Source organism: Cryptosporangium sp. NPDC048952 (assembly GCF_043197895.1).
Taxonomy (GTDB): Bacteria; Actinomycetota; Actinomycetes; order Mycobacteriales; family Cryptosporangiaceae; genus Cryptosporangium.
Genome location: NZ_JBICTY010000001.1, coordinates 973,143 through 1,085,730 on the forward strand (window position 1 = coordinate 973,143; position 112,588 = coordinate 1,085,730).

Genomic DNA, 112,588 nt, shown 5'->3' on the forward strand with positions numbered 1-112,588 from the left:
CCCGCGCGCCCCGCATGCGCTGCGCCGCGCCCCGCGCGCATGCGCTGCGCCCCGCGCCCGCGTTGCGCCCCGCGCACGGGCGTTGCGCCCCGCGCGCACGGGCGTTGGGCGTCCGCGAAGATGGTGGGGTGGGACGACCTGCGTACCTGAACGTTGACGCGCCGGCTGCCGCGAATGCGGCGCAAGTGCGAAGGCTGGCTGCGCAGAGCGCGGGCATGGACGAGCTGGACGCAGGTGTGGCGCACTGTCGCGCGTGCGAGCGGCTGGTGGCGTGGCGGGAGCAGGTCGCCGCGGAGAAGCGGGCCGCCTTCGCCGACCAGACGTACTGGGGACGCCCGGCCCCGGGCTTCGGCCCGGCCGACGCCCGGATCCTCGTACTCGGCCTGGCCCCCGCCGCCCACGGCGCCAACCGCACCGGCCGCGTGTTCACCGGCGACCGCTCCGGCGATTGGCTCTACGCCGCGCTGCACCGCGCGGGCCTGGCCAACCAACCGACGAGCGTCTCGGCCGACGACGGCCTCGAACTGACCGACGTCAGAATCGCCGCCGCGGTGCGCTGCGCCCCACCCGCGAACAAGCCGACCCCGGAAGAACGGGACACCTGCGCACCCTGGCTCGTGCGCGAACTCGAACTCCTGGCCCCCACCCTCAAGGTGATCATCGCCCTCGGCGCCTTCGCCTGGACCTCCTTCTGGCCCGTAGCCGGAGCCCTGGGCGGCACACCCCCACGTCCCCGCCCGAAATTCGGCCACGGCGCCGTGGCCGCCATCCCCGGAACCGATGTCACGATGCTCGGCTGCTACCACGTCAGCCAGCAGAACACCTTCACGGGCGTCCTCACCGAACCTATGCTCGATGGAATATTCGCCCAGGCCATAGCCTTGTCATAGGTGTGAGAAGCCTAGCCGGTTTGGACGGGTGACTACCGGTCAAAACTGTGAACGGGGGCATCGCTCGGGGCCGACGAGGTGTCGGGCATTCCGTCACGGGTAGCCGGGTAAGTGTGTCGGCGGTCGCATCACGCCACCGCGCAACGAATCGTTCAAGAGCCCCTGGTTACGCTTTTTACGAGTCGGGACCAACGCTGGTCCGGAGCAAGCCGGACGGCGCCAGACTGGGCGCCGCCGCAAGCCTGGAAGGTAGAGAGGCATGAGCGCGGATCGACCGCACATCCTCGTCGTCGGTGGTGGGTACGTCGGTATGTACACGGCGTTGGAGCTGCAGAAGAAGGCGAAGAAGGCGCGGATCACCGTTGTCGATCCACAGCCTCACATGACCTATCAGCCGTTCCTCCCCGAGGCCGCCGCCGGCAACCTGGAGCCCCGCCACGTAGTGGCGCCGCTCCGGAAGACCCTGCGGCACGCCCACATCATCACCGGTTACGTCGAGAGCGTGGAGCACGCTCGCAAGACGGCGCACATCGTCCCGGTGATGGGAAACCCGTACGAGCTGACGTACGACCACATCATTGTCGCGCCGGGATCGGTTTCCCGGACGCTGCCCATCCCGGGCCTGAAGGAACACGCGGTCGGCTTCAAGACCATCGGTGAAGCCATCTACCTGCGTAACCAGGTGCTCGGTGAGCTCGACGCCGCCGACAGCACCGACGACCCGGAACTGCGCAAGGCCGCCACCACGTTCACGTTCGTCGGCGGTGGCTACGCCGGTATCGAGGCGCTGGCCGAGCTCGAGGACATGGTTCGCGACGCAGTCAAGTACTACGAGACGCTCAACCAGTCCGACATCCGGTTCGTGCTCGTCGAGGCGAGCCAGCGGATCCTGCCCGAGGTCGGCCCCGAGATGGGTGCCTACACCGTGCAGCGGCTGCTCGACCGCGGCATCGACATCCGGCTGAACACGTTCCTGCAGTCGTGCGAGGACGGGATCGTCAAGCTGTCCGACGGTGACGAGTTCGCCTCGCGGACTGTTGTCTGGACCGCCGGCGTCAAGGCCCACCCGATGCTGGCCAACACCGACCTGCCGCTGGACGAGCGCGGCCGGGTCACCTGCCTGCCGACGCTGCAGGTCGTCGACCCCGAAGGCAACGTGCTCGACGGCGCGTGGAGTGCCGGTGACTGCGCCGCGGTACCCGACCTGAGCTCCGAGACCCCGGGTGCGACCTGCTCGCCGAGTGCGCAGCACGCGGTCCGTCAGGCCAAGCGGCTCGGTGCCAACATCGGCATCCTGCTCAACGGCGGGCAGCCGGAGGACTACCGGCACAAGCACGTCGGCTCGGTGGCGAGTCTCGGCCTGTACAAGGGTGTCGCGCAGGTCTACGGCATCAAGACCAAGGGCTTTGCGGCCTGGTTCATGCACCGGTCGTACCACCTGAGCCGCGTTCCCACCTTCAACCGCAAGGTGCGGGTGCTCGCCGACTGGACGCTCGCGCTGTTCCTGCGCCGCGAGGTCGTCGCGCTCGGCCAGCTGCACGACCCGCGAGCCAGCTTCGAGCTGTTCGCGACGCCGACTCCGGCGGCCAAGCCGACCGCCACCCCGGCCCCGCCGGCCGGTGGCAAGGCCGGCGACGCCGAACCGGCAAAGCCCGAGCCCGCCAAGGCCGAGCCCGCCGAGGCCGAAATGAGCGCCGCAAAAGCTCCGGTCGCTCGCTAGTAAACACCGGTAGATACGCGATGGTTGCAGAACGTCGCCCGGCAGGTTGCCGGGCGACGTTACCTGTTCACTCGAGGCCTGGCTGACCGATCCCACTTCTGGCAAAGCCGGTACACCAGCGGGGTTCGCCCCCGTACGGTGATTGCCGAGTCCGGATGGTGGAATGGCAGACACGGCCGTCTTAAAAACGGCTGCCCGAAAGGGCGTGCGGGTTCGAGTCCCGCTCCGGGCACTGAAGTAACGCGGTCGGCCGGCCAAGCGGCTCTTACGGCCGGACCAGGCCCGCCTGGTAGGCGATCACCACCAACTGCGCGCGGTCCCGCGCGTTCAGCTTGGTCATAGCGCGGCTGATGTGGGTCTTCGTGGTGAGTGGAGAAACGAACAGGCGCTCGGCGATCTCGTCGTTCGAGAGGCCGGTCGCGACGAGCGCGACCGTCTCCCGCTCCCGCGCGGTCAGCGATCCCAGCGACGGTGAGGCCGCCGGAAGTTCCGGCTGATCCAGGAACTGCGTGATGAGACTCCGGGTGGCCCCGGACGACAGCAGCGCCTCCCCGCGGGCAACGGTGCGGATCCCGTCGAGCAGGTCCGCGGGTTCCACCCCTTTGCCGAGGAACCCGCTCGCCCCCGCGCGCAGGGCACGCAGCACGTTCTCGTCGATCTCGAACGTCGTCAGGATCAGTACTTTCACGTCCACGAGATCCGATGTGATCTGCCGGGTCGCCTCGATCCCGTCCAGGTCGGGCATGGTGATGTCCATCAATACGACATCGGCGCGCAGTTCCCGGGCGAGCCGGACCGCGTCGACACCCGTCCGGGCCTCGCCGATCACCTCGAGATCGTCGGCGGAGCCGAGCAGGACGCGGAACCCGGCCAGGATCAGACTTTGGTCGTCGGCCAGCAGCACCCGGATCGTCATCGAACTCCCGCCGGTAAGAAGGCCCGGACGGCGAACGTGCCGTGCGGGGTGCGGTCGGCGCTCAGTGTGCCGCCGACGGCGATCGCCCGCTCCCGCATGCCGATCAGCCCGTAGCCATCGGTGGTCGTCCCCGCGCCCGCCGAGTTCTCGATCGTCAGCGTGACCCCGCGGTCGTCGAACGAGACGGAGAGCCGCACCGGCTGCCCGTCGCCGTGCTTTTGTGCATTGGTGAGGGACTCCTGGACGATCCGGTAGGCCGCGAGGTCGACGGCGACGGGGAGCTCGCGGGCCTCTCCCGCTTGCCGGTGCTCGACGCGCAGACCACTGTTCGTCAGCTGGTCGAGCAGCCTGGGAAGGCGGTCGAGCCCGGGCGTCGGTCCCACCCAGAGATCGTCGTTGGCTCGCAGCACTCCCAAGACCGTGGAGAGCTCCTCCAGCACCGTGCGTCCGGCCTGACGGATGTGCGCCAGCGATTCCTTGGCCTGGTCCGGTGACCGGTCCAGCACGTGCGCGGCCACGCCGGCCTGGACGTTGATCATCGCGATGTTGTGCGCCACCACGTCGTGCAGTTCCCGAGCGATGCGGACACGCTCTTCGACGACCCGACGCCGAGCCTCACGATCCAGCAGCGCGGCCTGATAGGCGCGGCGGGTGCGCATGACGTCGCCCAGTGCGATCGCCAGGCCGCTCCAGGCGAACGTGCTGATCGCCTCCGGTTGCCGCCACAGCTCGCCGCCGGCGAGCACGACACCCAGGTAGACGCCGATCGCACCGCCGGCGCCGACGAACCACGCCGCGGTGCGGTCGGTTCGCGTCGCCATCGTGTAGCCGCAGATCAGGCTCGCCGCCGCCAGCGGTGGCAGACCGGTGTCACTGGCGGCCGCGGCCGCGGTGGCCGCTGCGGAAGCCAGGAACACGTAGAGGGGCCAGCGACGGCGCAGCGCGATGAACACGAGCGCGACGAGCGCGGCGACCAGATCGTCGCGGCCGAGCGCACGACCCGCATGGTCCGGGTCGTCGGTGGCCGCGGCCACCAGCATCAGCCCGAGGAGCGCGACGCCGAGCGCGGCGTCGATGAGCGTCGACCGGCGGGACATGGAGTGACTCTAGGTCGGCACCGGTCCGGAGCGCGTCGTACCGGCGCGGTAGTCCGGATACTCAACGTGGAGTACGTCGAGTGCCTGTCCGGGGACGATGTGGACTACCGATCGCCCCGGCCATCGTCGTCGCCATGATCGAAGCGAAGAACCTGACCAAGCGCTACGGCGCCAAGACCGCGGTGGACGACCTGTCGTTCAGCGTCAAACCCGGCGTCGTCACCGGCTTCCTGGGGCCGAACGGCGCCGGGAAGTCCACCACGATGCGGCTGATCCTGGGCCTGGACCGGCCCACCGCCGGAAGCGTCACCGTCAACGGACGCGCCTACGCCGACCTCGAAGCGCCGCTGCACGAGATCGGCGCCCTGCTCGAGGCCCGCGCCATCCACGGCGGACGCTCGGCCTACCACCACCTGCTGGCGATGGCCGCCACGACGGGCGTGCCGCGCTCCCGGGTGGACGAGGTCGTCGATCTGGTGGGGCTGCACGAGGTCGCGCGCAAACGTGCCGGGGCGTTCTCGCTGGGGATGGGCCAGCGGCTCGGCATCGCGTCGGCGCTGCTGGCCGACCCGGCCGTGCTCATCCTGGACGAGCCGGTGAACGGGCTCGACCCGGAGGGCATCCTCTGGATCCGGCGCCTGATGCAGAGCCTGGCTGCCGACGGTCGCACGATCTTCGTGTCGTCGCACCTGATGAGCGAGATGGCGCTCACCGCCGAGCACCTCGTCGTGGTGGGCAAGGGCAAGCTCATCGCGGACATGCCGGTCGCGGACTTCATCGAGGAGGCCGCGCTCAGCACCGTGCGGGTGCGCTCACCCCAGCTGACCGAGCTGCACGAACTGCTCGTGGGGCCCGGCATGACGGTCACGAGCGTCGAGCCGGGAGCGGTGGAGATCGCCGGGCGGTCCGCCCGCCAGATCGGCGACGCCGCGGCGGCCGCCGGGATCACGCTGCACGAGTTGTCACCGCAGCAGCCCTCACTCGAGGAAGCGTTCATGCACCTGACCCGCGATGCCGCCGAGTTCCAGGGAGCCGACCGATGAGAGTCACCTTCGCCCGCGTCACCCGCTCCGAGTGGATCAAGTTCTGGTCGTTGCGCTCGACGGTCGTCACTCTCGGGCTCGCCGTGGTCGCGTTCGTCGGCATCGGTCTGATCGCCTCCGTCGCCGTGGACCTCTCCAGCGCGGGCGACGGCCCGGCGAGCCCCACCGACATCAGTCTCTCGGGCAGCATCCTGGTTCAGCTCGTCCTCGGCACGCTCGGTGTGCTGTTCATGGCGGGCGAGTACAGCACCGGCATGATCCGGTCGACGCTCACCGCTGTGCCCCGGCGCCTACCCGTGCTGTGGGCCAAGATCGGCGTCTTCGTCGCGGTGTCGTTCGTCGCGCTTCTGGCCTCGGCGTTCGTCACGTTCCTGATCGGTCAGGCGCTCATCGGCGCCAACGGCGCGTCGCTGTCCGACCCCGGTGTCGTCCGGGCGCTGTTCGGCACGACCGGCTACCTGGTCGGGGCCGGGGTCATGGGGCTTGCCCTCGGCGCACTGCTGCGTTCGACGCCCGGCGCGATCACGACGTTCTTCGGCATCACGTTCCTGCTCTTCACCGTGGTGGAGCTGGCGTTGCCGGAGAGCTGGCGCGACGACGTCGGCCGGTACATCCCGTCCTCGGCGGGGTCGGCCATGGGCGCCGTCGTCCAAGCCCCGGATACTCTCTCCCCGGTCGCCGGCGCCGGCGTCTTCCTCGCTTATCTGGTGGCCCTGGTCGGCGCGGGAGCCTGGCGGCTCAAGCACCACGACGCCTGAGCCCTCCCACACGCTAAGTAGTGGGTCCGCGCAACCATTCGGTGGTCGTAACGGGCTATCGCCTTTGATTCAGATGAGAAAGCTGGCAAGCAGCTGAGAAGAGGGGTTGCAGACACTAAGGTCCCGTGTTCCACCACGCTACGATTGAGGTCCCCGACCAGCGAGGTCGGCCTTTGACGTTGGCCGTCCAGGCCGAGGAGGCGTCGTGAAGAGCAGCAACCCCGTGCTGAGCAGGCTGGCTGACCGGTCAGCCCAGCACGCGACCTTCCACCGGGCACCGGCGCAGCAGCCCTACGGCGGCTACGGCGCCCCGGCTGGTTACCCACAGTCACCGGATTACGCACAGCAGTATGCCCCGCCGGTTGCCGGACGGATGACCGTCGACGACGTCGTCGTCCGCACCGTGGCGATGCTGGCCGTGGTCGGCGTCTTCGGCGCCATCGGCTGGTTCGTCCTGCCGGACAACATCTCGACCGGCGTCGCGATCGCCGCGGCGATGGTCGGGCTCGTGCTGGGCCTGGTCATCTCGTTCATGGGTCTCACCAACCCGGCCCTGATCCTCACCTACGCGGCCGCCGAGGGCCTGTTCCTCGGTGTGATCAGCCAGTCGTTCGAATCGCTGTACCCCGGCATCGTCATCCAGGCGGTCATCGGCACGTTCGGCGTCTTCTTCACGATGGCCGCGCTCTACAAGTTCAAGGTCATCCGCGTCACCCCGTTCTTCGCCAAGATGGTCATCGGCGCGCTGATCGGCGTCGTCGTGCTCATGCTGGCGAACTTCGTCGCGAGTCTGTTCATCGACGGTGGCTTCGGTCTCCGTGACGGCGGCGGCATCGCGATCATCTTCAGCCTGGTCTGCATCTGCATCGCCGCGCTGACGTTCGCCCTGGACTTCAAGCAGATCGAAGACCTGGCGGCCGCCGGTGCCGACAAGAAGTACGCCTGGCTGTCGGCCTTCGGCATCGTCGTCGGTCTGATCTGGCTGTACCTGGAGATCCTCCGACTGCTCTCGTACTTCCGGGACTGATGCCGGCCCCGGAAGACCGGTTCCGTCGATCGGTTGATCGGCTGACCACCCTGCTGTCGTACTGGACGCCGCCGCGGTTCTCCGCGGCGGCGTCGCCGTCGTTGGCCGACGCCGCGTCTGCGGTGAGCCCGGCCGCGATGACCCCGTCCCCGGTGGAGGGCGGCGCGACGGTCGCTGGGTGTCTCCACCTGGTGGTGCAGGCGCTGGCGGATCTCGGTGCCGACGCCGAGGGGCAGCCACGCCGGGCGGTGCCGCGGATGGCCGAGCCCGGCACCCTCGTCGATCAGCTCACGGTGCTCGGCAACGACCTCGTCGCCGCTGGTGCCGACGCGAGTGAGCTGGATCGCCTGACCGATCGCCTCGACGCTCTCCGGTCGGCTTTGTGAACCGGACCGCTCTGTACAGTGTCGTCGGCGTTCGATCCTGGGAGACGGCATGCGGATAGTGGTCACCGGTGGCGCCGGCTTTCTCGGCTCGCACCTCACGGCGACGCTCCTCGCACGCGGTGACCAGGTGATCTGCCTCGACAATTTCTCGACCGGCCGCGCGGAGAACATCGAGCCGTTCCTCGCCGATCCGGCGTTCTCGCTGATCGAGACCGACGTCAGCGAAGGCATCGACGTGCCGGGCCCCCTCGACGCGGTCGCGCACCTGGCCAGCCCGGCGTCACCGCCCGACTACCACCGGCTGCCGCTGGAGACGCTCGCGGTGGGCAGCCGGGGCACCGAGCACGCGCTGCGGCTCGCCGCGCGTGACGGCGCCCGGTTCGTGCTCGCGTCGACCAGCGAGGTGTACGGCGATCCGGTCGTGCACCCGCAACGCGAGGAGTACTGGGGGAACGTCAACCCGGTCGGTCCGCGCAGCGTCTACGACGAAGCCAAGCGGTTCGCCGAGGCCGTCTCGATGGCCTACCGGCGCAGCTTCGACCTGAACGTCGGCATCGTGCGGATCTTCAACACGTACGGACCGCGGATGCGGCCGCAGGACGGCCGCGTGGTCACGAGCTTCATCACGCAGGCGCTGGTGGGGGCCCCGCTGACGATCTACGGCGACGGGGAGCAGACCCGCAGCTTCTGCTACGTCGACGACCTGATCGCCGGGCTCGTCGCGATGATCGACAGCTCGGTCGGTGGGCCGGTGAACATCGGCAACCCGGTGGAGTGGACGGTGGCGCGGCTCGCGTCGGAGGTCCTGCGGCTCACCGGCTCGTCGTCGGAGATCGAGTACCACCCGCTCCCCACCGACGACCCGACCCGGCGCCGGCCCGACATCACGCTGGCCCGGGAGTTGCTCGGCTGGGAACCGAGAGTTCCGGCCGAGGAGGGTCTGCGCCGCACGATCGAGTGGTTCCGCTCGCGCCCCGAAGAACTCTTAGCCGCGGCCCCGGCCCTCACCGGCGCCCAGCCCGGCGGTATCTACGCCGTCGCGGAGCAGGGCTAGAACTCGGCGGGCCTGGTCCGGATCGGCGCTGCTCAGAGCTGCGCCGCTGGCCGCCGCCATCAGGTCGGCGAGGCTGACGTCGGCCCGGACCTCGCCGACATCCTGGGCGCGCGTCAGCAGTCGGGCGCCGGTCGCGCGCAGGCGCGCGTGCCACCCGTCGAACAACTCGGTCCGGCGCTCGGCCGGTGCCGCTTCCGCGAGTGCACGTTTGGACGCCACGTGCCCCACGTAGGCGTCGAGCCATTCGAACAGCGCGTCACCCGGTGACTCGGACTCGAGGTCGGCGGCGTCGCACAGCGCGGTGAGCTCGTCGGCGTACACCGCCACCAGTAGATCGCCGCGCGTCGGGAAGTGGCGGTACAGCGTCGCATTGCCCACGCCGGCCCGGCGCGCGACCTCGTCCAACGCCACGTCCGGCCCGGACTCGTCGATCAGCGCCCGCGCAGCGGCCACCAGCAGACCCGCGTTCCGCGCCGCATCGGCACGCATCTGTCTCCTTGTGATCCGGGGAGTTCCCCGTTTACCGTACAGGAGACAGAAACGGGGAGTTCCCCACTTGGAGGGGTCATGGCTCTTCACCGAGGACGTCGTCTACGACGTCTCCGACCTGGGGTTCGGCACGCTCCAGGGGCTAGCGGCCACCCGCGAGGCGGGCCTCGCGCTGGGAGACAGGAACCCGCTGGCGCACCACGTCACCAACGTCGTGGTGACGGAAACCGCGGACGGCGCGCGGGCCCTCTCGAAGGGCATCAGCATCATGGTCGGCGGGGCGACGGGCACCGTCACCTACGACGACGTCGTCGTGCGCACTGACGACGGCTGGCGGATCTCCCGCCGGACCATCAAGGCCCGACGGGAGCCGCTGAAGGCCTAGCTCAGGCGCTCGAGCACCAGGGCCATGCCCTGGCCGCCGCCGACGCACATCGTCTCCAGGCCGAACTGCTTGTCGTGGGCCTGCAGGTTGTTCAGCAGCGTGGTGGTGATCCGGGCGCCGGTCATGCCGAACGGGTGCCCCAGCGCGATCGCGCCGCCGCTGACGTTCAACTTGTCCAGGTCGATGCCCAGGTCCTGGTACGAGGGAATCACCTGCGCGGCGAACGCCTCGTTGATCTCGACCAGGTCGATGTCGGAGATCGCGAGCCCGGCCCGGGAGAGGGCCTGCTTCGACGCCTCGACCGGCCCGTACCCCATGATCTCCGGCGAAAGGCCGGTGACACCGGTCGACACGATCCGGGCGAGCGGGGTGAGCCCCAGTTCGCGCGCACGGGCGCCGGACACGATGATCACCGCTGCCGCGCCGTCGTTCAACGGGCACGCGTTCCCCGCGGTCACCGTTCCGTCGGGCCGGAACACCGGCTTGAGCCCGGCCACCTTCTCGTAGGTGGTGCCGGCCCGCGGGCCGTCGTCGGTGCTCACGACCGTCCCGTCCGGCAGCGTGACCGGCGTGATCTCCCGCGCGAAGTGCCCGTTCGCGATCGACTTCTCGGCCAGGTTCTGCGACCGCACCGCGAACTCGTCCTGCTCCTGCCGGGAGACGCCCTTCAACTGCGCAAGGTTCTCCGCGGTCTGGCCCATCGCGATGTAGACGTCCGGCAGCGTGGCGTCCGTGCGAGGGTCGTGCCAGGTGACGCCGCCGGCAGCCGAGTCGTCGGTGCGCTTCTGGGCGTCGATGAAGAGCGGATTGGTGGTGCCGGGCAGACCGTCCGAGCTGCCCTTCACGAACCGGGACACGGTCTCGACACCGGCCGAGATGAACGCGTCACCCTCGCCGGCCTTGATGGCGTGGAACGCCATCCGCGTGCTCTGCACGGACGAGGAGCAGTACCGCGTGACGGTGGTGCCCGGCAGCGTGTCGTAGCCGAGCAGGATCGAGACGACGCGGGCCATGTTGTAGCCCTGCTCCCCGCCGGGCAGACCGCACCCGAGGATCAGGTCGTCGATCGTCGTGGGGTCGAGCGACGGCACCTTGTCGAGCGCGGCGCGGACGATCGTCGCCGCGAGGTCGTCCGGGCGGACGTCCTTCAGCGATCCCTTCATCGCGCGTCCGATCGGTGACCGCGCAGTGGCGACGATGACGGCGTCGCGGTCGGCAAACTCAGGCACGGTGCCCTCCCAGGCCTCGATGACTGTGGCTACGCGCCACGTTACCGCCGGGTAGGACTTAAATCAGTGCTGTCCGGACGTTGTGCGCGACGCCTCATAAACCAACGGATAGAGCGCCAGGGCCCAGAGCTGGTACCCGTCGGACGACGGGTGGTAGCCATCGGCCGAGAGCGTGCCGCCGTCGGCGCGGAACACGCCGCCGGTACGGCCGGCCAGGTCGACGACGCCGGCCTCCGCTTCCGCCGCGGCCCGCGCGGACGCCGTGGCCACCCGCCGTCCCGACCAGGCCATGATCTCGCGCAGCGGCTGGCCGAAGTTGCGCGCCGCGCCGAGGTCGGGACACGTGCCGACGACCACCGCGGACCCCGCGTTCACGAGCCGCCGCACAGTTGCGGTCAGCTCCGCCTCGACGACGTCCAGGGGTGTGAACGCGATCGCGTCCTCACCGCCGACCAGGATCACCGCCACGTCCGGGACGCCGTGTACCAGCACCCGCGCGACCTGGGCGTCCAGATCGACGGTGCGGGAGCCGGCGACCGCGGCCGACGACAGGTGCACCCGGCGCCCGGTGGACGCGAGCAGCTCGGCCAGACGCCCGCCGACCGTCTCGCCGGTCACCAGGACGCCGAGCCCGGCGGCCGTGGAGTCGCCGAGCAGAGCCAGGCGGAGCGGCCGGCCGGTGCCGAAGACGCCGGATCCGGGAGGGGCCAGGTCGGCCGACAGGTACCGCCGCCGCCGTGCCAGCAGCCCCTCGATGGCCAGTACGGAGACGGCCGCACCTGCGGCGGTCGCGGCCGCTGTCGCGGCGCCGGCCGCAACTGTGCTCAGCTTCACTGTCGCCTCCTCCGGAAATCTCCCCTGCCCGCATTCTCCCCCGGAATCCCGGGTGCCCGCGTGGATTGTCGCCCAACCGGACTCAAGCAGGAGCAGCTTCCGGTTCCTGACCGACCGTCGGGGCACCACCGAACAGGCGGATGCGGTGCCGCAGCTCGACCCACCGTCCCCACGGGCCCCGTTCGCGTCCTGCGACCTCGGCGGGTGCCACCTCGGTGCCGGCCGCCTCGGCGGCCGCGACCGCGGCGTCGACCAGCGATCGGACGCCTTCGCCGCGCTCCGGCCGCGGTTCGTCGGTGGCCGCCGGGCCGATGCCCAGCGCCGCCGCCGCGGACGGCAGCATCGCGTCGACCGCCCGGCCGTAGCCGGCCGCCGACGGGTGGAACCGGTCGGGCGAGAACATCTCGACCGGGTGGGCCGCGAATTCGGCGCCGAGCAGGTCACCGAGAGACACCGTGCGGCCGCCGGCTTCGACGGTGGCCACGGTCTGCGCCGCGGCCAGGTCCCGGCTCCACCGCCGGACGATGTAACGCAGGGGCTGCGGGATGGGCCGGATCGTCCCCAGGTCGGGACAGGTACCGACGACGACCTCGGTACCGGCGTCCACCAGCCGGCGCACCGCGCGCTTCAGCTGGGTGACGGCGACCGACGGCCGCGTCTTGTGCGTGACGTCGTTGCCGCCGATGAAGATCAGCGCCAGCGCGGGCCGCTGGGGCTGCGCGAGAACAAAATCCACCTGCGCCGCCAGATCGACGCTACGAGCGCCGATCTCGGCCGCTGACACGACGTCCACCGGCCGGTCGGCGAGCCGGGCCAGAGCGGTGCCGAACAACGCGCCGGGCGTCTGGGCGACGGTCTCGACGCCGTAGCCGACCATGCTGGAGTCGCCGAGCAGCGCCAACCGCATCGGGGAGTCGAGAGCGACCCCCGAGGGAGGCAGGTAGCGGCCGTCCGCGGGCGGAGGCCCGATCTCCAACGGCCGGATCGCACGACGGGCTAGGTTCGCCTGGCCGAGCAGTAGGCCGTAGAAGGCAGCGCTGAGTAGCCCGAGGCCACCCCCACCGAAGGCCGCGCCGATCGCGACCTGCTTCGCGTGAAGAACTCGACCGTCCACGTGTCACCTCCTGCTCACGCCGTGTAACCGACGCCACTGCTGGCTCGCGCCGCGATGCCTGGGCATCCGCGGCGCTGATTCAAAGTTAGCTCGGCGTCGCTTATGTCTGCTCCGTCAGTCGGTGACCCGTCATTAGCCGAACGTTTGCGTGCTCCTCGACCGCACCCGGATACTGCGTGCGTGCGCCGAGCGTTCGTACTGGTTGCCCTGACGCTCGCGTCGGCGGTGACCTCGGTGCTGCTGGCCGTCGCGGTCAATGTGGCCACCGGCGGTGAGCTGCCGGGCAGGCTCGCTCCGCTCGAGCCGCTGGCCTGGCCCGCGGTGGTGGTCGCCGGGCTCGTCACCGCTGTGCTCGCGCTCTGGCAGCAGCGTCCGCAACCCGGTCCCGCGCCGGAGCCGGTGGCGGCCGTGGAGCCCGTCCGGCCAGGTCCGCCCGCCGAGCTGCCCGCGTTACCGGCCCTGTTCACCGGCCGGGACACCGAGGTCGACGACATTCTCGCGGCGGTCGGAAGCGGCGCGCCGGTGATCGCGGTGTCCGGCCCGGGTGGCGTCGGCAAATCGGCGCTGATCCTGCACGTGGCGCACCGGATCCGCGACGCCTACCCGGACGGGACGCTGTTCGTCCGTCTCCGCGGCGCGAGCGCGGAGCCGGCCGATCCGGCGGACGTGCTGCCCCGGTTGCTCCGCAGCGTCCGTCCCGACAGCCCCGACGACGGGGAACTGCGCGGCGACGCCGAGACGCTGGCGGCGAGGTTCCGCACCCGGATCGCCGGTCGTCGGTTCCTCCTGGTGCTCGACGACGCCGGCAGCGCCGACCAGGTGCGGCCGCTGCTTCCCGGGACGTCGGGCTCGCTGGTGCTGGTGACCAGCCGCCCGGTGCTGGCCGAACTCGCCGCCGCGACGCTCGTCCGGCTCGAGGTGTTCTCGGACGACGAGGCACGCGAGCTGCTGACGCGGCTGGCCGGCGACCGGCGGGTGACCGACGACCCGGCCGCCACCGACGCCGTCGTCCGCGCGTGCGGCAGCTTGCCACTGGCGGTCGCGATCGCCGGGAGCCGGCTGCGTGCCCGGCCGTCCTGGTCGATGGCCACGCTCGCCGAGCGCCTGGCCGACGAGGAGCGTCGGCTGGACGAGCTGAGCTCCGGGCGCGACGCGGTCCGGGCCAGCGTCGCCGCGACGTACACCGAGCTCGACGCGTACCACCAGCGGGTCTTCCGTCGGCTCGGCGCACATCCCGGCACCGACTTCGACGCCGGGGCCGCCGCCGCGCTGGCCGACCTGGTCGCGCCCGGCGCGGTCCCCGCGCTCGACCTGCTGGTGGAGCGGCAGCTGGTCCAGGTCGTGACGTCGGACCGGTACCGGCTGCACGACCTGCTGCGGCTCTACGCCCTCGAGCAGCTCGACGACACCGAGCGCGTCGACGCAGTGGCGCGGCTGGCCGTCCACTACGCCACCCGGGCCCGGGAGTGGATCAACTGGGATCCGTGGACGGCCGCGTTCGAGCCCGGCTACGCGGGGGAGAACGTCGAACGCCGTGCCTACGTGGACGCCGAGCGCGAGAACATCATCGCGACGGTGACCGCCGCGGCGCAGCAGCCCGAGTTGCTGGACGCCGCCTGGGAGCTCGCGGCGGCGGCGGAGCCGGCGTTCACGCGGTACCCGTACCACTCCGACGGGCGGCGCCTCTGGGAAGCGGGGCTGCGGATCGCGCACGCGACCGGTGTGCCGGTGCGGATCGCCCGCGCGGAGTACGCGGCGGCCCGGGCGGCCCAGTACAGCGGGGACAGCCGCGGCGGCCTCGAACACGCGCGTACGTCACTGAACTGGTGGGAGCGCACCGACGACCGCGTGAACACCGCCGCCGCGCACCGCCGCCTGGCCAGTGCCCTGCACAGCGTCGGGCTGCTCGGCGAAGCTCGGGAGCACTACGGCGAGACGCTGCGGCTCTGCGCCGAGATGCCGCCCGAGGAGGGCGTATCGCTGCGGGCGAGCGCGTTGCGCGGCCTCGGGTCGCTGCAACTCGCGCTCGGCCGGGTGGACGACGCGGTCCGGACCCTGCAGCAGGCGGTCGACGTGCGCCGGGAAGCCGGTGACGACGCCGGGCTGGCCCGCGCCCGCACCTCGCTCGCGCGGGCGCACCGCAAGGCCGGCCGGACCGAGGTGGCCCGGGAGCTGGTGACCCCGCAGCTGGCCGTGTTCCGGCGCCTCGGCGATGCGATGTGGGAGGTCACCGCACTGCGCGAGCTGGGCAGGCTGGAGCTGTCCGAGGGGCGGCTGGCCATGGCCACCGACCATCTGGAGGCGGCCCGGGACCTCGCGATGCGCAGCCACAACCAGAACGGGGCCGTCATCACGCTGGTGGCGCTGGCCGAGGTCGACGTCGCTGCCGGCCGCTCGGACGCCGCAGCGGCCCGGTTCCGCCAGGCGGTCGAGGCGTTCCACACGGCCGGTGACCGCGTCCGTGAGGGCACCACGCTCCTCCGGTTGGCCCTCCTCCTGAGCCGCGCCGGTTCCGAGCAGGCCGACGGGGTCGTTCGGCAGGCGCGTGCCGTGCTGGACGGGCTCGACGCCCCCGAGGCCGACGAGCTCCTGCAGCGGCTCGACGAGATCCGCGGCGCGGCCGGTGCGACCCCCTCCGACCTCGGTGGTTAGTCTCGAAAGCGAGAATCGCCTGCAGAGAGAGCTGACACCGTGCGGTACTTCGAGTCTGTGGTCGACCTGATCGGTAACACGCCACTGGTGAAACTGCGGTCCGTCGCCGACGGGGTGCCGGGCACCGTGCTCGCCAAGGTCGAGTACCTCAACCCCGGTGGTTCGGTGAAGGACCGGATCGCCGTCAAGATGGTCGAGGCGGCCGAGAAGTCGGGTGCGCTGAAGCCCGGCGGCACGATCGTGGAGCCCACCAGCGGAAACACCGGCGTCGGCCTGGCCATCGTCGCGCAGACCAAGGGCTACAAGTGCGTCTTCGTCTGCCCCGACAAGGTCAGCGAGGACAAGCGGGACGTGCTCCGCGCGTACGGCGCCGAGGTCGTGGTGTGCCCGACCGCGGTGGCCCCGGAGCACCCCGACTCGTACTACAACGTCTCCGACCGGCTGGTCCGTGAGATCGACGGCGCCTGGAAGCCCGACCAGTACTCCAACCCCGAAGGCCCGGCCAGCCACTACGCCACCACCGGCCCGGAGATCTGGAACGACACCGACGGCAAGATCACGCACTTCGTCACCGGTATCGGCACCGGCGGCACGATCACCGGCACCGGCCGGTACCTCAAGGAGAAGGCCGCCGAGGCCGGCCGCGAGATCACGATCGTCGGCGTCGACCCGGAGGGGTCGGTCTACTCCGGCGGCACCGGGCGTCCGTACCTGGTCGAGGGGGTCGGCGAGGACTTCTGGCCGTCCGCGTACGACCCGACGGTCACCGACCAGGTCGTCCCCGTCTCCGACGCCGAGTCGTTCCTGCTGACTCGGCGCCTGGCCCGGGAAGAGGGGCTGCTGGTCGGCGGCTCATGCGGCATGGCGGTCGCCGGTGCGCTGAAGGTCGCGCGCGAGGCCGGTCCCGATGCGGTGGTGGTCGTGCTGCTGCCCGACGGTGGTCGCGGCTACCTGTCGAAGATCTTCAACGACGAGTGGATGGCCGGGTACGGCTTCCTCAACCTCGCCGACCGGACGCCCGGCGGCATCACGGTCGGGGAGGTGCTGCGGGCCAAGAGCGAGGGTCTGCCGCAGCTCGTCCACACCCATCCGAACGAGACCGTCAAGACCGCGATCGACATCATGCGCGAGTACCACGTCTCGCAGATGCCGGTCGTCCGCGCCGAACCGCCGGTGATGGCGGCCGAGATCGCGGGATCGGTCAGCGAGGCCGCGCTGCTCGATGCGCTGTTCGACGGTCGTGGCGCACTGAGCGACGCGGTCGAGAAGCACATGGGTCAGCCGCTTCCCGCTGTCGGGTCCGGTGAGTCGGTGGATGCTGCGATGAAGGCCGTGGAGGAATCCGACGCCGCTGTCGTGCTCGAGGACGGCAAGCCGATCGGGATCCTCACCCGGCAGGATCTCCTCTTTTACCTAGCTCGGTAACAATTTCCTCAATATATCTTGCTAAATCGGTGCAAATTGGTGCGCCGATTTAGCGAGGTTGTCTACACAGGACAAGCGTTGTCCCGAGGCACTGTGGCCTCGGCGCCCCTTCCACGTAGGGAGCACGCAATGTCCGTCAAACGGCTCGCCGCCGTCGGTTCGTTGATCGCGGCCGGCGCAGCGCTCGTCCTGGTTCCCACGCCCGCCTATGCCGACACCGTCACCGTCAACTACTCGTGCGAGATCCCGCTCACGGGTACGCAGACCGGCGACGTCGACGTCACGATCACCGCGCCGGCCACCGCGGCGGTCGGGGAGACCGTGGACATCACGGTCACGACCGGTCCGATCCCGATCCTTCCGCCGATCGACCTCGACGCGGGCAGCGTCACGCCCAGCGGGGAGGTGACGGTGTCCGGTGCGCAGACCGGTGCGGTGACCGTCACCGGGACTGCCAACGCGGAGCCGTACCCGGCGAACCAGCCGGTGCAGCTCACCGCGCTCACCGGACAGCTCACGCTCACCGCTGCCGGTGAGGTGCAGCTCAGCCCGGGTGCGGTCAACGCGACCGCGGTGACGGTGTTCGGCACGTTCACGATCCCGTGCGTGCCCACCACACCCCCGACCCCCGTCTCCGCAGTGATCACGGTCACCTAGCCCGCTCGCGGCGCCCGGCGTGCGAGCCACGCCGGGCGCGGCCGCGCCGCCGCGGGTCGGCGCGCTCAGAAGTCGAGGGCCCTCGCGCGGAGGGCGGCCAGATCGTGGATCACTACGGTGAGGCGGCTGGTGCGGATGGTGCCGTCCGCGCGAAGCGACTGCAGTGCCTTGCTCACGGCCTCCCGGGACGCGCCGATCCAGCCGGCGAGTTCGTCCTGCGACAGGGGGAGCGCGATCTTCACGCCCTCCTCGGTCGGCTGACCGAACCGGTCCGCCAGTTCGACGAGCCGGGCGGCAACCCTGCCGAGCGTGTCGTGCGCGCCGAACTCGATCCGTTTGCGGTCGGCGTCCCGAAGACGGTCGGCCAGGGTGCGGGCTAACAGCAGCGCGATCCGGCCGTGGGCGCGGAGGTACTCCTCGAACGCGCCGAGCGGCAGCATCAACGCGGTCACCGGCTCCAACGCTTCCACGGTGGCCGATCGCGGCCCCTGGTCGATCGCGGCGAGCTCGCCGACCAGGGCGCCGGGGCCGCGCACGGCCAGCAGCACCTCGGTGCCCCCACCGGTGCTCGAGTACGCCTTCACCCGGCCGCTCACCAGCACGAGCACCGAGTCCGACTCGTCGGCCTCCCGGAAGATCACCGCTCCCCGGGGCCACGACCGCGGCCGCGCGAGCGCCAGGAAGTCGGCCGCCTCTTCAGGCTTCAACGAACCCCAGAACTCCGCGCTCGGCGGCTGGACCGGACTCACACTTCCCCCTTGGCGAGGGGCGTATCGGAGGCGGACGACACCACATAGGCGCGCACCGGTTGGAGGCGGCCCTTTACGGTGAGCTCCCCGAGGGAGTACGCCGTCACGTCGGGGCCGAGTTGCTTCATCGTCGCGTCGCCGATCACGACCTGGCCGGGCTGCGCCAGCGTCTGCAACCGAGCGGCGACGTTCACGGCGTCACCCATCGCGTTGAACCCCCGAAGTGCCTCGCTGCCGATGTTCCCGACCAGCGCCGACCCGGTGTTGACACCGACCCGGAACCGCGGCCAACCCGGCCGCCCCTCCGCGATCGCGTCCACCGCCGTCTGCAGACCCAGCCCGGCGCGCACCGCCCGGGCCGCGTGATCGGGCTGCCGGGCGGGTGCGTTGAACAGAGCCAGCAGCGCGTCCCCCACGAACTGCACCACGGTGCCGCCGTTGTCGAGGATGCACGGCACCGCAACCCCGTGATAGCGGTTGAGCATCGTCACGATCTCGGCCGGATCGGCCTGCTCGGAGAACGTCGTGAATCCGCGCAGGTCGGCGAAGAGCGCCGTGACCTCGACGATTGACCCGCCCAGCGCCGCCTGTGCGGGATCGGCGAGCAGCGCCGCCGCGACGTCCGGCGACAGGTACTGCCGGAACAGCGTGCCGAGCTCCGCGTAGAGCCGCGCGTTCTCCACGACGATCGACAGCTGATTGGCCAGCAGGGCGGCCCAGGTCTCGCCGCTACGGGCGGGAACCTCGATGACACCCGCCACCCGGCCCTTGACGGTCAGCGGATGGATCAGCCGCTCGTCGTCCCGGTACGGAGCGGTAAGGGTGGCCGGGTCGTACGCGCGACCCTCCACGGCCAGCACCCCGTTGTCGACGAGGCCGACGCGGACCTCCCCGTAGGCCGGACGTACCCGGGTGAGCACCTCGTCGAGAAGTTCGCGTTCGCCGAGCCCCACGCGGGCCCGCTCGCCGACGGTCACCAGCGCACCGAGCAACGCGGAGATTTCGCGTTCGGCGGCTAGCGCGGTGCCGGCCCGATCCAGGACCACGGCTTGCCGCTCGGTGAGCCCGAACCGCTGCGCCAACTGCTGGGCCAGCGGTTCCGCAGTGGTGCGCCCACTGCGTTCCCGCTCCCGCAGCACGGTGACGAGTTCCTCCAGGGCGGCCTCGTACTGCGCGCGGACCGCCCGCACGGTCGGCGCGAGCATCACCGCGTCGAAGAGGCCGGCGCTCGACCCCTCGTTCCGGTACTGCACGTACGCGCTGTAGGCGACGAACCCGAACGCGAACACGAGCAGGACGTGCCACTCCCACCAGGACAGGTGCCACTTGTCGGCGAGCGTCACCGCGACCATCGCCTCGGCGAGCAGCACGAACGCGGTGAGGATGCTGACCAGGACCGCGGCCGGCGCGCGGCGGTGCAGGTAGTAGTAGCGGGCGGCCGCGCCCAGGTAGAGAGCGACGGCCAGCACCGCCACGATCACCTGTGGACCCTCGACGTCACGCACCTGCGGAGCCGCGTTCAACGGCGGCAGGTCGAGGAGCGTCACCACGCCCCAGGCCACCATCACCGCGGTCAGGCCGCCCCAGAGCGGGACCCGCAGCGCCAGCACCCGATCGGAGTTCAGCGGTAGTGCGGACAAGGCTGCGAACACCGCGGAGATCGCGAGCCCGGTCGGCTGGGACAGGTCAAAGCCGATGTTCGCGTGATCGACGAGCACGAGTGGCGTCGACAACGCATGTAAGAGCAGGAAGCCGGCAGACGAGAGGAAGCAGAGCGACACCAGGAACAGCCGGGCATCACGCCGATTCAGGGCGGCAGCGGTCATCGCGACGCCCGGCAGCAGGCTGATCGCGGCGACGTTGAGCACGAGCCAGAAGTGGCTCGGCGGATGGTGCCAGAGCACGTCCGCGGAGGGCACCGACAGCAGGAGCCACAGACCCGCGATCGGCACGAGCAGGTGCAGGGCCCAGACGACCGCCCGGACGGGTTGCACGGTCGGGGGCAGGCGGGACACCGTTGTCAGCAAGGCGACACCTGCCCTGGGCTGCTGTGCGTACTTCTGCACGGACGGGGGCTGGGCCGTCGTTGCACAGTGGAGGTGACCCGCCCGATGCGGCCCGACCTGGAGACGTCATGAGCCACAGAGGACCACTCCTCACCCTTCTGTCCGGTGCGGCGGTCGCCGGTGTCCTCTTGGCCTTGAGCACTCAGGCCAATACCGAGAGCACACAGCCGACTGCTGCCCGGGCTCCATCCCAGTCCAGTGCTCCCGCGAGCGCTAGTCCCAGTAGTACAGCCCCACCGCCGATCGCATCATCGAGTAAACCTCCGACAGAAAACCGCAAGGCGGTCTTCGCCGGTCGGGTGGTCGGTGGCAAGGCGACGGTCGCGATTTCGGTCAAGGACGGCCAGGCGGTCGCGTACTACTGCGACGGCGACCGCACCGAGGCCTGGATGCGCGGTCCGGCCAGCGGGGGAGACCTCGATCTCAAGGGCGCCCCCGGCGGGACGCTCAAGGGCACGTTCAGCCGTACCAGGGCTGCCGGCACCGTCACGGCCGGTGGGCAGGAGTTGACGTTCGAGGCGCCGCTGGTGAAGTCCCCGGCCGGGGTTTACCGGGGCACGGTGACGATCCAGGGTGCCCGGTTGGTCGCCGGGTGGATCGTGCTGCCGGACGGCACGCAGGTGGGCGTCTTCACCACTGACGAAGGCGACCCGCGACCGGCGCCGAAGATCGACCTGGGTTCGAAGACCGCAGCCGTCGACGGCGGAACCATGACCGTCACCGAAGCCGAGCCGAAGGCCTGAGGGGGCGTGCCATGACCTGGAACCCGGAACCCGACGAGTCACCCACGCGTGCGTTCCACGGAGTTCCGTCGCCGTCGCCGGGCTATCCGCCGCAACCTGAGCCGACCGTGCTGCGGACGCCGGCCGGCCCGCCGCCGGAACCTGCGTCGGCCAGAACCGTCACCACGTTGATCCTGCCGCTCGCGATCGGTGCCGGTGTCGCCGTCGTGCTCGGCGTCTACGGCAAGGTGCACACACCCACCGGCATCGCGGTGAGCGTCGCCGGCTTCTCCGGGCCGCTCACCGTCAAGGTGTGGCTCGCCACCGTGGCGATCGTGTTCGCGGTCGTCCAGCTCGTCACCGCGCTCGCCATGTGGGGGAAGCTGCCGCTGCGCGGTTCCTGGGTGAGCCCGGTGCACCGGTGGTCCGGCCGGATCGCGTTCGTGCTCACGATCCCGGTCGTCGTGCACTGCCTGTACGCGCTCGGCTTCGCCACGTACGACGTGCGGACGCTGGCGCACTCGCTGCTCGGCTGTGTGTTCTTCGGTGTCTTCACGACGAAGATGCTCGTGCTGACCAAACACGGGCTGGCCGGATGGGTGCTGCCGCTGTTCGGCGGAGCGGTGTTCGCCGCACTGGTCGGAGTGTGGGCGACGTCCGCGCTGTGGTTCTTCACCACGACCGGGCTGCAGTTCTGAACCTTCTTCGAACGGCTCCCGTGCATCACCTGTGAAGTTGAGTTGCGGCTGGCCGAGCGGTAGCGGTCTGTGTTACTGATTGAGCACTCAACTACTACACGAACTACTACACGGCTCGAATCTACCGCCCGGAGGAAACGCATGGATACGACCCGATACACGCGCGGGCTGCTCAACCGGCGGACCGTTCTGGCCGGTGCCGGCGCGGTGGGCGTGACCCTCGTCGCCAGCGCCTGCTCCACCTACGGTGACAGCGCGAGCAGCGGCGACGCCGCTCCGGCCTCGAGCGCTCCGGCTGCGGCCCCGACCACCGGCGCCGCCAGCGCCGAGGCGCCTGCCGTCGACGCGCTCGCCAAGGTCGCCGACATCCCGGTCGGCGGCGGCAAGATCTTCGACGCCGAGGGCATCGTCGTCACCCAGCCCGAGGCCGGCACGATCAAGGCGTTCTCGAACGTCTGCACCCACCAGGGCTGCAAGGTGAACAAGGTCGCGACCACGATCGACTGTCCCTGCCACGCCAGCAAGTTCTCGATCACCGACGGTTCGCCGACGGCGGGCCCGGCGAAGAAGCCGCTCGAGGAGAAGCAGGTCACCGTGAACGGTGACTCGATCACCCTGGCGTAGCGTTCGCGGCGCTCGCACGGGCTGAGTGTTAGCGCCGGACCGCTAGGTTCATACCGTGGACCTGGACGCCTACGTGGCCGAACACGCGGCGGAGTGGCGCCGGCTCGAGGAGTTGCTCGGCCGGCGTCGTCTCACCGGTAGTGAGAGCGACGAGTTGATCGCTCTCTACCAGCGTGCGGCCACCCACCTTTCCGCAGTGCAGAGCCGGGCGCCTGATCCCGCGCTCGTGGGGCGGCTCTCGCGTCTGGTCGCGCGGGCGCGTTCCGCTGTCACCGGGAGCAGCGCGCCGTCCTGGTTGACGTTCGCCCGGTTCTTCACCGTCGGGTTCCCGGTGGCCGTGTACCGGGCCTGGCCGTGGTGGTGCGGGGTCGCCACCGCGTTCTCTGCGGTGTCGTTCGGCCTCATCGCGTGGTTCGGCACGCATCCCGAACTGGCGGCGCAGCTCGCGCCGGAGTCGGCGCTCAAGCAGTTGGTGGAGCACGACTTCGCGGATTACTACTCGGAGAATCCGGCGCAGGACTTCGCCGCCCAGGTCTGGACCAACAACGCGTTGATCGCTGCGTTGTGCGTGTTCGCGGGTGTGTTGATCGTGCCGGTGGTCATCGTGCTGATCAACAACGCGGTGGGGGTCGGTGAGGTCGGGGGTGTGATGGTCGCCTACGGCAAAGCCGACGTGTTCTTCGGGTTGATCACCCCGCACGGGCTGTTGGAGCTCACCGCGGTGTTCGTCGCCGCCGGGGCGGGGCTGCGGATCGGCTGGTCCTGGATCGCGCCCGGCCGCGGGCGCACGCGTGCGCAGGCGCTCGCGGAGACCTCGCGCGCCGCCGTGCTCATCGCACTCGGCCTCGTCGTCGTGCTGGCGATCTCCGGCGTGATCGAAGCCTTCGTCACCCCCTCCGGCCTCCCCACCTGGGCACGCATCAGCATCGGCGCCGTAGCGTTCGGCGGCTTTCTCGCTTACGTGATCGTGCTGGGCCGCCGCGCCGCGCTAGCCGGCGAGACCGGCGACCTGGCCCTGGGCGAACGCGAAGACCTCGCGCCAGCGGTCTGATTCGTCTGGTCTCCCAGCCCGGGAAGCGGTCTGCCCGGAACGTTGACAGAGGCGTGGTAACGTCCGGTCATGGTGAACCTGGAAGCGTTCGTTGCCGGCCTGCCGAAGGTCGAGCTGCACGTCCACCACGTAGGGTCGGCCTCACCGCAGGCCGTGGCCGAACTGGCCGCGCGTCACGTCGGCAGCACCAACGTGCCGGCCGACCTCGACGCGCTGGAGAAGTTCTTCGAGTTCCGCGACTTCGCGCACTTCATCGAGGTCTACATCGCGGTCGCCGACCTCGTCCGCGACCCCGAGGACGTTCGTATCCTCACGTACGAGGTCGCCCGTGAGCTGTCCCGGCAGCAGGTGCGGTACGCCGAGCTGACCGCGACGCCGTACTCGCACACCGCCCGCGGCATGGCCCCGGAGGCCTACTGCGAGGCCCTGGAGGACGCCCGTGCCGCCGCGCGCCGCGACCTGGGCATCGAACTGGTCTGGTGCTTCGACATCCCCGGAGAGGCCGGCCTGCCCGCCGCCGAGGACACGCTGAAGATCTCGCTCGACCAGCGCCCCGACGGCCTGATCGCCTTCGGGCTCGGCGGCCCGGAGATCGGCGTCCCCCGCCCGCAGTTCAAGCCCTACTTCGACGCCGCCCGCGCGGCCGGTCTGCACTCGATGCCGCACGCCGGCGAAACCACGGGCCCGGAGACGATCTGGGACGCGATCCGCGTGCTCGGTGCCGAGCGCATCGGCCACGGCACCAGCGCGCTCGGTGACCCGGCGCTGGTCGAGTACCTGGTCGAGCACCAGCTCCCGCTCGAGGTCTGCCCCACGTCGAACCTGCGTACCCGCGCGGTGCCGAGTCTGGACGAGCACCCGCTCGCGGGGATGGTCGAGGCGGGCATCTTCGTCACGATCAACTCCGACGACCCGCCGATGTTCGGCACGACGCTGGAGAAGGAGTACCTGGTCGCCGCCGAGCTCCTCAAGCTCGACGCCGCAGGCGTGGCCGACCTCGCCAAGGCAGGCGTCCGCGCCTCGTTCGCGAGCGACGCCCGCAAGACAGAGCTCACCGCCGAAATCGACGCCTACACCGCAGCCAACGCCTGAGCCGCGCCTCGCCTCAGAGGCGGCCGGCGGCCTTCATGGCCAGGTAGGTGTCGGTCACCGTCGACGCGAAGATGTCGGCCGGGGCGTCGACCACCTCGACGCCCCGGTTACGCATCGCGCCGACGATCCGGCGCCGCTCGGCGTCCCCGCGCGCCGCGGCCGCCGCCTCGTAGACCGCCTCGGTGCTGCCACGCCGAGCGGCCATCGCGGCGGCGGCCGGGTCGCCGACCGATGCCAGCACCACCGTGTGCCGATCGGTCAACTGGCTCAGCACCGGCAGCAGCCCTTCGGCCAGTGGCGCCGGCTCGATCGCTGTGAACAGCACCACCAGGCAGCGCTTTCGTGCCCGCACGAGCACCTCGGACACGACCAGGTCGAAGTCCGACTCGACGAGCTTCGGCTCCACCGGCGCCAACGCCTCACCGATCGACGCGACGACACTCCCGTGCCCCTTGCCACGCACGGACGTCCGTACCGACACGTCGGCCGCGAACAACTCGACCCGGTCACCGGCTTTCGCGGCCACCGCGGCCAGCAGCAGGCACGCGTCCATCGCCGCGTCGAGCCGGGGGATGTCACCCACCCGGGCCGCCGACGTCCGACCCGTGTCGACGACCAGCACCAGGCGCCGGTCCCGCTCCGGACGCCACGTACGGACGACCACCTCGCTGCGCCGGGCAGTGGCCCGCCAGTCGATCGAGCGGACGTCGTCCCCGGGCACGTACTCGCGCAGAGCGTCGAATTCGGTGCCTTGACCGCGGGCACGAACCGCGAGGGAACCGTCGAGCCGGCGCAGCCGGGACAGCTTTTCCGGCAGGAATCGCCGGGACGCGAACGGCGGCAGCGTCCGGACGGTCCACTCCGGGGTGAGCCGGCGGATCGCCCGCCGGCGGGTCTGCCGGTACATCAGGCCGAGTGGGCCGGTGGAGCGCACGGTGACCGCGACCGCGGGGCGGTCTCCCCGTCGCGTCGGGACGAGCGTCGTGTCGAGGCGCTCGGTGGCGCCGGGCTTCAGAACCACGTCGTGGACGTACGGCGAAGCACCGGCGGAGGGCACCCACGCGTCCCGGATGCGAGCGCGTACGGTGCGCCGGCCGGTGTTCGTGGCCACCAGCGTGACCACTGCCGACTCGCCCAGTCGGGTGGTGGTCGCACCGCGCCGCTTGAACGTCACCTTGCCCGCGGCCCCGGCGAGGAACCAGTCCACGACGCAGACCAGCGCGAGCACGAGGAGCCAGATCTGCGCGGTCCTGGCGTGCCACGGCGACACCGCGCTCACGACTGCCCCGGCGACGCAGAGCAGGACGACCCGGCCCGTGATCACCGCGGGGTCGGCACGGTGGCCAGCACGGAGTCGAGGATGCCGTCCGGCGTCGCGCCGTCCAGCTCGGCCTCCGGGCGCAGCACGATGCGGTGCCGCAGCGTCGGACGGGCCAGCGCCTTCACGTCGTCCGGCGTCACGTAGTCACGGCCCGACAGCCACGCCCACGCCTTCGCGGTCGCCAGCAGCGCCGTCGAACCACGCGGGGACGCCCCGGCGGCGAGCGACGGCGACGTGCGGGTGGCCCGGCACACGTCGACGACGTAACCCATCACCTGGTCGGCGACCTGGACGGTGCGTGCCGCCTGCCGCGCAGTGGCCAGGTCGGCAGCGGTGGCCACGGCCTCGACCCGCGAGAGGTCACGGGGATCGAAGCCGTGGTGGTGGGCCGCGAGCACCTTCAGTTCGGCGTCGCGGGAGGGCAGCGGGACGTCGACCTTGAGCAGGAACCGGTCGAGCTGGGCTTCGGGCAGCGGATACGTGCCCTCGAACTCCAGCGGGTTCTGGGTGGCTGCCACCACGAACGGGTCGGGTAGCTTGCGCGGCACACCGTCGACGGTGACCTGCCGCTCCTCCATCGACTCCAGGAGCGACGCCTGCGTCTTCGGCGGCGTGCGGTTGATCTCGTCGGCCAGCAACAGGTTCGTGAACACCGGGCCCTCGCGGAACTCGAACTCTGCGCTGCGGGCGTCGTAGACCAGCGAGCCGGTGACGTCACCGGGCATCAGGTCGGGCGTGAACTGCACGCGCTTGGAGTCCAGCGACAGCGCCGCGGCGAGCGTGCGGATGAGCAGCGTCTTGGCGGTACCGGGCACACCTTCGAGCAGCACGTGGCCCTGGCAGAGCAGTGCGATGACCATGCTGGTGAGCACCGCGTCCTGTCCGATGACGACCTTGCCGACCTCGGTGCGCAGGCGACCGAGAGCGGCGCGGGCCACCTCGGCCTCCGAAGCTGTGGTCTGCGGCAACTGCACTGACGCATCGGTCACGACGGTTTTCCTTCGTCGGAAACGGGTGGAGGTTTGAGAACGGCCGCCGTGAGCGCGTCCAGCGCGTCGGCGAGCACGACGAGGCCCTGGTCGTCGGTGGGCGGCGGACCGTAGAGGTGCTGCCCGACCGCCGCGGCCGGCCACCCGGACCGCTCGGCGATCGCTTCGCAGACCTCGCGGGGATCGGACTGGGCGCTGAGACCCAGCACCGGCCTCAGGCGGGCCAGCGCGGCACCCCGGAGCGCTTCCGCGGCCTCCGGACGTGCCTTGGCGCGCCGGTAGAGGCGGGCGCGGCCCTCGACGGTCTCGGTGGAGCGGACGATGACCGGCAGCGGCTCGGCGACCGGGGCGCTCAACCGACGCCCCTGCCAGAACGCGGCCAGCAGCCCGGCGGCGGCCAGCATCCAGAGCGTCGTCGGGATCCAGCGGGGAAGCAGGTCCGACAGCGACCGCGCTTCGCCCTCCGCGATCGGCTCCGGAGCGTTGCGCTGCAGCCAGATGACGTCGCGGTGCGCGCTGAGCAGGCCCAGGGAGAGCGCCGCGTTGCCGTTCTCGGCCAGCACCTCGTTGGTGAGCGGGTCGGGGCTGCCGAGGAACACCAGCTCGGCTGTGGACGGCCGGTCGAGCACGATCAGGTGGCCGTCGTAGCAGCTGGTGACGCCGTCGCCGGTGTAGGCGTAGCCACCGAGCTGCGCGTTGCCGGCGGAGGCCGCCTCCGGCAGCGAGCAGCCGGGGTCGACGGTGTCCACGATGCCCGCGGTGTCGATCTGGACGTCGACCTTCAGGTCGTCCAGCGTGAACGCGTCCGGCTGGACGAACACCACGCGGACGGTGGCGGGCAGGTCGGCCAGCCGCCGGAGGCTCTCCCCGCCGAGGTTGTACGGGAACGGCACGACGACAGTGACGTCGCCGGCGGCGGCGCGGCGCACCGCGTCGTCGGTGGTGGTGACCTTGGCGACGGGGTGGTCGTGGTTGCCGAGCAGCACGGCCAGCGCACGGCTGCCGCCCGGGTGAGCGGCGTCCGGGTCGAGCGCGGCGCGCTGGCCCGTCGACTGGGTGCTCGCCAGCAACCAGGTCGCGATCGCGACGAGCACGAGCAGAAAGACGCCGAAGCCGGTGCGGAAGCGCCACGGCGACCGGGTGCTGGTGACCGGAGTGGCAGTGGGGATCACTGGCGCTCCTGCGTGCCCGGGGCCACCCAGGTGTCCCCGCCGACCAGCGCGCCCTCGCTCGGGCGCGCGGCGCCGATCCGGGCCGCGATCTCGCGCATCCGCTGGTCGTGCTCGGCGGTGGCGGCGCGCTCGCCGTACCAGATCTCCGCGAACAGCTCGGCGGCCGCGGTCAGGTCGGCGGCGGCGGCCGGCAGCACCTGCCCGGCCTCGGCCGCGACCTCGCGCGCGGTACGCCCCGGACGGTTGTCGACCAGGTCACGGGCGACGAGATCGGCCACCACACCGCGCAGACGCTCCCGGACGGCCTCGGCGAAGCGCCCCTCGGCCGCGTACGCGTCGGCGCGGCTCGCGTGCTCGGCCGCGCTGCGGGTGGGCGTCACCGGATCGGTCGTGCGCCGCACCGACGCCGAGCGGCCGGGCAGGCCGAACCGCCAGATCAACAGCCCCACGACGACGGCGACGAGCAGCACGAAGATCAGCAGCCCGAGGTTGCTGCCCGGACCGTGGCCCGAGGCGCGGCTCAACAGATCGTCGATCGTGTCGATGATCCAGTCGATCATCCGCTGCAGCAGCGACGGCTTCTCGTCCTGGTAGATCTGCTTGGACAGTTCCCGCGCGGCCTCGTCTGCCGCGGGCTGCCGGGGGAACGGCTCGAGCGGCGTCATCGGACGAGCCCCTTGCGCGAGCGCCGACCGGCCAGGCCCCACTCGACGTCCAGCGCCTCGGAGCGCATCCGCCCGTCGAGGTAGAGCAGCGTGTCGATGCCCGAGCGGAACGCCCAGACGACGATCAGCGGCAGGTAGTACGCGAACGCCACCGCGACCGTGAGCAGCAACAGCGCCCCGTGGTCGCCGTTCACCAGCGGATCACCGCCGACGACGAACTGCACCAGCACGGTGGCGACGATCGTGAGCGGGAGCATCATCATGAACCAGATGAAGCCGCCGACCGCTCCGGCGAGCAGCCGGATGCCGAGCTGGCGGAACAGACCGGCCGCGGTGCCGCTGCCGATCTGCATGCTGCGCTTGAGTGCATGTGCGATCGTGCCGCCCTCGAAAACCAGCGCGAGTACGGACAGCCGCATCAGCCCGCCGAAGAGCGGAACGAAGTAGCCGACGATCGGGATCGCCGCGATCACCATGTTCAGCCCGGTCAGCGTCAGGCCGAGCAGGAGCAGTTTGCCGAAGAGCGGCCGCAGCCGCGCCCAGCAGACCGGCAGTGACGTCGGGGCGCCCGCGGCCTCCTGGATGACCGCGACGGCGGACGACGCGCTGGTGATCACCGCCGCCACCGTCGAACCGAGCGACGCGATCACCGACGCGGCCGTGAGCGTGAGCAGGAACAGCAGGAGGTCACTGTCGAGCGACGACGACTCGCGGCTGAGCAGCCCGGTGATGGCCCACCACAGCGGAACGGTGATCAGCAGCTGGACGACGACGGTGGTGCCGGAGACGCCGAGCGTCGGCCCGGGGTGGCGGCGCAGCAGATCCATGCCGCCGTCGAGAATTTCACCGACCGCGAGCGGGCGGAGCGGAACCGGCCCGGAGCCCGGCCCGGCCGACAGGGAGGGCAGCCCGACCGGTGGAGCCGGTGCGGTCACCGTGCTCACCTGGGAATCGCCCCCTCTCACAGACGGTCCGCGACATCGTGTCATGCCGGTGCGACAGCCCGATTCGGCGCGTCCGTATGGCGGCTCAGCGGCAACTCGTCGCCGAGAGTGCCACGATGTGGGGCATGAGAGCGCGTGTGCTGGTGGTCGACGACGATCCTGCCCTGGCCGAGATGCTCGGAATTGTGCTGCGTGGTGAGGGTTTCGCCCCCTCGTTCGTTGCGGACGGTGAGGCTGCCCTCACGGTGTTCCGGGAAACCCGCCCCGATCTCGTCCTGCTCGACCTCATGCTCCCCGGCATGAGCGGGCTCGACGTGTGCCGGGCGGTTCGTGCGGAGTCGGGTGTGCCGATCGTGATGCTGACGGCCAAGAGCGACACCGTCGACGTGGTGCTGGGGCTGGAGTCCGGTGCGGACGACTACGTCGTCAAGCCGTTCAAGCCCAAGGAGTTGGTGGCCCGTGTCCGGGCCCGGTTGCGGCGGGGGGAGGAGGCGCCCCCCGAGACGCTGACGATCGGCCCGCCGCAGGCGCAGGTGCAGATCGACGTCCCCGGCCACTCGGTCACCCGGGACGGCGCTCCGATCGCGCTGACGCCGCTGGAGTTCGACCTGCTGGTCGCCCTGGCCCGCAAGCCGCGTCAGGTGTTCACCCGTGAGGTCCTGCTCGAGCAGGTCTGGGGTTACCGGCACGCAGCCGACACCCGGCTGGTGAACGTCCACGTCCAGCGGTTGCGGGCGAAGGTCGAGCGGGATCCGGAGCACCCCGAGGTGGTGCTCACCGTGCGCGGAGTCGGCTACAAAGCGGGCACCGGGTGAGGCGAAGGGCTCGCCCGGACGCGTCCGACGGGCGCGTCCGCCGCCGTCACCGATGGATCCAGTTTTACCAGCGATTCCGACGCGTCGCGGGCTGGCTGTCCGCGCGCGTGCTCGCCCGCTGGCGCAGGTCCCTCCAGCTCCGGGTGGTCACCAGCACGCTGCTCGCGTCGAGCGTCATGACTGTGGCTCTGGGGCTTTTCGTCGTTCACCGGGTCACCGACGGGCTCGTCGTCGCCGAGAAGGAGCAGGCGCTCGAGCAGTTGGCCAGTGGCGTGAACTACCTCGGCGACGAGCTGTCCGAGATCAAGGGCCAGGACGACCCGGAGCTGGACGCGGCGCTGCGGCAGGCCGCGGAGAACCTCTCCGAGCGCGGTTCGCGCAGCGCGGACTTCGCGGTGGCGGTGCAGCAGAGCGACAACACCCGGCTGCCGCGCAAGTACGTGAACCGCTACGCGCTCGACGACGTCCGGCCGCCGGCCGAGTTGACCGAGCTGATCGCGTCCGGGAAGCAGCGCGGGTACCAGTTCACCGAGACCTCGCTCGACGACCAGCCCGCGCGTCCGTTTCTGGTGGTCGGAGCGCCGGTCGACACCCAGGCCGGCCGATTCGACCTCTACTACTTCGTGCCGCTCGACGATCAGGTGGCGGCCGTCAGCCTCGTGCAGAACTCGCTGACCGCCATCGGCGCGCTGCTGTTGCTGCTGCTCGCGGCCATCGCGGGCATCGTCGCCCGGCAGGTCGTCACGCCGGTGCGGGTGGCCGCGCGCACCGCCGAACGGCTCTCCGCCGGGCTGCTCGAGGAACGGATGGTCGTGCGCGGCGAGGACGAGTTGGCGCGTCTCGCGCACTCGTTCAACCAGATGGCGGCCAATCTGCAGCGGCAGATCGTCCAGCTGGAGAACTTGTCACGGCTGCAACAGCGCTTCACGTCCGACGTCTCGCACGAGCTGCGGACGCCGCTCACCACGGTCCGGATGGCCGCCGACGTCATCCACGCGGCCGCCGACACGTTCCCGCCGGCGCTGGCGCGCTCGACCGAGCTGCTCTCCAACGAGGTCGACCGGTTCGAGTCGCTCCTCAACGACCTGCTCGAGATCAGCCGGTACGACGCCGGCGTCGCGGTGCTCGAACCGGAGGACACCGACGTCCGCACCATCGTGACCAGAACCGTCGACGGCCTGACCCAGCTGGCCGACCGCACCGGCTCGGAGCTGAAGGTCGCCATGCCGGACGAGCCGGTGGTCGCCGAGGTCGACCCGCGCCGCGTCGAACGCATCTTGCGCAACCTCGTCGGCAACGCGATCGAGCACGGCGAGGGCCGGCCGGTCCGGATCACGCTGGCCAGCGACGCGGACGCGCTCGCGATCACGGTGCGCGACTACGGCGTCGGGTTGCGGCCCGGGGAGGCGCAGGCGGTCTTCGACCGCTTCTGGCGGGCCGACCCGTCGCGCGCCCGGCAGACCGGCGGTACCGGGCTGGGGCTCTCGATCAGCCGTGAGGACGCCCGGCTGCACGACGGTTGGCTGCAGGTGTGGGGCTGGCCGGGGCTCGGCGCGCAGTTCCGCCTCGCGCTGCCGTTGCGGCGGGGCGACCGGCTCACCGCGGCCCCGCTGCCGCTGGCGCCGGCCGACGCCGGGTCCCGTTACCCGCGCGCGATCGAGGGACCTCGCCAGGCGCTGCCGGCGGCGCCGGTGCATCCGGCGCTCACGTCGGCGGAGGCTACCGACGAGACCGACACGGAGGTGGGGCGTCGTGGGTAGGGCAGCAGGGCTGGCTCCGCTGTTGGCCGCCGCGCTGGTCGCGAGCGCGCTGAGCGGGTGCGCACGCGTCCCCGACAGCGGGCCGGCGGTACCGGTGGCGATCCCGGAGGCGTCCCAGAGCACCGACCCGACGATCGGCAGCGTGAACGCCCAGCTGCCGGAGCCCAGCTCGGACCTCGACTCGTCGGTCGGCGGCTACGTCAACGCGCTGAACATCACCCGTAACCCGGGCCCGCTCGGCGAGCGCTACCTCGCTACCCAGGCGCTGCGGAACACGTTCAACCAGAACACGTCGATGGCCGTCGTGCGCAACCGGTCGATCGAGTACTCGGTCGCCGCCGACTCCGCCGGCACCACCGCGACGGCCACGTTCAATGCGGAGCTGGTGGGCACCGTCGACAGCGACGGGGTGTTCACGCGGGCGGACAACTCGGCCTGGCAGGCGCAGGTGCGGATGGCGCAGGTGCGGGGCTTCTGGCTGTTTTCCGAGCCGCCGCCGCTGATCGTGCAGGAAAACCAGTTTTCCGACTCGTTCACGGCGCGGACGGTGTACTTCGCCGCGCACGCGACCGCAGTCACCGGCCCGAACCCGCGCCTGGTCATTCCGGAGCAGCGGTACGTGAACGTGGACATCGGTGGTCTCGCGACCCAGGTCGTCGACTTCGTGCTCGCCGGGCCGTCCGACGCGATGAACCGGGTCGCCGCGAACCCGCTGCAGGGCATCAAGCGCACCAGTCGCGTCGCGGTGGAGAACAACGACCTGGTCATCGAGCTCGAACCACAGGCGGAAGCGCTCAACAAGGACGTGCTCAACGGGTTCGTCGCCGCGGTCGGCTGGTCGCTGAGCGGGGTGTTCTACGGCGAGGTCCGGCTGCTCGTCGGCGGTCGCGCGCTGGACGTGGAGGGGTTCGACCCGGCCCAGGACGAGCGCGCGTGGCGGCGGTACAACCCGGCCGTCGTCCAGACCACGCGCCCGGCGTTCCAGCTGCAGAACGGCGGCGTCAAGGTGCTCAGCGACCCCGACGTCATCCCGCGTCCGGAGCGGCTGGCCACTCCGATGTTGACGAAGGGTGTGAGGTCGGCGGCGGTCTCGGTGGACCTGCGCAGGTTCGCCATCGTGCGTGACGACCCCGCGGGCGGCCAGCGGCTGTGGGTCGCGGACGCGTCCGGGTGGCTGCAACCGACGCTCCGCGCACCGCAGATCGGTCGGCCGTCGTGGGGTGGCCATCGCGCCACGGTGGTCGTGCCGATCGGCGGCCGGGTGTTCGAGGTCGGTGTCGGCAACGCCGGAACGCCGTCGGAGATCCAGGTCGTCGGGCCCGGTGGACGTCCGCTGCGGGACGTCACCTCGGTGCGCCTCTCGCTCGACGGGGTCCGTGCCCTGATCGTCGCCGGTACCGGCAGCGCCGCGCGGGCGTACGTCGGAACGCTGACCGGCTCGAGCGGAGGCGCGCTCGTGCTCGGTGTCCGTCCGCTGGTGGTCAACGGCACGCCGGTGGACGTCTCCTGGTGGGGGCCGGTGACGGCGGTCGTCGCCGTGGCCGTGCAGGAGCAGGGCAACCGGGTCGCGCTGGTGTTCGCGCCGGTGGACGGGTCGTTCACCGTCCAGACCCGGGCGCTGCCGAACCCCGGTGGGCCGGTGCGGGTGAGCGGTGATCCAGCGGAGGCGCCGGATCCGGCGGTGCTGCTGGAGGTCGGGGGGAAGCGGCACGTGCAGCGGCAGGACGAGGAGCCGAGTGGAGTGGCGGTGGCGGCGGCCACTGCGCCGTTCTATCCGGGGTAGAGGTTGTCCACAGCTTCTCCGGTGGGATGTGGTTCGACCTGCTCCGGGCGGCACTGTGGGGGCCATGCTGAGGATGTTGGCCGACCTGGTGCTGCCCGTGCCGTGCGCTGCGTGCGGAGGCGTGGACGGGCCGCTCTGCCCCGTGTGTGCACGGCACGCACTGCACACCGAGCCGATGTTCGTTCCGGCCGAGGTGCGGCCGGGTGGTGACGCCCCGGCGGTCTGCGTGGCCGCCGGGCCGTATCGCGGGGCGCTGCGGTCCGCGCTGATCGCGTACAAGGAACGCGGCCGTCGCACGCTCGCCCGCCCGCTCGGTGGCCGGCTCGCCGCGGCCGTCGAAGTCGCGGCGGTACGTGGCGCTCGGTTACTCCTCGTGCCGGTCCCGTCGTCCGCGGCTGCGATCCGGGAGCGCGGGGGTGACCACGTCGTCCGGTTGGCCCGGTTCGCGGCCGCCACGCTGCGTCAGCGCGGCTTGAGGGCCGACACTGCGACGTTGCTTACGATGTGTCGCGTCCCGTCCGACTCGGTGGGGCTCGGCGCCGCGGCCCGCCGGGCGAACATATCGGGAGCTTTCGCCCCCGCTTCGCACGCTGGTCGGAGGATGCGCGGGCCGCACGGTTCGCTCCGCGGCCGTACCACGATCGTGCTGGTCGACGACATCGTGACGACCGGGGCGACGCTCGCCGAAAGCTACCGGGCAGTAGCCGACATCGGCCTTCCGGTCGCGGGTGCGGCCGTTGTGGCCGCGACTCCGCCGCGGAGCGCTACCGTGTACGCAGTTCGTGACGTGAAGTAGCGAACGAGTTGCGGTGTGGGTGCAGTGCGCACGAACAGCGTGTCGCCACGCGCGGTGTCTGTTTCCATTCTGAGGACGCCGGAAAAGCCAGTCACCAGGCACGACAAGCGTCCGCTTCACACAAAACGGATGTTTTGCTCGGAGTGGAGGGGTGACTACTCCTACTCCGAGGAGTTAGTTTCAGGTTCCACAGCAGTTCTCGCCCTGAACAGATGGATGACATCGAGGGGAGGTTGCCGCTTACCGGTCCCTCCCGCCCTGTGCGAAGCGCCAGGAGCACATCAGGGAACCGGTACCTCGCAAAGAAACCAGCCGCCCACCGTCGGGCAGGCTGACCAGTTCGCGAAAGCGTGGAGGTACGTGTGGACATCGTCGTCAAGGGTCGTAACGTCGAGGTGCCCGACCACTACCGGCAGCACGTCAGCGAGAAAATCTCTCGCGTTGAGCGTTACGACCAGAAGCTCATTCGAATCGACGTCGAACTGTTCCACGAACCGAACCGTCGGCAGGCGCAGACCTGCCAGCGGGTCGAGATCACGGTCAAGACGCGGGGCCCGGTAATTCGCAGCGAAGCCTGTGCGGCGGACTTCTACTCCGCATTGGACCTCGCGATGACGAAGCTGGAGAACCGCCTCCGACGCGCGGCTGACCGCCGTCGCGTCCACCACGGTCGTCGCACTCCCGTCTCGGTCGCCACGGCGATGGCGGATGCGACCTCGGAGATCCCGGCGCCGATGTGGGCGCCCCAGGACGGCGCGGAGCCCCACGAGGAGCACGGGTCGGTCGCTGTGCTCGAGGAGTTCGAGGACGGGCCGTTCCGGATCGTTCGCACCAAGGAGCACCCGAACGAGCCGATGACCGTGGACGACGCCCTGTTCGAGATGGAACTCGTCGGGCACGACTTCTACCTCTTCAACGACAAGGACACCGGCCGCCCGAGCGTCGTCTACCGCCGAAAAGGCTACGACTACGGCGTCATGTGCCTAGGCATTTAAGCCCAGCGCGGTACCTGCGGACGCCCGGCGACCTGCCGGGCGTCCGCTCAGTTTTTGAGGTCCGTGGGGAGCAGGGAGCCGATCCAGGCGTCGGCTCTCGAGCCGTCGCGGCGGCGGACGCGGTCGCGGAGGGTTCCCTCGACGGTGAAGCCGGCACGCTCGGCGACCGCGCGGGAACCGTGGTTGCCGACCTCGGCCATCCAGGCCAGCCGCGCGACGCCGAGCGTGCCGAACGCCCACCGCGCCACCGCGAGCGTCCCGGCGGTGGCCACGCCACGCCCACGCGCCCACGGCGCGACCCAGTACCCGATCTCGGCGAGACCGTCCGCGAGGTCCATCGACACCAGGCCGACGGTGCCCAGCCCCTCCCCGCTGACCGCGTCGAACACGCCGAACGGCGCGGCGCGCCCGGACTCCCACGACCTCGGCACGAAATCGGTCACGTAGGCGAACGCGTCGTTCGACCGGTACGGGCTCGGCACCCGGGTCCAGCGCTGGATCCCGGGGTCCTGGCAGGCGCGGCACACCCACTCGGTGTCGACCGTCTGGCATGGCCGTAGCTGGAAGCTTCCGGCGACGATCTCCACGATGTCCACCTGGACATCCTCGCCGGTCGGAGCCCCGAGACACCGACGGGCCTGCCGCAAACGGGGAAATCTTCGGCAAACTGCTCGGTCGGGACTATTGTTCGGTGTTCTGCGCGCCGGGCGATCGCCTAGGTTGTGGCTCCCGGGAACCGATTGCTGTCGGCTGCGGTTTACTGGATGGAGAGCCGCGCCCCGACCGGTGGACGGCTGGCCGCGTAGCGCGGGAGGCCCGCCGCCGCCCCCCGCGCCTACGATGGCGGTAGGACATCTGAGGGAGCTGACCGAACCCGTGATCTTCGAGAAGATCCTCCGCGCCGGCGAGGGGCGGATCATTCGCCGTCTCAAGGCGATAGCTGACACCGTGAACTCGATCGAGGACGAGTACACGGATCTGACGGACGCGGAGTTGCGCGAGCAGACCGACCAGTTCAAGGAGAGGTACGCGGACGGCCAATCGCTCGACGATCTCCTCCCCGAAGCGTTCGCCGTCGCCCGGGAGGGCGCGCGGCGCGTCCTGGGCCAGCGTCACTACGACGTTCAGCTCATGGGCGGCGCGGCGCTGCACCTGGGCAACATCGCCGAGATGAAGACCGGTGAGGGCAAGACCCTCACCTGCGTGCTCCCGGCGTACCTGAACGCGCTCGCCGGCAAGGGCGTGCACGTCGTGACCGTCAACGACTACCTGGCGCAACGTGACGCCGAGTGGATGGGGCGCGTCCACCGCTTCCTGGGCCTGGAGGTCGGCACGATCCTGCCGAACGCGATGCCCGGCGCGCACAAGGCCGCGTACGAGTGCGACATCACGTACGGCACGAACAACGAGTTCGGCTTCGACTACCTGCGCGACAACATGGCGGGCTCCCACGCGGAGCTGGTCCAGCGCGGGCACTTCTTCGCCGTCGTCGACGAGGTCGACTCGATCCTGATCGACGAGGCCCGGACGCCGCTGATCATCTCCGGCCCGGCCGAGCAGTCGGCGCGCTGGTACACGGAGTTCGCGCGGATCGTCCCGCGGCTGCGCCGCGACCGTGACTACGAGGTCGACGAGGGCAAGCGCACCGTCGGTATCACCGAGGACGGCGTCGAGAAGGTCGAAGACCAGCTCGGCATCGAGAACCTCTACGAGGCCGTCAACACGCCGCTGATCGGGTACCTGAACAACGCGCTGAAGGCCAAGGAACTCTTCAAGAAGGACAAGGACTACATCGTCGTCGACGGTGAGGTTCTGATCGTCGACGAGTTCACCGGCCGCGTGCTGCACGGACGCCGTTACAGCGAGGGTATGCACCAGGCCATCGAGGCCAAAGAAGGCGTGAACATCAAAGACGAGAACCAGACTCTCGCGACGATCACGCTGCAGAACTACTTCCGGCTGTACGACAAGCTCGGCGGCATGACCGGTACGGCCATGACCGAGGCCGCCGAGTTCCAGAAGACGTACAACGTCGGTGTCGTCCCGATCCCGACCCACCGGGACATGGTGCGCAAGGACCGCCCGGACGTCGTCTACAAGACCGAGATCGCCAAGTTCGAGGCGGTCGTCGAGGACATCGCCGAGCGGCACGTCAACGGCCAGCCGATCCTCGTCGGCACCACGAGCGTCGAGAAGTCCGAGCTGCTCTCGACGATGCTGGGCCGCCGCGGCATCCGGCACGAGGTGCTGAACGCGAAGAACCACGCGCGTGAGGCCGAGATCATCGCGCAGGCCGGTCGTGAGAGCGCGGTGACCGTCGCGACGAACATGGCCGGTCGTGGTACCGACATCATGCTGGGCGGCAACGCCGAGTACCTCGCCGCCGCCGAGCTGCGCAACGCCGGGCACACCCCCGAGGACGAGGACTGGGAAGAGCTGCTCGCGGAGACCACCGAGCGGGTCAAGGACGAGGTCGACGAGGAGGCCGAGAAGGTCACCGACGCCGGCGGTCTCTACGTCCTGGGCACCGAGCGGCACGAGTCGCGTCGTATCGACAACCAGCTGCGCGGTCGTTCCGGCCGTCAGGGCGACCCGGGGGAGTCCCGGTTCTACCTGTCGCTGGGCGACGACCTGATGCGGCGGTTCAACTCCGGTGCGGTCGAGGCGATCATGGACCGCCTCAACATCCCCGACGACGTCCCGATCGAGTCGAAGATGGTCAGCCGGCAGATCCAGTCGGCGCAGACGCAGATCGAGCAGCAGAACGCCGAGGCGCGCAAGAACGTCCTCAAGTACGACGAGGTGCTGAACAAGCAGCGGCAGGTGATCTACGCCGAGCGCAAGCAGGTGCTCGACGGCGCCGACCTGCAGGAACAGTTCCAGCACATGATCGACGACATCGTCGAGGCGTACGTCGGCGTGGCCACCGGCGACGGGTACGCGGAGGACTGGGAGCTCGAGGAGCTGTTCAAGAGCCTCAACCTGCTCTACCCGGTCTCGTTCACGCTGGAGGAGCTCGAGGAGGAGGTCGGCGGCCGCGAGGCCATCGACGCGGAGCTGCTCACCGCCCGGCTCACCGAAGACGCGCAGACCGCGTACGAGGCTCGCGAGAAGGAGCTCGGCACCGAGCTCATGCGTGACGCCGAGCGGCAGATCGTCCTCGCGGTGCTCGACCGGAAGTGGCGCGAGCACCTCTACGAGATGGACTACCTGCAGGAGGGCATCGGCCTGCGTGCCTACGCCCAGCGCGACCCGCTGGTCGAGTACACGCGGGAGGGTTTCGACCTCTTCAGCGGGATGATGGACGGCATCAAGGAGGAGTCGATCCGGCTGCTCTTCCACGCGGAGATCCAGACCGAAGAGGCTCCCGCCCCGGCCGCCGAGCCGCAGGGTGTCGACGCCGACGATTCGCCGACGATCGAGGCGCCGCTGGTGCAGCACGCCGAGGTGCACGGCCTGATCCGGCCGCGGACGCAGAACCAGCCGCTGCAGTACAGCTCGCCGGCGATCGACGGTGAGGCCGGTACGGGCGGTGGCGTGGCGGTGGCCACGGACAGCCCGCTCGGGTCGGCCGCGGGTGGTGGCCGGAAGCCGGCCACGCCGGGTCAGAAGGTCGGCGCGGGTCCGTCGCGGAACGCGCCGTGCCCGTGCGGTTCGGGCAAGAAGTACAAGCGCTGCCACGGCGCCCCGGGCGGCCCGGCCTGATCTGACGCTTGTCGCCAACGCCCGTCCGCCTTCACGCGGACGGGCGTTTGCCGTTCGGGGGCCGCTGGGTACCCGCTGGTAAAGTTGACAAGCGGCAGGTCAACCGGGGCGCCTCCACTGTGGGAGTTGCGACGGCCCGTCCAGCCGTCTAACGGCTCCCGAGAGGAACCATGGACTCCGTCGGTGCCCAACTGGCACTCGTCCTGCTGCTCGTCCTGCTGAACGCCGCCTTCGCGGGCAGCGAGATCGCCCTGATCTCTCTCCGGGAGAGCCAGCTGCAACGGCTGTCCCGCACGGGCGCCGGCGGCCGCACCCTGGCCCGCCTGGCACGCGACTCGAACCGCTTCATGGCGACGATCCAGGTCGGCATCACGCTGGCCGGCTTCCTGGCCTCCGCGACAGCGGCGGTGTCGCTCGCGCAGCCCCTGGTCGAACCACTGGGCTTCCTGGGCAACGCCGCGCGCCCGGTCTCGATCGTGATCGTCACGATCCTGCTGACGTTCGTCACGCTGGTGTTCGGCGAGCTCGCCCCCAAGCGCATCGCGATGCAGCGCGCCGAGGGGTGGGCGCTCGCTGTCGCCCGCCCGCTCGATCTGCTCTCGACGCTCAGCCGCCCGGCGATCTGGCTGCTCGGCATCACCACCGACGCGGTGGTTCGCCTGCTCGGCGGTGACCCCGACCGTCAGCGCGAAGAGGTGACCCGCGAGGAGGTCACCGAGATGGTGAGCTCGCACAAGGGCTTCACGCCGATGCAGCAGACGATGATCGTCGGCGCGCTGGAGGTGGGCGACCGGGTGCTGCGCGAGGTGCTGGTGCCGCGCCGCGAGGCGTTCGTGCTGCCTGCGGAGTACGACATCGTGCGCGCACGTACCGAGCTGGTGGCGTCCGGCCACAGCCGCGCTCCGGTCGCGCCGCGCGGCTCGTTGGACGAGGCCGTCGGTGTGGTGCACCTGCGTCAGCTGATCGACGAAGGGGGCACGCTCGCCGATCGGGTGCGCCAGGTGCCTGCGCTGCCCGGCAGCATGCGGGTGCCCGACGCGCTCCGTGAGCTGTCGCTGGCGCGCACGCAGATGGCGTTGGTCGTCGACGAGCACGGTGACATCGACGGCCTGGTGACGGTGGAGGACCTCGTCGAAGAGGTCGTCGGCGAGATCTATGACGAGACCGACAAGGACATCCAGTCGGTGAAGATTTCCGAGGACGGCTCGATGGTGCTGCCGGGCTCGTTCCCGGTGCACGACCTGGTCGACATCGCGATCGAGTTGCCGCACCGGCCGGAGGGTGAGTACACGACGGTGGCGGGGCTGATCCTCGCGGTGCTGGGGCGGATCCCGCGTTCCCCGGGTGACGTCGTCACCGTCGACCGCTGGTCGTTCGAGGTGCGCGCGGTGCGGCGACGGGCGATCACCGAGGTGCAGGTGCGGCCGGAGCCGGCGGCGTCCGTGGAACCCCACGAAATCGAGGAACCCGCGACGGCGGAGTAGTGGGCGTTCAGGCATTCGGTCAGAGGACGGTGAGGACGGGGCAGCGCCAGCGGCCGTCGAGGCCTTCCAGGCGGACGGCGATCGCGCGGGTGCGGGTACCGACCCGAGCGAGCACGGTGATCTCGGCGATGCCGTCGGCGGGTTCGCAGACCAGCGTGCGGCCGACGTGGATGCGGGTGCGCACGGAGGGCCGCTGGGCGGGCGGCCCGACCGTGCGCGTCGTCGCCGCCGCGCGCGCACGGTGCAATCGGGCGCTCAGCCGCGCGTACGCCTCCTCGGTGAGGTGAGGGCGCAACTGCCGCACCGGACGGCGCCCGCTGAGCACCTCGAGCAACGCCAGCACCAGCGCCCGAGCGTGCCCGGCCGGATCGGGCAGCGCCCTGCTCGGCGTCGCTTGCGGCTCGAACGACACCTCCTGCGGAGGCTCTGGCGGACGGTCGACCGGGAACGGCAGCTCCAGCGGTGCCATCGCCCGCATCTCCACCCTGCTCGGCCCGAGCACGACCACGGCCGGCGGCTCGAGCGCCGGAGGACGACAGATCACGGGAACGGTCAGCACGACGACCCTCATTTCCTTCATTTGCATTCGTTTGAATAAGGAAACGACCGATCGATAGCTCTCCGCAAGGAGAAGATTGCCGACTGTGGACAATCCCGCGCACGCTCGTCCACAGTGGTGTGGTGGAGGAGCGCTGGGAGTCGCTGTTCGCCGACGCGGAGGCGCGCTTCGAGGCGCTGCGCCGCGACGACATGGAAGCCGAGGCCACCGACCGCAGCCGGCGGGAGTTCGCACTGGTGAGCTTCGTCGACCGGCTGCACGGTGCGATCGGCGCCGAGGTCGACGTCTGGCTGGATGCCGAGCCGACGTACGGCGTCGTGGAACGCGTCGGACCGGACTGGATGCTGCTGAGCGGCGAAGGCCGACGGGAGATCCTGGTGCCGCTCGCCGCGGTGTCGGCGGTGAGCGGACTGACCGAGCGCACAGCGGTGCCGGGCGCTGCCGGTGCGGTCGAGGGAAAGCTCGATCTACGTTACGCGCTGCGCCGGTTGGCGCGGGACCGGATATCGGTGCGGGTGGCGTTACGCGGTGGGCGAGTTGCGTTCGGAACGTTCGGCCGGGTGGGCCGTGACTTCGTGGAGCTCGCCGAGCACTTACCCGGAGAAGCGCGCCGAGCCGCCACGGTCAGAACGACCCGCAGCATTCCGCTCGGAGCGCTCCGCGCCGTGTATGCCGGTTGAAAGGCTCAACTAACTTCCTCTTCAGGAGCGTCGGTATAGGTGAACGGATGGGCGCGCACAAAATCGCGCGTCTCCTTGTACATCCGCTCGATGTAGTGCTCCAGTTCAGCGCGTTCGACCCGCCACTGCCCGCGCCCGCCGATCTTGATCGCAGGGAGGTCGCCGGACCGGACCAGCGCATATGTCTGGGAAGAGGAAATGTTGAGTATCTCCGCTACGTCAGAGAGCTGGAGAAATCGATCGGTGGCCATCTCACCTCCCGCAGTCTGTCCTTGAGTCTGCCATTGCCATCCCTCCCTCGTTCGGGTTCGTCCACAGCGGCCACCGAGCTGTGGATAGTCGGCACCGAAGTGGCTCGCGATACGAGACGATGTGGAGGCACCCCTAGTGGCCTGGATCTGACCTAATAAACACACGCGGGCCCCGATGGCCGCCATTCTTCGATCGCTTCGGCTTCAACCGTTCCTGTCCTCCTCGCCGCTGACTGAAATGTCGCGTCCTGGCCGAAAGGAAGCGGATGTCAGCTCCGGCATCACCGCCCGCGCGGCGACGACGTGTTCCCTCGTGGTTCGACCTCCGGTTCGTGCTCGGCGTGGTGTTGGTGCTCGTTTCGGTGATCGGCGGCGCGTGGTGGTTCGCCGCTGCGGACCGCACGGCGCCCGTGTGGGCGGTCACCCGTGATCTCGGTGCCGGCACCGTGTTGGCCGCCGACGACGTGGCGGTGGTGCGGGTTCGGCTGCCGGAGAACGGTGAGCAGTACCTCGGCGCGGGTGGTGCGTCGCCGGTCGGGCGGTCGCTGAACCGCGACGTCGGGGCCGGGGAGCTGTTACCGCGGGCGGCGCTGATCGACCGGTCGTGCGGTAGCGAGGTGAGTATCCCGGTCGCGGCGCTACATGTGCCGGCGACGATTCGGCGAGGCGTGAAGGTGGACGTGTTCGCGACGCCGCGGGAAGGGCGTACGACGCGGGTGCTCGCGGCGGTGACCGTGCAGGACGCGGTTCGGGGGTCGGACCTGGGTGGTGGGTCTGCGCTCGTCGTGCGGGTTGCGGACTCGCTGGCCCCCGAGGTGGTGTCGGCGGTGCGTACCGCCGAGATCGACGTGGTCGTGGTCAGCGGCTCCGCGCCGGGCGACGGCTGCGGCGCCCCACCCCCCACTCGGTCACCCGGTCCCACCCCGTCGAACAACGCGACCCTTCCCTCCGACATCGCCCCCTCCGTCGACCCTGGCCCGTCAACCGAACCCACCCCGTCCCTGGACGACTCTCCGCCGATCCCGACCACGCCGGAAGGCGGCGGCGGTGGCGTTGCGCCCCGCGTTGGGGCGAGGCGTTCCGGGGCGCCGGGTGGTGGCGGCGCGTTGCGTTCCGGCTTCGGAGCGGATGGGGGCGCGGGATGACATTGCCGGTGCTGACGGTGGTGACCGATGGCGCTGATTGGGAGTTGGCGCTCGTTGCGGCGTGGGGTGATCGTGGGGCCGGTGTGACGGTGGTGCGTCGGTGCACCGGGGCCGCAGAGCTGCTCGCGATGGCGTCCACCGGTGTCGCGGTCGCTGCGGTGCTTCCGGCCGATTTGGCGTACCTCGATCGGCCGCTGCTCAGCCGGTTGGCGTCGGCCGGCGTGGCCGTGGTGGGCATCGTGGCCCCGGCCGACGAGCCGAGCCGCGATCGGCTGAGGGCACTCGGCGTCGGCCACGTGCTCCCCTCCGACGCCAGCCCGTCCGCCGTGGCCGGCGCCCTCCGAGCCGCCACGGCCGCCTTGACGACCCACCGAGCAAGCCCTCGCCCATCCGCTCTGCGCGGCACACCGCCGCCATCGGCGGCGGGGGAGCGGGCTCAGAGCGCTGACGCGGAGTCTGTCGCCGGGGGTGGTGTCCATCGGGCGCCGACGGCGGAGGAGCACCTGCGAACAGGGCCCGGGCGGTGGCCCACTCGCGCCGGGACGCCCACCTCGCCGTCGATCGTCAGATCACGCCTCGCCGGCCGCGGCGCCACCCCACCCGACCCGCCGACAGACCCCGATCCGCCCCGCGTCTCAGCGGCACCACCCGACACCTCCGCACCCCGTGACCTCTCCACCACACCGACCGGGCGTGGGCGTGAGCCGGGGGAGGGCCCTGGGGAATTGGCGGTCGAGCGGCGAGAAGGCGGCGGGAGTGCCCCGGGGCGGGTGATCGCGGTGTGGGGGCCCACCGGGGCGCCAGGCCGCACCACCGTCGCAGTAGGCCTCGCCGACGAAATCGCGCGCCTCGGCGTCAATACGTTGCTCGTGGACGCCGATCCCTACGGCGGGGTGATCGCACAACTCCTGGGCCTGCTGGACGAGGCTTCCGGCCTGGCCTCGGCCGCCCGACTGGCCGACACCGGCCGCCTCACCCCCAAGATCCTGGCCGACCTCTCCCGAGCGATCACCCCGAATCTCCGCGTCCTCACCGGTCTCAGTCGCGCCGAACGCTGGCCCGAAGTCCGTCCCGAAGCAATGGCCACGATCCTCGAAAACGCCAGGGCCCTCTGCCCCCTGACCATCGTCGACTGCGGCTTTTGTCTGGAGCAGGACGAAGAACTGGTCTACGACACCGCCGCCCCGCGCCGCAACGGCGCCACCCTCACCTCGGTCGAAACCGCCGATACCGTCCTCGCGATCGGCGCCGCGGACCCGATCGGCCTGCAACGCCTCATCCGTGGCCTGGCCGACCTCAAGGAGTTCGCCGAGCCCGACATCGTCGTCAACCAGGTCCGGCGCGGACCCGTCCCGGGTGACCCCACCCACCAGATCGCCACTGCCCTCGAACGGTTCGCCGGCGTGCACGGTATCCGCACCCTGCCCTACGACCGTCAGGCCCTCGACCGAGCGCTCGCCGAGGGCCGCACGCTCGGAGAGGTCGCCGACAAGTCCCGCCTGCGTCGGGCGCTTACTGAACTCGCAACGTCCGTATCGGTGCAGTTCGGTTTGAGGGGGTCTACCAACGAGTAACCCGTGTCACCATGAAGGTGTCATCGGTGTCACATAAGGAGGCGAAAATGTCCGATCGCCTCCACCCGGTAGATGTCTCCTTCCTGTCCGCCGAAACCCCGACGACACCCATGCACGTCGGCGGTCTCGCCATCCTCGAACCCAACAAACACGGCCTCGACGTCGCTGGACTCCGCCGTCGCGTGGAACAGCGAATCGCCCTCGTACCGCGCTTCCGACAGCGCGTCCGCTGGGTGCTGGGCGGCCTGACGCAACCCGTCTGGGTCGACGACACCCGGTTCGACCTGGCCTATCACGTCCGCCGCACCGGCTTACCGACGCCGGGCAGCGACGAACAGCTGCGCGCGTTGGTCGGCCGCCTCCTTTCCGGGAGCCTCGACCGCTCCCGCCCGCTGTGGGAGCTCTACCTCGTCGAAGGCCTGCACGACGGGCGGGTCGCGGTGCTCACCAAGTCCCACCCGGCGCTCGTCGACGGTGTCGGCGGCGTCGACCTGCTGCATGTTTTGCTCGACGACAGCCCGGCTACTGCGGACGGCGTGACACCCGTCTGGCGTCCCGCGCCGGAGCCCGGCCCCGCCGAACTCGCGATCGACGCCGCCGCGCAGTTGATTCGCCGCCCGGGGCAGCTCGCGGGGGCGGTCAAGGGCGCAGGACGTCTGCTCGCCTCCGCGCGACCCGCACCGAACAGCCCGCTCAACGCCGAACCCGGCAAACAGCGCCGGTTCGCGACCACCCGCACCGACCTCGAGCAGTACCGCCGCCTCCGCACCCGCCCGAACGTCACGGTGAACGACGTCGTGCTGGCCACCGTCACCGGCGCGCTGCGGCACTGGCTGCTCTACCGCGGCGCGCCGGTCCGCACCGACTCCGTCCTCCGCGCCCTGGTCCCGACGAGCGTCCGAGGTGGCCCACCGGCCGCGTTCGGTGGCGGTGTCGGGGCGAACGTCGCCACGTCTCTCGTCGACCTGCCGATCGGTGAGCCGAACCCGACCGTCCGCCTGACCCAGATCGCGTACGCGATGCGTGCGCACGCCGAACCGGGCCGTCGGGTCGGCGCGGACGCGCTGGTCAAACTGTCAGGATTCGCCCCCGCGACGCTGAACGCCATGGCGGTCCGGGCAGCCTCCGGGCTGTCCCGCCGACTGTTCAACCTGGTCGTCACCAATGCTCCCGGCCCACAGCGCGCGCTGTTCGTGGCCGGTGCCCGCCTTCGCGAGATCTACCCGTTCGTGCCGCTGGCACCGGGGCAGGGTCTCGCGATCGGAGTGACCTCGTACGACGGACAGGTCTACTACGGCCTGAACGCCGACTGGGACGCGATGCCGGACATCGACGTGCTCGCCGGGTTGCTGGCCGAGTCCGTCGACGAGCTGACGGAGGCGATGGTATGACGCGACGCGGCTTGGTGATCGGCGCGGGCGGAGTGCTCGGGTTCGCATGGGCGACCGGTGCGCTCGCCGCGTTGGAGCGTGCCGAGGGCTTCGACTGTCGCTCGGTCGACGCGCTGGTCGGTACGTCGGCGGGCTCCATCCTGGCTTCGCTGCTGGGGTGCGGGGTGCCGGTGGAGTCGATGGTCCGGCACCAGCAGGGGATCTCGGTGCCGGGCGACCCGGTGGTCGACTACGACGAGGACGTCGACGGGGCCGGCCCCCGCCCGCCGCTCCCGGCGTTGGCGCTGGGTTCGCCCGGTCTGCTCTGGCAGGCAGCGCGCAGTCCGTCGTCGATGTCGCCGATGGTGGCGTTGTCCGGATTGTTGCCGCGTGGGCGGGCCGCGCACACGGGCGTGCGCCGGCTGATCGGTTCGGTGCTGCCGTGTGACGAGTGGCCCGACCGGCCGCGTCCGTGGGTCGTGGCGATGGACTACCGCTCCGGGAAGCGCGTGGTGTTCGGCCAGGACGAGGCCCCGTCCGCGCCCCTCGCCGACGCGGTCAGCGCGTCCTGCGCCGTACCCGGCTGGTTCGCGCCGATCGAGATCGACGGCCGGCGGTACGTCGACGGAGGTACGTACTCCACGGCGTCCGCTGACCTCATGGTCGGGCTCGACCTCGACGAGGTCTACGTGCTCACGCCGATGGCCTCGTTCGCCTACGACGCACCCACGTCGTTCGCCGGCCGCATGGAGCGGCGGTTCCGTCGGCTGGTCACCCAGCGACTGCTCCGCGAGGCGGAGCAACTGCGTGCCTGCGGCACGCGCGTCACGCTGTTGGGTCCCGGTCCGGAGGACCTGTCCGTTCTAGGAGCAAACCTCATGGACGCCAGTCGACGCACTGAGGTGCTGGAAACCTCGCTGCGTACCTCGTGGGCCGCGCTCCGTCCCGAGCCGGGGGAGCGCCACCTCCGGATCGCGGGTTAGCGGGGTGCCACACTGATGGGATGCGGATCTACCTACCGGTGACGTTGGCGACGCTTCGGAACATCGAGGCGGAAAAATCGGTGGGGCCGGCGCCGCTGACTGCGTTCGCGGTCACGCCCGCGCTGCGCGAGTGGTATCTCGACGACGACGAAGAGGTGCTGGAGTACGCGGCCTTCACGCAGGCCGCGCGGGCGGCGTTGCGCCTGCTGGACGCCGATCCGTTGGCCCCGCGGCGGCGGGTGGTGCTGTCGGCCGACGTGCCGGACGGCGAGGTGACGCTGCACCCCGATCTGGATCGGGCGGTCGTGCGGAGCACGGTGCCGATTCCGTTGGATCGGCTCGCGTCCGTGCACGTGGACGGTGCCGACGCCGAAGCTGACGTGGCGGCGGCCGCGAAGGTGATCATGGAGGCCGACCTCGGGGACGAGGACGCGTCGTTCACCGTGGACGGCACGGAGGATCACGAGTTGGAGTGGTACGCGGTGCAGGAGATTCCGGCTTTGTTGGAGGCCCACTCCTCCTGACGAGTTCGTGCCCGTGGTCGTCAGGAGGAGTGAGGCTCGGTCAGTCCGGGCGGTGCTGCTGAGTCGGGATCAGTGCGGTGAGGTTCGTCTGGAGCGTGCCGTTGCCGTTGCGGAAGGCTGACGGTCGCGTGGGGACCGGGATCGGAACGGTGGTGTCGGGGTCGGCGCTCGGTTCTTGATCGTCCGGCGAGCCGCTGTTCTGCTGCGGAGGCGCGGGCTGGGTGGGGATGGGGACTGTTGGTTGGTCCGGGGCCACCGGGGGTTCCGGGCGCTGGGGTAACGGCTGGGTTTCCGCTTCCTGCGCGGGGACCGGGTGGGGCTGGGTGGCCTCGGCTTCTTGAGCCTGTTCGATCCGCTGGGCTCGCTGGAACCGCGCGGCCAGGCCGTCGGTCTCGGCTGCTTCCGTCTGCGCGGTCGGCTCCGAGGCCTGGGCCGCTCGGATCAGCGCGGCCAGCCGCGCTGTCTGAGCCTGATCCGCCGCGCCGCCCCGAGCCCCCTGCTGCCCAGCGCCACCAGGCCGCGCCTCCGCAGCCTGCTGCGCCGCCCGAGCCGCCTCGGCCTCCCGAGCCGCGGCAGCCCGCGCGTCCTCGGCTTCCCGAGCCGCGATGGCGCGTCGCTCCTCGGCGTGCTGGGCCGCGGCAGCCCGCGCGTCGTCGGCTTGCGCCGCCTCGGCGGGGTGCCGGGCGTGCTCGGCGTGCGCCGCCTGCTGCGCCTGGTCGGCCTGCGCCGCCCAATCCGCCAGCTCCTGCGCCGCCCGCTCAGCCTGAGCCAACTCCGCAGCCTGCGCCGCCCGAGCCCGCTCGGCCTGCGCGGCACGCGCTTGGTCGGCCTGCGCGGCACGCGCCTGTTCGGCCTCCGCCGCGCGGGCACGCTCGGTCTCCGCCGCCTGCGCGGCCCGGGCCCGTTCGGCCTCTACGGCGCGAGCCTGGGCGGCCTGCGCCTGCTCGGCCTGGGCGGCGTGTGCCTCGGCGGGCGGGGGTGGGGGGGTGGGGTGGCGGGGGGTGTGGCCGGATCGTTGGGCCAGTTCGGCTTCGCGGGCCTGGACGGCGCGATCGGCCAGCGCGACCAGCGCAGCCTCCTCGGCCGTCAGCGGCCGATCGGGCTCCTCCTCGAGCTCCTCGGCCTCCCGAGCCAGCTCCACTTCCCGTGCCTGCGCCGCGCGCTCCGCCAGCTCGATGAACTCGTCGTCCCGAGCGGTCGGCACGCTCCCGATGTCCGCACTCAAAACGTCGGCATCAGCAGGAACGCGAGCCGGCCTCGGACGGACCAGCCACTCGGGATGGGCCCGCAGGGCCCGGCCTGCCACGAGGGCGGCCACACCGCCGACCAGCGCCATCACGACGAGCTGGGTGACGTGCCCGGCCACGGCCTGGCCGAGCGCCTCACCCTTCTCGGGATCGTCGACCATGATCCAGGCCAGCAATTCGGCGAAGTCCCCGATGCCGACCAGCAGCACCGGATACAGCCCGACGATCGACCAGTGCGACCACCAACTGCGCTGACGCCGCCGCGAAAGCCACCACACCCCGGCAACCGATCCGACGATCGCCGAAACGCCCCAGTTGACGGCACTGATGCCCAGCGGCGTACCGCTCTCGGCGCTCCCGGACGTGAACAACCGGATCAGCGCTTGGCCGACCAGGTTCATCAACGTCGCGGCGAACGTGGACACCAATCCACCGAGCACGGCACCGCCCACACGGACGGCCCCCACGACACCACCCAGCATCGCGGCGACGAACACCGCGACGACCATCGGGTACGTGGCGTCACCGAGCGAGGTGGACGCCCAACACAGCATCGAGAACACGGCACCGGCGACGCTGGCCGCAGCGATCCCGGTGCCCAGGCTCTGGCCCGTGGTGCTCGAGGACTTCTGGATGTTCCGACGCCACGAGGCGCCGGCGCCGCTAGCGGCAGCGCCGGCGAAGGCCGCGGCGAACGCGACGGTCGCGCCCTGGATCGCGATCCACCACCCTGCTCTCTCCCCGTTGTAGACGTCGACGGAAGTGGCGGCGACCAGCTGTATCAGAGCTAGTACCGCCGACGAAGCGACCAATAACTGGACGGTGGTTCGACCGGGTTCGGTGAGCGGGTGGGCGGGCGCGGGGCCGGACTCCACGTCGACTCCCTTCTGAGCAGGAGCGGACACGGTCTTCAGGCGCATCTTAGGTAGCGCGGTTCAGCACCCGGCAGTCTGCCCCACAGCCGAATGATCCCCAAAGCGGCATAGAGTGGATTTTCCCACTGGGATGAGCCGGAGGTGACCGCATGGACGGTGTCACCCGGGTACCCGAGCCGGTGAACGAGCCGGTTCGTACCTACGCGCCTGGGAGCGCGGAGAGAGCCTCGCTGCGGTCGGCTCTGGACCGTCTCGACGATCAGCGGGAAGACCTCACCCAGACGATCGGCGGCAAGACCCGGTGGGGTGACGGTGACGAAGTGCCGGTCGTCCAACCGCATGCGCATGCTCATCTCCTCGGAACCTTGCGGCAGGCTACGCGGAGCGACGTAGCCGACGCGATCGGTGCTGCGTCCAAGGCTGCCCCGGCCTGGCAGCGGATGACCTACGCCGATCGGGCCGCGATTTTCCTCCGCGCGGCCGACCTCGTGTCCGGGCCCTGGCGGAACGTGCTGAACGCCGCGACGATGTTGGGTCAGTCCAAGACCGTGCAGCAGGCCGAGATCGACTCCGCGTGTGAGCTGATCGACTTCCTGCGCTTCAACGTGCACTACGGCGCGCGCATCCTCGCCGAGCAGCCCGCGTCGAGCGCGGGCACCTGGAACCAGTTCGACCATCGCCCGTTGGAAGGGTTCGTCCTCGCGATCACGCCGTTCAACTTCACGGCGATCGCCGGCAATCTCCCCACCGCACCGGCCCTGATGGGCAACACGGTGCTGTGGAAGCCGTCGCCCACCCAGCAGCTCTCGGCGCACTACTTCATGCGGGTGCTGGAGGAGGCCGGACTGCCGCCGGGCGTCATCAACATGCTGACCGGCGACGGAGCGGCGGTCTCCGAGGTGGCGCTCGGCGACCGGAATCTGGCCGGCATCCACTTCACCGGCTCGACGCGGACGTTCCGGTACCTGTGGGAGTCGGTGGGGCGCAACCTGGACAGATATGCCGGATACCCGCGGCTGGTGGGGGAGACCGGCGGCAAGGACTTCGTCGTCGCCCACGAGTCGGCGGACCCCGACGCGCTGCACACCGCACTCGTGCGTGGGGCGTTCGAGTACCAGGGGCAGAAGTGTTCGGCGGCGTCGCGGGCCTACGTGCCGCGATCGCTGTGGGAAGACGGACTGCGGGATCGGCTCGCGGCCACGGTCTCGGAGCTCGAATACGGGGACGTCCGGGACTTCCGGCAGTTCGGCGGTGCCGTGATCGACCGGCGCGCGTTCGACCGGCTGCGTGACGTCCTCGGGAAGCTCTCGTCCGAGTGCACGGTGATCGCGGGGGGCCAGACCGACGACTCGGTGGGGTACTTCGTCCGGCCGACGGTCGTGGAGAGCACCGACCCCACGCACGAGCTGTTTCGCACCGAGTACTTCGGTCCGCTGCTCGGGGTGTACGTCTACGACGATTTCGACGCCGTGCTGGACCTCGCCGCGGACACGCCGTACGCGCTGACCGGGTCGATTTTCGCGCGTGACCGCGAGGTGCTGGTGAAGTCGTCGGACCGGCTGCGCTTCGCGGCCGGCAACTTCTACCTGAACGACAAGCCGACCGGGGCGGTCGTGGGTCAGCAGCCGTTCGGTGGGGCGCGGGCGTCCGGCACGAACGACAAGGCGGGCTCGATCCTGAACCTGCTGCGCTGGGTGTCGCCGCGCACGATCAAGGAGACGTTCGCCCCGGCCACCGACCATCGGTACCCGCACATGCTGTCGGGTGACTGACTCGCCGACCTCGAGTGGCACGAAACCGGGAGACCCCTGGTGAAGGGGGTTTGCATACTCGGGGACATGACCACGCCACTGGGCAGCCGATACGAGCTGGTGGAGAAGATCGCCGTCGGTGCCACGGGTTCGGTGTGGCGCGCGCGGGTGCTGGCGACCGGTGAGCTGGTCGCCGCCAAGCAGATCCGGGCCGAGCTGGCCACCGACGCCGATGTCGTCGACCGCTTCCTGCGCGAACGGCGGGTGCTGACGTCGATCCAGCACCCGGCCGTCGTCCGCATCCGTGACCTGGTGGTCGAGGGCGAGCAGATCAGCCTGGTGATGGACCTGGTCGACGGTGCGGACCTGCGGCACACGCTCGCGGTGGCCGGCGCCCTCGCGCCGACGTCCGCCGTGTTGATGGCTGCGACGATTGCCGACGCTCTGGCAGCAGCGCATGCGGCCGGTGTCGTGCATGCCGACGTGAAACCGGCGAACGTGCTGGTGCCCGCTGACGGTGGTTCGATCCGGCTGGCGGACTTCGGGGTGGCCCGGCTGGTGCACGGACCGGCGCCGCTGAGCTACGGGACGCCCGAGTACATCGCGCCCGAGGTGGTGCAAGGTCATGCGTCGATCCCCGCGAGTGACGTGTACGGGCTCGGCATCGTGCTGTACGAGCTGCTCACCGGCACGACGCCGTACCGGGGTGGGTCGTCGGCCGAGGTGATGAAGCGACACGTGAGCTCCGCACCGATCTGGACCGACGCGGTGCCCGAGGCGTTGCGTCCGGTGCTGACGTCGTGCCTGTACCGCGATCCGGCTCGACGTCCGGCGGCGGAGACGCTCGCGTCGGAGCTGCGCGGGGTGGCGCCGGAGTTGGCGGGGGTGGCGGCCGCGACGCCGTTGCCGGAGGGGACTCCGCACTTCCGGATCGTTCCGGTGGTGGAGTCGATCACCGGGGGGATCGAGCCGGACGAGCGCGTGACGTCGGTGCTGCCGGTCTCCCCGGCCGCCGCTGCGGTAGCGGCGGAGGAGACCGTGGCGCGGGTGGTGCGGCCGAACCCTACGCTGGCGTTGCCGGAGCCTGAGTCGGCGCCGTCCGCGGCGCCGGCGATCGCGCCGGAGCTCGTCGGCGCAGCAGCGCCGGTATCACCGAGTGGAACTCGACCGGGAGAGGCATTCGCAATGGTGGGGCCGTCGGATTCGGACCTTTCGGGGTCACCGTCGAACGGGACGCCGGGATGGGATTCACCCGGTACGCCCGGGAGCGGCGGTCAATTACCGCCACCTCCCCCGGGCGGCTACCCGCCGCCCGGCGGGGTGGCGCCCACGAACGTGTATCCCGCCGCGGGTGGGCCCGGCGCGGGCGCTCCAGGAGCGCCCGGGGGCGCGCCGCCTTCGTTCGACGACACGCTCTCGCCGCCGCGCTGGGCATTCCCGGCGGGCACCATCCCGCCCCGTCAGGAACCGCCGAAGAAGAAGCGCTGGCCGCTGATCGTCGGCCTGGTGATCCTGCTTCTCGTCGTGATCGGCGCGGTAGGCGGAGCCTTCGCCGTCCTCGGGTCGTCGGAAGAGGCCGACCCGAAACCGTCGACCGCACCGTCGATTTCCCCGTCGGCACCGGCGGCGAAGCCGACGCCGAGCGAGGCCGCCCCGACCCAGCCGGGCAACCAGCTCCCCGAGGCCACCCCGCCGACCGGCATCCCGGTCGACCCGCAGCCCAGCCAGTCGGGTGCCCCGTCCAACCCGATGCCGACAACCATGCCTTCCGACGGCGGACAAATCGGCCAGCCCATCGGCTGACCACCTTATCCACAGGCGCTACTGAACCTCGTCACTCCCGGTTCCGTGCTCGCTACGGTCAGAGAGCGATACGGGACGGGAGGTGGCGTGGAGAGCATCGAACAGCAGGTCCGTGAGCTGGTGCGGCGGCGCGGCGTCGACCCGATGGAGGACCCGGCCGCGGTCGGCGTCCTGATCGACGAGGTGCTCGCCGCGTCGCCCGCGGACCGCACCGAGACCCGCCAGACGGTGCTCGACGCCGTCGCCGGCCTCGGCCCACTCCAGCGCTTCCTCGACGATCCGACGATCGAGGAGATCTGGGTCAACGGCCCGGGCCGCGTGTTCGTCGCGCGCGGCGGCCGCTCCGAGCTCACCACCACGATCCTGGTGCCGGGCCAGGTCGAGGAACTGGTGCTGCGTGCGTTGGAACACAGCGGCCGGCGCGTGGACCTTTCCACGCCGTTCGTCGACGCAATGCTCACCGACGGGTCACGGCTGCACGTCGTGATTCCCGACGTCACGCGCGAGCACTGGGCAGTGAACATCCGGAAGTTCGTCGCGCGGGCACACTCGCTCGCCGAGTCGGTGGCCCTCGGCACGCTCACACCGCACGCCGCCCGCTTCCTCGAGGCGTCAGTGGTGGCCGGCGTCAACGTCATCGTCAGCGGGGGCACGCAAGCGGGGAAGACCACGCTCCTGAACTGCCTGGCCGGCGCCATACCGGCCAGTGAACGCATCATCAGCTGCGAAGAGGTGTTCGAACTCCAACTGCGTCACCACCCCGACTGGGTCGCTCTCCAGACCCGCCAGCCGAACCTCGAAGGCACCGGCGAGATCCCGCTGCGCCGCCTGGTCACCGAGGCGCTGCGGATGCGTCCGGATCGGCTGATCGTCGGCGAGGTGCGGCAGGCCGAGGCGCTGGATCTGCTCCTCGCGCTGAACGCCGGGCTGCCCGGCCTCTGCTCGGTGCACGCGAACTCCGCACGCCAGGCCGTGACGAAGCTCTGCATGCTCCCGCTGCTGGCAGGCGTGAACGTGCATCCGTCGTTCGTGGTGCCGACCGTGGCGACCTGCGTCGACCTGGTCGTGCACGTCGAGCTCACGGGTGCCGGCGAGCGCCGGGTCCGGGAGATCGTCGCGGTCGGCGGGCGCAGTGGCGAGGGTGCGGTCGAAACCGCGGAGATCTTCTCCACGACCCGCGACGGCCTCGTCCGGCGCGACGGTTTCCCACCGCACGGCGAGCGTTACGCCCGCGCGGGCTTCGACCTTCCGGCGCTGCTGGGAGCCGCCTGATGGGTGCGTTGCTGGGGTTCGTGTTCGGCTGCGGCCTGGCCCTGCTCCTCCGTCGCGTCTTCCCCGACGCCACCAGCAGCGCCGCGGGTCCGGGGGGTACCGGGGCGGCGCCGGTCGAGCGCGGGGCCGCGGGATCGTGGGCGCGGGAATTGCGGGCGGGTTCGGGCCGGTGCGGGCGCCGGGCGGAGATGTTGCGGGCGGCTGGGCTGCCCGAGGTCGGGCCTGCGCAGCTCACGGCGGCCCAAGTTGGTGCCGGGGTGGCGGCGGGCGCGGCGGCGTTCGTGGTGACCGGAAGCAGCTCGGTCGCGACGTGTTTCGCGGCCTTCGGCTGCTTGGCGCCGGTCGCGCTCGTGCGGCGGATGCGGGCGGCTCGCGTCCGCGCGCTGCGGGACGCGTGGCCGGACGTCGTCGACAACCTGGCCTCGGCGGTGCGGGCCGGGATGTCGCTGCCGGAGGCGGTGGCGGCTCTCGCCGAGCGTGGCCCGGCGCCGCTGCGGCCGGCGTTCGGCCGATTCGCGGCCGACCACCGCGCCACCGGTCAGTTCCTGGTGTGCCTCGACCGGCTCAAGGACGACCTGGCCGATCCGGTGGCCGATCGGATCTGCGAGGCGCTCCGCGTCGCGCGGGAAGTCGGCGGCACCGATCTGGGGCGCCTGTTGCGCACGCTCTCGAGTTTCCTGCGTGCGGATGCCCGGATCCGTGCCGAGCTCGAGACCCGTCAGGGCTGGACCGTGAACGCGGCCCGCCTCGCGGTGGCCGCACCCTGGTTGGTGCTACTTCTGCTGGCGACCCAGTCCACGACGCTGAGCGTGTTCGACAGCGCGTCCGGCCGGGTGCTGCTCGCGCTCGGTGGTGCGGTCACCATGCTCGCGTACCGGCTGATGCTCCGGATCGGTCGGCTGCCGGTCGAGCGGCGGGTGCTCGCGTGAGCCTGCTCGGAGCCCTGCTCGGGCTCGCGTTCGCTTTCGGGGTCGCCCTCGTCACCTGGGGCGGTCCACCCGCCCGCCACCCGCGCCTCGACGACCGCCTAGCGCCCTACCTGGGCCGCCCCGAAGTGAGTCGCGCCGCGCTGCGCTCGGGGAGCACCTCGCGCCCCGGGATGAGGGCGGGGCAGTGGGTGGGGGCTGGGCGGGCGGTTGCGGACCTGGTGGCGGGATGGATCGAGGGGATGCTGCCGGGTGGGGCGGGCCTCCGGCGGCGGCTGGTCGCCGCGGGGCTGCCCGACTCGGTGGCGGCGTTCCGGGCCGAGCAGGTCCGATGGGCCGCCGCCGGACTCGTCGGCGGCGCGGTAGGAGGCGCTGCCCTGGGCGGCGTCTTCGGGCTCGTGCTGCTCGCCCCCATCGGCGCGCTGACCGGCGGGCTGGGCCGTGACTGGTGGCTCGCGGTCCAGGTCCGGCGCCGCACCGAGGCGCTCCGCACCGAGCTCCCGGTGATCGCCGAACTCCTCGCGCTGGCCGTGACCGCAGGCGAAGCGCCCACCGCCGCCCTCCGCCGCGTCAGCGCGGCCTGCCGGGGCGAACTCGGCCGCGAACTGACCCGGGTACTCGACGAGAGCCGGTCGGGCGCCGGCCTCACCACCGCCCTCGAGGAGCTTGCCGCCCGCACGGCCCTCGAGCCACTCGTCCGGTTCGTCGACGGCTTCGTCGTCGCGCTCGACCGCGGCACACCCCTGGCGGAGGTTCTGCGCGCCCAGGCGTCCGACGTCCGCGAAGCCGGGCACCGCGCGCTGCTCGAAGCCGGCGGGCGCCGCGAGATCGCGATGATGGTGCCGGTCGTGTTCCTGATCCTGCCGGTCACCGTGCTGTTCGCCCTCTACCCCGGCCTGGTGTCGATCAGCCTGCTCACCCAGTAGGGCTACCGTTGCCACCGTGCCGGGGGACAAGTCAGTCGTCGCCGCGGTGTCCGCCGGTGGTGTGATCGGCGCGCTGGCCCGCTACGGCCTGTCGGTCGCGTGGCCGCACGGTCCGGGCGACTTCGCGTGGTCGACGTTCGTCACCAACGTGTCCGGTTGCCTGCTGATGGGCGTCCTCATGGTCGTGGTCACCGAGGTGTACCCGAACCATCGGTTGATCCGGCCGTTCCTCGGAATCGGGGTGCTCGGCGGCTACACGACGTTCTCGACGTATGTCGTCGACGTCGGCCACACCGCGACCGCCGGTGCGGCGGCGACCGGCCTCGCCTATCTCTTCGGCACGGTGCTCGGTGCGCTGACAGCGGTGTGGGTGGGCGCCACGGCGACCACCTGGGCAGTCGCTCGGTGGCGCCGGTGACCGTGCTCCTCGTCGCGCTCGGGGCGGCCGTCGGCGCGCCACTGCGGTACCTCACCGACCGCGCGATCCAGGCCCGACACGGCACCACGTTCCCGTGGGGGACGCTCGCGGTGAACGTCGTCGGTTCGCTGGTCCTGGGATTCGTCGCGGGGCTGCCGGCGTCCACCCCGGTCACCGCGCTGCTGGGCACCGGCTTCTGCGGGGCGCTCACCACGTACTCGACGTTCAGCTACGACACGTACCGGCTGACGCGGGGCGGCGAGTCGCTCGTCGCCCTGTTCTACGTCGTCGTTAGCCTGTGCGCGGGGATGGGAGCAGCAGCGATCGGGCTCGTCTCGGCTTTGGCTTTCACTGATATTTAGCCGTTTTGGGCTTTATCTGTCTTATGGCAGCGCTCGTGTATCAGTGGGCAGGTTTCGTTGACACCTGTTCGGGCAGGAGACCAGAGACGACAAAAAGGGAGGCCGGTTTTCATGGTCGACGTCCGGAAGGAAGAGCACGGGTTCTCGGAGGCGGATCCCGGCTTCGAGGCGGAGCGCGCCGAGCGCACCCGGCTGGTCGACGCGTTCCTCGCCGCGATGGGTGAGGCCGACAACCCGGGCACGTCACGCAAGCTCGGATCATTCATGCGCGAGCTGACCGGTCAGCACGAGGACCGCTACTGGGCCACCGAGGTGGAAGGCGACGGGGACGGCGTGCTCGTCTTCGCCGACGGGCGGCACGGCTGGGAGCGCAGTTTCCGTCGTTCCGACCGCCCGATGAGCCCGGAGGACGAGATCCCGCCGGACCGGCTCGCCGACGCCCTCCGCGCGATCCTCGACGAGAACGACGTGAAGCGCCCGTCCGAGCTCGCCTAGCCACTTCGGCAGACCCGTCATCCACAGTTGGGAAGAATCCTCGCCACGGCCATGGGTGGGTCCGTAGGCTTTTCATGGGGCCTTGGGAAACCGCGTCGAGCGCACGGAGGGCGTCCCATGCTGCCTCCCACCCGTCTCTTAGTCCGTCTGTCGTGCCGACTCCGGGGCGACGCCGGCGACGTGCCCGGCTGGGTCATGGTCACGGTGATGACCGCGGGCCTGGTCGCCGCGGTGTTCGCGGTCTTCCGTGACGCGATAGTCGTCGCGGTGCAGAACGCGTTGGATCAGGTGGTCTCCGACACGGGGCGGTGACCGGTGCGCCGCGACGACCGCGGCTCGGCGGTCGTGGAGTTCGCGCTGGTGTCGGTCGTGCTGCTCCTGCTGTTGCTGGGCGTGCTGCAGGTCGCGGTCTACCTGTACGTCCGCAACATCGTGGCCGCGTGCGCGGCGGAGGGCGCGCGGTTCGCCGCCAACGCCGATGTCGACGTAGGGCAGGGCGCTGCGCGGGCCGAGGAGGTCCTGCGGCGCGGCGCCGGGGCCGGCGTCGCGGAGCGCGTCCGGTGCGTCGGGCGTGACGAATTCGGCGACGGCGGCCTGCGGCTGGCCGGAGTGGAGTGTTCCGGCGCCCTCCCGGTCTTCTTCGCCCCGCTCGGCGACGCCCTCCCGCTCCATGTCACTGCTCACGCGGTCGAAGAAAGCCGCGCCCAATGATCCGGGCCCGGGATCGCGGAGCGGCCACCGTCGAGTTCGTCTTCGCCGGGGTGCTCCTCCTGCTACCCCTCCTCTACCTCGCCCTCGCACTGTCCGAAGTCCAGCGCAACGCGTTCGCGGTGACCCAGGCAGCCCGCGAGGCCGGTCGCGCCTACGCCACGGCCGACGACCCGGCGACCGCCCCGGCCCGCGCCGAGTACGCGGTCCGGCTCGCGCTCGACGACCAGAACCTCACCGGCCCAGCCGAACTCCGCTGGGGACCGGTCGGCCACTCCTGCCAGGGCCTCGTCGTGAACGCCGTTAACACGCCTCCGTTCGAACCGGGGGCGCGCTTCGAGCTCTGCGTCCGACGCACCTACCGGATCCCGGGCGTCCCGGCCTTCCTCGACGCCGGCCGGAACGCCGTCGAGGCACGCTACGTCGTACGTGTGGACGATCTGCGAGGCGCGCGGTGAGCCGCGACGAGGGCAGCCTCACCCCGCTGATCCTGCTCTCGACGCTCCTCGCGCTGCTGCTGATCGCCGGCGCCACGACCGCGTCCAGCGCATTTCTGGCCCAACGCGACCTCCAGGCCTGGTGCGACGGCGCCGCACTCGCCGCCGCCGACAGCACCGCGAAAATCGCGGCCTACGGAGCAGATCCGCCCCCCGACCAAGTAGCCGCTGAGCTGCGCGACTACCTCGCGGGTATACAAAACGAGGGCGCTATCGCAAGCGTGAGCGTACAAAATGATCAGATCACACTGATCTGTACGCATAAGGCCGTCCTCCCGTTCGGACGATTGTTCGGTATACCGGACGGAATTGAGAGGGTCGTAATTAGCTCCGCACGAGTACCCTGGAGCACCTGATCGGACTGTGACCGGCGCTTCTCGACGATTGGCCGGGAACTTTCCCGGGTAGAACCGCGTACCCGGTGACCTGGTAACTGTCCGACTTGTGATGGGTTCCACTTTGGAAGGCGTGGCGTATGGCGCGACCGCCCGAATCGTGTCACCGTGGCTAACATGGCGGAGAAAGGTCTCAATGCGACTGCAGCAGCCCTGCTCGGGCTGCTCCACGAAGGTCCGATGACAGGTGGCCAGCTCATGGCCACTGCGGAGAACAGATTGGGTCCGTTCTGGACCACGACTCGGAGCCAGGTATACCGCGAACTGCCGGTGCTGGCCGAGAGAGGGTTCGTTCGGCTAGGAAGACCCGGCCCCCGCTCTTCGCAGCCCTATGCGATCACCGCGTCCGGTAAGCGGGTGTTCGCGAAGTGGCTGGGCGAGGACGCGGGGCGAGACCAGCTGCGCAACCCGCTCATGCTGCGGGCGGCCTTCGGGTCTCTGCACAAGCCGCAGCAGCTCCAGGAGCTGTACGCGGAGCGTCGGGAAGAGCACAACGCACGTCTGGCCGAGCTCCGGGAGGAGCTCAAAGAGGTCAAGAAGCGCGATGACGCGTTCCAAGCCGCAACGTTGGAATTCGCGATCCAGTACCAACGGTCGATCCTGAAGTGGCTCGACACGGCCCCGGGGTTGTCCGGGAGCTGAACCAAACCCGTTCCCGGCCGCGCGTGAGTACCGGGTGGCGCCACGCTCGGCCGGGAACGAAACCTTTCGGAGCACCAACGGCAGTGAAGCGGGCACGCCCCGCGAGCGCGTAGGCTGGCTAGCTGTGGCTGCCGTCGACCTTCATGAAGAGCTCAAGGCTCTCGATACGACCATGACCTCGGTCGAGAGCGTCATCGACCTCGACAAGCTCCGGCGCGAGCTCGCGGAGCTGAACGAGGCGGCCGCTACGCCCGACCTGTGGGACGACCAGGAGCGCGCGCAAGGCGTCACGTCGCGCCTCTCGTGGGTCCAGGGCGAGCTCAACAAGATCGAAGGCATCCGCCAGCGACTCGAGGACGCCCAGCTCCTGCTGGAGATGGCCGAAGCCGAGGACGACGCCGGTTCGGTCCAGGAAGTCGCGACCGAGCTGCAGTCCCTGCGCGCCACGGTCGAGGAGCTCGAGGTCCGCACGCTCCTCTCCGGCGAGTACGACCCGCGCGAGGCGCTCGTCACGATCCGCGCCGAGGCCGGCGGTGTCGACGCGGCCGACTTCGCCGAGATGCTGCTGCGGATGTACCTGCGCTGGGCCGAGCGTCACCACTACGGCACCGAGGTCTACGACACCTCCTACGCCGAAGAGGCAGGCATCAAGTCCGCGACGTTCACCGTGCGGGCCCCGTACGCCTACGGCACGCTCTCGGTCGAGCAGGGCACGCACCGGCTCGTCCGCATCAGCCCCTACGACAACCAGGGTCGCCGCCAGACGTCGTTCGCCGGCGTCGAGGTGCTGCCGGTCGTCGAGACCACCGACCACGTCGACATCCCCGAGAACGACCTGCGGATCGACGTCTTCCGCTCGTCGGGCCCCGGTGGTCAGAGCGTCAACACCACCGACTCGGCCGTGCGCATCACCCACCTGCCCACCGGCATCGTGGTGTCCTGCCAGAACGAGAAGTCGCAGATCCAGAACCGGGCTGCCGCGATGCGGGTTCTGCAGGCACGCCTGCTGGAGCGCCGCCGTCAGGAACAGAAAGCCGAGATGGACGCCCTGAAGGGCGATGGTGGCAACTCCTGGGGCAACCAGATGCGCTCCTACGTCGTCCACCCGTACCAGATGGTCAAGGACCTGCGCACCCAGTTCGAGGCCGGTAACCCCCAGGCCGTGTTCGACGGGGACATCGACGGGTTCATCGAGGCCGGCATCCGCTGGCGCAAGCAGCAGGACGCCCCCGTCTCCTGACGCACCCACTTCACCTACGGGCCTCTCTTCGCTGAAGGGAGGCCCGTAGTCGTACCGAACCGATCCTCCGATCGGTTAACCACCGGTCAACCTTTCCGCGTCTCCGTCCAGGTTGTCTTAGACCTGTTAACGCGACGTGTGCTCACCCGGCGGGAGCGCTCCGTGACGGGGCCGTTGACCCACGACCTGCGCCGACCGCTGCGACCAGCGGTCCCGTCCCACTACCGGGGATGACGACGTGTGTATGAAGGTTGCTTGAGAGCACCTAATGGTTGTCGTACTCACCTTAACCATCGGGCCATCGCGCCTCTTAAATCCCGCACACAACATTCGCATAGCTATGGCGTGACATCTGATTGTTAACGTATGGTCTGGCACCAGCAGCGAGTCCAGTAGTACCTGGGAATCGCGGCTACTAGGGGGCACGACGTCAGAGGTCGGCGCATGCGCTGATCCCGTCCACGGCGTGTCCTTTGTCGTTCCCAGATGTTCTTTTGATGTCCACCGACGGAATGGAAGTGCTTGAGATGGCCCGAGGCTTACGCGGTGCGCTCCGCCGTGGCCTTGCCGCGTCGATGGTGACCGGTCTGGTGACCATGGGTGCGGTGGCGCTGACCGCCGCCCCGGCGAACGCGACCGAGAACGTTGTGAAGGGCACCGCTGAGTGCGTCGACGGTCGTTACGTCGTCGAGTGGACGGTGACCAACCAGGACAAGGAAACCGACGAGAAGCTGACCGTGGCCGTCTGGCCCGAGGACAGCAAGCTCGAGCTTGACGACGAGATCGAGGCCGGCAAGACCATCGAGGGCAAGCAGTTCCTGCCCAAGGGGAGCCGGGGCGTCAAGGACGCCAAGAACCGCGACGTCGCCAAGATCCACGTCCACGGTGAGTGGCGCAAGGACGGCAAGAAGGTCGAGCACGACGAGTTCGTCGACGTGCCGCTGCCCGGCGACAACTGCGGTGGCAAGCCGCGGCCGACCCAGAAGCCCGACGAGGACGAGGCGTCTGCCGCGATCGTCCTGAGCTGCGAGGCCTTCTCGATCGAGCTCACCAACCCGACGGACCGGCCGGTTCGCTTCCGCGTGTTCATCAAGCTCGACGACAACGAGCCGCTGACCGAGGACTTCAAGGTCGACGCCGGCGACTCGCTGACGCTGCCCGAGGACCTCGACAAGGACGACGCCGGCTCGGTGGCCAAGGTGTCGGAGGACGGCGAGCTGGACTTCTCGAAGATCAAGGTCGCTGTCGCGATCCGCGACAAGAAGCTGGCCGAGAAGAGCCTCGACGTCACCAAGTGCGAGGACGAGGACAACAACGCCGAGGAGACCGAGTCTCCCGAGGCCAGCCCGAGCGCCAGCGCCAGCGAGGTTGCCTCCGGTGGCGAGGACAACGAGGCTGAGCCGTCGCCGGCCGCCGAAGAGGACAGCCTGCCCGTGACCGGTGCCAGCCTGGGTGGCCTCATCGCCGCCGCCGTGCTGGTCCTGGGCCTGGGTATCGGCATGGTCGTCTTCACCCGCCGCAAGAAGCGCGCCTGACGCCAAGGCTCGCCCGTAAATAGCACTGCCTGAAATGGTTGGCCCGGCCGCTCGTGCGGCCGGGCCAACTGCTTGTGCGGATCTGCTGGTGGCGACGAACCTATTCGCATCTCTAGCCGATTCTTATCGCCGCATTAAGGATTTTCGGCGGGCTGAATCGTCGGGGACCGCAATTCCGAGGTCGCGGTAGTGGATCCCGTCGGGGCCGCGACTTCCGGGGTTGCGCTCTCGGTGACAGACCATTGGCAACGTGCGGTGGTTGCGCAGAGTGAGACGGCTCCGAACACCCACCAGTCACGCCCTGAACCACCCGTAACACCGGTGGAAACGAGCGTACGTACGGGCCGACTCTGAACAAGACCGTAGGAGAGCTGTGTAGCCCGGCCTGAGCGAGCGGGCGGTATGGCTAAACTCGGCCACCGTGATCACCCTCGACCGCGTGACCAAGACGTACCCGAAGTCGCGTCGCCCTGCCCTCGACGACGTGAACGTCAACGTCGAGAAGGGCGAGTTCGTCTTCTTCATCGGGCCGTCGGGTTCGGGGAAGTCTACGTTCATCCGGTTGCTCCTCAAAGAGGACACGGCAACGACCGGCAAGGTCCTGGTGGCCGGCCGGGACGTCGCGACGATCCGGCCGTGGAAGGTCCCTCAGCTGCGGCGCAGTGTCGGCTGCGTGTTCCAGGACTTCCGGCTGCTTCCCAACAAGACCGCGGCGGAAAACGTCGCGTTCGCGCTGGAGGTCATCGGGAAGACCCGCTCGGTCATCCGCCGGGTCGTGCCCGAGGTGCTGAGCCTGGTCGGTCTCGAGGGCAAGGAGAACCGGTACCCGCACGAGCTCTCGGGTGGTGAGCAGCAGCGCGTCGCGGTGGCGCGCGCGTTCGTCAACCGGCCGCTGGTGCTGCTGGCCGACGAGCCGACCGGAAACCTCGACCCCGATACGTCGATCGAGATCATGCGACTGCTCGACCGGATCAACCGCACCGGCACCACGGTGGTCATGGCCACGCACGACTCGAACATCGTGAACCAGATGCGCCGTCGCGTGGTCGAGCTCGACCGCGGCCGGATCATCCGCGACCAGGCTCGCGGCGTCTACGGGTGAGAAATCCCGGCACCGAGCGCTAGCGCCCCCCATTCCATCCTTCTGAGGAATCCATGCGTGCCAAGTTCGTCCTGACCGAAGCTGCGACCGGCCTGTGGCGCAACGTCACGATGACGGTCGCTCTGATCCTCACCACGGCGATCTCGCTGGCGCTGCTCGGTGCGGGAGGCTTGCTGTACACGCAGGTCAACAAGACCAAGGACCTGCTGTACGCCCAGGTGGAGGTCACGATCTTCCTGGAGACCGCGGTCACGGCCGAGCAGAAGGACGCCCTCCAGCAGAAGCTGGAGAGCGACTCGTCGATCAAGTCGGTCACGTACGAGAGCAAGCAGGAGGCGTACGAGCGCTTCAAGGAGCTCTTCGCCGAGTCGCCCGACCTGGTGGAGAACACCAAGCCCGAGTCGCTACCGGAGTCCTTCCGCATCAAGCTGGAAGATCCGTCGCAGGCCAACGCCGTCGACGCGAAGTACAAGAACGAAGCCGGCGTCGACGTCGTCTCGACGCAGCAGGAGCTGGTCGGTCGCCTGTTCGACGCGATCGACGCGGTCAAGAACCTCTCGCTGGTCGTCTCGCTGGTCTCCGGCGCCGCCGCGATCCTGCTGATCGGTAACACGATCCAGGTGGCCGCCTACAGTCGGCGGCGCGAGGTCAGCATCATGAAGCTCGTCGGCGCGTCGAACTGGTACGTGCGGCTGCCGTTCATCCTGGAGGCCGCCGTCGCCGGTCTGATCGGTGCGATTTTGGCCTCGGTCGGTCTGGCGATCGCGAAGGTGATCGTCATCGACGACGCGTTGAAGGCGCTGGGGCAGAACAGCGTCGTGCCGTCGATCGGGTGGAGTGAAATCGCTGTCACCGCGCCGATTCTCGCCCTGGTCGCGGTACTCACCGCCGGCGTCACGGGTTGGACCACCCTGCGCTTCTACGTCAAGGTCTGATGACTCGCCGATAGGTTCGTGACTTTTGTGAACTAATCGGACTAGTCGTACCGTATCCATCCGGGAGGGTGGAATGCGGCGATTCGCAGTCTGTCTGGTGCTCGCGCTGGCGGGAGTACTCCTCGTCGATCTATCGGGCGCGTACGCCCGCAATGGTCCGACACCCGCGGAGCAGGCAGCGGCCCGCCGGGCCATGGCGCGGGCGGCCTCGATCATGGAGACCGCGACCGACCGCGCCCGAGCGGCCACCCAGGCCTTCGTCCAGACCACGCAGCAGCTGCCCGGCGTGCAGAACCGGGTCGCGGTCGCGCAGGGCCGCGTCGCTGCCGCCCAGGTCCGCGCCGCGTCCGCGGAACGGGCGTCGGCCCGCGCTGCCCGGGCGCTTCGCGTCGCCCAGGAGCATTTCGACGCCGCACAGGCGGCCGTGGAGGAAGCGCGTCAGCAACTCGGCACCTTCGTGCGGTCGACGTACGAGGGGCACTCGTACATGGTGCTGTCGGCCCTCGGGTCCGGTGGGGGACCGGACGACCTGCTCGACCGGCTCAACTACGCGACGCGGCTGGTCGGCGGACAGAGCCGCGCGGTCGACGCGGTGGAGCAGCGGCGGCAGGATCTCGCCGAGCAGCGGGCGACGGTCGCCGAACAGAAGCGCCGGGCGGACGCCGCACGGGCGCAGGCGCGCCGGGCGCTCGGTGAGGCGCGGGCCGAACAGAGCGCCGCACTCAGCGCGCAGGCCGAGATGGAAAGCCTGCTGGCCCAGCGGCGGAACGCCGTGTTCGTCGCCGGGCAGGAGAAGCGGGCCAGCGTGGCCCGGTATTACGAGGCGCGCGCCGAGTCGAACCGGATCGGGCAGGCGCTGCGGGAGGCCGCACGGCAGGCGCGCGGAGGCACGACGCGTACCCGGGGTGCCCGGCCGCGGATGCTGACCCGCCCGGGGCAGCTGTCGATGCCGGTGTCGGGGTGGAAGTCCAGCGACTTCGGCTGGCGCTTCGACCCGTACTATCACCGGGCGCAGCTGCATGCCGGTACCGACTTCGCGGCTCCGTCCGGAGCGCCGATCCGGGCCGCGGCCGGCGGCGTGGTCGTGCGGGCCGGCTGGAACGGTGGCTACGGCAACTACACGTGCATCTACCACGGTGGCGACCTGTCCACCTGCTACGGCCACCAGTCCAAGATCCTGGTGTGGGCGGGGGAGCAGGTGAGCCGCGGCGAGACGATCGGCCTGGTCGGGACGACCGGTGCGTCGACCGGCGACCACCTGCACTTCGAAGTGCGGATCGACGGCAATCCGGTGAATCCGCTCCCGTACCTCTGAAAGCTCGAGTCCTCTGCTGGAATATCTCGTGGCCTCTCGCCGTAGGATCAAAGTTCGGATCTTTTGAGAGGCAGGAGGGTCGATGCCGCGGGAAACCGGACGCAAGGTCATCGCGTCCAACCGCAAGGCTCGGCACGATTACGCCGTGCTCGACACCTGGGAGGCCGGCGTCGTGCTGACCGGCACCGAGGTCAAGTCGCTGCGTGCCGGCCGGGCCTCACTGGTCGACGGGTTCGCGCTGGTCGACGACGGTGAGGTCTACCTGCACGGTGTCCACATCCCGGAGTACGTGGCCGGCACCTGGACCAACCATGCGCCGCGTCGCGTCCGGAAGCTGCTGTTGCACCGGGCGGAGATCGAGAAGCTGATCGGCAAAATCAAGGAGGGTGGGCTGACGCTCGTCCCGCTGTCGCTCTACTTCCTCGATGGGAAAGCCAAGGTCGAGCTGGCGCTGGCGCGCGGTAAGAAGGCGTGGGACAAGCGGCAGGACATGGCCAAGCGGGACTCCGACCGGGAGATCGCCAAGGCCTATGGGCGCAATCTCAAGGGCCGGCGCTAGAATGGTTGGAGCAACACCGACCAGGGGGTGATTGGTCTCGACACCGGACGTTGAGACAGGGGAAGCGGGCCGAGGAAGGCAACGATGAGCTCGTAAACCATGCGTTGCAACCAATTAAGCGCCGACTCTGATCAGCGCGCGTACTCCCTCGCCGCCTGAGGCTAGGTAGTCGCTGTCAGTCCGGGAGTGCCTTCGGCCCGGGTCCTGGCATCAGCAAGAGGGCTTACTGACTGGTCCGGCTATCGGGACCGGTTGGGACATCTCACAGTGGCTGGGCTCGTCACACTGGCTTGTTCGCGTGACCAGGGGAGCCGAGTAGAGACATAGCGAACTGCGCCCGGAGAAGACCTGTTGAGGCGACGGTGGACGCGGGTTCGATTCCCGCCACCTCCACTCACCGAAAGCCCCGGCCCCCAGCGGCCGGGGCTTTCGCTTGCCGCGACTTGATGGCGGGAGCTCCTCTACCCCACTACAGTTGTAGCACGCAAGTTGTTTTGGTCGAGGAGACACATTCCCCATGGCTGATTCGAGCGTCATCGCCCCCGAGCAGGCGCCCGCTACCCCTGACGACACCGTGACCGAGCTGGGCCGTCAGCTCGCCCGCTTCGGCCGGGCGATGGTGCGCCACAAGGCGCACCAGGCCGCCAGCGTCGGTGAGGCCGCGAGCGCGGCCTACGGGCTGCTCTTCCCGCTCGCCGAGCGTCCGCAACGGGCCGGGGCGCTCGCCGAGGCGGTGCACGCGGACCCGTCGACGGTGAGCCGCCAGATCGCCCAGCTCGTCGATCGTGGTCTGGTGGAACGCCAGCCCGATCCGGCCGACGGCCGCGCCTGCGTGCTGGTGCCCACGGAGTCCGGCCACGAGACGATGGCCGCGCTGCGGCGCCGGCGCGACGAGCACCTCGCCGCGGTGCTGCAGCACTGGCCGGCGGAGGACGTGCACGAACTCGTCGACCTGCTCAGCCGCTTCATCACCGACTTCGAGACCACCGGGGCGCCCGCGGAGCCGCGTTGATGTCGGTGGGGGTGGCTATCGTCATCGAGAGTCTCGCGGGGAGGCGGGTATGGCGGTACGCAGGAGGTCGAGGTGGGCGCGGCGGTCGGTGCACGCCCGGGTCGACAGTGGTGACGGAGCGGTCTGCCGGTGGTGTCTGCGCAAGTGGCCGTGTGGGGGTGCTCAGTTGAACGGAGATGCGCGACACTGATCGAACCACTCGCTGTAGCTCAGTGGACAGAGCCCTTGGAGTATCTCTGGGGAGACGCCGGTTCGACTCCGGCCGGCGAGTGAATTCTTTCTACGGCAGGTCGAACGCGATCTCGATGCCGTCGAGCGCGTGGGAGCAGGCGCAGTCGCGTTCCGTGGGTAGCGCGGCCGCGGTGCGCAGGACCAGGGCGCGCATCCGGTCGGTGTTCTCGGCGAACACGCGGAACACCTCTTCCTGCGTGACCTCCTCGCCGGCGTCCACTCCGGCGTCCAGATCGGTCACCAGAGCCACCGCCGTGTAGCAGACGGCCAACTCGCGGGCCAGCACCGCCTCCGGGTGGCCGGTCATGTTCACGACCGACCAGCCCTGCGCGCTGAACCAGCGGGACTCCGCGCGGGTCGAGAACCGCGGTCCTTCGACGACGACCATCGTGCCGCCGTCGACCGGGCTGACCTCGGTCGCGCAGGCGAGCGCGGTCTTCCGGCCGGTGGGGCAGTACGGGTCGGCGAACGACACGTGCACGGCGCCGACGTCGTGGAACGTCTGGTCGCGTCCGGACGTCCGGTCGACGAGTTGGTCGGGCACGACGAACGTTCCGGGGCCCAGCTCAGGGCGCAAGCCACCGACCGCGCACGGTGCCAGGATCTGTCGTACACCCAGCGAGCGCAGCGCCCAGATGTTGGCGCGGTACGGGATCTTGTGCGGGGGATACCGGTGGTCGCGTCCGTGCCGGGGCAGGAACGCGACGCTCCGCCCCTCGACGGTGCCGATCGTGATCGGATCGCTCGGCGCACCGTACGGCGTGTCCAGCGTCACTTCGTCGACGTCGTCCAGCAGTGCGTAGAGGCCGGAGCCTCCGATCACGGCGACATCCGGGCGCGCAGTCGTCATGTGGCCGACCTTACGGCCATCGATGTGTAGCGATGCGGCGGTGGGGTACCTAACCATCAGTCATCGGAAGGGAGTCCGAAGTGAGCTTCGACGACAAGACCCAGAACAAGGCCCAGGAGCTGAAGGGCGAGGCCAAGGAGCGTTGGGGCGGCGCCACCGGTAACGAGAGTCTGCAGGCCGAGGGTGCTGCGGACAAGTCGGAATCCCGCATCAAGCAGGCCGGTGAGCACATCAAGGACGCAGCTTCCAGCGTGAAGGACGCGTTCAAGAAGTAGTCACACAGCGTCGCCGGTCCCCGTTCCGGGGGCCGGCGTTTTGCTGTACCACCTTCGCTGGCCGGGGTCACGTCTGTGACGTGGCACTCGCGTGTCGGCGAACAAAATGGCATGCTCCGTCGAGCGCTCCTGGGCGACAGCGCGAACGACGGCGGGGGTGGTTCGGCATGATCACTGGCATGCCGGCGGAAGACCTGACGGGGCGCCTCTTGGTCGCCTCTCCTTCGTTGAAGGATCCGAACTTCGAGCGTTCGGTCGTGCTGCTGATCGCACACGAACCGAGTGGGGCGCTCGGCGTGGTTCTGAACCGCGCCACGGAGGTTCAGGTCGAAGATGTGCTCGACGGCTGGCAGGACTTCGCGGCGCAGCCGCAGGTGGTGTTCGAGGGTGGTCCGGTGCAGCCCGAGGCCGCGATCTGCCTGGCCCGGGTCCGCCCCGGGACGTCGCCGGACGGTTTCAGCCGCGTCGAGGGAGTCGTGGGCACCGTTGACCTCTCGGCCAGCCCCGACGGTTTCAACGGGTCGCTGGACCGCCTGCGGGTGTTCGCCGGCTACGCGGGGTGGGACGCCGACCAGCTGGAGTCGGAGATCGAGCAGGGAGCCTGGCTAGTCCTGGACGCCCTGCCGGGTGACGCGTTCATGCCGCAGCCGGAGGACCTGTGGTCGATGGTGCTGCGGCGGCAGGGCGGCATGCTGGCCGCGCTGGCGTTCTATCCGGCGGATCCGCAGCTGAACTAGCGCGGGGTGGGCCGGTTCGGTCGTCGTCCGCTGGTTGTGTACTATTCAGCAGTCGGTCCGGAACGGGCCGGACGGGGCTGTGGCGCAGCTGGTAGCGCACCACACTGGCAGTGTGGGGGTCAGGGGTTCGAGTCCCCTCAGCTCCACCCCGTCGAGCAGGGCAGAGCCGGGTCTTCGGACCCGGCTACCTTGTTTTCAGGCCTGGCGCACAGGTGACACTCGATGTATCGTCCGGCCCCATCCGTCGAGGGTGGCGCGCTCGGTTCCGCGATGGTGAGAACCGACCAGTAGCAGCCGTTGCAAATGATTTGCAATCGATGCTTCCTGCTGTGGAATTCACTCGACGGGAGAATAACTCTCCGCCACGAATTGATGGACATCGAGTCTGTCTGACCAAGAAGTCGGGGGACGGCTCACTAAGGCTCACCGGGGAATGCACGGTTGGCCCAGGGGTCGGGGTACGATTTTCGACAACACGGGCCGGGACGCATACCAGTGAGCTCCGGCGAGCCAATTGGTGCCGCTAGGCGTATCACTACGAGCCCGTCGCGTCAGCGGTTCGACGCGGGAAGGAGAGTGATCCGATGGTGGCAGACCTCCTCGAGGTCGAGGTTCCGAGTGATGAGTTGATCGAGTTTTCGACTCAGCCTCTCCCTCCACGACTCGAGATGCTCGTGTTACTCGAGTTACTCAGGAACGATCCCGTGACGTGGGTGCTGTTGCTTTGCTATCTGCTCGAAGGAGGGTCGGAATAGCTAACTGGTGGCGGCCTGAGGAAGCTCGAGGGCGATCTGACCCTCGACCCCACCAGGCTGCGCTCCGAAAGCGGTCTCGTCGGCCCTCTCGAGTGACACCAGCTCGACCTTCAGCTCGTAACCGGCGGCGTTGAGGTACCGTGCGAGCTTCTTGATACTGACGTTGCCGTCGTTGGCAAGGGTTCGTTGTACGCGCCAACGCGCGATGCCCAGTCTGGCGGCCAGTTCGTCCTCGCTGACGCTGCGGCACGCGGCTCTCAGTGCGACCAGGACGTCGTAGCGGAGCCTGGCGTCCGACAGTGCGGCCGAGCCCGTCTCCGTGCTTCGAAGGTAATCAAGTAAGCTGGTCACAGCGGGCGTCCTCTCGCCGAATCCAATCGGCATGGTCGATCTGGTTTCGGGGAATACGCTGGCCCTGCTTTTTAAAACCATGGGTCAAACGCACGACCGTATGGTGCTCGCAGCGTTTCTGTGCTTCGCCGGTGACGCGGAAAAAGGGTAACCGGACATCGCCGGCTCTTAATTCCCACAGGCCTTGCCGAAGCTCTTTGATGTCCCGCCCCAAATGCTCTTCACCGTGGCGTGAATATGTTTCGAGACATGCCTGGATCTTCGCCAGCCGAGTCTCGTCGCCATCACGTTTGAGCTCTTCGATGAACTGAGCAGAAGGCGTCTGCTCGTTTACTCGCGCACCTTCGACGAGTCCGCCTGCCCCGCGGCCGAATCGCACCCGACCACAATGATCACATCGCCGCGACGTGTTGAACCCCGGCATTCAATTCCCCCCAGCAAGCCGCTGACCCTGATCAGTAAAGACTTGACTGATCAACGACTGTAGCGTATGGACGGTCGCCGGGTACTTCCGGCGGCCGTTTAGACCACTGTTCTGGGGCCACGCGGATGCCTCGCTCCCGGTCGTCCGGGCGGTACTGACATCACGGGGCCGGCTCGCTGCCTGATCGGTTCCGGCGCAGGTAGACCTCCCTGGCGAGACGCACTCTCCCGAGTTGTGCCGAACGGGAGGTACGCGCCTCCAACAGGCGGATCGAGCAGCAAAGAGCGCGGCAAAGTGATGGCTGTTCGGCGCTCCCTATCCACATGACGGCTGGCATGTTGGCGTCAAATGAGTGACACTGGACTGGGTTCCGAAGGATTGGAGTATTGCACTTTGCGCGCTGCATGTTGCAGCACGACTTACGCGTACACGTATCAGTTGACGTGTTTTGTTGTGTCTTTCCCTGCCTGTGGCGGCGCGACGGAACTTCTGCACGGTGCTGATTGATGAACGTCGCAGGAGGGGGGAGCGAGCCTCATGGCAGATCGTTCGGGCGAGGATGTCACCGGCGCTGGCCGTGGCGAGTCGCCGCCGCGCGCGCGAGCTGAACGCCCTGCACGGCTTTCGGTGAATCTGGGTAGCGGCCCTGCTGAAGCGCTGCGGGAACTGATGGCAAGCAAAGGAATATCGGCAACCGAGGCCATTCGCCGTGCAATCTCCGTCTGGAGGTTCATCGAGGACGAACAGGGGCGCGGTAATCGAATCGCGGTCATTGAGACCGCACAGGGCAAGCAGAACGTCCGTGAGGTGCTGTTCCGAATGGAATGAACGGCCCGCGCTTGACCGGAGAAGCTCAGCTGGAAACCAAGAACCGGACAGTTCCGTGAGGACTGTCCGGTTCTTGGGCTGTCGAGCTCCGACGGGACGGCTCCCGGCTAGGCCGAGCGCTGTGCCAGTACGTCGGGCTCCCGCCAGCCGAGCAGTAGGAGCCTGCGCAGCCAGCGGCGTCGCCCTGCGGCTTCGATGATCGCCAGGCGGTTACCGGCGCGCTGTTCGTCCTCGACGAACTTCAAGAGTGAGATGGCGCGACGTACCGCCTCTGTCGCGCTGATGTCTTGCCGGGTCATGATTTCGCGTAGTGCGGCGGCCGGCTCTTCCCCCAGGTTGACCGACAAGCGCGCCGGTCGTGTCGATGGTCCGGCTAACGACGCGGCGCTCTCGGTGTCCGGCTGCGCTGGAACGTTGTCGTTCTGTGTCGCCATTGCGTTCCCCCTCCCTTGCTGCGTCGGCGGCCGCAGGACTTCGCTTCCACGGTCCACCGCAGGGGGCTGCCGAACGTTGTCCACCGTCGAAGACGGCATCAGCAACAACGTCTCTGATCTGGTGTGAGCGGCGGATATATGGCGCAGCGTCATTGCGCACCGCCCCGCGCGTCATCGAAATCGCCCCCCGGCGACCTCCCCCCGGTCACGCCATGAGAGTAACTAACGACCTTCATGCTTGCCACCCCTCTGATGCACCATGGTCTCCCCTCCGCGTACCACTGTAGCCATATGGCTGTAGAGTTGCTGTATCAATTGCTGACACCGTACGTTTACAGTGCTTCCAGCGCATAGCCAAAGCCGGTAGCATCGCTGCAGACTTCGGTCGGTCGACGTCTGGCTACGTGCCGACCTTCCGCCACTACGAAAACGCTGAGGGGTGCACTTGCCTACCTACGGGGCAAGCGGTCCAGGTCCCTTCGAGGGTGGTGAGCCGAGCGGGGAGCGGAACGACATCGTTGAGAACGAGACCCCGGGTGATCACCTCACCCCGCCTGTGACGGTGCGGACCCTCCGCCTCTGGATCGTTCGACGACTCGCGATCGTCGGTCCGAGGCTCTGGAGGGGGAGCCTCGGACCGAAGCACAGGTCTCGCCGGGGACCTGTGTAGTCGCAGCGCCAGGGGCCGCTGCGGCCCCTGGCGCTGTGGCTCACTCAGCCTCCGGCCGGACGGACCCGAACGGCACGAAAGCGGCGCTACGGAAAACCTCCCCGTAGCGCCGCTTCTGAGTTTGTTGACGCTCACTCCATGTGGAACAGCACTTCGCGGACGTTTTGCTTACCGCCAGCTGTCTCGATGACCGCGATTCGGTTGCCGCGGGCCTGCTCGTCCTCGATGAACTTCCAGACGGAGATGGCCCGCCGGATCGCCTCGGTGGCGGTGATGTCCTTGCTCTCCATGAGCTCGCGCAGGGCCGTGGCTGGTCCTGTTCCCAGGTTGACCGAGAGCCGTGCGGGTCGGTTAGTTGATTTCCCTCGCGGAGGAGACTCCTCGTCGAGGTTTTCCGTCTCCTTGGGCGACGCGGGCATCAATCCGCTTCCTTCCTGAATCTCGAGCAACCTCTCGAGGTGGGTTGCCGGCGAGTTCGGAGACGAGAACCGCAGACACTTCTTCCCCTGTGACGCCCCACAGTTTGCTCAGAGATGTCCCGGCTCATCTCGTGCATCGCCTCAATCGCGGTAGACCGCCCGCATGCCGACTACGGCGTGTAGGCGTTACAAGTCTAACCGATTTCGTCGTCATTAGACCATCACCCGGCGGTAAGGGCTGTCGTCACAGAGGTACTGACGGACGCATGCTGCACTCGTCCCGGCGACACACCATGGCTAGGCTGTTCCATGCGAACAGTAGAAGTGCCGTGGTTTTGCTGTAGGTTTTACAGCCAAAGGTAGTAACGTCTGCGAGAGGACCGTTCGGTGGCCACCAGCTCGGACGACTTCGTTGAGTCTCTGGAGCCGGACGAGAAGCTCTACACCGTATTCACGGATGCGTTACCGCGTATTCGCGTCCGACGCGATCACCGGGTGGAGCTCGACGACGAGCCCGGTAGTGACGGTCCGGCCAGCCGTGACGATGACTGATCGAGCAGGAGGCGCCGGTCATGTCCGAGCGTGAAGGTCAGGAACCGGCAGGTCAGCAGCCGGAGCGTCTCCACGACTTCATCGAGGTCGGCCCTTTTGAGCCCACCGCCGATGACGTCGTCAGCAACGAGCCCCCGAACGACGACATCGTCGAGCCGTCGGTCAAGCGTGTGATCGAACTCGGCACGCATGAGATGCGCAAGTGGATCACGCGTTACCTGCTGATCGCACTCTCCGTGGTGTTGGCCTTCGGCGCGGTCGCTGCGTTCGTGGGAGACAAGCAGTGGGAGCGCATGAGCGCCTACCTCAACATGGTGCTCGGAGGGCTCACGGCGCTGACCGCCACAGCGGTGGGCTTCTACTTCGGGTCGAAGAAGTTCGAGGACGAGTCCAGCGCAGAGCGCCGCCGGTGACGAGGTGCCGGCGGCGGGGGTGCCGACGGTTCAGAGCACCGGCCAGTCGTAGACGTAGGGGAGGCCCGAGCGGCCCATGATCGCGTCCGCGGTCGCCTGGGCGTCAGCGAGCACCTTCTCCTCGTCGAGCGTCGTGCAGGCGTAGTTGTCCACGACGCGCTTGCCGTCGATCCAGACGCTGTGCACGCCCCGCCCGTCGGCGGACCACACCAGCTGGCGGACGTAGTTGTTCACCGGCCGCCACTCGGGCCGGTCGAGGTCGTGCAGCACGATGTCGGCCTTCATACCGACGGCGAGGCTGCCGATCGAATCGGCCATCCCCATCGCGCGGGCGCCGTTCACGGTGGCCATCTCGAGAGCGCTCGTCGCGGGGAAGAGCGACGTGTCGCGGCGGGCGTCCTTGAACAGCCCCGCCATCAGGTTCATCGGTTTCATCATGTCGGCGATGTCTGATCCGTCAGTACCCAAAGCCAGATTGACGCCAGCCGCGGCCATTTCCGGGAAGCGGCCCACCGCCGCGCTGCCGTAACCGCCCTTGAGTGCGGCGGCCGGGCAGTGCGTCACGTTCGTGCCCGACTCGGCGAGCAGAGCCAGCTCGCTCTCGTCCACATGCACCATGTGCACGAGGTTGAGGTTCGGCCCGAGCACTCCCAGGCTCGCGAGGTGCTCCACCGGGCGCCGACCCGTGTTCGCGACGAACCACTCGGCGTCGTTCGGGGCCGGGCTCAGGTGCGCCGAGATACCCGCGCGATGCGCGTCGGCCAGAGCTTTGGCGGCGCGCCACAACTCGTCGGTATTGGTGTTGTGGCCGACCAGCATCGGCCAGGCAGCCAGCCGCTGACCGTCACCACCCGGGTACCGGGCCAGATCCGTTTCGAGCGCGCGCAGCGCGGCGTCGGTGGCCTCCAGTTGGCCGTCCGGGCCGAACGCGCGGTCCTGCTGCCAGCGGCCGAACCGGCCGCGCAGGCCGCTGGGCTCGACCGCCTCGAAGACCTCGTCGAGGGCGACCGTCGTACTGGCATCAAGGAACGTGGTGGTTCCGGTGCGGATCATGCTGAGCGCGGCGAGCCGGGCGGCGACCTGCTGCTCCTGCGGTGTGTGGGCCTCGTAGAGCGGCATCACCCAGGTGAAGAGCGACTCGTCGAACGGAAGCGCTTCGGGCATGAAGCCCTTCAGCAGTGCTTCCGTGAGATGGACGTGGCCGTTCACGAAGCCCGGGGCGACGAGGAAGCGGCGGCCGTCGAGGGTCGTCGTGGCGGTTATGTCGAGGTCGGCGGACTTGCCGATCGCCACGATGCGGTCACCGGACCACGCGATCGCGCCGTCGGTGATGACGCGCCGCTCGGCGTCCATCGTGATGATCGTGGTGTTGCGGATGAGCGTGTCTGCGTCCACCCGTGCAGATTAGGCTCCCGCGCGCCAGATGTCGGTTGGGATGCCGAGGGCGGGGTTGTGGATTTGGCGGTGGCGGCTCAGGCCGAGCTTGGTCGCCACGCGCTGGGACCGGGTGTTCTGCGGGTGGATGATCGAGATGATCTCGGACATTCGCAGGCGACCGAAGGCGTCGTCGCGGGCGGCGGTCGCGGCTTCGGTGGCCAGTCCATGACCCCAGACGTCCGGGCTCAGACGCCAGCCGAGCTCTGGTGCGGTGCCCGCCTCGGCGAGGAACGGCGGCACGTGCGCCAGGCCGGCGAATCCGACGAAGCGTCCGTGGTACTCGACCGCCCAGGCGCCGAAGCCGTGCGTTTCCCAGTGGCCGACGATCACGCCGTAGAACGCGTCCACCGATGCGTCGTCGACCGGGCGGTTCAAATACCGGCCGACGTCCGGGTGGCGGTTGATCGCGGCCATCGCGGATTCGTCGTCGGGCCGCCAGTGGCGGAGCAGGAGCCGGTCGGTGCGCAGTTCGTCCACGCGCGCAGTATTCCGACCTGCCCGAGCACCCACCCAGTCCAATCCGCCCGTGGAGGGCGGGTTCGCGACAGCGAAGCCGGACGCTAATACTGCGACGGCGAACGAGACGCCGGCTTGGACGGAGAACGCGGTCGTGTTTACGCGCGTCTTACCCTCATAGGTCCGTTGGCTCGTAGGTAGGAGTCTGCTACGGTCTCGACGGACCTTCGCCGAGACCTGAGAGAGGCTTAACCTGATGACCGAGCCGAGCGGCGCATTGGCGGCGTTAGAGCGACGCGTCGAAATACTGGAGGAGCGGGCCGAGATGGAATCCGGATTCCGTGCGGGGATCGAGCGTGACTTGGACACGATCAAAAGGCGCCAGCTCGCGCAGCACGAGTTGCTGCAAGCTACCTATCTCACTCAGAGTGAGCACAGCGGATGCTTGAGCAGGATCGAGACCTCTGTCATGAGGCACGGAATGATGCTCGCTGACCACGGTCAGAAACTGACCAACCTCGAAACGAAGATGACCAACCTCGAAACGAAGGTCACGACTCTCGAGGGTGGCGTCAGCCGGATCATCGGGATGCTCGACACGCTCATCGCACGCGAGAACTAGCCCCGACGCCCCCGGCGGCCAGCACGAGCAGCAGTTCGAACCGGGCGCCGGGGTCGTCCAACGACTCTCCGAGCAGGTCCCGAAGCAGCTTCAGTCGGTAACTCACCGTCTGCGGGTGAACGAACAGCTCCGCCGCGACCTCGTTCCGCGCCCCCCAGTGCCGCAACCAGCTGTGCAACGTCGTCAACAGGCGCTCGCGCTGCGACGGACGCAACGAATCCAGCGGCGCCAACCGCTGCGCCCGAAGCACCGCCAGCGCACCCGGTTCCCCCCGCAATGCCAGCGTCGCCAGGTGATCTTCGACGAACACCGGCTCCGGTGAGGACCCGCGCAACTCGGCAGTGAGCTCGGTCAGACGCACGGCTTCCGGCGTGCGCGCCCACTCCAACGACGGCCCGATCACGGCATGACGGCCGGCCGAAGAAGCCCGAGCGGCTGACTGCAGCAACAGCAGAGCGTCACGGTCCCGCTCGACCACGATCCCCGACGCACCGAACCGGAACCGTGCGTCGCGCGCTTGATCCGGCGGGAGCAGAACGGGCACCACGGTGTCCGGGAACGCCCAGCCGATCCGTGCCGCCGCCTCCCGCACCACGCTCTCCGCGGCGCCGCCACGCAGCAGCAACTCCGCGAACTGCCGACGGAGCCGGTCGCCTTCCCCCGCCTGCTCCCGCAGTTGCCGCGAATACCCCTCGGTGCTGCCCGCCGACAACTCGTCCACGAACGCGGTGATCGCGTCCGATAGGTCGATGAGCTCGGCCGCGCTCACCGGCCGGAGCTGGGCCAACGCCTCCCCGCAGGCTCGCATCATCAGGCGCGCGGCCGTCCGGAACGCCGCGAGCAGCACCTCCGGCCCACGTTCCTCCCGGGCCTCCGCGGCACCGAGGCCCAGGAACACCTCGCGCGTTTCCGGGGGGAGTGCCGGCGATGCGGTGCCGGCGAGGTCCAGGAACCGCTCCAACGCCACGGTGACCGCCGTCATCACGTCGCGGGAGAACTTCGGATCGGAAATGCCGCGGAAAGCCGGCGACGCTGCGGTCACCGCATCGGCGATGTCCCGCACGGTGTCCTCGAACCGGGGCCGCATCGCGGCGGCCAGGTCCGGTGGTAGTCGTTGCCACGGCGCTTCTATCCCCACGTGCTAAATCGTGCCCGATTTCTTGCTGATCCGGGGACGTCGATTTCGCTCGTCGAGACCGCCAGGATGAGAGCAGACTCCGGGAGGCCCGATGAAGCACCTGCGCTCGCGTCAGCACGTCGTCGACATGTGCCGCACTTTGCTCGAACGTGGCTACTTGAAGGCCACCGAGGGGAACGTCTCGGTGCGGGTGCCGAGCCAGGACTTCTATGCGGTAACGCCCAGTAACTACGACTACGACAAGATGCGGCCCGAGGACATCTGCCTGGTCGGCTTCGACGGGAAGCCGATTCCGGACGACGACGCGTCGGGGTTGGCGCCGTCGATCGAGTGCGGGATGCACGCGAACATCTACCGCGAGCGGCCGGACGTGAACGCGATCGTGCACACGCACCAGCCGTACGCGTCGGCGCTGGCGTTCCTGCGCAAGGAGATTCCGGCGCTCACCGACGAGCAGGTGCGGTTCCTCGGGCGCAAGGTCGCGATCATTCCGTATGCGCCGTCGGGTACGTCGTTCCTGGCGAAGAAGGTGCAGAAGCAGGTGGTGAGCGGCGACAACGCGTTCATCATCGCGAACCACGGGATCATCGCGGTCGGGACCGACCCGGATCGTGCCGTGTTCAACATGGCGTTGCTCGAGAAGGTGTCGCTGGCGTATCTGCTCGCGCTCACGACTGAGTCCGGCAAGGTCTACACGATTCCGGATGCGATCCGTGAGGTCGCGTTCAGCAAGCTCCGCAAGGACGAGAAGCGGATCGCCGCCCAGATCACGGCAGCCGTCCCGCCGATCCGCGTTCCCATCCACGAGGATCTGCCCAGCGTGGGCACCCCCGATCTCGCGGGCTCCGTCGCGCTCCAGCCAAGGGGCGCGACGGAGCCCGCGACCCTCCCAACCGCGCCTGCGGCTGCCGCCGACACCGAGAACACGCTCGCGTCCGCGGTGGCGGACCTGGCGTCCGCCGGGGGCGACGACCCCGCCGGTGCTCCGGCGAGTGTCGAACCCCGCGCGGCATCCGCGGGTGCGTCCGCGCACCTCACTGCCACTACCCACGCCGACGACGTCCCGCAGCCGATCGCGTCGGAGGCGGCAGAGCTCGGCTACGCGATCAGCGAATATCCGGACGTCCCCGACACGATGCGGCGTCTCAAGGCTCTCGTCGCCCAGCCGGTGCGGGGCCTGCGCCACGACGCCATGCTCGACGTCCTCAACTACTTCGAAACGAAGTGCACGGCCAGCAAGGAAATCACCGACCGCGCCAAGAAACGCATCCCGGGCGGCGTCCAGCACAACCTGGCCTTCAACTACCCGTTCCCACTCGCGATCGAGAAGGCCGAAGGCGCCTACCTCAGCGACCGCGACGGCAACACCTACATCGACTTCCTCCAGGCCGGCGGCCCGACGCTCCTCGGCAGCAACTACGCGCCGGTGAACGAGAAGGTCGCCGAGGTCATCAAGAAGAGCGGCCCCGTCACCGGCCTCTTCCACGAGTACGAACTCAAGCTCGCCGAAATCATCAACCGGTACATGCCGCACATCGAGATGTACCGCTCGCTCGGCTCCGGCACCGAGGCCGTGATGGCGGCGGTACGCGGCGCCCGCGCGTTCACCGGCAAGAACGTCGTCATCAAGGTCGGCGGCGCGTACCACGGCTGGTCCGACACGATGGTCTACGGCCTGCGCGTCCCCGGCACGTACCGGATGAACGCGAAAGGCATCCCGTTCGGCGCCACGAACAGCACCCGCGAGGCCTTCCCGCACGACTTGCGTCTCTTGAAGCGCAAGCTGATCGAGAACAGGGCAAGGGGTGGCACCGCCGCGGTCATCGTCGAGCCGGTCGGCCCCGAATCCGGCACCCGCCCGGTCCCACGCGACTACAACGCGAAGGTGCGCGAGCTCTGCGACGAGTTCGGCGCGCTGCTGATCTTCGACGAGGTCGTCACCGGATTCCGCATGGGCATGGGCGGTGCGGCCGGCTACTTCGGCGTCACCCCGGACCTGACCGTGCTCGGCAAGGCGGTTTCGGGTGGTTACCCGATGGCCGGTGGCGTCGGCGGCCGGTCGGACGTCATGGCGGTGTTCGGCTCCGGCCTCGACGGCAAGAACGGCTCGCACGTCCAGGTCGGCGGCACCTTGAGCGCGAACCCCCTCTCGTGCGCGGCCGGCTACTTCGCGATCGACGAGATGGCGCGCACCAACGCTCCCGTGAAGGCCGGGCGCGCCGGGGACCGCCTCACCCGTGGTCTGCAGCGCCTCATCGGCGATTTCGGGCTGCCGTACGTCGCCTACAACCAGGGCTCGATCGTCCACCTGGAAGTCAGTGGCGTGATGCTGCTCGACATGCGTCACCCGATGAAGCTTTTGAAGGAGAACAAGCCGCGTAAGCGGCTCATGGAGCAGATGAGCGCGGCCTATGCTGCGCACGGCATCATCACGCTGGCCGGGTCGCGCATGTACACGTCGATGGCGGACACCGACGAGGTGATCGACGACGCGCTGGATCGCTTCGAGCAGGTGTTCACCCTGGTGGAGGGCGTGTGACGGTAGAGCCCCAGGTGCTCGCGATCGACCTCGGCACCTCCGGCGTGAAGGCCGCGCTGGTCGCGGCCGACGGCACCGTGACCGGCTGGGCCGAGCGCGAGATCAAGCTGCACGTGCTGCCGGGCGGCGGTGCGGAGCAGGATCCGCGGGACTGGTGGGACGCGCTAGCCGAGGTCGTCGCTGACCTCGGCCGCGCCCACCCCGACCACCTGCGGGCCATCACCACGATCTGCTCCTCGACGCAGGGTGAGGGCACGATCCCTGTCGACGCAGCTGGGGAGCCGCTCACGCGCTGCATCACGTGGCTCGACATGCGTGGGGCGTCCCATCTGCGGAAACAGTTCGGTGGCTTTCCGGCCATGGACGGGATCGCGTTGCGCCGGATTCCGCGGTGGCTGCGGCTCACCGGCGGTATGCCGTCGACGACCGGCAAGGACCCCGCTGCGCACATGCTCTACGTCCGCGACGAGATGCCGGACGTCTACGAGCGCACGGTGTCGTTCCTCAACGTCCTGGACTGGATCAACCTCAAGCTGACCGGCCGCACGGTCGCGACAGTCGATTCGATCCTGACGTCGTGGGTCACCGACAACCGGCGGCCCGGGAACATCCGGTACTCCCCGGCCCTGGTCGCGGACTCCGGCATCGACCGCGACAAGTTCCCGCCGATCGTCGCCTGCACCGAGGTGATCGGGGAGTTGTCCCGGGAAGCCGCCGCCCACCTCGGTCTGCCGCTCGCCACCCAGGTCGTGGCCGGCGCGATCGACAACACCGCCGCCGCGGTCGGCGCCGGGACGGTCGCGGACAACCAACCGCACCTCTACATCGGGACGTCGTCGTGGATCGCCGCGCACGTCCGCCGGAAGAAGACCGACGTTCGGGCGCAGATCGCGTCGGTGCCGTGCGCGGTGCCCGACCGGTACCTGATGACCGCGCTGCAGGCCACCGCCGGTGCGAACCTCACGTGGCTGCGCGACAAGGTCGTCGAGTTCGACGATCCACTGGTGAGCGCCGGTCACGTGACCCGCGACGAGGGCTCGATCTTCGACGCGTTCGACCGCATCCTACCTTCGGTGCCGCCCGGCGCGAACGGCGTGCTCTACACGCCGTGGCTGTACGGCGAGCGCGCGCCGGTCGACGATCCTCGCCTGCGGGCGGGCTTCTTCAACATCTCGCTCGACACGAACCGCTCGGACCTGCTGCGCGCGGTGTTCGAGGGGGTCGCGTTCAACACGCGGTGGCTGACCGCTGCGGTCGACCGGTTCCTGGGCTCACCGATGACGTCGCTGGTGATCACCGGGGGAGGGGCCCGCTCGGACGCGTGGTGCCAGATCTTCGCCGACGTCCTCGGCGTCGAGATCCGCCGCGACGCCCGTCCCGTCGCGGTCAACGCCCGCGGTGCGGGCTGGATCGGCGCGGTGGGGGCCGGGTTGGTCACGTTTTCCGAGATCGGTGGCTTGGCTCAGAACGATCACTGCTTCCATCCCGACGCCGCCAAGCGCGCTGTTTACGACGAGCTCTTCGCGACGTACCGCACCCTCCACAAACAACTAGCCCCGGTCTACCGCAGACTCAACGCCTGACCAAAGCGAAAACTGGGGCCTCAACTAACAGCGCTGCGCACTGCAATACGCACTTGCGGCAGAGGTCCACAGTGTCTACTGTGGTGTCGTCAGGTTGGGCAGCCGCTCGGCGCCCTCCGGGCTTCCTGGCGCAGACATAGCTGTGCCCCGGGCCGCTTGCAAGCAGAGGCGAATCCCGGGGCGTACTGAGTCAACCTATCACGTCCAGATGATGACGGTCGACCTCCAGGGGAATAGTCATGTCCAGGTATGGCTGGATCCGTACTTCTTTATCGGGTCCGCGTTTCGCGCCGTACCTGCAGGCGTGTGTCAATTCCTACGACCGTGCGATTGATCTGTACTGGTGGAACGTGGATGCGTCCGCCGGCTTCTATGCGCCCCTGCACTGCTTGGAGGTTGGCCTCCGTAATGCTCTGCATGGCGAGTTGGCGCGGTACTACCACCGCGCCGACTGGTGGACGGTGTGTTCGCCAGGCGCTCCGGGTGAGCGCATGTTGCGGGACGCTCACTCGAAAACGCGGGTGGCTGTGGCCGTTGACGGACAGGCGGGCCAGGGCGGCAGCGACGACATAGTGGCTGCTCTGCCGTTCGGCTTCTGGGTGTCGCTGTTGAGTCGTCGCAACGAAGTTCAGATGTGGAGGCCAGCGCTCCACCGAGCTTTCCGTCCGCTGTACCGCGGGCCTCGCGGCGATCTGCATCAGCATCTGGACCACCTGCGCCTGTTTCGGAATCGCGTTATGCACCACGAGCCGATTCATCATCGCGATTTGCATGCCGACCGTCGTCGGATCTATGAGTTGGTGAACTACTTGTCACCGGACCTGGGGCGCGAGTTGGCTGGAGTCGATCGGCTGAGCGAAATCCTCGCGCGTTTTCCGCTGGCTCCTATCGGTGGCAATAGTGAGCCTTAGCGACGATCGGATGTCTCTGGCCGCGATTGCTCACGAGGCTGGCGTAACTCCCGCCGCAGTGAGTAACTGGCGACGGCGGCATCCAGACTTCCCGGCGCCGCTACCGGGATTCGAACCTATGGCGTTTCCGCGCGGAGCGGTGCTGGATTGGCTGGCGGCGCGCAGGGTTTCGAGGGCGTCGCCCCGGTTGTTCGCCGACGAACCGCCGTCTCCTGTCGAGGCGGGCGAGGCATCGCCCTTCCCGGATGGGATGTTGTTCGCACTCGCTGACGCCTTCCGTGGTGCGCTCGACTCGGTCGAAACGGGCGATATCATCCTGACGATGGTCTGGGCGCTGGGAGACCCAGAGCGAAGAAGCGACCTGACCGGAGCGATTCTGCGTGAGGACTGGTCTGCGGCAGTCGAGGTGATGACCTCGGCGTGGCCTCTCGACGCCCAGCCCGGGTGGACCCGCACTCTGGTGGGGTCCGGAGGGCGAGAGCAGTCGTTGCAGGCGGCGTTACAGAGCGCCGCGGCAAGGCTCGGATCCGTCATCCTCGAAGCAGAGCGAAGTGGCGGGGCATCAGGCGTCGCTTGCCTGTTTTCCTCGGCTTTGGAATGGCTGTCCGATCGGGAGGGAAAGCGGGGAGGAGAGTTCTCCACGCCGAGAACGGTGGTGGAGCTCGTAGTGGCACTCGTCGCACCGCGCCCGGGCGAGTCACTGTTCGATCCCTTCTGCAAGTCCGGAACGCTCTTGGCCGGAGCGGCAGACGCAATCCTGGTCGCGGGGCAGGACCCGCCTCCCGAACGCATAGCGGGCCAGACTCCCGACACTCGTACCTGGCGCCTGGCCGACATGAACCTTTCAGCGCGTGGAATCCGAAATGCTGTCGGCAGGCGCGCGGAAGATCCGATGCGTGTCGACCTATATGCCGGGGATCTGTTCGACCTGGTGCTCTGTAATCCTCCTTTCAACGTACGCTGGCCGGCCGATCCAGCGTGGAGTCTGCCGCAGTGGCGTTACTCGGTGCCGTCAGGAAAAATGACGAACCTCACCTGGCTTCAGCTAGCCCTGGCGAAGCTGGAGGTCGGGGGGCGCGCAGCCGTGCTTCTGCCGAATAATGCGGCGGTTTCCGAGAATTCGGCCGAGAGGCGGGCTCGGCTCGACCTGCTCGATAGCGACTTCGTCGAATGCCTTGTTGCTCTACCGGCACAGCTTTTTCCGGGAACAGCGATTCCCGTGACGCTGTGGGTCCTCCGTCGAGGCGAGAGAGCGAGAGCAGGCGAGGTCCTCTTCGTGGATGCCAGCGAGTTGGGGCACATGCAGGGACGTACGCGACGTGTTCTTCGGCGGCAGGACACCGATCGGATCGTGGCGGCCTACCGGAATTGGTCGGGAGACGCCCATCGCGACGTCGTTGGCTTCACTGAGTCAGTGGCTGTCGATCGATTGATCGAGTTCGGGGGTGACCTCAGCCCGCGAGCGCATGTCCGGCCCGCTGGTACGCCGACCGGCACGCGCGCTGCTGCGCTAGCTGTCGACCAGCAGGTAGCGCGGCTGCAGATATTGGAAGAGCGGATCCTTGGACTCGACTCCGAGATCGCGGGCCAACTAGCGAGACTGACATGGAAACCTTGATCGGCTCGGTGCCGGACAGCTGGCATCATGCTCTTCTGGCGGACGTTTGCGACATCCGGTCAGGCCCGTCCGGCCGCTTACGCAGTCGTCGCGTATCGACACATGACCGCGGGGTACCCGTGGTGTCTAGCGCAGACTTTCGCTTCAACGGGGTGAGCAAGGAACGCCTGCAGCGTGTTACCAGCGTGGACATTCGCGAGCTGTCGGCGTACCAACTCCTTGCAGGAGACGTCCTCACCGCCCGCACTGGAGACCTGGGCCGTCAAGCTTTGATCGGTGACGAAGAGCAGGGCTGGCTGTTCGGAACGGCATGCATGCGGCTTCGTCCGCGGAACGAGGTTTTGTTTCCGAAGTACTTGCTCTTCTACCTGGCGCACGAACGCGTCGTCGAGTGGATTCGCCGCCACGCAACCGGGTCAGCGATTCCCTCCATCAGCGCGAAAGCCCTGGGCTCCCTGCCCATCCCTCTACCTCCCCTGATGCGTCAGGAGGCGATCGCGCGGACTCTGGCGTTGCTCACTGAGAAGGCCGCGCTCCACGACGAGATTTCCAGGACCACGGCTGCGCTGCGGGATTCGCTGCTTCCGGTCCTGTACCGAGGCGATGCATCGGTCGAGAATCCTTGATCCCGGTCAGAGGATGAAGCGGCCGGCGGTGTTGCGTAGGGCTATGCCGAGGCGGGTTTTGGGGACCAGGAGGCCGGCGCCGAGGGCTATGCGTTGTTGCTTGGGGGTGGTGAGTTTGCGGTGCTCCGCTTCGTAGGCGGCGAAGCCGTGACCCTCGGCCAGGGCGCGCGCCAGCGTGTAGGCACCGGCCATGGCCAGGCTCGAGCCGTCGCCGAGTAGCGAGACGCAGGACGCGGCATCGCCCACGAGCGCGACCCGTTGCGTCGACCACCTCGGCAACCGCACCGCGCTCACAGCGTCGAAATAGAGGTCTGTGGTTTGCCGGACCTGCTCCAGCAGGGCCGGCACCCGCCAGCCGGCGTCCCGGTACACCGTGGTGACGATGTGCTTCTGGCGGTCGAGGTCGCGGTATTCGGAACTGGGAAGCGCCGGGCCGCGGAAGATGAACGCGGCACCGGCCTCGCCGCGCGCGGGGTGCAGAGCGACCAGGCGTCGCGGCAGGTTGTAGAGCATGACGTCGTGCGGTTCCGCGGGCGTGCCGCCGAGCGCGACGGTCGCGACGTAGAGGCCCGCGTGGTGCACGAACCGCTCTTCCGGGCCGAACGCCAGGCGCCGGACCGTGGAGTGCAGCCCGTCGGCCCCGATCACGTAGTCGAACCGGCGAGGTGCGGTGCGTTCGAAGGAAACTTCCACGCCCCCCGCGTCGTCGTGCAGCGCGGTGATCGTGTCGTCGAAGAGGAATTCGGCGTCGTGTTCGGCGGCGCGGTAGAGCACGGCCGCCAGGTCGGTGCGGGTCAGTTCGATCTCCTCGCCGTCGCCCAACGGAACACGGATGCGAGTGCCGACGACACGCATGCCCGTGGCGTGCGTCGCGTGTTTCCGCAGTTCGGGGAGGAGCCCCATCTTCGTGGCGACCGGTAACGCCGGGCCACGGACGTCAACCGGGTTGCCGCTGGACCGCGGGCCGGCCGAGCGCTCCACGACCGTGGGGCGGAAGCCGCTGCGAGCCAGCCAGTACGCGAGTGTCGGGCCGGCCACGCCGGCGCCGGAGATCAGCACGGAGGTCATTGTTCAACGATAAACGCACTGAGTGCAGATTTGCAATGAGTGCCGAAATGCAGTGGGTGCCGTACGATCGGACGCATGTCATTGCGCGATCGGAAGCGGGCCAGGACGCGGCAGGCGCTGGTGGCAGCAGCCGCCGACCTGTTCGAGCGGCACGGCTACGAGCGCACGACGATCGCCGACATCGCGGCGGCGGCCGAGATCGGGACGCGCACGTTCTTCAGCTACTTCCCGACCAAAGAGGACCTGCTCTTCCCGGAAACCGACGCGCGTCTGCGGGCCGCGGAGGAGGCGATCGACGGTCGCAAGCCGGACGACCGCCCGGCCGACGTGCTGCTCACCGCGCTGAAAATCGTGGGGGAGGACAGCGACGACCTGAGCAGTCGGTATGCCGCGCTGCGGCTCTACCTGGTGCGGAGGGTGCCCGCGGTGCGGGGCCGTGCCCTGCAGATCCAGGCCGAGGTGTCCCGCGAGATCGCGCGTCACCTCGCCGCGGCGTTCCCGGACGAGCTGGACGAGGTGACTGCCGCCGCGATGGTGGGAGCGTTCACCGGTGCGGTGACCGGTGCGTTGCAGGTGCTGCTCGAGGATCTGGACGCTCTGCCGGCGCCCGACGTCGTGCAGGCGGCCGTGGAACGCGCCACGGCAGTAGCCCTGCGTCCGTGGAGTCATCCCGATTCTCACTGAGTGATGAGGATTGGTCGCGTTTAACAACAGTTAGGGCCATCATCGGACGGGCACTGCTGCTCTTCGGAGAGGTGGCCCCGGTGTACCAACAGGTGCTGGATCCCGTCGCTCATTCACTCGCGTGGAGTTCGCTGATCGCGGCGATCCCGCTACTCGTTCTGTTCGTCCTACTCGGAGTGTTCCGGCTCCGTGCATGGGTTGCGTCGCTGGTCGCGCTGGCTGTAGCGCTGATCGTCGCGATCGCGGTGTACGGCATGCCGGTGGGACAGGCGGTGCTCGCCACGTCCGAGGGTGCTGCGTTCGGCTTCTTCCCGATTCTGTGGATCGTCATCAACGCGATCTGGGTCTACAACATGACCGTCGAGACCGGACACTTCGACGTGCTCCGGCGGAGCTTCACGTCGATCAGCGACGACCGGCGGATCCAGGCGATCATCATCGCGTTCTCGTTCGGGGCGTTGATCGAGGCGCTGGCCGGGTTCGGGACGCCGGTGGCGGTGACGTCGGTGATGTTGATGGCGCTGGGGTTCTCGCCGATCAAGTCGGCGGTGCTGGCGCTGACCGCGAACACCGCTCCGGTGGCGTTCGGGGCGATGGCGACGCCGATTCTGACGCTCGGCACGGTGACGGACATCGACAGCGACACGCTCGGGGCGATGGTGGGGCGGCAGACGCCGATCCTCGCGATCTTCGTTCCGCTCGTTCTCGTGTTCATCGTGGACGGTGCGCGCGGGCTGCGTGAGACGTGGCCGTACGCGCTGGCCTGCGGTCTGGTGTTCGGATTCGCGCAGTACGTGACGTCGAACTTCATCTCGGTGCCGCTGGCGGACGTCGTGGCGTCGCTGTTGTCGGTGGCCGCCCTCGTGGTGGCGGTGCGGCTCCGCCGTCCGATCGCGTCTCCGGTGACGGCCCATGCGTTGGCCGCGGAAGGTCCCGGCGGGGCTGACCCCGGCGCGGCAGATCCGGACGAGCGGCCGGCGGCCCGCGGCGGAACCGACGCCTCAGCGGCGCCTGGGCGCGAGGCGGCGCCTGGGCGTGAGGCGGCGCCTGGGCGTGAGGCGGCGCCTGGGCGTGAGGCGGGGGAAGAGCGAGGCGGAACGGCCGTGCTGCCCGACTCTCGGGCGGAGGTCGTGCGTGCTTACGCTCCGTACGCGATCATCATCGGCGTCTTCGTGATCTGTCAGATCGGACCGGTGAAGGAGTTCCTGGAGCGGGCGACCACGATCGTCGACTGGCCGGGTCTGCACCTGACCAACACGGCCGGGAAAGAGCTCTCGTCGGTGGCGTTCAAGTTCAACTGGTTCACGACGCCGGGCACGCAGATGCTGGTCGCGGGCCTGATTACGATGATCGTGCTGAAAGTGTCGGTAGGTCGGGCGTTACGCGCGTACGGCGCGACACTCAACCAGCTGAAGTGGGCGATCCTCACCGTGATGGCCGTGCTCGGCTTGGCGTTCGTCATGAACGCGTCCGGGCAGACCGTCACTCTCGGTACCTGGATGGCGGGCGCCGGTGGGCTGTTCGCGCTGATCTCGCCGATCCTCGGCTGGCTCGGCGTCGCGGTGACCGGATCCGACACGTCGGCCAACTCGCTGTTCGGAGCGCTGCAGGTGACGGCCGCGAACCAGGCCGATCTGTCGGCGACGTTGATGGCCGCGTCGAACAGCTCGGGCGGCGTGCTGGGCAAGATGATCTCGCCGCAGAACCTGGCGATCGCCGCTGCCGCGGTAGGGCTGGACAACCGCGAGGGCGACATCTTCCGGCGGGTGGTCGGGTGGAGCCTGGTGTTCCTGGCCGGCATCTGTCTGCTCAGCTGGCTCCAGTCCACCGCGGTGCTGTCGTGGATGGTGCCCTGACCACTTGAAATGGGCCGGCCGGTTGGCCGGCCCATTTCTCTGCCCTACCGAGCCCGGTGGGGGATCACTCGAGGCGAACCTTCGGACGCACCGGCGAGCCCCCCGAACCACCGGACGTCGACGACCTCGTGGCCGCGGTGCTTCGCGGTCTCCTCTGACGGCGGCGGGGGCCGGCGGGTTACGGTCTAGTTTCCGCGCCAGGAGAGAAGAGGCACACGGTGCAGCCGCACGAGTCCGCCCGGGGACCGCACGTGTTGCGGCAGATCAACTCTCGCGCCGTGTTGCGGGCGATCCGGGAGCACTCGCCGGCGCGGGTGGCCGACCTGATGCAGGCGACCGGGCTTTCACGGCCGGCCGTCACCAGGGCGGTCGCGGAGCTGCGTGACGCCGGGCTGGTCGCGGACGTCGACGAGACCGCGCAGGTCTCGATGGGACGTCCGGCGCAGTGGATCCGGTTCCGCGCCGAGGTGGGGTACGTCGTCGGTGTCGACGTGGGGTCGCACAAGGTCGTCGCGATGGTGGCTGACCTGGCGGGCAACGTCGTGGCGTCGCGGCAGATGGCGAGCGGTGAGCGTCTGCTGCAGTCGGTGCGCGACACGATCGCCGAGGCGCTGGCGAAAGCCGACCTGACCGGCGACGACGTGTGGGCGATCGTCGTCGGCACGCCGGGAATCGTCGAGGAGAGCAGCGGTGAGGTGCTGCTCGCACCTGGCATCCCCGGGCTGGCGCACCTTCCCGTGCTCGACGAACTGCGCACGATCACGGAAAGTCCCGTGCTGATCGAGAACGACATCAACCTCGCGGTGCTCGGCGAGCGGTGGCGCGGTGCGGCGGTCGGCAGCGACAGCCTGGTGTTCGTGCACTGGGGCGTCCGGATCGGCGCCGGCATCATCATCGACGGCAAGCCGTACCGCGGGGCGAGTGGTGCGGCCGGTGAGATCGGGTTCGTCGACGTGTTCTCCGGGCTCGACGGCCCGGATCCGGCGCCGCTGCTCGGCGCGCGGGCGGCCAACGCGGTCAGCGAAAAGGGCGCGTTCGAGCACGCCGTGGGCGCGCAAGCCATCGCCGAGCTGGCCGAAGCCGCCGACGCCCTCGCGCCGTCTCCCGACGCCGTCGCGGCCGTGTTCGCCGCGGCGACCGAGGGGGACGAGCACGCGCTCGAGGTGGTGGACCGGATCGCGGCCCGGTTCGCCCGCGGTCTCGCGGCGTTGCTGCTCATCCTCGACCCCCGCGAAGTCATCATCGGTGGCGGTCTGTCGCGGGCGGGGGAGACCCTGCTCACTGCCATTGACCGGCACCTTCGCCCGCGGATCCTGACGTCGCCGCGGCTGATCCTCTCCGACCTCGGCAGCGACGCAGTGGCGCTCGGCGCGGTCCGTCGCGCCCTCGATCACGCGGAGCAGCGCCTCCCATAACGAGTGGGTCACGTACCTGGGGACCGATTGACGTACGTCACACCTGCGCGATACTAACGATCCATTCGTTAATAACCCCCAGTCCTCGATAACTCTGTCTCGTTCGAAGGAAGGAAGCCGCATGGGTGCAACAGGCAGGACGCGCTGGATCGCGCGTCTGGCCGGTGCGACTGCGCTGGCCTTGGGGCTGGCCGCGTGCAGCGGCGGCACCGGTGCCAGCGACGCCGACAACTCCGGTGGTGGCGACAGCGCCAAGGAGATCAAGGTCGTCATCGCCGAATACAGCAAGGACCACACGGCCACCTTCTGGAACGCGTTCAAGAAGACGTACGAGGACAAGACCGGCGTCAAGCTGAACCTGCAGATCATCAGCTGGAACGACATCGACCAGCAGGCCAGCACGATGGTTCAGAACGGCAACCCGCCGGACATCCTGAACCTCAACGCGTATGCCAGCTACGCCAAGGACGGGTTGCTCTACAACTCCGACGAGGTGCTCACCGACGCCGTCAAGTCGGACCTCATCGACGCGTTCGTCAAGAGCGGCACGTACAACGGCAAGTTCTACGGAATGCCGGACCTCTCGTCGGCGCGGGCCCTGTTCTACAACAAGGACCTGTTCGCCAAGGCCGGCATCGCCGCGCCGCCGAAGACGTGGGACGAGTTCGTCGCCGACGCCAAGAAGGTGCAGGCGCTGGGCAACGGCTCGATCGGATACGCGCAGCCGCTTGGCCCGGAAGAGGCCCAGGCCGAGTACTCGATCTGGCTGTTCAACAACGGTGGCGACTGGAAGTCCGACGGCAAGTGGACGATCAACTCCGCGAAGAACGTCGAGACGCTGCAGTTCCTGAAGGACCTCTCGGCCAAGGACAAGGTCACCCAGAACAACCCTGGGAAGACCAACCGCACCGACGGCGCCTTCCCGCTGTTCACCTCGGGTAAGGCCGGCATGATCGTCGGCTTCGGTCCGCTCCAGGGCGACCTCGACACCAAGTACAAGAACGTCAAGTACGGCATCGCTCCGATGCCGACGAAGGACGGCAGCGCGCCGCAGACCTACGGCGTCACCGACTACCTGATGTCGTTCAAGAAGAGCGGCAACCAGGACGCGGTGAAGAAGTTCTACGAGCTCTACTACGCCAAGGACCAGGTCAACACCTGGATCAAGTCCGAGGGCTTCCTTCCGGTCACCAAGTCCGGCCTGGAGGAGTTCTCGAGCGAGGCGTCGCTCAAGGTCTACCTGGACACGCTGCCGAACATCCACCTGACCCCGACCGACGACCCGGCCTGGGACAAGATCAAGCTCGCCGTTCAGCAGAACCTCGGCACCGCGGTCTCCCCGTCGGGTGACCCGAAGGCCGTGCTCGACGACCTGCAGAAGACCGCAGAGAACGGCGGCTGACATGGCGTTCCGGGCTGACTCCAAGCCCGGCGCCGTCACCGACAGCCCGGCGCCCGCCTCCAGCAACGGGGGCGGTGCGCCGGGTGCGGGCGCGCCGGTCAAAAAGATCCGGAAGACGACGCGGGGCCGCGCGCCGTGGTGGGTGGCGCTGATCTGGCTCGGCCCCGCCCTGGTCCTGATCTTCGGCGTCGTGATCTATCCCGCGATCGAGCTGGTCCGGGCGTCGACCGGCGATTACTCCATCACCGGTCTGCGGCGCGGCTCGGCGGGCGTCGACAACTACTCGCACGTCCTTTCGCATCCGGCGTTGGGCACGGTGCTGCTGAACACCCTGATCTGGGTGGCGGCGGTCGTGATCATCACGATCGTGCTGAGCCTGGGTCTCGCCCAGTTCCTGTCGAAGGACTTCTTCGGGCGGCGCCTGGTGCGCTGGGCCGTGCTGGTGCCGTGGGCGGCGTCGCTGGTCATCACCGCGCGCCTGTTCACGCTGATCTTCGACTACTACCACGGCATCCTGAACGTCTTCCTGACCAAGCTGCACATCATCGACGAGCCGATCGACTGGCTCGGCAACGACACTTGGACGATGCCGTCGATGATCCTCGTCGGCGTCCTGGTCTCGATTCCGTTCACCGCGTACGTGCTGCTCGCCGGCTTGAACGCCATTCCGGACGACGTGCACGAGGCCGCGCGCATCGACGGTGCGAGCGCCTGGCAGGCCTATCGCCGGGTGACGTTCCCGCTGCTACGGCCCGCGCTGCTGGTGAGCGCCGTGCTCAACATGATCTACGTGTTCAACTCGTTCCCGATCGTCTGGACGCTCAACGACCGGAACCCGGGTTACACGCACGACACGACGATCACCTTCATGTACAAGCTCGCGTTCAAGAGCGCCGACCGTGACGTGGGCGCCTCCGCGGCGGCCGGTGTGTTCAACGTCCTCCTGATCCTCGTCGCGGTCGTCGTGTACCTGCGGCTGGTGAAGTGGCGAGAGGAGGAAGCATGAGTTGGCGGCAGATCCGGCCGGTGGCGTTGCCGATCTTCGGGCTGCTGGTGGCGATCGTCTTCCTGGCCCCGTACATCGTGATGCTGCTGGACTCGGTGCGTCCGGGGTCGGAGGCGCTGGCGTCGCCGCCGACGTTCCTGCCCCAGCACTGGCAGTTGGACGCCTACGGCGAGATCCTCGGCGACTCGCGGTTCCAGAACTGGCTGAAGACGTCGCTGCTGGTGTCGCTGGCCTCGACCGTGATCGTCATCCTGGTCGCGATCCCGGCGGCGTACTTCAGCGCGCGTTTCAAGTTCCCGGGCAAGACCGCGTTCCTGTTCCTGGTGCTCGTCACGCAGATGTTCGCGCCCACGTCGCTGGTCGTCGGCATCTACCGCGAGTTCTTCGAGCTGTCGATGGTCAACACCTACGGCGCGCTGATCCTCACGAACTCGGCGTTCAACCTGGCGTTCGCGGTCTGGATCCTGCACGGATTCTTCGCCGCGTTGCCGCGTGAGCTCGAAGAGGCCGCCGAGCTGGACGGCAACGGCCGGGTCGGCACGATGCTGCGCGTCATGCTCCCGCTCACGCTGCCGGGCGTCGTCACCGCGACGATCTTCACGTTCATCGCGGTGTGGAACGAGTACGTCGTCGCGCTGACGCTCATGCAGGACGACGACAAGAAGCCGCTGACCGTCGGTATCAGCTCGTACGTCACTGGCTACGACCAGAACTGGGACCAGCTGTTCGCGGCGTCGATCGTCGCGATCGTGCCGGTCGTCATCCTGTTCGCGGTCATCGAGAAGCACCTGGTGGGCGGGTTGACCGCCGGATCGGTCAAATGACGGGCCCGTCAGTCGTCACGCTCGACATCGGAGGGACGACGATCAAGGGCGCCCGGGTGGGCGCCGACGGGCGGGAGCTGGCCCGGCTCGACCGGGACACCGGTGCGTCGCTCGGGGCGGCCGAGGTGGTGTCCCGGGTGCGGGGCGTCGCCCGGGAGCTGGCCGACGCCGGCACGGTCGGCGTCGGACTGTCGGTGCCCGGCATCGTCGACACCGCGGCCGGGATCGCGCGGCACGCCGTCAACCTCGGCTTCCGGGACACCCCGCTGGCCGCGGAGGTCGCCGCGGAGGTCGGCGTCCCGGTCGTGCTGGAGCAGGACTGTCGCGCGGCAGCGGTGGCGGAGAGCGAGATCGGGCTCGGGCGCGACGCCCGCGACCTGATGGTCGTCGTGCTCGGTACCGGCGTCGCGGCGGGGCTGATCGTCGACGGCCAGCCGCTGGCGGGCGCCGATGGTAGCGCCGGCGAGCTCGGTCACCTGCCGGTGTACCCGGACGGTGAGGACTGCGCCTGTGGTCAGCGGGGCTGCCTGGAGGTCTACGCGTCGGCGTCCGGGATCGCCCGCCGCTACGCGGCAGCGGGCGGGACTTTGCCCGGAGCCACCGCCGCGGACGTCGCTTCGAATCTGGATTCCGACGTCGTGGCCGCGCGCGTCTGGCGCGAAGCGACCGAGACGCTCGGGCTGGCGCTGGCCACCGCGACGCTGCTGCTCGACCCGGCGTTGATCGTGCTGGCGGGCGGACTCACCGGTGCCGGCGACACGCTGCTGCGGCCGGTACGGGCCGAATTGCAGAAAGCGCTGGCGTGGCGGGAGGCGCCGCCGGTCGCGAACAGCCCGCTCGGCGGCTCGGCCGGGCGGCTCGGCGCCGCCATCCTCGCGTGGCGCGCAGCGGGGTACGAAGACGTCGTCCTACGCGACGCCGGCTGACCCCGCGACCGAATCGGGCCCATCCGCACGGCGGACGGGCCCGATTCGTAGAGTCGGAGCGTGCGTGACGCTGATCTCCGCGGTGTGTGCAAAGAACTCGGGATACCGGGATTCGCCGATGTGCACGTCCACTTCATGCCCGAGCGGGTGCTCCGCAAGGTGTGGGCCTACTTCGATGCGCTCGACGTCCTCGAGTGGCCGATCGAGTACCGGCTCGACGAATCCGCGCGGTTGGAGCAGCTCGCCTCATTGGGCGTCGTTCGGCACACGGCATTGCTCTACCCGCACAAGCCGGCGATGGCCGCCTGGCTGAACGAGTGGGGTCTTTCGTTCGCGAAGGACGCGCCGAACTGTGTGCCGACCGGCACGTTCTTTCCGGAACCCGGCGCCGCCGACTACGTGCGCGCTGGGCTGGAGAACGGCCTCCGTGCGTTCAAAGCGCACGTGCAGGTCGGCGCGTACGACCCCCGCGATCCGCTGCTCGACGACGTCTGGGGTCTCCTCGCCGACGCCGGGGTCCCGGTCGTGTGCCACTGCGGCAGCGGGCCGATGCCGGGGAAGTTCACCGGGCCGGGCCCGATCGGCGAGGTGCTGGCCCGCCACCCGTCGCTGACGCTCGTCGTCGCGCACCTCGGGCAACCGGAGTACGCCGAGTTCCTCGCGCTCGCCGACGCCTACCCCAACGTCCACCTCGACACGACGATGACGTTCACCGACTTCGTCGAGCGCCTCGCGCCGTTCCCGCCGTCGTTGAAACCCCGGTTGCGCGACTCGTTCGACCGGATCGTGCTCGGCTCGGACTTCCCGAACATCCCGTACCCCTACGCCCATCAGATCGAGAGCCTGGTGCGCCTCGACCTCGGCGACGACTGGCTGCGAGCGGTGCTGCACGACAACGGCGAGCGGTTGCTCAGTCCAGCATCGTGAGCAGTTTGCTCAGCGTGTTCCAGTTGCGGGCGGTGCCCGCTGCGCGGGCCTCCTTCGGGAAGCGCTTCTCGAAGAACGGCGGGCTCAGCTTCGCTTTGCGGACGCCGTCCGGGTACCAGACGTAGACCTCGCGCTGCCCGACGGCCATCACCTCGGGGGCGTACGTGGCCGGGTCGACCGCGTCCAGGTCCGCATCGGCGGCCGGCGCGGACAGGAACGTGACGAGCAGCTTCGACGGGTCGTCGGCCACATCGGCGAGCGGGTTGGTGCCCACGATGCGGCGGAAGTCGTCCTCGTCCCGCACCAGAACGCGCACTGTCAGGTCGAGTTCGCGGGTGATCGCCTCTTCGATCTCGACGGCGATCGAGTCCGGATCAGTGCGTTCGCTTCGAAACAGTGCGTTACCGCTCTGCAGGTACGTGCTGACGTCCGTGAGGCCCAGGTCGGTCAGCAGCGTGCGCAGATCGGCCATCGCTATCCGCTGGTGGCGGCTGACGTTGATGCCGCGGAGGAGCGCGAGGTAGGCGGTCACGTCGTCATCCTTGCGTACCCAGCGGACGCCCGCTGCGGGACCGCGCCGAAGGTTCCCGGAATTCGGATGTATTTCGATCAGCTGAATTCCGTCAGCTGTACCCCTTTCGGAGAGTGACGCACGCGCTTTTGCGCCACCTCGTTATCTGCCGGAGATTGGCGCATTCCGATGTGATCGAAAGTGCTTCGGGATCGTACTCATTGGACGGTTATCGACGGTGTGCCGCGGCTGTCGATCGGGGGCAAGCTGGCTGCGGTACCCCTGATGAGCAGGTGCGAAGCACCGTCGGCTTGGAATTATTTCGCTCCGAATGCCTTGACGGACAAAGGCGTTCGGTAATCGTTCCGCAACGCTTTGTTACCTGGAGGAGTAGATCAGGTGCAAATCCCAGATCTTCGTTAAGCCCAGTGGAAGCAGCGTTAAGTGCGCGCTAGGGTGCTGGATGTGCCGTAGGCGACGACGGCGACTCGCTGCTGCGGAAATAGCCGTTTACCACCGCGCGGTGAATGGTGTCACCGTGATGGAGGTCTTGGGGCATGCCGGGAATTGACGAGAGCCTGCAGCGTGCGATGGCGATCGCCGGCGCTCGCGGGGCCAACATCGTCGACTTCACCAGCGGCCTCGTCGTCGGCACGGTGGGGGACTGGCCGTACGGCGGTCCCGACGCGGCCGCGGCCGGCGCCACCGAGGTGGTACGCGCTGCGCGTGACAACTCGGCGTTCGTCGGGCCGGAGCGGTTCGGTGGCCCGGGTGACGGGGAAGACCGTTGGGAGGACATCGTGCTCACCGCACAGGGGCGCTACGACCTCCTGCGTTTCCTCCATACGCAGTTCGACGGCCGGTTCTTCCTCCATCTCTGGCTCGATCGCAGCCAGAGCAACCTCGCGATGGCCCGTCTGGAGCTCCGTCGCCTCGCAGACGAGCTGGTATTGCAATGAGCGCGGTGGCTGCCACGCTTCGCGAGCTCGCGACGCTGGGTGCGACCGGAGCGCTGCACGTCGAGGCGTTTTCCGGAGCGGTGCTGTACCTGCGGGACGGGGCGGTCACCCACATCGACGCCGGTTCGGCGCCGGGGATCGGTACGTTGCTGACCGCGTCCGGGCGGCTGTCGAAGGACGTCTGGGAATCCGTGCTCACTGTGGGCGGGCCGACCAGTCGGGTCGGGGCGCTGCTCGTCGAGCAGGGGTATCTCAGCCAGGGTGAGCTCGAGCTCTGCGTCAACGGTGCGCTGTTCGACGCGGCGTTCTTCGCGCTGACGCTCGAGCCGACGTCGGTGAAGTTCGTCGAGGGTGAGCGGTCGTGGTTCGGTGGCACGCTCCGTGTCGACGTCGAGCGGCTCGTGCGTGAGGTCGCGCATCGGCGGGACCAGCTGACCGCGGTGTTCCCGTCGTCGGAGTTCGACGACGCGGCGCTCACGCTGGTCGCGCGCCTGCCCAAGGATCAGGTCGTCGTCGACGGCCTGCGCTGGGAGTTGCTGCTCAACGCCGACGGGCGGCGGACGCCGCTCGAACTGGCGCGGGTGCTGGGGCGTGGTGGGTACGCGACGCTGCTGGAAGTGCGGCGGCTCGCGGCGATCGGCCTCGCGTTGCCGCCGTCGGCCACCGGCGCGGCGGCGCGTCCGGCGGTGACGCCGTACCGTCCCGCGGTCGGCCGCACCAAGCCGCTGAACGGTGCCGTCCCACCGTCGATCGGCGCAGCCGCACCGTCGATCGGTGCAGCCACGCCGTTGATTGGTGCAGCCACGCCGTTGATCGGTGCGGCCTCGGCGGCGAACGGAACGCCGGCAGCCGGGTCGACGCTGTCGGAGTTGTTCGGGCCCGGCGACCGGCGGGGTGTCACCGAGCCCGTACCTCCGGCCCCGGCCGCGTCGCCTCCGCCGGTCGCGGCCGGCGAGAGCGCGCTGGCCCCGTTGCCGCGGCGCGTGAACGGCGCCGGCTCGAACGGCGCTGGCTCGAATGGCGTCGGTTCGGACGGCGTCGGTTCGGACGGCGTCGGTTCGGACGGCGTCGGTTCGGACGGCGTCGGTTCGGACGGGGCAGTGGGGCTGCCGCCGTTGCCTCGGCGGGGGGACTCGGTCGGGGCGGAGCGGGCCGGTGGAGAGCAGATCCAGCCGTTGCCGCCGCTGCCCAAGCGGATCCCCACCCGGGTCGTCCGGCCGAGCCAGCAGGCCCGCGCGCCGCAGGACCCCGGAGAGCCCGCACCCGCCCGGGCGGCGAGCACCGGGCCGCGGTGGCCCTCGCCACCGCCGGAGGTCTACGCGGAAGCGCCGTCGATCTCCTCGTTGCGCCGGTTCCGTGACGCCCTGCAGGGATTCTCCTGACCACCTCCGACCCCACGCCTAGCCGAGAAGGGAGACACATGGACAACCTCGAGCACGAAGTGCTGACCGAGATCCGGGCCCTCCGTGACCGGGTCCGGTTCGTCTCGGGCAGCCTCGTCTCCCGAGCGGACGGGCTGCTGATCGCGCACGACACCCACGGCGTGCAGCCGGAGGGCATGGCCGCGCTGTCCGCGACGACGCTCGGCCTCTCCGAGCGTGTCGCGGTGGAAGCCGGTCACGGGCGGTTCCAGGAAGCGCTGGTGCGGGGCGCCTACGGGTACGTCGTCACGTACGCGGCCGGCACCTACGCGGTGCTGACCGTGCTGGCCACCTCCGAGACCAACCTCGGCCGCCTGCACCTGGAGGCCCGGGGTCTCGCCGACCGCGTCGGCGCGCTCGTGGACGCCGCGGAGGGCACCGCGCGCGGCACCCTGGGTGGTTGGCACTGAACAGCAACCGGTGGTGGGCACGCGCGCGTGGACGGCATCGCCGTTCCACGGCGTCGGACGCCGAGGTCCCCCAAGTCACGGCCGACGCGGGCGCCGTGGGTGCCGTGATGAACGGCAGCGCGCCCCCGCCCGCTCCGGCCTCGGGCGGCTCGGCCGCGCCGCCGTCGACCGGACCCGGCCCTGGCCCCGGACCAGGATCTGGATCTGGGGCCGGACCTAGGGCCGAGGAGCGGTACGACGCGGACGCCGAGTACCCGGTCTTCGCCCGCGCTCCGGTCGACGAGGAGTACGTCGCCTCGTCGTTCCTCCCACCGGGAGCGAGTCCGCCGGAAGCAAAGCCACCGGAAGCGGGTCCGCCGCCCGCGGAACCCACGCCCGGGCCGCCGACGGAGGCACGCGCGGCGCCTGCGCGAGCCGCGCCGGAGGCGCAACAAGGACCGGTCGCCGATCGGACCGGCGACAGTAGTGACAGTCAAGACAAAAATGTACGAACAGGAGTAGACGTAATGAACCTGGAAGCCTCGCTCAAGGAAGCCATGAACATCGAGGGCGCGATCGGTGTCGCGCTCATCGACTACAACAGCGGGATGCCGCTGGGCACGCTCACCTCGGTGTCGGACCTGGACCTCGACATCATCGCCGCCGGCACCACGGACTTCGTCCGGGCGAAGATGCGCACGCTCGAGCTCATGCGTCTCGACGAGCCGATCGAGGACATCCTCGTCACGCTGGTCACCCAGTACCACGTGATCCGTCCGGTCACCTCGCGGTCGGGCAAGGGCCTGTTCATGTACCTGATGCTCGACAAGACCCGCGCCAACCTCGCGCTGGCCCGCCACAAGCTCACCCGCATCGAACGCGAACTCGAGGTCTGAGGGGCGGCCCGCTCAGAACAACGCTGCCGAGCGGGCGGCAGGACTTGAGTATCACTTATACGCGGCGTCCTGCCGCCCGATCGGCAGCGTTGCCCTGAGCGGGCTCCAGGTCACTGCAAATGCAAACAGCGATGCCCGGCAGCCAACGGCTGCCGGGCATCGCTGTTTCAGAGAACGTGCTGGCCGTACATCTCGCCCAGGGGGTCGGCGATGAGTTCTATGCGGGCGCCGTCGGGGTCGCGGAAGTAGACGGAGACGCCGCTGTGCACGGCGTGCTCGACGCCCGAATCGCGCAGCTTGCGGACCAGGTACTCCCACTTCTCCGGCTCCACCGAGATCGCCACGTGGTGGAGACCACCCAACACCTCGGCGTACGGCCCGACGTCGAGCCCGGGGAAGTCGAAGAACGCCAGCAGGTTGCCGTTGCCGATGTCGAAGAAGAAGTGCGACGACCCGGGGTAGTCGCGGTTCTCGATCAGCTCGGTGAGCGGGAACTCCAGCAGATCCTGGTAGAACCAGATCGTCCGCTCGACGCTGCTGCTGATCAGCGCGGTGTGGTGCAGTCCACGCGCCGACGACGCCGGGCGCACCCCGTCGGGCTGCAGGTACGTGTCACGGAGCAATCCACGCTGCTTCTCGATTGCGGCCAGATCCGTCATGATCGCTCCCCGAGCGTCGTGTGCATCTCCCAGACGAGTATCTCGGCCGGTTCGCCCGTGGTCACGCGCAGGCCGCCCGCGGCGGTCGCGCGCACAGCGTCGCCCTGAGCAAGAAGGCCCGCGTTTTCCAGCTCAACCGCACCACTGGCGACGAAGACGTGCAGGTACGGCGCGTCCGGTAGCTGCACGGACGTGCCCGGCCGTAGCCGGGCCGCGGAGAGCGCGGCGTCTTTCTGCTTGATGCGGACCGCAGCCGCGTGCCTCGGAAGGCCGGACGCGACCGGCGTCAGTTCTCCGGTCAGCAGTTCGGACGCGATGTCGGCCTGCTCGTAGCCGGGGTCGATCCCGGCCTCGTCGGGCGTGACCCAGGCCTGGACGAACCGCACCGGCTCGGCCGAGTCGTTCTTCTCCGAATGCAGGACGCCGCGGCCGGCGCTCATCCGCTGGGCGAGCCCGGGGTGGATGACGCCGGAGTTGCCCATCGAGTCCGCGTGCGCCAGCGACCCTTCCAGCACCCACGTCACGATTTCCATGTCGCGGTGCGGGTGGGTGTCGAAGCCGGCGCCCGGGCGGACGACGTCGTCGTTGTGGACGACCAACAGCCCGTGGTGGGTGTTGTCAGGCTGGTAGTGCACGCCGAACGAGAACGAGTGCCTGGAATCCAGCCACTCGGTCTCCGTCCGGTCGCGGGACGCGGACCGACGGACGTCGATCTTCGATTGCATGCGCCCCAGTAAATCCTGGGTCAGGCGTTCTTGATCGCCGAGACCTCGAACTCCAGCGTGATCTTGTCGCTGACGAGCACGCCACCGGTCTCGAGCGCGGCGTTGAAGGTGATTCCGAAGTCGCCACGGTTGATCGTCGCAGAGCCCTCGAAGCCGATTCGGGTGTTGCCGAACGGGTCCTTCGCAGCGCCCTCGAAGGCGAACGGGATCGTGATCGACTTCGTCACGTCCTTGATCGTCAGGTCGCCGGTCACCTCGTAGTTGTCGGCGTCGTTCGCGCGGACCGAGGTCGTGACGAACGTGATCTCCGGGTAGGTCTCCGGGTCGAGGAAGTCGTTCGTGCGCAGGTGGCCGTCGCGCTGCTCGTTGCGGGTGTCGACGCTGGCGGACTTGATCGTGATCTTGGCGGACGACTTCTCCGGGTTGTCACCGTCGACGACGGCCGAGCCCTCGAACTCGTTGAACGAGCCGCGGACCTTCGTGACCATCGCGTGGCGGGCGACGAAGCCGATCCGGGTGTGGGCCGGGTCGAGGGTGTACTCGCCGGACAGGTCGGACAGGGCGAAGGCGGGGGCGGTCATGTCGAACTCCTTCAGAGGTAACTTGTTGATGCTTCAAGTACGCTAGGCCAAACTTGGATGATGTGTCAACTATTCCCGGGTAAAGTGGTGACCATGACAGACACCCGGTGGCTCGACGCCGACGAACAGCGGGCTTGGCGCCGGTACCTGCGCATGCACGCCGAGCTCACGACCCGGCTGGCACGCCAGCTGCAGACCGACTCCGACCTCTCGATGGCCGACTTCGAGGTGCTGGTGAACCTCACCGACGTACCTGAGGGGCGGATCCGGGTCACGGAACTGGCCAAGTCGCTCCAGTGGGAGAAGAGCCGGCTGTCCCATCACTTTTCGCGCATGGAGAAGCGCGGTTTAGTAGTTCGGGAGAACTGCCCGAGTGATGCTCGCGGCGCGTTCGTCGTCCTCACCCCGGATGGACGGTCGGCGATCGAGGCCGCGGCCCCCGGCCACGTGGAGACGGTGCGCCGGTTGATGTTCGACGGTCTCACCGCCGAGCAGGTCGAGGCGCTCGAGTCGATCGCCGACGTCGTCCTGGATCGCATCGGCCGCGACGAGGCCGAGGACGTGCGCTCCGCGTAAGCCGGAGCCGCCGGGGCAGAATGGGCGCAGAGCGCCGGGGCCGGGGTGGCGCTGACGAGAGGAGCGGTTGGTGCTGAAGTTCGGGTACAAAGCATCGGCGGAGCAGTTCGGTCCGCGGGAGTTGCTCGACTACGCCGTCCACGCCGAGAAGGCGGGCTTCGATTCGGTGTGGGTTTCCGACCACCTGCAGCCGTGGCGGCACGACGACGGCCACGCGCCGAACGCGATCGCCTGGCTGGGTGCGCTCGGCGCTTCGACCGAGCGCGTGCAGATGGGCACCAGCGTGCTGACGCCGACGTTCCGCTACCACCCGGGTCTGATCGCCCAGGTCTTCGCGACGCTCGGGCTGCTCTACCCGGATCGGGTGATCCTCGGGGTCGGCTCCGGTGAGTCGATGAACGAGGTGCCGCTGGGCGTCGAGTGGCCGGACAACAAGGAGCGCTTCGCCCGGCTCAAGGAAGCCATCGAGATCATCAAGCTGCTCTGGGCCGAGGACCGGGTCGACTACGAGGGCCGGTTCTGGAAGCTCGACAAGGCGACGGTCTACGACAAGCCCTCGACGCCTGTGCCGCTCTACGTCGCCGGGTCGGGGCCCGCGGCCACGCGGATGGCCGGCCGGATCGGCGACGGGTACATCACGACGTCGGGCAAGGCTCCGGAGCTCTACACCGACAAGCTGCTGCCTGCGCTGAACGAGGGCGCGGAGAAGGCCGGTCGCAACGTTCAGGACCTCGACCTGATGATCGAGGTCAAGGTGTCGTTCGATCCCGATAAGGCCAAAGCGCTCGAAGACACCCGGTACTGGGGTGCCCTCGCGCTCAAGCCCGAAGAGAAGAGCGACGTCGAGGACCCGATCGAGATGCAGCGGCTGGCCGACGCGCTGCCCACCGAGCGCACCGCGTCGCGGTTCATCGTCTCCGACGAGCCGGAGGAGCACGTCGCGGCGATCAAGCGGTACATCGATCTGGGCTTCACCCACCTCGTGTTCCACGCGCCCGGCCCCGACCAGGCACGTTTCCTCGACCTGTACGGCGAGCAGATCCTCCCGCTGCTGCGCAAGCAGGGCTGACGCACTGTCCACTGTGCCGGCGCGATTGAACGCGCCGGCACGGGGAATGACTCCCGTCACTTCTGAACGCGCTGAGTGCTAGCCCTGTCGGTTACATTCAGACGTCGGAGTCGCACTCAATGTGGCCTCTGGGCCGCATCTGATCGAGGTGAGGGGCGTGAGCGACGCGCGTCGGCGATTCGTGATCTCGCACGTCGGCCGGGATCGGCCGTGGGCGGAGTGGATCGCGGCCCGACTCGCTGACGCGAGTTCGTCCGACACCGTCGAAGTCCGGTTGGCCGGATGGGGCTGGGAAACCGGTCAGCCGTTGCCCGAGGCACTGCACGACTGCCTTCTCGACGCCGATGGGCCGGTCGAGCGGGTCGTGCTGGTCTTCTCCGCGTCGCTGGTGGAAGCCCACGAGTACGTCGACAACGGGAAGTCCGATCTCTCGTTGCTCGGCAGGGTCGTTCCGGTGCGGGTGGAGCCCGTCACCGTGCCGGAGCCCTGGTCGGGTGTGGCCGGTGCGACGCTGTACGACGCGTCACCGGCTGCGGCCGCAGAGCGCGTGATCGCAGCCGTACTCGGCCACTCGACCAGGCCGGCTCCATCCGCTCCGGGCGGTGCGGCCGGTGGCGCACTGGCGCCCGCCGCAACTCGGTCGAGGTTGCCGGGGCACCGCCCGGACGTCTGGAACGTCCCGGCGCGCGAGGGCGCCTTCGTCGGGCGTGACGACGCGCTGACCCGCCTGCGGACGGCCCTGAGCGCGGACGGTCGGGTCGCGGTGGAGGGCCGCTTCGGGATGGGCGGGGTCGGCAAGACCCGGCTCGCGCTGGAGTACGCGCACCGCTTCGGCGCCGACTACGACCTGGTCTGGTGGATCCCCGCCGACCGCCCGGTGCTCGTCGGAGACCAGTTCGCGGCCCTGGCGATCCGATTGGGACTCGTCGGCCCGGCGACCGACACCGGCACCGCGGCCACCGTGGCGCGCACCTATCTGCGCCGGAACACCAACTGGCTGGTGGTTTTCGACAACGCGGAGTCGGCCGAGTCGCTGGCGCCGTGGCTGCCCGGCGGCGAGGGCCACACGATCATCACCTCACGGACGTCGGGGTGGGCACCGGTCGCGGCGACGCTCGAGGTCGACCTGTTCAGCCGCGCCGAGTCGATCCAATTGCTGCGTGGCCACGATCCGGGGCTGAGCGCGATGGAGGCCGGCCGGTTGGCTCCGGTGCTCGGTGACCTGCCGCTCGCCGCCGTGCTCGCGGCCGGCTACCTGGTGGAGACCGACACCCGGCCCGCCGACTACCTCACCGAACTCGCCCAGCACGTCGCGTACGTGCTCGACGAGCAGCGGTCGGTGAACTATCCGCACGCGCTGGCCGGGGCGATCTCGACCGCGACGAGTTGGCTGGCCAACCGCGATCCGGTCGCGTTGGCGCTGGTGCGGGTCTGTGCGTTCCTCGCTCCGCGTCCGGTTCCCGTCGGCCTGCTCGGTCTCGCCGATCCCAATCTCTCCGACGTGGGGGATCGCTGGTTCCGTCGCCACCCGCTGGCGGCGCTGGAGGGGATCGCGGACGGGAGCGCGGTGCTCGAGCGGAGCGTCGAGCGGTTGCAGCGGCTCGGGCTCGTGCAGGTCGAGCGGCGCAGCCGGTTCGGCGTCGCGATCGACGATCCGCTCAACGTGTCGCACGGCGTCGTGACGCTGCACCGGCTGGTCGCCGCGATCCTGCGTGACCAGCTCGGCGCCGATCGCCGGGACGCGGTACGCACCCATGTCGACGGTCTGATCGCCGCCGCCGACCCCGGTGACCCCACCGACACGCAGCGCTGGGCCGCCTGGACCCTGCTCCTCCCGCACCTCTACGCGGCCGATCCGGCGCACTCCGACCACGGCGGGCTGCGGGCGACAGCGGTGTCGGCCGCGCGGGTGCTGCTCGCCCGCGGTGACGTCCGGTCGGCGCGGGATCTGGCCGACCAGCTGCACCGCCGCTGGCTCGACCGGCTCGGCCCCGACGACGAGGACACGCTGCGCGCCGCTCGCTGCCTGGCGCAGACCCTGCGGACGCTCGGCCGGTTCGAGGCCGCCCAGGAGCTCGACGTCGATCTGCTGCGTCGTCGCCGGGAGACGCTCGGCGAGGACCACTCCGACAGCCTGTCGGCCGCCACGGATCTCGCCGACGACGCGTGGGGGCTCGGTGACGTCGGTCTCGCGCGCCAGCTCGACGAGGAGATCCTCGCGAGCCGCCGGCGAGTGCTGGGGGAGTCGCATCCCAGTGCGATCGAGTCGGCCCGCCGGCTCGCGCGTGACCTCGCGGCGCTGGGTGAGGCGAAACGCGCCGAAGAGCTGCGCACCTGGGTGGAACACACGGAGACCACTCACCGTGACGCGGGCTGAGTAACGTCGTCCGTCAATACCGGAGTGCCGGGCCTTGAAGCTGCCGGCTCGCCGGTTCGTGGAGCCACCGGCGAGCCGGCTCTCGAACCGAGAGCGATCGTGGTGCCCGGCGTTCGGTTCCCGGGTGCGGTGCGAACCCCGGCGTCGTTCTGGGACCTGCTCGACGCGGGCGCTCGGGTATTGGCGAGGTCCCCGCGGGCCGCTGGGAGCAAGTCAGCGACGAGCCCCTGTCCGTTCCGCGGTGGGGTGGGTTTCTCGCTGACGTGAGCCGCCCGGATCACGCCGCGCGAGGCCCGATCGGAACGTTGAGGTAGCGCAGAGAAAGCCAAGATAGAGCTCGTCGCGATCCATTTCAGGCCGCTGACTCGAGTGCCAAGTCGCGCTGCATGGACGGTGAGGCCACATTGACGACGGTGTCGTCGAGCGACGTGACAAATGCGGCCAGCGCAATTGGCACCAGCACCACACGAGAAGGCACCGGGCGTCCTCCTTGTCGGGTGGAGTGGTCACAAGTGACCCACTGCGCCCCGACCGGCACGTCATCCTGGCAGGAAGATCGCCATGAAGTGGTCGTTCCGGAGATATCGCCGCGCACGACGGGCGCGTTGCAAAACGTCGACCAGAAAGCTCTGAATGGAGGAAGAAACGGCGGAAGAGCCTAACGCAGAGTATTTACGAGAAAATTCGGAGCGTTTCGGTAATTCATGGTACCGACACCATTTCCGGTTCCGGCCGCGTAACCTCTCTGTTGACAGTTGCAACGCGTCGTTAATACTCTGCCGTTTAGTGTCAATTACTGTCCGTGCTCGGATGGAGGTGGCCTGGTGTCGCAATTAGCGGTGCGGCCGGGTGCGTTCGAGCCCTGGTCCGGGCTGCCGGCCGAGTTGGCGGAAGTCATCAAGCCGGAACTCGGCACGCTGGCCGAGGAGATCGTCGAGGCGGTCCGCGAGGGGATCCCCGAGTTCGGCCGGTCGATGGGGGAGTCCTACGAGTACGTGATCCGGGTCGGCGTCGAGCGGGCGCTGACGCAGTTCGCCGACAAGGTAGGAGACCCGAACCTCGAGGTCGACGACTGGGACGCCGTCCACCGCAAGCTGGGTTACGGCGAGTTCCAGCAGGGCCGCAGCCTGGATGCGCTGCAGGCCGCGTACCGGCTCGGCGCCCGGGTCGCCTGGCGTCGTCTGGCCGACGCGGGGCTGCGGCTCGACCTGCCCGCGCCGCTGTTGTTCCAGCTGGGCGAGGCAGTGATCGCGTACGTCGACCAACTGGCCGCGCTCTCGGTCGAGGGTTACGCCGAGGCGCAGGCGCATGCCGCCGGTGCGCGCGAGCGGCGTCGGCGCCAGTTGATGCAGATGCTGCTGTCCGATCCGCCGCCCTCCGCGGCGGCGATCGCCGACATGGCCAAGACCGCGCGGTGGTCAGTGCCCGAGCGGCTGGTCGCGATCGCGCTGGAGCCGCGCGCCGACGACCGGGAGCTGACGCTGCCCGATCTCGGCCCCGCAGTGCTCATCGACCTGGAGGGCAGCGAACCCTGCCTACTGGTGCCGGAGACGCAGCTCGAACGCACCGAAGCGGCGCTGCGCTCGGTGCTGCGCTCCTCTCGCGCGGCCATCGGTCTGCCGGTGGCGGTGCCCGACGCGCGGCGGTCGCTGCGCTGGGCCCGGCGCGCGCTGGCGTTCCTGCGCCGCGGCACGCTGAGCAACCAGCAGGTCGTCCGTACCGCCGATCATCTGTCCACGCTGCTGCTGCTCGCCGACGAAGCGCTGGTCGAGGTGTTCGCCGAGCGTCGCCTGGCGCCGTTGCGGCAGCTCACCGTCAAGCAGCAGGCGCGGCTGAGCGAGACGCTGCTCGCGTGGCTGGAGACCCGCGGTGGCGCGCCGGAAGTGGCGTCGCGGCTACAGGTGCACCCGCAGACCGTTCGGTACCGCCTGCGGCAGCTCGAGGCGCTGTTCGGCGAGCAGTTGCACGATCCGGACTCGCGGTTCGAGCTGGAGTGCGCCCTCCGCGCGCTGGCCGTCGTGAAGGCGCCCAGCGCGGACTAAGCGGGAGCCAGGACCTCGGCGACTTTCGCCAGCAGGCTCCGCCGGGTGAATGGTTTCTCCACCAACGTCACGTCCGGGCCGATCGTTCCCTTTGACGTCAGCAGGGGCTGGGCGAACCCGGACATGAACAGCACCCGCATCGACGGCCGTTCGAGCCGGAGCCGGCGGGCCACTTCCTGGCCGGACAGACCCGGCATCGTGACATCGGTGAGCAGCAGGTCGATCGAGCCCTCGTAGGCGCTCGCCAGCTGGGCCGCCTCGTCGCCCGACCCGGCCGACAGCACCGCGTACCCGCCGCGCCCGAGGATGATCTCGATCGACTTGCGCAGGTCGGGCTCGTCGTCGACGACCAGCACGGTGCGTTCGGGTTTCGCCTCCTCCGCGGGCGCCGAGGGATTCTGCGCCCCGGGCCGCGCCGACGGTTCGCCGGACGACGCCGGCAACAGCACGGTCACCGACGTGCCCCACCCCGGCCGGGACCGCAGGTACACGTGGCCGGCGGCCTGCGACACGATCCCGTACACCGAGGCCAGGCCCAGCCCGGTGCCCTGGCCCTCGGGTTTCGTCGTGTAGAACGGCTCGAACGCGCGCTCGGCCACCTCCGGCGGCATGCCGGTGCCGGTGTCGGTGACGCGCAGCTGCACGTACCGGCCGTCGGTGAGCCCGTAGCGCGCGGCCTGCGCGGAATCGAGAGCGACGTTCACCGCGTCGATCTGCAGCGTGCCGCCCTTCGGCATCGCGTCGCGGGCGTTCACCGCGAGGTTCACCAGCACCTGCTCGATCCGGCCCGGGTCGGCGGTGACCGGCCAGAGGTCCGGGTCGCTGCTCGTCGACACCCGGACGTCGGCGCCGAGCGTTCCCGACAGCAGGCGCACGACGTCGCCCATGGCCTCACTGAGCAGGAAGACCTGCGGACGCACCACCTCGCGCCGACCGAACGCGAGCAACTGTTTGGTCAGGCGCGAGCCACGCTCGGCGGCCTGCTGCATCTGTTCGACGGCGCGCCGGGCGCCGGCGAGCCTGTCGTCGCTGCTGTTGCCGGCCGCAAGGCCGGACAGGTCTTCTTCGGCGATCGACGCGTGGCTCAGGATGATCGCCAGCACGTTGTTGAAGTCGTGGGCGACGCCGCCGGCCAGCTGGCCGAGGCTGTCGAGCCGCTGCGAGCGCTGCAGTTCGTTCTCCAGCCGCACCCGCTCGGCCTCGCCCTCCAGGCGGGCGGTGATGTCGTGCACGGTGACGGCGATCAGGAGGCCGTCTTCGGTGAGCAGTGACGACAGCAGGATCTCGGCTGGGAACACGGTGCCGTCCCGGCGGTACCCGGCCAGGCGGGTCGGCTCCGAGACGGCGTCCCGCGGATCGTGGTGGGACTCGGCGGCCACTGCTTTCTGCGCGTCCGGCAGCAGGGTCTCGATCTGTTCGCCGATCAGGTCGTCGACGAGATAACCGAACGTGCGTGCGGCCTCGGTGTTCGCCATTCGGATCCGACCGTTCACGTCCACGCCGACGATCGGGAGCGGGGTCGCGTTGAGCAGCCAGCGGAACTTGGCCTCGGCGCGCTCGGAGTCGGAGAGGTCGCGGGCGGCGTACGCCATGCCGGCGATGCCACCGTGCGGTCCGACGATCGGCGACGCGGAGACGCTCACCGCCACCCGTCGGCCGTCCGACCGGACTATCTGACCGTCGGGGATGTGCACGGTCTCGCCCTCGAGCACCTTGGTGAGCGTCTCGGTGACCAGATCCGCGTGCACCGGCTCGACGAACGTGCTGATCGGGCGGCCGATCATCTCGTCGGCGGTCCAGCCGTAGACGCGCTCGGCGGCCGTGTTCCAGGACGTGATCGTCCCGTCGGTGGAGGCGCTGACGATCGGCGCGTGGGCGTGTTCGACGATCGCGGAGAGCCACCGCATGCGCTCGACGGCCCGGTTGCGCTGGCCGAGGTCGCGGATCGCGACGGACGTGAGTTGCCCTTCGGGCGTGTCCATCTGTGTCAGCGACAGCTCGGCATGGAACTCGGAGCCGTCCTTGCGGCGGCAGGCCATCTCGACGCCGCCGGTGATCTCCCCGAGCTCGGCGGGCTCACGCAGCAGATCGTCGAGGGGGCGCAGAGACAGCTCGTCCCAGCTGTAGCCGAACAGGTCCTCGGCACCGGAGTTGGCCTGGGTGATGCGGCCGTCGGGGTCGATCGCGACGATCGCAGGGGGCATCTCTTGGACACCGTGTTCGGTCACGCCGCCCCCATATCGCTGCAGTTTCTACCGTTACGAGCGGATTGTAGCTTTTGGCGCGCTGCGCGCAGCTGTGCAAGCCTTCGCTCGTGAGTGCGGACGCCGTGGCGGAGCTGGTTTCGGAGCACGGCCGGGTCGTTCGCGAGGTGGTGCTCGCGCTGGGGGAGCGGGGGTGGACGCTTGCTGATCTCGTGCGGGAGTTCGCCGTGCCCAGGCGGACGGTGGAAGAGGTACTGACCGCTGTCGGCGACGATCTGGCGCCCGGTGAGCTCCTGCGGATCCAGGGTGATCGGGTGGCGTCGTACCGGGAGCGGTTCGGCTCGGTGGCCACCGAGCTGGCGGATCCGCTGGGGCCGGCCCTGGCAACTGCCGGTGACCTGCTGGCCGAGGTGGGCCGGTTGCGGGCGGCGGCACCACCGCCTCGGCGGGCTCTCGACCATGTGGCGGCCACCCCGGAGACCGCGGTGCGCCGCGCCCTCTGGCTCGACGCGCACTTCGACCTCGACGGCGCGCACCTGCTGTGCGTCGGCGACCACGATCTGACCGCGCTCGCGACCTGCCTGCTGCGTCCCGGGCTCACCGCGACAGTGGTCGACGTCGACGAGCGGCTCCTCGCGTACGTCGACTCGGTCGGGCTCGGAATTCGGTGCGTGTTCGGTGACCTGCGGTTCGGGCTCCCCTCGGTTGCCGCCGGGCGGGCCGGGATCGCGTTCACGGACCCGCCGTACACCCCCGACGGCATCGGGCTCTTCCTCGAACGGGCGATCGAGGGGCTCGCACCTGGCGGCCGGATCCTGCTCGCGTACGGCTTCTCGCCGCGGACGCCCGCGCTGGGGCTGGCGGTCCAGCGCACGTTCGGCGAGCTGGAGCTCGCCGTGCAGGCGCAGTGGCCGGCGTTCTCCCGGTACGTCGGTGCGCAGGCGATCGGTAGTGCCAGCGACCTGTACCTCTTGCTCCCGACGAGCAGGGCGCGCCGGAAGGGCCGCGTCAAGCCGACGATCTACACCCACGGCGAACAGTCCGCCGAAGCCACCGCCACCCTCGACCCTGTCCTCGCCACCACCCTGCTGTCTTCCGCGTCGGGCCCAGATCGTCTACCCGTCCTGGGCGTGACCCCCGTCCCCGGCACTCTGGCCCCCGCCACCGCTCTCGGCGCCGCGGCCGGTCGAGCCGCGCCGGGCGGTGCGGCCGCGGGCGGTGCGGTCACGGGCGGTGCGGTCACGGGCGGAGGGGGCGCGAGCTCGGGGGCCCTGAGCGGGGAACGGGCGCTCGGGGCGGTGTGGAGCGGTGGCGTGCCGGGGCCGGCGCGGGCGGGCGCGGTCGCGGTGGATGCGTCGGCTGACCCGGGTGCCTGGTTGCTGCGGATACTGCTCGCTGTCGACGCCCAGCGAGTCGCCGTCGCGGTCGCGAACAACCACCCCGACCTGGCCGACGCGGCAGGTCAAAAAGCCCTCGCCGACCTCGTCGCACCGAAATGGTCCCTGCGGTTCCGTCGCAGCACGCCGGGCCCCGCCGCCGCGATCGTGGAGGCGGTGACAGCGCCCACCGCGGACGACCCGGGCGATCGCCTCGTCCGCCACGTCCTCGACCGCGCCCACGGCCGCCTGGTCAACGTCTGGCGCGACGGCCTGGTCACCCATGCCGAGTTGAGCAAGCCCGACGCCGCCACATGCGTCGCGAACTTCCTCCCCGCCGCCGCGGGGGAGGGCTCCGCCGCGCCGAGCCCCGGCGGGCTCGAGGGGGAGGGCACGCTCATGGAGATCCCGCGGCACCGCCTGGCGCCGCTCCTCGCGGCCATCCGCGCCTCCGCCCACGCGGATTGACAGGAAGCCGTCCGCCACCAGGGGGCGGGCTCGACGATTTCCTGGCAATCCGCGCCGCGACGGAGCCCCGAACGGGCCCGCTTCCGCACCGAGCGGAACTGCGCCCTGAGAACGGGATTTTTCTGACACGACGACGCTAGGTAGACCCCC

The 112,588-nt window shown here is 69.5% G+C and carries 108 protein-coding genes, 3 tRNA genes, 1 other RNA gene and 2 pseudogenes; 82 read left to right on the top strand and 32 right to left on the bottom strand.

Annotated features, from left to right (window positions below; translation table 11 throughout):
* Window positions 1-14: 14 nt before the first annotated feature.
* The 3 genes from ACGFY5_RS04535 to ACGFY5_RS04545 all read left to right on the top strand — a co-directional run bounded on the left by ACGFY5_RS04535 (window position 15) and on the right by ACGFY5_RS04545 (window position 2,842).
* On the top strand, window positions 15-890 hold the full coding sequence (locus tag ACGFY5_RS04535) for a uracil-DNA glycosylase (protein ID WP_392718649.1): 876 nt from the start codon (window positions 15-17) through the stop codon (window positions 888-890).
* A gap of 259 nt (window positions 891-1,149) precedes the next feature.
* Window positions 1,150-2,610, top strand: coding sequence for an FAD-dependent oxidoreductase (locus tag ACGFY5_RS04540; RefSeq protein ID WP_392717255.1), 1,461 nt, complete (start codon window positions 1,150-1,152; stop codon window positions 2,608-2,610).
* A gap of 149 nt (window positions 2,611-2,759) precedes the next feature.
* A tRNA-Leu gene (locus ACGFY5_RS04545) sits at window positions 2,760-2,842 on the top strand.
* A gap of 33 nt (window positions 2,843-2,875) precedes the next feature.
* Here the strand turns inward: ACGFY5_RS04545 and ACGFY5_RS04550 are convergent.
* Both ACGFY5_RS04550 and ACGFY5_RS04555 read right to left on the bottom strand, forming a co-directional pair.
* On the bottom strand, window positions 2,876-3,526 hold the full coding sequence (locus ACGFY5_RS04550) for a response regulator (RefSeq protein WP_392717257.1): 651 nt from the start codon (window positions 3,524-3,526) through the stop codon (window positions 2,876-2,878).
* A complete protein-coding gene (locus ACGFY5_RS04555) occupies window positions 3,523-4,623 on the bottom strand; it encodes a sensor histidine kinase (protein WP_392717259.1) in 1,101 nt (366 codons plus the stop codon). The genes ACGFY5_RS04550 and ACGFY5_RS04555 overlap by 4 nt, the downstream gene beginning before the upstream one ends.
* Window positions 4,624-4,757: 134 nt before the next feature.
* On the opposite strand from ACGFY5_RS04555, the gene ACGFY5_RS04560 reads away from it, so the two are divergent.
* The 5 genes from ACGFY5_RS04560 to ACGFY5_RS04580 all read left to right on the top strand — a co-directional run bounded on the left by ACGFY5_RS04560 (window position 4,758) and on the right by ACGFY5_RS04580 (window position 8,891).
* Window positions 4,758-5,666, top strand: a complete 909-nt coding sequence (locus ACGFY5_RS04560) for an ABC transporter ATP-binding protein (RefSeq protein ID WP_392717261.1) — start codon at window positions 4,758-4,760, stop codon at window positions 5,664-5,666.
* Window positions 5,663-6,424 (top strand): ABC transporter permease subunit, encoded by a 762-nt coding sequence (locus ACGFY5_RS04565; protein WP_392717263.1) that lies wholly within the window; start codon window positions 5,663-5,665, stop codon window positions 6,422-6,424. Before ACGFY5_RS04560 ends, ACGFY5_RS04565 begins: the two co-directional genes overlap by 4 nt.
* Before the next feature lie 205 nt (window positions 6,425-6,629).
* On the top strand, window positions 6,630-7,451 hold the full coding sequence (locus tag ACGFY5_RS04570; protein WP_392717265.1) for a Bax inhibitor-1/YccA family protein: 822 nt from the start codon (window positions 6,630-6,632) through the stop codon (window positions 7,449-7,451).
* On the top strand, window positions 7,451-7,837 hold the full coding sequence (locus tag ACGFY5_RS04575; RefSeq protein ID WP_392717267.1) for a hypothetical protein: 387 nt from the start codon (window positions 7,451-7,453) through the stop codon (window positions 7,835-7,837). The genes ACGFY5_RS04570 and ACGFY5_RS04575 overlap by 1 nt, the downstream gene beginning before the upstream one ends.
* A gap of 49 nt (window positions 7,838-7,886) precedes the next feature.
* On the top strand, window positions 7,887-8,891 hold the full coding sequence (locus ACGFY5_RS04580; RefSeq protein ID WP_392717269.1) for a UDP-glucuronic acid decarboxylase family protein: 1,005 nt from the start codon (window positions 7,887-7,889) through the stop codon (window positions 8,889-8,891).
* Here the strand turns inward: ACGFY5_RS04580 and ACGFY5_RS04585 are convergent.
* The gene (locus ACGFY5_RS04585) at window positions 8,823-9,380 is read right to left on the bottom strand and encodes a TetR/AcrR family transcriptional regulator (RefSeq protein WP_392717271.1); all 558 of its coding nucleotides are present in this window, start codon (window positions 9,378-9,380) and stop codon (window positions 8,823-8,825) included. The two genes, ACGFY5_RS04580 and ACGFY5_RS04585, sit on opposite strands and share 69 nt — an antisense overlap.
* A 67-nt stretch (window positions 9,381-9,447) precedes the next feature.
* On the opposite strand from ACGFY5_RS04585, the gene ACGFY5_RS04590 reads away from it, so the two are divergent.
* Window positions 9,448-9,765 (top strand): nuclear transport factor 2 family protein, encoded by a 318-nt coding sequence (locus ACGFY5_RS04590; protein WP_392717273.1) that lies wholly within the window; start codon window positions 9,448-9,450, stop codon window positions 9,763-9,765.
* On the opposite strand, the gene ACGFY5_RS04595 is transcribed toward ACGFY5_RS04590, so the two are convergent.
* From ACGFY5_RS04595 to ACGFY5_RS04605, 3 genes are all read right to left on the bottom strand, one after another.
* A complete protein-coding gene (locus ACGFY5_RS04595; RefSeq protein WP_392717275.1) occupies window positions 9,762-10,994 on the bottom strand; it encodes an acetyl-CoA C-acetyltransferase in 1,233 nt (410 codons plus the stop codon). The genes ACGFY5_RS04590 and ACGFY5_RS04595 overlap by 4 nt on opposite strands.
* Window positions 10,995-11,057: 63 nt before the next feature.
* Window positions 11,058-11,828: an SGNH/GDSL hydrolase family protein gene (locus ACGFY5_RS04600; RefSeq protein ID WP_392717277.1), complete on the bottom strand. Its 771-nt coding sequence runs from the start codon at window positions 11,826-11,828 to the stop codon at window positions 11,058-11,060.
* Between the two features lie 82 nt (window positions 11,829-11,910).
* Complete coding sequence (locus ACGFY5_RS04605) at window positions 11,911-12,942, bottom strand: SGNH/GDSL hydrolase family protein (RefSeq protein WP_392717279.1); 1,032 nt, start codon at window positions 12,940-12,942, stop codon at window positions 11,911-11,913.
* Between the two features lie 180 nt (window positions 12,943-13,122).
* Here ACGFY5_RS04605 and ACGFY5_RS04610 point away from each other — a divergent pair, with 180 nt between their 5' ends.
* From ACGFY5_RS04610 to ACGFY5_RS04620, 3 genes are all read left to right on the top strand, one after another.
* Window positions 13,123-15,594, top strand: a complete 2,472-nt coding sequence (locus ACGFY5_RS04610; RefSeq protein ID WP_392717281.1) for an ATP-binding protein — start codon at window positions 13,123-13,125, stop codon at window positions 15,592-15,594.
* 39 nt (window positions 15,595-15,633) lie between these two features.
* Window positions 15,634-17,019 (top strand): cystathionine beta-synthase, encoded by a 1,386-nt coding sequence (locus tag ACGFY5_RS04615; RefSeq protein WP_392717283.1) that lies wholly within the window; start codon window positions 15,634-15,636, stop codon window positions 17,017-17,019.
* 129 nt (window positions 17,020-17,148) lie between these two features.
* Window positions 17,149-17,676 carry a hypothetical protein gene (locus ACGFY5_RS04620; RefSeq protein WP_392717286.1) on the top strand — a complete coding sequence of 176 codons (528 nt, stop codon included), beginning with the start codon at window positions 17,149-17,151 and terminating at the stop codon, window positions 17,674-17,676.
* Between the two features lie 65 nt (window positions 17,677-17,741).
* Here the strand turns inward: ACGFY5_RS04620 and ACGFY5_RS04625 are convergent, their stop codons facing one another.
* Both ACGFY5_RS04625 and ACGFY5_RS04630 read right to left on the bottom strand, forming a co-directional pair.
* Window positions 17,742-18,425 (bottom strand): Crp/Fnr family transcriptional regulator, encoded by a 684-nt coding sequence (locus ACGFY5_RS04625; protein WP_392717288.1) that lies wholly within the window; start codon window positions 18,423-18,425, stop codon window positions 17,742-17,744.
* Window positions 18,422-20,452 (bottom strand): adenylate/guanylate cyclase domain-containing protein, encoded by a 2,031-nt coding sequence (locus ACGFY5_RS04630; protein ID WP_392717290.1) that lies wholly within the window; start codon window positions 20,450-20,452, stop codon window positions 18,422-18,424. Before ACGFY5_RS04630 ends, ACGFY5_RS04625 begins: the two co-directional genes overlap by 4 nt.
* Window positions 20,453-20,790: 338 nt before the next feature.
* On the opposite strand from ACGFY5_RS04630, the gene ACGFY5_RS04635 reads away from it, so the two are divergent.
* From ACGFY5_RS04635 to ACGFY5_RS04655, 5 genes are all read left to right on the top strand, one after another.
* Complete coding sequence (locus tag ACGFY5_RS04635) at window positions 20,791-21,234, top strand: hypothetical protein (RefSeq protein WP_392717292.1); 444 nt, start codon at window positions 20,791-20,793, stop codon at window positions 21,232-21,234.
* Window positions 21,235-21,245: 11 nt separating this feature from the next.
* Window positions 21,246-21,911, top strand: a complete 666-nt coding sequence (locus ACGFY5_RS04640; RefSeq protein ID WP_392717294.1) for a DUF6529 family protein — start codon at window positions 21,246-21,248, stop codon at window positions 21,909-21,911.
* Between the two features lie 141 nt (window positions 21,912-22,052).
* Window positions 22,053-22,535 (top strand): Rieske (2Fe-2S) protein, encoded by a 483-nt coding sequence (locus ACGFY5_RS04645; protein WP_392717296.1) that lies wholly within the window; start codon window positions 22,053-22,055, stop codon window positions 22,533-22,535.
* Between the two features lie 55 nt (window positions 22,536-22,590).
* Window positions 22,591-23,586, top strand: coding sequence for a stage II sporulation protein M (locus tag ACGFY5_RS04650; RefSeq protein WP_392717298.1), 996 nt, complete (start codon window positions 22,591-22,593; stop codon window positions 23,584-23,586).
* A 69-nt stretch (window positions 23,587-23,655) separates the two neighbouring features.
* The gene (locus tag ACGFY5_RS04655) at window positions 23,656-24,678 is read left to right on the top strand and encodes an adenosine deaminase (protein WP_392717300.1); all 1,023 of its coding nucleotides are present in this window, start codon (window positions 23,656-23,658) and stop codon (window positions 24,676-24,678) included.
* Between the two features lie 13 nt (window positions 24,679-24,691).
* Here the strand turns inward: ACGFY5_RS04655 and ACGFY5_RS04660 are convergent, their stop codons facing one another.
* Genes ACGFY5_RS04660 through ACGFY5_RS04680 form a run of 5 tightly spaced genes read right to left on the bottom strand, consistent with a single transcriptional unit; the run spans window position 24,692 to window position 29,760 of the window.
* Window positions 24,692-26,002 carry a DUF58 domain-containing protein gene (locus tag ACGFY5_RS04660; protein WP_392717302.1) on the bottom strand — a complete coding sequence of 437 codons (1,311 nt, stop codon included), beginning with the start codon at window positions 26,000-26,002 and terminating at the stop codon, window positions 24,692-24,694.
* Complete coding sequence (locus ACGFY5_RS04665; RefSeq protein ID WP_392717304.1) at window positions 25,999-26,988, bottom strand: AAA family ATPase; 990 nt, start codon at window positions 26,986-26,988, stop codon at window positions 25,999-26,001. Before ACGFY5_RS04665 ends, ACGFY5_RS04660 begins: the two co-directional genes overlap by 4 nt.
* A complete protein-coding gene (locus tag ACGFY5_RS04670; RefSeq protein WP_392717306.1) occupies window positions 26,985-28,160 on the bottom strand; it encodes a DUF4350 domain-containing protein in 1,176 nt (391 codons plus the stop codon). Before ACGFY5_RS04670 ends, ACGFY5_RS04665 begins: the two co-directional genes overlap by 4 nt.
* A complete protein-coding gene (locus tag ACGFY5_RS04675; RefSeq protein ID WP_392717308.1) occupies window positions 28,157-28,825 on the bottom strand; it encodes a DUF4129 domain-containing protein in 669 nt (222 codons plus the stop codon). Before ACGFY5_RS04675 ends, ACGFY5_RS04670 begins: the two co-directional genes overlap by 4 nt.
* A complete protein-coding gene (locus ACGFY5_RS04680) occupies window positions 28,822-29,760 on the bottom strand; it encodes a hypothetical protein (protein ID WP_392717310.1) in 939 nt (312 codons plus the stop codon). The genes ACGFY5_RS04675 and ACGFY5_RS04680 overlap by 4 nt, the downstream gene beginning before the upstream one ends.
* A 134-nt stretch (window positions 29,761-29,894) precedes the next feature.
* Here ACGFY5_RS04680 and mtrA point away from each other — a divergent pair, with 134 nt between their 5' ends.
* The 5 genes from mtrA to hpf all read left to right on the top strand — a co-directional run bounded on the left by mtrA (window position 29,895) and on the right by hpf (window position 35,918).
* On the top strand, window positions 29,895-30,584 hold the full coding sequence (gene mtrA, locus ACGFY5_RS04685; RefSeq protein ID WP_392717312.1) for an MtrAB system response regulator MtrA: 690 nt from the start codon (window positions 29,895-29,897) through the stop codon (window positions 30,582-30,584).
* A gap of 176 nt (window positions 30,585-30,760) precedes the next feature.
* Window positions 30,761-32,344, top strand: a complete 1,584-nt coding sequence (gene mtrB, locus ACGFY5_RS04690; RefSeq protein ID WP_392717314.1) for an MtrAB system histidine kinase MtrB — start codon at window positions 30,761-30,763, stop codon at window positions 32,342-32,344.
* Entirely contained in the window at window positions 32,337-34,127 is a 1,791-nt protein-coding gene (locus tag ACGFY5_RS04695) for an LpqB family beta-propeller domain-containing protein (protein ID WP_392717316.1), read from the top strand. Before mtrB ends, ACGFY5_RS04695 begins: the two co-directional genes overlap by 8 nt.
* A 64-nt stretch (window positions 34,128-34,191) precedes the next feature.
* A complete protein-coding gene (locus ACGFY5_RS04700) occupies window positions 34,192-34,923 on the top strand; it encodes a ComF family protein (RefSeq protein WP_392717318.1) in 732 nt (243 codons plus the stop codon).
* 362 nt (window positions 34,924-35,285) lie between these two features.
* Window positions 35,286-35,918, top strand: coding sequence for a ribosome hibernation-promoting factor, HPF/YfiA family (gene hpf, locus ACGFY5_RS04705; RefSeq protein ID WP_392717320.1), 633 nt, complete (start codon window positions 35,286-35,288; stop codon window positions 35,916-35,918).
* A 47-nt stretch (window positions 35,919-35,965) separates the two neighbouring features.
* Here the strand turns inward: hpf and ACGFY5_RS04710 are convergent, their stop codons facing one another.
* The gene (locus tag ACGFY5_RS04710) at window positions 35,966-36,514 is read right to left on the bottom strand and encodes a GNAT family N-acetyltransferase (RefSeq protein ID WP_392717323.1); all 549 of its coding nucleotides are present in this window, start codon (window positions 36,512-36,514) and stop codon (window positions 35,966-35,968) included.
* A 244-nt stretch (window positions 36,515-36,758) separates the two neighbouring features.
* Between ACGFY5_RS04710 and secA the strand changes: the two are divergent.
* The 3 genes and pseudogenes from secA to ACGFY5_RS04725 all read left to right on the top strand — a co-directional run.
* Window positions 36,759-39,291: pseudogene (gene secA, locus ACGFY5_RS04715) on the top strand (preprotein translocase subunit SecA); the annotation flags it as partial.
* A gap of 221 nt (window positions 39,292-39,512) precedes the next feature.
* Window positions 39,513-39,623: pseudogene (locus ACGFY5_RS04720) on the top strand (SEC-C metal-binding domain-containing protein); the annotation flags it as partial.
* 170 nt (window positions 39,624-39,793) lie between these two features.
* Window positions 39,794-41,107, top strand: coding sequence for a hemolysin family protein (locus tag ACGFY5_RS04725; protein ID WP_392717325.1), 1,314 nt, complete (start codon window positions 39,794-39,796; stop codon window positions 41,105-41,107).
* A gap of 19 nt (window positions 41,108-41,126) precedes the next feature.
* On the opposite strand, the gene ACGFY5_RS04730 is transcribed toward ACGFY5_RS04725, so the two are convergent.
* Window positions 41,127-41,687 carry an Rv3235 family protein gene (locus ACGFY5_RS04730; RefSeq protein WP_392717327.1) on the bottom strand — a complete coding sequence of 187 codons (561 nt, stop codon included), beginning with the start codon at window positions 41,685-41,687 and terminating at the stop codon, window positions 41,127-41,129.
* 101 nt (window positions 41,688-41,788) lie between these two features.
* Here ACGFY5_RS04730 and ACGFY5_RS04735 point away from each other — a divergent pair, with 101 nt between their 5' ends.
* Window positions 41,789-42,346 carry a hypothetical protein gene (locus tag ACGFY5_RS04735; RefSeq protein WP_392717329.1) on the top strand — a complete coding sequence of 186 codons (558 nt, stop codon included), beginning with the start codon at window positions 41,789-41,791 and terminating at the stop codon, window positions 42,344-42,346.
* A 5-nt stretch (window positions 42,347-42,351) separates the two neighbouring features.
* Here ACGFY5_RS04735 and ACGFY5_RS04740 read toward each other — a convergent pair whose 3' ends face one another.
* Window positions 42,352-42,597, bottom strand: a complete 246-nt coding sequence (locus tag ACGFY5_RS04740) for a helix-turn-helix domain-containing protein (RefSeq protein WP_392717331.1) — start codon at window positions 42,595-42,597, stop codon at window positions 42,352-42,354.
* 266 nt (window positions 42,598-42,863) lie between these two features.
* Between ACGFY5_RS04740 and ACGFY5_RS04745 the strand changes: the two genes are divergently transcribed.
* The 5 genes from ACGFY5_RS04745 to ACGFY5_RS04765 are packed head-to-tail and all read left to right on the top strand — an operon-like array spanning window position 42,864 to window position 48,193.
* The gene (locus ACGFY5_RS04745) at window positions 42,864-43,742 is read left to right on the top strand and encodes an SAF domain-containing protein (RefSeq protein WP_392717333.1); all 879 of its coding nucleotides are present in this window, start codon (window positions 42,864-42,866) and stop codon (window positions 43,740-43,742) included.
* Window positions 43,739-45,316, top strand: coding sequence for a chromosome partitioning protein (locus ACGFY5_RS04750; RefSeq protein ID WP_392717335.1), 1,578 nt, complete (start codon window positions 43,739-43,741; stop codon window positions 45,314-45,316). The genes ACGFY5_RS04745 and ACGFY5_RS04750 overlap by 4 nt, the downstream gene beginning before the upstream one ends.
* A 47-nt stretch (window positions 45,317-45,363) precedes the next feature.
* On the top strand, window positions 45,364-46,707 hold the full coding sequence (locus ACGFY5_RS04755; protein WP_392717337.1) for a wax ester/triacylglycerol synthase family O-acyltransferase: 1,344 nt from the start codon (window positions 45,364-45,366) through the stop codon (window positions 46,705-46,707).
* Window positions 46,704-47,669: a patatin-like phospholipase family protein gene (locus ACGFY5_RS04760; protein ID WP_392717339.1), complete on the top strand. Its 966-nt coding sequence runs from the start codon at window positions 46,704-46,706 to the stop codon at window positions 47,667-47,669. Before ACGFY5_RS04755 ends, ACGFY5_RS04760 begins: the two co-directional genes overlap by 4 nt.
* 20 nt (window positions 47,670-47,689) lie before the next feature.
* Window positions 47,690-48,193: a DUF6912 family protein gene (locus ACGFY5_RS04765; protein ID WP_392717341.1), complete on the top strand. Its 504-nt coding sequence runs from the start codon at window positions 47,690-47,692 to the stop codon at window positions 48,191-48,193.
* A gap of 40 nt (window positions 48,194-48,233) precedes the next feature.
* Here the strand turns inward: ACGFY5_RS04765 and ACGFY5_RS04770 are convergent, their stop codons facing one another.
* Entirely contained in the window at window positions 48,234-50,315 is a 2,082-nt protein-coding gene (locus ACGFY5_RS04770) for a hypothetical protein (protein WP_392717343.1), read from the bottom strand.
* Window positions 50,316-50,464: 149 nt separating this feature from the next.
* Between ACGFY5_RS04770 and pruA the strand changes: the two genes are divergently transcribed.
* The 22 genes from pruA to ACGFY5_RS04880 all read left to right on the top strand — a co-directional run bounded on the left by pruA (window position 50,465) and on the right by ACGFY5_RS04880 (window position 68,479).
* Window positions 50,465-52,087, top strand: a complete 1,623-nt coding sequence (gene pruA, locus ACGFY5_RS04775; protein ID WP_392717345.1) for an L-glutamate gamma-semialdehyde dehydrogenase — start codon at window positions 50,465-50,467, stop codon at window positions 52,085-52,087.
* 66 nt (window positions 52,088-52,153) lie between these two features.
* A complete protein-coding gene (locus ACGFY5_RS04780; RefSeq protein ID WP_392717347.1) occupies window positions 52,154-53,869 on the top strand; it encodes a protein kinase in 1,716 nt (571 codons plus the stop codon).
* A gap of 144 nt (window positions 53,870-54,013) precedes the next feature.
* Window positions 54,014-55,141 (top strand): CpaF family protein, encoded by a 1,128-nt coding sequence (locus tag ACGFY5_RS04785; RefSeq protein ID WP_392718651.1) that lies wholly within the window; start codon window positions 54,014-54,016, stop codon window positions 55,139-55,141.
* Window positions 55,141-56,070 (top strand): type II secretion system F family protein, encoded by a 930-nt coding sequence (locus ACGFY5_RS04790; RefSeq protein ID WP_392717349.1) that lies wholly within the window; start codon window positions 55,141-55,143, stop codon window positions 56,068-56,070. Before ACGFY5_RS04785 ends, ACGFY5_RS04790 begins: the two co-directional genes overlap by 1 nt.
* Entirely contained in the window at window positions 56,067-56,993 is a 927-nt protein-coding gene (locus tag ACGFY5_RS04795; RefSeq protein WP_392717351.1) for a type II secretion system F family protein, read from the top strand. Before ACGFY5_RS04790 ends, ACGFY5_RS04795 begins: the two co-directional genes overlap by 4 nt.
* A 16-nt stretch (window positions 56,994-57,009) precedes the next feature.
* Window positions 57,010-57,411 (top strand): fluoride efflux transporter FluC, encoded by a 402-nt coding sequence (locus ACGFY5_RS04800; RefSeq protein WP_392717353.1) that lies wholly within the window; start codon window positions 57,010-57,012, stop codon window positions 57,409-57,411.
* Window positions 57,408-57,773: a fluoride efflux transporter CrcB gene (crcB, locus tag ACGFY5_RS04805; RefSeq protein WP_392717355.1), complete on the top strand. Its 366-nt coding sequence runs from the start codon at window positions 57,408-57,410 to the stop codon at window positions 57,771-57,773. The genes ACGFY5_RS04800 and crcB overlap by 4 nt, the downstream gene beginning before the upstream one ends.
* 111 nt (window positions 57,774-57,884) lie before the next feature.
* A complete protein-coding gene (locus ACGFY5_RS04810) occupies window positions 57,885-58,268 on the top strand; it encodes a hypothetical protein (protein WP_392717357.1) in 384 nt (127 codons plus the stop codon).
* A gap of 117 nt (window positions 58,269-58,385) precedes the next feature.
* Window positions 58,386-58,580, top strand: a complete 195-nt coding sequence (locus ACGFY5_RS04815) for a hypothetical protein (protein WP_392717359.1) — start codon at window positions 58,386-58,388, stop codon at window positions 58,578-58,580.
* Window positions 58,581-58,583: 3 nt separating this feature from the next.
* A complete protein-coding gene (locus ACGFY5_RS04820; protein ID WP_392717361.1) occupies window positions 58,584-58,979 on the top strand; it encodes a TadE/TadG family type IV pilus assembly protein in 396 nt (131 codons plus the stop codon).
* On the top strand, window positions 58,976-59,434 hold the full coding sequence (locus tag ACGFY5_RS04825) for a hypothetical protein (protein ID WP_392717362.1): 459 nt from the start codon (window positions 58,976-58,978) through the stop codon (window positions 59,432-59,434). Before ACGFY5_RS04820 ends, ACGFY5_RS04825 begins: the two co-directional genes overlap by 4 nt.
* On the top strand, window positions 59,431-59,829 hold the full coding sequence (locus ACGFY5_RS04830) for a pilus assembly protein TadG-related protein (protein ID WP_392717364.1): 399 nt from the start codon (window positions 59,431-59,433) through the stop codon (window positions 59,827-59,829). The genes ACGFY5_RS04825 and ACGFY5_RS04830 overlap by 4 nt, the downstream gene beginning before the upstream one ends.
* Before the next feature lie 156 nt (window positions 59,830-59,985).
* A complete protein-coding gene (locus ACGFY5_RS04835; protein WP_392717366.1) occupies window positions 59,986-60,510 on the top strand; it encodes a PadR family transcriptional regulator in 525 nt (174 codons plus the stop codon).
* Between the two features lie 124 nt (window positions 60,511-60,634).
* The gene (gene prfB / locus ACGFY5_RS04840; RefSeq protein ID WP_392717368.1) at window positions 60,635-61,750 is read left to right on the top strand and encodes a peptide chain release factor 2; all 1,116 of its coding nucleotides are present in this window, start codon (window positions 60,635-60,637) and stop codon (window positions 61,748-61,750) included.
* A gap of 497 nt (window positions 61,751-62,247) precedes the next feature.
* Window positions 62,248-63,285: an LPXTG cell wall anchor domain-containing protein gene (locus ACGFY5_RS04845; protein ID WP_392717370.1), complete on the top strand. Its 1,038-nt coding sequence runs from the start codon at window positions 62,248-62,250 to the stop codon at window positions 63,283-63,285.
* Between the two features lie 421 nt (window positions 63,286-63,706).
* Window positions 63,707-64,387, top strand: coding sequence for a cell division ATP-binding protein FtsE (gene ftsE, locus ACGFY5_RS04850; protein WP_392717372.1), 681 nt, complete (start codon window positions 63,707-63,709; stop codon window positions 64,385-64,387).
* A gap of 53 nt (window positions 64,388-64,440) precedes the next feature.
* A complete protein-coding gene (ftsX, locus tag ACGFY5_RS04855) occupies window positions 64,441-65,322 on the top strand; it encodes a permease-like cell division protein FtsX (RefSeq protein WP_392717374.1) in 882 nt (293 codons plus the stop codon).
* A 73-nt stretch (window positions 65,323-65,395) separates the two neighbouring features.
* Window positions 65,396-66,637 carry a M23 family metallopeptidase gene (locus tag ACGFY5_RS04860; RefSeq protein ID WP_392717376.1) on the top strand — a complete coding sequence of 414 codons (1,242 nt, stop codon included), beginning with the start codon at window positions 65,396-65,398 and terminating at the stop codon, window positions 66,635-66,637.
* An 82-nt stretch (window positions 66,638-66,719) separates the two neighbouring features.
* Entirely contained in the window at window positions 66,720-67,196 is a 477-nt protein-coding gene (gene smpB, locus ACGFY5_RS04865) for an SsrA-binding protein SmpB (protein ID WP_392717378.1), read from the top strand.
* Between the two features lie 23 nt (window positions 67,197-67,219).
* Window positions 67,220-67,592: a transfer-messenger RNA gene (ssrA, locus tag ACGFY5_RS04870) on the top strand.
* Window positions 67,593-67,713: 121 nt separating this feature from the next.
* Window positions 67,714-68,208 (top strand): MarR family winged helix-turn-helix transcriptional regulator, encoded by a 495-nt coding sequence (locus ACGFY5_RS04875; RefSeq protein ID WP_392717380.1) that lies wholly within the window; start codon window positions 67,714-67,716, stop codon window positions 68,206-68,208.
* Window positions 68,209-68,406: 198 nt separating this feature from the next.
* Window positions 68,407-68,479: transfer RNA gene (locus ACGFY5_RS04880), tRNA-OTHER, on the top strand.
* A 9-nt stretch (window positions 68,480-68,488) separates the two neighbouring features.
* Here ACGFY5_RS04880 and ACGFY5_RS04885 read toward each other — a convergent pair.
* Window positions 68,489-69,289 (bottom strand): S-methyl-5'-thioadenosine phosphorylase, encoded by an 801-nt coding sequence (locus ACGFY5_RS04885; protein ID WP_392717382.1) that lies wholly within the window; start codon window positions 69,287-69,289, stop codon window positions 68,489-68,491.
* 80 nt (window positions 69,290-69,369) lie between these two features.
* Here ACGFY5_RS04885 and ACGFY5_RS04890 point away from each other — a divergent pair, with 80 nt between their 5' ends.
* The 3 genes from ACGFY5_RS04890 (at window position 69,370) to ACGFY5_RS04900 (ending at window position 70,447) form a co-directional block, all read left to right on the top strand.
* Window positions 69,370-69,564, top strand: a complete 195-nt coding sequence (locus tag ACGFY5_RS04890; protein ID WP_392717384.1) for a CsbD family protein — start codon at window positions 69,370-69,372, stop codon at window positions 69,562-69,564.
* A gap of 179 nt (window positions 69,565-69,743) precedes the next feature.
* Window positions 69,744-70,301: a YqgE/AlgH family protein gene (locus ACGFY5_RS04895; protein ID WP_392717386.1), complete on the top strand. Its 558-nt coding sequence runs from the start codon at window positions 69,744-69,746 to the stop codon at window positions 70,299-70,301.
* 73 nt (window positions 70,302-70,374) lie between these two features.
* Window positions 70,375-70,447, top strand: a tRNA-Ala gene (locus tag ACGFY5_RS04900).
* Window positions 70,448-71,056: 609 nt separating this feature from the next.
* On the opposite strand, the gene ACGFY5_RS04905 is transcribed toward ACGFY5_RS04900, so the two are convergent.
* Together ACGFY5_RS04905 and ACGFY5_RS04910 are read right to left on the bottom strand one after the other, a co-directional pair.
* A complete protein-coding gene (locus ACGFY5_RS04905) occupies window positions 71,057-71,407 on the bottom strand; it encodes a hypothetical protein (RefSeq protein ID WP_392717388.1) in 351 nt (116 codons plus the stop codon).
* A complete protein-coding gene (locus ACGFY5_RS04910) occupies window positions 71,391-71,786 on the bottom strand; it encodes a type II toxin-antitoxin system RelE/ParE family toxin (RefSeq protein WP_392717390.1) in 396 nt (131 codons plus the stop codon). Before ACGFY5_RS04910 ends, ACGFY5_RS04905 begins: the two co-directional genes overlap by 17 nt.
* Window positions 71,787-72,368: 582 nt before the next feature.
* Between ACGFY5_RS04910 and ACGFY5_RS04915 the strand changes: the two genes are divergently transcribed.
* On the top strand, window positions 72,369-72,659 hold the full coding sequence (locus ACGFY5_RS04915) for a CopG family transcriptional regulator (protein ID WP_392717392.1): 291 nt from the start codon (window positions 72,369-72,371) through the stop codon (window positions 72,657-72,659).
* 107 nt (window positions 72,660-72,766) lie between these two features.
* On the opposite strand, the gene ACGFY5_RS04920 is transcribed toward ACGFY5_RS04915, so the two are convergent.
* Window positions 72,767-73,093, bottom strand: coding sequence for a CopG family transcriptional regulator (locus tag ACGFY5_RS04920; RefSeq protein WP_392717394.1), 327 nt, complete (start codon window positions 73,091-73,093; stop codon window positions 72,767-72,769).
* An 801-nt stretch (window positions 73,094-73,894) separates the two neighbouring features.
* Window positions 73,895-74,182 carry a hypothetical protein gene (locus ACGFY5_RS04925; RefSeq protein ID WP_392717396.1) on the bottom strand — a complete coding sequence of 96 codons (288 nt, stop codon included), beginning with the start codon at window positions 74,180-74,182 and terminating at the stop codon, window positions 73,895-73,897.
* A gap of 387 nt (window positions 74,183-74,569) precedes the next feature.
* On the opposite strand from ACGFY5_RS04925, the gene ACGFY5_RS04930 reads away from it, so the two are divergent.
* Together ACGFY5_RS04930 and ACGFY5_RS04935 are read left to right on the top strand one after the other, a co-directional pair.
* Complete coding sequence (locus ACGFY5_RS04930) at window positions 74,570-74,734, top strand: hypothetical protein (protein WP_392717398.1); 165 nt, start codon at window positions 74,570-74,572, stop codon at window positions 74,732-74,734.
* A 20-nt stretch (window positions 74,735-74,754) separates the two neighbouring features.
* Complete coding sequence (locus ACGFY5_RS04935; protein WP_392717400.1) at window positions 74,755-75,147, top strand: hypothetical protein; 393 nt, start codon at window positions 74,755-74,757, stop codon at window positions 75,145-75,147.
* A gap of 30 nt (window positions 75,148-75,177) precedes the next feature.
* On the opposite strand, the gene ACGFY5_RS04940 is transcribed toward ACGFY5_RS04935, so the two are convergent.
* Entirely contained in the window at window positions 75,178-76,542 is a 1,365-nt protein-coding gene (locus ACGFY5_RS04940; RefSeq protein ID WP_392717402.1) for an amidohydrolase family protein, read from the bottom strand.
* 9 nt (window positions 76,543-76,551) lie between these two features.
* Window positions 76,552-77,061, bottom strand: a complete 510-nt coding sequence (locus ACGFY5_RS04945) for a GNAT family N-acetyltransferase (RefSeq protein ID WP_392717404.1) — start codon at window positions 77,059-77,061, stop codon at window positions 76,552-76,554.
* Between the two features lie 235 nt (window positions 77,062-77,296).
* Here ACGFY5_RS04945 and ACGFY5_RS04950 point away from each other — a divergent pair, with 235 nt between their 5' ends.
* Entirely contained in the window at window positions 77,297-77,662 is a 366-nt protein-coding gene (locus tag ACGFY5_RS04950) for a hypothetical protein (RefSeq protein ID WP_392717406.1), read from the top strand.
* Here the strand turns inward: ACGFY5_RS04950 and ACGFY5_RS04955 are convergent.
* A complete protein-coding gene (locus ACGFY5_RS04955) occupies window positions 77,643-78,800 on the bottom strand; it encodes a PucR family transcriptional regulator (RefSeq protein ID WP_392717408.1) in 1,158 nt (385 codons plus the stop codon). The genes ACGFY5_RS04950 and ACGFY5_RS04955 overlap by 20 nt on opposite strands.
* Window positions 78,801-78,891: 91 nt before the next feature.
* Between ACGFY5_RS04955 and ACGFY5_RS04960 the strand changes: the two genes are divergently transcribed.
* The 5 genes from ACGFY5_RS04960 to ACGFY5_RS04980 all read left to right on the top strand — a co-directional run bounded on the left by ACGFY5_RS04960 (window position 78,892) and on the right by ACGFY5_RS04980 (window position 86,077).
* Window positions 78,892-81,339 (top strand): aminotransferase class III-fold pyridoxal phosphate-dependent enzyme, encoded by a 2,448-nt coding sequence (locus ACGFY5_RS04960; protein ID WP_392717410.1) that lies wholly within the window; start codon window positions 78,892-78,894, stop codon window positions 81,337-81,339.
* Complete coding sequence (locus ACGFY5_RS04965) at window positions 81,336-82,922, top strand: FGGY-family carbohydrate kinase (RefSeq protein WP_392717412.1); 1,587 nt, start codon at window positions 81,336-81,338, stop codon at window positions 82,920-82,922. Before ACGFY5_RS04960 ends, ACGFY5_RS04965 begins: the two co-directional genes overlap by 4 nt.
* A gap of 239 nt (window positions 82,923-83,161) precedes the next feature.
* On the top strand, window positions 83,162-83,833 hold the full coding sequence (locus ACGFY5_RS04970; protein ID WP_392717414.1) for a hypothetical protein: 672 nt from the start codon (window positions 83,162-83,164) through the stop codon (window positions 83,831-83,833).
* 187 nt (window positions 83,834-84,020) lie between these two features.
* Window positions 84,021-85,451, top strand: coding sequence for an N-6 DNA methylase (locus ACGFY5_RS04975; RefSeq protein WP_392717416.1), 1,431 nt, complete (start codon window positions 84,021-84,023; stop codon window positions 85,449-85,451).
* A complete protein-coding gene (locus ACGFY5_RS04980; protein WP_392717418.1) occupies window positions 85,439-86,077 on the top strand; it encodes a restriction endonuclease subunit S in 639 nt (212 codons plus the stop codon). Before ACGFY5_RS04975 ends, ACGFY5_RS04980 begins: the two co-directional genes overlap by 13 nt.
* Before the next feature lie 6 nt (window positions 86,078-86,083).
* Here the strand turns inward: ACGFY5_RS04980 and ACGFY5_RS04985 are convergent, their stop codons facing one another.
* Complete coding sequence (locus tag ACGFY5_RS04985) at window positions 86,084-87,145, bottom strand: FAD-dependent monooxygenase (RefSeq protein ID WP_392717420.1); 1,062 nt, start codon at window positions 87,143-87,145, stop codon at window positions 86,084-86,086.
* A 75-nt stretch (window positions 87,146-87,220) separates the two neighbouring features.
* On the opposite strand from ACGFY5_RS04985, the gene ACGFY5_RS04990 reads away from it, so the two are divergent.
* The 8 genes from ACGFY5_RS04990 to ACGFY5_RS05025 all read left to right on the top strand — a co-directional run bounded on the left by ACGFY5_RS04990 (window position 87,221) and on the right by ACGFY5_RS05025 (window position 96,185).
* Window positions 87,221-87,829 carry a TetR/AcrR family transcriptional regulator gene (locus tag ACGFY5_RS04990; protein WP_392717422.1) on the top strand — a complete coding sequence of 203 codons (609 nt, stop codon included), beginning with the start codon at window positions 87,221-87,223 and terminating at the stop codon, window positions 87,827-87,829.
* An 80-nt stretch (window positions 87,830-87,909) separates the two neighbouring features.
* The gene (locus ACGFY5_RS04995) at window positions 87,910-89,685 is read left to right on the top strand and encodes an L-lactate permease (protein WP_392717424.1); all 1,776 of its coding nucleotides are present in this window, start codon (window positions 87,910-87,912) and stop codon (window positions 89,683-89,685) included.
* 218 nt (window positions 89,686-89,903) lie between these two features.
* Window positions 89,904-91,100, top strand: coding sequence for an ROK family transcriptional regulator (locus ACGFY5_RS05000; RefSeq protein WP_392717426.1), 1,197 nt, complete (start codon window positions 89,904-89,906; stop codon window positions 91,098-91,100).
* Window positions 91,101-91,221: 121 nt separating this feature from the next.
* The gene (locus ACGFY5_RS05005) at window positions 91,222-92,502 is read left to right on the top strand and encodes an extracellular solute-binding protein (protein ID WP_392717428.1); all 1,281 of its coding nucleotides are present in this window, start codon (window positions 91,222-91,224) and stop codon (window positions 92,500-92,502) included.
* A gap of 1 nt (window position 92,503) precedes the next feature.
* A complete protein-coding gene (locus ACGFY5_RS05010; RefSeq protein WP_392717430.1) occupies window positions 92,504-93,508 on the top strand; it encodes a carbohydrate ABC transporter permease in 1,005 nt (334 codons plus the stop codon).
* Window positions 93,505-94,332 carry a carbohydrate ABC transporter permease gene (locus tag ACGFY5_RS05015; protein ID WP_392717432.1) on the top strand — a complete coding sequence of 276 codons (828 nt, stop codon included), beginning with the start codon at window positions 93,505-93,507 and terminating at the stop codon, window positions 94,330-94,332. Before ACGFY5_RS05010 ends, ACGFY5_RS05015 begins: the two co-directional genes overlap by 4 nt.
* On the top strand, window positions 94,329-95,258 hold the full coding sequence (locus ACGFY5_RS05020) for an ROK family protein (RefSeq protein WP_392717434.1): 930 nt from the start codon (window positions 94,329-94,331) through the stop codon (window positions 95,256-95,258). Before ACGFY5_RS05015 ends, ACGFY5_RS05020 begins: the two co-directional genes overlap by 4 nt.
* Window positions 95,259-95,318: 60 nt before the next feature.
* Complete coding sequence (locus tag ACGFY5_RS05025; protein WP_392717436.1) at window positions 95,319-96,185, top strand: amidohydrolase family protein; 867 nt, start codon at window positions 95,319-95,321, stop codon at window positions 96,183-96,185.
* Here ACGFY5_RS05025 and ACGFY5_RS05030 read toward each other — a convergent pair.
* A complete protein-coding gene (locus ACGFY5_RS05030) occupies window positions 96,169-96,717 on the bottom strand; it encodes a DUF1697 domain-containing protein (protein ID WP_392717438.1) in 549 nt (182 codons plus the stop codon). The genes ACGFY5_RS05025 and ACGFY5_RS05030 overlap by 17 nt on opposite strands.
* Before the next feature lie 536 nt (window positions 96,718-97,253).
* Between ACGFY5_RS05030 and ACGFY5_RS05035 the strand changes: the two genes are divergently transcribed.
* The 4 genes from ACGFY5_RS05035 to ACGFY5_RS05050 all read left to right on the top strand — a co-directional run bounded on the left by ACGFY5_RS05035 (window position 97,254) and on the right by ACGFY5_RS05050 (window position 100,361).
* Window positions 97,254-97,655: a hypothetical protein gene (locus ACGFY5_RS05035; protein WP_392717440.1), complete on the top strand. Its 402-nt coding sequence runs from the start codon at window positions 97,254-97,256 to the stop codon at window positions 97,653-97,655.
* Between the two features lie 5 nt (window positions 97,656-97,660).
* Entirely contained in the window at window positions 97,661-99,037 is a 1,377-nt protein-coding gene (locus ACGFY5_RS05040; protein WP_392717442.1) for a DUF4388 domain-containing protein, read from the top strand.
* Window positions 99,038-99,075: 38 nt separating this feature from the next.
* Window positions 99,076-99,486, top strand: a complete 411-nt coding sequence (locus tag ACGFY5_RS05045; protein WP_392717444.1) for a roadblock/LC7 domain-containing protein — start codon at window positions 99,076-99,078, stop codon at window positions 99,484-99,486.
* A 506-nt stretch (window positions 99,487-99,992) separates the two neighbouring features.
* Window positions 99,993-100,361, top strand: coding sequence for a hypothetical protein (locus ACGFY5_RS05050; RefSeq protein ID WP_392717446.1), 369 nt, complete (start codon window positions 99,993-99,995; stop codon window positions 100,359-100,361).
* Window positions 100,362-100,528: 167 nt separating this feature from the next.
* Here the strand turns inward: ACGFY5_RS05050 and ACGFY5_RS05055 are convergent, their stop codons facing one another.
* From ACGFY5_RS05055 to ACGFY5_RS05065, 3 genes are read right to left on the bottom strand one after another with little or no spacing between them, the layout of a single operon-like run.
* Entirely contained in the window at window positions 100,529-101,020 is a 492-nt protein-coding gene (locus tag ACGFY5_RS05055; protein ID WP_392717448.1) for a VOC family protein, read from the bottom strand.
* Window positions 101,017-101,745, bottom strand: a complete 729-nt coding sequence (locus ACGFY5_RS05060; RefSeq protein WP_392717450.1) for a pirin family protein — start codon at window positions 101,743-101,745, stop codon at window positions 101,017-101,019. Before ACGFY5_RS05060 ends, ACGFY5_RS05055 begins: the two co-directional genes overlap by 4 nt.
* Window positions 101,746-101,765: 20 nt before the next feature.
* Window positions 101,766-102,326: a YceI family protein gene (locus ACGFY5_RS05065; RefSeq protein ID WP_392717452.1), complete on the bottom strand. Its 561-nt coding sequence runs from the start codon at window positions 102,324-102,326 to the stop codon at window positions 101,766-101,768.
* Between the two features lie 93 nt (window positions 102,327-102,419).
* Here ACGFY5_RS05065 and ACGFY5_RS05070 point away from each other — a divergent pair, with 93 nt between their 5' ends.
* The 3 genes from ACGFY5_RS05070 to fxsT all read left to right on the top strand — a co-directional run bounded on the left by ACGFY5_RS05070 (window position 102,420) and on the right by fxsT (window position 106,348).
* Window positions 102,420-102,902, top strand: a complete 483-nt coding sequence (locus ACGFY5_RS05070) for a MarR family winged helix-turn-helix transcriptional regulator (RefSeq protein WP_392717454.1) — start codon at window positions 102,420-102,422, stop codon at window positions 102,900-102,902.
* A 70-nt stretch (window positions 102,903-102,972) separates the two neighbouring features.
* A complete protein-coding gene (gene fgd, locus ACGFY5_RS05075; RefSeq protein WP_392717456.1) occupies window positions 102,973-103,971 on the top strand; it encodes a glucose-6-phosphate dehydrogenase (coenzyme-F420) in 999 nt (332 codons plus the stop codon).
* Window positions 103,972-104,128: 157 nt separating this feature from the next.
* The gene (fxsT, locus tag ACGFY5_RS05080; RefSeq protein WP_392717458.1) at window positions 104,129-106,348 is read left to right on the top strand and encodes an FxSxx-COOH system tetratricopeptide repeat protein; all 2,220 of its coding nucleotides are present in this window, start codon (window positions 104,129-104,131) and stop codon (window positions 106,346-106,348) included.
* A gap of 352 nt (window positions 106,349-106,700) precedes the next feature.
* Here fxsT and ACGFY5_RS05085 read toward each other — a convergent pair whose 3' ends face one another.
* Window positions 106,701-106,826 (bottom strand): hypothetical protein, encoded by a 126-nt coding sequence (locus ACGFY5_RS05085; protein WP_392717460.1) that lies wholly within the window; start codon window positions 106,824-106,826, stop codon window positions 106,701-106,703.
* A 346-nt stretch (window positions 106,827-107,172) separates the two neighbouring features.
* On the opposite strand from ACGFY5_RS05085, the gene ACGFY5_RS05090 reads away from it, so the two are divergent.
* Window positions 107,173-108,390, top strand: coding sequence for a PucR family transcriptional regulator (locus ACGFY5_RS05090; RefSeq protein WP_392717462.1), 1,218 nt, complete (start codon window positions 107,173-107,175; stop codon window positions 108,388-108,390).
* On the opposite strand, the gene ACGFY5_RS05095 is transcribed toward ACGFY5_RS05090, so the two are convergent.
* The gene (locus tag ACGFY5_RS05095; RefSeq protein WP_392717464.1) at window positions 108,387-110,618 is read right to left on the bottom strand and encodes a PAS domain S-box protein; all 2,232 of its coding nucleotides are present in this window, start codon (window positions 110,616-110,618) and stop codon (window positions 108,387-108,389) included. The genes ACGFY5_RS05090 and ACGFY5_RS05095 overlap by 4 nt on opposite strands.
* Before the next feature lie 86 nt (window positions 110,619-110,704).
* Between ACGFY5_RS05095 and ACGFY5_RS05100 the strand changes: the two genes are divergently transcribed.
* Window positions 110,705-112,438: a bis-aminopropyl spermidine synthase family protein gene (locus ACGFY5_RS05100; RefSeq protein ID WP_392717466.1), complete on the top strand. Its 1,734-nt coding sequence runs from the start codon at window positions 110,705-110,707 to the stop codon at window positions 112,436-112,438.
* The last annotated feature ends 150 nt before the right edge of the window (window positions 112,439-112,588 follow it).

What these genes read in the sequence shown, in the direction of transcription:
- ACGFY5_RS04960 (WP_392717410.1), top strand. Translation starts at nt 78,892, where the DNA reads ATGAAGCACCTGCGCTCGCGTCAGCACGTCGTCGACATGTGCCGCACT.
- ACGFY5_RS04675 (WP_392717308.1), bottom strand. Translation starts at nt 28,825, where the DNA reads ATGACGCCGCTCGAGCCGTTCCCCCGGCAGCCCGCGGCAGACGAGGCC.
- ACGFY5_RS04620 (WP_392717286.1), top strand. Translation starts at nt 17,149, where the DNA reads ATGTCCGTCAAACGGCTCGCCGCCGTCGGTTCGTTGATCGCGGCCGGC.
- ACGFY5_RS04985 (WP_392717420.1), bottom strand. Translation starts at nt 87,145, where the DNA reads ATGACCTCCGTGCTGATCTCCGGCGCCGGCGTGGCCGGCCCGACACTC.
- ACGFY5_RS04935 (WP_392717400.1), top strand. Translation starts at nt 74,755, where the DNA reads ATGTCCGAGCGTGAAGGTCAGGAACCGGCAGGTCAGCAGCCGGAGCGT.
- ACGFY5_RS05065 (WP_392717452.1), bottom strand. Translation starts at nt 102,326, where the DNA reads ATGACCGCCCCCGCCTTCGCCCTGTCCGACCTGTCCGGCGAGTACACC.
- ACGFY5_RS04895 (WP_392717386.1), top strand. Translation starts at nt 69,744, where the DNA reads ATGCCGGCGGAAGACCTGACGGGGCGCCTCTTGGTCGCCTCTCCTTCG.
- ACGFY5_RS05060 (WP_392717450.1), bottom strand. Translation starts at nt 101,745, where the DNA reads ATGCAATCGAAGATCGACGTCCGTCGGTCCGCGTCCCGCGACCGGACG.
- ACGFY5_RS04845 (WP_392717370.1), top strand. Translation starts at nt 62,248, where the DNA reads ATGTCCACCGACGGAATGGAAGTGCTTGAGATGGCCCGAGGCTTACGC.
- ACGFY5_RS04725 (WP_392717325.1), top strand. Translation starts at nt 39,794, where the DNA reads ATGGACTCCGTCGGTGCCCAACTGGCACTCGTCCTGCTGCTCGTCCTG.
- ACGFY5_RS04550 (WP_392717257.1), bottom strand. Translation starts at nt 3,526, where the DNA reads ATGACGATCCGGGTGCTGCTGGCCGACGACCAAAGTCTGATCCTGGCC.
- ACGFY5_RS04875 (WP_392717380.1), top strand. Translation starts at nt 67,714, where the DNA reads ATGGCTGATTCGAGCGTCATCGCCCCCGAGCAGGCGCCCGCTACCCCT.
- ACGFY5_RS04915 (WP_392717392.1), top strand. Translation starts at nt 72,369, where the DNA reads ATGGCAGATCGTTCGGGCGAGGATGTCACCGGCGCTGGCCGTGGCGAG.
- mtrA (WP_392717312.1), top strand. Translation starts at nt 29,895, where the DNA reads ATGAGAGCGCGTGTGCTGGTGGTCGACGACGATCCTGCCCTGGCCGAG.
- ACGFY5_RS04580 (WP_392717269.1), top strand. Translation starts at nt 7,887, where the DNA reads ATGCGGATAGTGGTCACCGGTGGCGCCGGCTTTCTCGGCTCGCACCTC.
- ACGFY5_RS04585 (WP_392717271.1), bottom strand. Translation starts at nt 9,380, where the DNA reads ATGCGTGCCGATGCGGCGCGGAACGCGGGTCTGCTGGTGGCCGCTGCG.
- ACGFY5_RS05015 (WP_392717432.1), top strand. Translation starts at nt 93,505, where the DNA reads ATGAGTTGGCGGCAGATCCGGCCGGTGGCGTTGCCGATCTTCGGGCTG.
- ACGFY5_RS04920 (WP_392717394.1), bottom strand. Translation starts at nt 73,093, where the DNA reads ATGGCGACACAGAACGACAACGTTCCAGCGCAGCCGGACACCGAGAGC.
- ACGFY5_RS04700 (WP_392717318.1), top strand. Translation starts at nt 34,192, where the DNA reads ATGCTGAGGATGTTGGCCGACCTGGTGCTGCCCGTGCCGTGCGCTGCG.
- ACGFY5_RS04745 (WP_392717333.1), top strand. Translation starts at nt 42,864, where the DNA reads ATGTCAGCTCCGGCATCACCGCCCGCGCGGCGACGACGTGTTCCCTCG.
- ACGFY5_RS04540 (WP_392717255.1), top strand. Translation starts at nt 1,150, where the DNA reads ATGAGCGCGGATCGACCGCACATCCTCGTCGTCGGTGGTGGGTACGTC.
- ACGFY5_RS04750 (WP_392717335.1), top strand. Translation starts at nt 43,739, where the DNA reads ATGACATTGCCGGTGCTGACGGTGGTGACCGATGGCGCTGATTGGGAG.
- ACGFY5_RS04560 (WP_392717261.1), top strand. Translation starts at nt 4,758, where the DNA reads ATGATCGAAGCGAAGAACCTGACCAAGCGCTACGGCGCCAAGACCGCG.
- ACGFY5_RS04885 (WP_392717382.1), bottom strand. Translation starts at nt 69,289, where the DNA reads ATGACGACTGCGCGCCCGGATGTCGCCGTGATCGGAGGCTCCGGCCTC.
- ACGFY5_RS04740 (WP_392717331.1), bottom strand. Translation starts at nt 42,597, where the DNA reads ATGGCCACCGATCGATTTCTCCAGCTCTCTGACGTAGCGGAGATACTC.
- ACGFY5_RS04640 (WP_392717294.1), top strand. Translation starts at nt 21,246, where the DNA reads ATGACCTGGAACCCGGAACCCGACGAGTCACCCACGCGTGCGTTCCAC.
- ACGFY5_RS04535 (WP_392718649.1), top strand. Translation starts at nt 15, where the DNA reads ATGCGCTGCGCCGCGCCCCGCGCGCATGCGCTGCGCCCCGCGCCCGCG.
- ACGFY5_RS05070 (WP_392717454.1), top strand. Translation starts at nt 102,420, where the DNA reads ATGACAGACACCCGGTGGCTCGACGCCGACGAACAGCGGGCTTGGCGC.
- ftsX (WP_392717374.1), top strand. Translation starts at nt 64,441, where the DNA reads ATGCGTGCCAAGTTCGTCCTGACCGAAGCTGCGACCGGCCTGTGGCGC.
- ACGFY5_RS04555 (WP_392717259.1), bottom strand. Translation starts at nt 4,623, where the DNA reads ATGTCCCGCCGGTCGACGCTCATCGACGCCGCGCTCGGCGTCGCGCTC.
- ACGFY5_RS05035 (WP_392717440.1), top strand. Translation starts at nt 97,254, where the DNA reads ATGCCGGGAATTGACGAGAGCCTGCAGCGTGCGATGGCGATCGCCGGC.
- ACGFY5_RS04575 (WP_392717267.1), top strand. Translation starts at nt 7,451, where the DNA reads ATGCCGGCCCCGGAAGACCGGTTCCGTCGATCGGTTGATCGGCTGACC.
- ACGFY5_RS04970 (WP_392717414.1), top strand. Translation starts at nt 83,162, where the DNA reads ATGTCCAGGTATGGCTGGATCCGTACTTCTTTATCGGGTCCGCGTTTC.
- ACGFY5_RS05055 (WP_392717448.1), bottom strand. Translation starts at nt 101,020, where the DNA reads ATGACGGATCTGGCCGCAATCGAGAAGCAGCGTGGATTGCTCCGTGAC.
- ACGFY5_RS05045 (WP_392717444.1), top strand. Translation starts at nt 99,076, where the DNA reads ATGGACAACCTCGAGCACGAAGTGCTGACCGAGATCCGGGCCCTCCGT.
- ACGFY5_RS05010 (WP_392717430.1), top strand. Translation starts at nt 92,504, where the DNA reads ATGGCGTTCCGGGCTGACTCCAAGCCCGGCGCCGTCACCGACAGCCCG.
- ACGFY5_RS04925 (WP_392717396.1), bottom strand. Translation starts at nt 74,182, where the DNA reads ATGCCCGCGTCGCCCAAGGAGACGGAAAACCTCGACGAGGAGTCTCCT.
- ACGFY5_RS04755 (WP_392717337.1), top strand. Translation starts at nt 45,364, where the DNA reads ATGTCCGATCGCCTCCACCCGGTAGATGTCTCCTTCCTGTCCGCCGAA.
- ACGFY5_RS05020 (WP_392717434.1), top strand. Translation starts at nt 94,329, where the DNA reads ATGACGGGCCCGTCAGTCGTCACGCTCGACATCGGAGGGACGACGATC.
- ACGFY5_RS04655 (WP_392717300.1), top strand. Translation starts at nt 23,656, where the DNA reads ATGGTGAACCTGGAAGCGTTCGTTGCCGGCCTGCCGAAGGTCGAGCTG.
- ACGFY5_RS04835 (WP_392717366.1), top strand. Translation starts at nt 59,986, where the DNA reads ATGGCGGAGAAAGGTCTCAATGCGACTGCAGCAGCCCTGCTCGGGCTG.
- ACGFY5_RS04815 (WP_392717359.1), top strand. Translation starts at nt 58,386, where the DNA reads ATGCTGCCTCCCACCCGTCTCTTAGTCCGTCTGTCGTGCCGACTCCGG.
- ACGFY5_RS04645 (WP_392717296.1), top strand. Translation starts at nt 22,053, where the DNA reads ATGGATACGACCCGATACACGCGCGGGCTGCTCAACCGGCGGACCGTT.
- ACGFY5_RS04780 (WP_392717347.1), top strand. Translation starts at nt 52,154, where the DNA reads ATGACCACGCCACTGGGCAGCCGATACGAGCTGGTGGAGAAGATCGCC.
- ACGFY5_RS04860 (WP_392717376.1), top strand. Translation starts at nt 65,396, where the DNA reads ATGCGGCGATTCGCAGTCTGTCTGGTGCTCGCGCTGGCGGGAGTACTC.
- ACGFY5_RS04810 (WP_392717357.1), top strand. Translation starts at nt 57,885, where the DNA reads ATGGTCGACGTCCGGAAGGAAGAGCACGGGTTCTCGGAGGCGGATCCC.
- ACGFY5_RS04950 (WP_392717406.1), top strand. Translation starts at nt 77,297, where the DNA reads ATGACCGAGCCGAGCGGCGCATTGGCGGCGTTAGAGCGACGCGTCGAA.
- ACGFY5_RS04785 (WP_392718651.1), top strand. Translation starts at nt 54,014, where the DNA reads ATGGAGGACCCGGCCGCGGTCGGCGTCCTGATCGACGAGGTGCTCGCC.
- pruA (WP_392717345.1), top strand. Translation starts at nt 50,465, where the DNA reads ATGGACGGTGTCACCCGGGTACCCGAGCCGGTGAACGAGCCGGTTCGT.
- ACGFY5_RS04765 (WP_392717341.1), top strand. Translation starts at nt 47,690, where the DNA reads ATGCGGATCTACCTACCGGTGACGTTGGCGACGCTTCGGAACATCGAG.
- mtrB (WP_392717314.1), top strand. Translation starts at nt 30,761, where the DNA reads ATGACTGTGGCTCTGGGGCTTTTCGTCGTTCACCGGGTCACCGACGGG.
- ACGFY5_RS04990 (WP_392717422.1), top strand. Translation starts at nt 87,221, where the DNA reads ATGTCATTGCGCGATCGGAAGCGGGCCAGGACGCGGCAGGCGCTGGTG.
- ACGFY5_RS04760 (WP_392717339.1), top strand. Translation starts at nt 46,704, where the DNA reads ATGACGCGACGCGGCTTGGTGATCGGCGCGGGCGGAGTGCTCGGGTTC.
- ACGFY5_RS04980 (WP_392717418.1), top strand. Translation starts at nt 85,439, where the DNA reads ATGGAAACCTTGATCGGCTCGGTGCCGGACAGCTGGCATCATGCTCTT.
- ACGFY5_RS04825 (WP_392717362.1), top strand. Translation starts at nt 58,976, where the DNA reads ATGATCCGGGCCCGGGATCGCGGAGCGGCCACCGTCGAGTTCGTCTTC.
- ACGFY5_RS05050 (WP_392717446.1), top strand. Translation starts at nt 99,993, where the DNA reads ATGAACCTGGAAGCCTCGCTCAAGGAAGCCATGAACATCGAGGGCGCG.
- smpB (WP_392717378.1), top strand. Translation starts at nt 66,720, where the DNA reads ATGCCGCGGGAAACCGGACGCAAGGTCATCGCGTCCAACCGCAAGGCT.
- ACGFY5_RS04565 (WP_392717263.1), top strand. Translation starts at nt 5,663, where the DNA reads ATGAGAGTCACCTTCGCCCGCGTCACCCGCTCCGAGTGGATCAAGTTC.
- ACGFY5_RS04730 (WP_392717327.1), bottom strand. Translation starts at nt 41,687, where the DNA reads ATGAAGGAAATGAGGGTCGTCGTGCTGACCGTTCCCGTGATCTGTCGT.
- ACGFY5_RS04790 (WP_392717349.1), top strand. Translation starts at nt 55,141, where the DNA reads ATGGGTGCGTTGCTGGGGTTCGTGTTCGGCTGCGGCCTGGCCCTGCTC.
- ACGFY5_RS05005 (WP_392717428.1), top strand. Translation starts at nt 91,222, where the DNA reads ATGGGTGCAACAGGCAGGACGCGCTGGATCGCGCGTCTGGCCGGTGCG.